The sequence below is a fragment of the Streptomyces sp. NPDC126499 genome (genome assembly GCF_040302485.1).
Classification (GTDB): Bacteria; Actinomycetota; Actinomycetes; order Streptomycetales; family Streptomycetaceae; genus Streptomyces.
Map to the genome: position 1 here is coordinate 1 of NZ_JBEOUO010000029.1, position 95087 is coordinate 95087.

Annotated in this window: 89 protein-coding genes, 1 tRNA gene and 5 pseudogenes; 48 read left to right on the forward strand and 47 right to left on the reverse strand. The window is 73.1% G+C overall.

Annotation, left to right across the window (positions count from 1 at the left end; all coding sequences use genetic code 11):
• Positions 1-388: 388 nt before the first annotated feature.
• From ABTZ91_RS30215 to ABTZ91_RS30230, 4 genes are all read right to left on the reverse strand, one after another.
• Positions 389-2086: a S8 family serine peptidase gene (locus ABTZ91_RS30215; protein ID WP_352080489.1), complete on the reverse strand. Its 1698-nt coding sequence runs from the start codon at positions 2084-2086 to the stop codon at positions 389-391.
• Positions 2087-2576: 490 nt separating this feature from the next.
• Complete coding sequence (locus ABTZ91_RS30220; protein WP_352080405.1) at positions 2577-3425, reverse strand: GNAT family N-acetyltransferase; 849 nt, start codon at positions 3423-3425, stop codon at positions 2577-2579.
• Positions 3426-3603: 178 nt separating this feature from the next.
• Entirely contained in the window at positions 3604-3891 is a 288-nt protein-coding gene (locus tag ABTZ91_RS30225; RefSeq protein WP_352080406.1) for a hypothetical protein, read from the reverse strand.
• Positions 3888-4211, reverse strand: a complete 324-nt coding sequence (locus tag ABTZ91_RS30230; protein WP_352080407.1) for a hypothetical protein — start codon at positions 4209-4211, stop codon at positions 3888-3890. The genes ABTZ91_RS30225 and ABTZ91_RS30230 overlap by 4 nt, the downstream gene beginning before the upstream one ends.
• A 155-nt stretch (positions 4212-4366) precedes the next feature.
• Between ABTZ91_RS30230 and ABTZ91_RS30235 the strand changes: the two genes are divergently transcribed.
• Positions 4367-4894 carry a DUF6584 family protein gene (locus ABTZ91_RS30235; RefSeq protein WP_352080408.1) on the forward strand — a complete coding sequence of 176 codons (528 nt, stop codon included), beginning with the start codon at positions 4367-4369 and terminating at the stop codon, positions 4892-4894.
• A gap of 127 nt (positions 4895-5021) precedes the next feature.
• Here ABTZ91_RS30235 and ABTZ91_RS30240 read toward each other — a convergent pair whose 3' ends face one another.
• From ABTZ91_RS30240 to ABTZ91_RS30260, 5 genes are all read right to left on the reverse strand, one after another.
• Entirely contained in the window at positions 5022-5921 is a 900-nt protein-coding gene (locus ABTZ91_RS30240) for a hypothetical protein (protein WP_352080409.1), read from the reverse strand.
• Positions 5918-6922 carry an SPFH domain-containing protein gene (locus tag ABTZ91_RS30245; protein ID WP_352080410.1) on the reverse strand — a complete coding sequence of 335 codons (1005 nt, stop codon included), beginning with the start codon at positions 6920-6922 and terminating at the stop codon, positions 5918-5920. Before ABTZ91_RS30245 ends, ABTZ91_RS30240 begins: the two co-directional genes overlap by 4 nt.
• 51 nt (positions 6923-6973) lie before the next feature.
• Positions 6974-7423, reverse strand: coding sequence for a hypothetical protein (locus ABTZ91_RS30250; protein WP_352080411.1), 450 nt, complete (start codon positions 7421-7423; stop codon positions 6974-6976).
• A gap of 183 nt (positions 7424-7606) precedes the next feature.
• Entirely contained in the window at positions 7607-8731 is a 1125-nt protein-coding gene (locus ABTZ91_RS30255) for a hypothetical protein (RefSeq protein WP_352080412.1), read from the reverse strand.
• Positions 8728-9546, reverse strand: coding sequence for a phosphatase PAP2 family protein (locus ABTZ91_RS30260; protein ID WP_352080413.1), 819 nt, complete (start codon positions 9544-9546; stop codon positions 8728-8730). Before ABTZ91_RS30260 ends, ABTZ91_RS30255 begins: the two co-directional genes overlap by 4 nt.
• Positions 9547-9713: 167 nt before the next feature.
• Between ABTZ91_RS30260 and ABTZ91_RS30265 the strand changes: the two genes are divergently transcribed.
• The 3 genes from ABTZ91_RS30265 (at position 9714) to ABTZ91_RS30275 (ending at position 12511) form a co-directional block, all read left to right on the forward strand.
• Positions 9714-10397: a TetR/AcrR family transcriptional regulator gene (locus ABTZ91_RS30265; protein WP_352080414.1), complete on the forward strand. Its 684-nt coding sequence runs from the start codon at positions 9714-9716 to the stop codon at positions 10395-10397.
• 231 nt (positions 10398-10628) lie between these two features.
• Positions 10629-11006 carry a DUF488 family protein gene (locus ABTZ91_RS30270; RefSeq protein WP_352080415.1) on the forward strand — a complete coding sequence of 126 codons (378 nt, stop codon included), beginning with the start codon at positions 10629-10631 and terminating at the stop codon, positions 11004-11006.
• A 254-nt stretch (positions 11007-11260) separates the two neighbouring features.
• Positions 11261-12511, forward strand: coding sequence for a cytochrome P450 (locus ABTZ91_RS30275; protein ID WP_352080490.1), 1251 nt, complete (start codon positions 11261-11263; stop codon positions 12509-12511).
• Here ABTZ91_RS30275 and ABTZ91_RS30280 read toward each other — a convergent pair.
• A complete protein-coding gene (locus ABTZ91_RS30280) occupies positions 12501-13034 on the reverse strand; it encodes a DUF309 domain-containing protein (protein WP_352080416.1) in 534 nt (177 codons plus the stop codon). The two genes, ABTZ91_RS30275 and ABTZ91_RS30280, sit on opposite strands and share 11 nt — an antisense overlap.
• A 115-nt stretch (positions 13035-13149) precedes the next feature.
• Here ABTZ91_RS30280 and ABTZ91_RS30285 point away from each other — a divergent pair.
• Positions 13150-13223, forward strand: a tRNA-Pro gene (locus ABTZ91_RS30285).
• Between the two features lie 336 nt (positions 13224-13559).
• On the opposite strand, the gene ABTZ91_RS30290 is transcribed toward ABTZ91_RS30285, so the two are convergent.
• The 10 genes and pseudogenes from ABTZ91_RS30290 to ABTZ91_RS30335 all read right to left on the reverse strand — a co-directional run bounded on the left by ABTZ91_RS30290 (position 13560) and on the right by ABTZ91_RS30335 (position 24186).
• Positions 13560-14594, reverse strand: a complete 1035-nt coding sequence (locus ABTZ91_RS30290) for an MASE1 domain-containing protein (protein WP_407078061.1) — start codon at positions 14592-14594, stop codon at positions 13560-13562.
• Positions 14595-14786: 192 nt separating this feature from the next.
• Positions 14787-15629, reverse strand: coding sequence for a PP2C family protein-serine/threonine phosphatase (locus ABTZ91_RS30295; RefSeq protein ID WP_352080418.1), 843 nt, complete (start codon positions 15627-15629; stop codon positions 14787-14789).
• Positions 15630-16026: 397 nt separating this feature from the next.
• Positions 16027-17304 carry an MFS transporter gene (locus ABTZ91_RS30300; RefSeq protein ID WP_352080491.1) on the reverse strand — a complete coding sequence of 426 codons (1278 nt, stop codon included), beginning with the start codon at positions 17302-17304 and terminating at the stop codon, positions 16027-16029.
• Between the two features lie 50 nt (positions 17305-17354).
• Positions 17355-18515 carry a PLP-dependent cysteine synthase family protein gene (locus ABTZ91_RS30305; RefSeq protein WP_352080419.1) on the reverse strand — a complete coding sequence of 387 codons (1161 nt, stop codon included), beginning with the start codon at positions 18513-18515 and terminating at the stop codon, positions 17355-17357.
• An 80-nt stretch (positions 18516-18595) separates the two neighbouring features.
• Positions 18596-18994, reverse strand: a complete 399-nt coding sequence (locus ABTZ91_RS30310; RefSeq protein ID WP_352080420.1) for a hypothetical protein — start codon at positions 18992-18994, stop codon at positions 18596-18598.
• A gap of 763 nt (positions 18995-19757) precedes the next feature.
• Positions 19758-20567, reverse strand: a complete 810-nt coding sequence (locus ABTZ91_RS30315; RefSeq protein ID WP_352080421.1) for an SGNH/GDSL hydrolase family protein — start codon at positions 20565-20567, stop codon at positions 19758-19760.
• 301 nt (positions 20568-20868) lie between these two features.
• Positions 20869-22154, reverse strand: a pseudogene (locus tag ABTZ91_RS30320) (MFS transporter).
• Positions 22155-22235: 81 nt separating this feature from the next.
• Positions 22236-22766 (reverse strand): carboxymuconolactone decarboxylase family protein, encoded by a 531-nt coding sequence (locus tag ABTZ91_RS30325; protein ID WP_352080422.1) that lies wholly within the window; start codon positions 22764-22766, stop codon positions 22236-22238.
• Between the two features lie 43 nt (positions 22767-22809).
• Positions 22810-23655, reverse strand: a complete 846-nt coding sequence (locus tag ABTZ91_RS30330) for a hypothetical protein (RefSeq protein ID WP_352080423.1) — start codon at positions 23653-23655, stop codon at positions 22810-22812.
• A 126-nt stretch (positions 23656-23781) separates the two neighbouring features.
• Positions 23782-24186 (reverse strand): VOC family protein, encoded by a 405-nt coding sequence (locus ABTZ91_RS30335; protein WP_352080424.1) that lies wholly within the window; start codon positions 24184-24186, stop codon positions 23782-23784.
• A gap of 169 nt (positions 24187-24355) precedes the next feature.
• On the opposite strand from ABTZ91_RS30335, the gene ABTZ91_RS30340 reads away from it, so the two are divergent.
• The gene (locus ABTZ91_RS30340) at positions 24356-24943 is read left to right on the forward strand and encodes a TetR/AcrR family transcriptional regulator (protein ID WP_352080425.1); all 588 of its coding nucleotides are present in this window, start codon (positions 24356-24358) and stop codon (positions 24941-24943) included.
• A gap of 111 nt (positions 24944-25054) precedes the next feature.
• On the opposite strand, the gene ABTZ91_RS30345 is transcribed toward ABTZ91_RS30340, so the two are convergent.
• From ABTZ91_RS30345 to ABTZ91_RS30360, 4 genes are read right to left on the reverse strand one after another with little or no spacing between them, the layout of a single operon-like run.
• Positions 25055-27445: a glycoside hydrolase family 3 N-terminal domain-containing protein gene (locus ABTZ91_RS30345; protein ID WP_352080426.1), complete on the reverse strand. Its 2391-nt coding sequence runs from the start codon at positions 27443-27445 to the stop codon at positions 25055-25057.
• Positions 27442-28272, reverse strand: a complete 831-nt coding sequence (locus ABTZ91_RS30350) for a carbohydrate ABC transporter permease (protein ID WP_352080427.1) — start codon at positions 28270-28272, stop codon at positions 27442-27444. The genes ABTZ91_RS30345 and ABTZ91_RS30350 overlap by 4 nt, the downstream gene beginning before the upstream one ends.
• Positions 28272-29219 carry a sugar ABC transporter permease gene (locus ABTZ91_RS30355; RefSeq protein ID WP_352080428.1) on the reverse strand — a complete coding sequence of 316 codons (948 nt, stop codon included), beginning with the start codon at positions 29217-29219 and terminating at the stop codon, positions 28272-28274. The genes ABTZ91_RS30350 and ABTZ91_RS30355 overlap by 1 nt, the downstream gene beginning before the upstream one ends.
• A gap of 30 nt (positions 29220-29249) precedes the next feature.
• On the reverse strand, positions 29250-30557 hold the full coding sequence (locus tag ABTZ91_RS30360) for an extracellular solute-binding protein (protein ID WP_352080429.1): 1308 nt from the start codon (positions 30555-30557) through the stop codon (positions 29250-29252).
• Between the two features lie 153 nt (positions 30558-30710).
• Here ABTZ91_RS30360 and ABTZ91_RS30365 point away from each other — a divergent pair, with 153 nt between their 5' ends.
• The 5 genes from ABTZ91_RS30365 (at position 30711) to ABTZ91_RS30385 (ending at position 37204) form a co-directional block, all read left to right on the forward strand.
• Entirely contained in the window at positions 30711-31769 is a 1059-nt protein-coding gene (locus ABTZ91_RS30365; protein ID WP_352080430.1) for a LacI family DNA-binding transcriptional regulator, read from the forward strand.
• A gap of 96 nt (positions 31770-31865) precedes the next feature.
• Positions 31866-33374 carry a DUF4246 domain-containing protein gene (locus tag ABTZ91_RS30370; protein ID WP_352080431.1) on the forward strand — a complete coding sequence of 503 codons (1509 nt, stop codon included), beginning with the start codon at positions 31866-31868 and terminating at the stop codon, positions 33372-33374.
• Between the two features lie 214 nt (positions 33375-33588).
• Positions 33589-35118 carry a Re/Si-specific NAD(P)(+) transhydrogenase subunit alpha gene (locus tag ABTZ91_RS30375; protein ID WP_352080432.1) on the forward strand — a complete coding sequence of 510 codons (1530 nt, stop codon included), beginning with the start codon at positions 33589-33591 and terminating at the stop codon, positions 35116-35118.
• Between the two features lies 1 nt (position 35119).
• A complete protein-coding gene (gene pntB / locus ABTZ91_RS30380) occupies positions 35120-36538 on the forward strand; it encodes a Re/Si-specific NAD(P)(+) transhydrogenase subunit beta (protein WP_352080433.1) in 1419 nt (472 codons plus the stop codon).
• Between the two features lie 96 nt (positions 36539-36634).
• Positions 36635-37204, forward strand: a complete 570-nt coding sequence (locus ABTZ91_RS30385; protein WP_352080434.1) for a HutD family protein — start codon at positions 36635-36637, stop codon at positions 37202-37204.
• Positions 37205-37260: 56 nt separating this feature from the next.
• Here ABTZ91_RS30385 and ABTZ91_RS30390 read toward each other — a convergent pair whose 3' ends face one another.
• On the reverse strand, positions 37261-37956 hold the full coding sequence (locus tag ABTZ91_RS30390; RefSeq protein WP_352080435.1) for a type 1 glutamine amidotransferase domain-containing protein: 696 nt from the start codon (positions 37954-37956) through the stop codon (positions 37261-37263).
• Positions 37957-38240: 284 nt separating this feature from the next.
• Between ABTZ91_RS30390 and ABTZ91_RS30395 the strand changes: the two genes are divergently transcribed.
• The 3 genes from ABTZ91_RS30395 (at position 38241) to ABTZ91_RS30405 (ending at position 40400) form a co-directional block, all read left to right on the forward strand.
• Positions 38241-39197 carry a LysR family transcriptional regulator gene (locus tag ABTZ91_RS30395; RefSeq protein ID WP_352080436.1) on the forward strand — a complete coding sequence of 319 codons (957 nt, stop codon included), beginning with the start codon at positions 38241-38243 and terminating at the stop codon, positions 39195-39197.
• 87 nt (positions 39198-39284) lie between these two features.
• The gene (locus ABTZ91_RS30400; protein WP_352080437.1) at positions 39285-39695 is read left to right on the forward strand and encodes a nuclear transport factor 2 family protein; all 411 of its coding nucleotides are present in this window, start codon (positions 39285-39287) and stop codon (positions 39693-39695) included.
• 150 nt (positions 39696-39845) lie between these two features.
• Positions 39846-40400: a flavoprotein gene (locus ABTZ91_RS30405; RefSeq protein ID WP_352080438.1), complete on the forward strand. Its 555-nt coding sequence runs from the start codon at positions 39846-39848 to the stop codon at positions 40398-40400.
• On the opposite strand, the pseudogene ABTZ91_RS30410 reads toward ABTZ91_RS30405, so the two are convergent.
• From ABTZ91_RS30410 to ABTZ91_RS30420, 3 genes and pseudogenes are all read right to left on the reverse strand, one after another.
• Positions 40397-40708: pseudogene (locus ABTZ91_RS30410) on the reverse strand (dTDP-4-dehydrorhamnose reductase); the annotation flags it as partial. The gene ABTZ91_RS30405 and the pseudogene ABTZ91_RS30410 sit on opposite strands and share 4 nt — an antisense overlap.
• A 47-nt stretch (positions 40709-40755) precedes the next feature.
• Positions 40756-41424: a DUF1963 domain-containing protein gene (locus ABTZ91_RS30415; protein ID WP_352080439.1), complete on the reverse strand. Its 669-nt coding sequence runs from the start codon at positions 41422-41424 to the stop codon at positions 40756-40758.
• An 88-nt stretch (positions 41425-41512) separates the two neighbouring features.
• A pseudogene (locus ABTZ91_RS30420) lies at positions 41513-41725 on the reverse strand (dTDP-4-dehydrorhamnose reductase); the annotation flags it as partial.
• Between the two features lie 562 nt (positions 41726-42287).
• Here ABTZ91_RS30420 and ABTZ91_RS30425 point away from each other — a divergent pair.
• From ABTZ91_RS30425 to ABTZ91_RS30445, 5 genes are all read left to right on the forward strand, one after another.
• Positions 42288-42548 carry a hypothetical protein gene (locus ABTZ91_RS30425; RefSeq protein ID WP_352080440.1) on the forward strand — a complete coding sequence of 87 codons (261 nt, stop codon included), beginning with the start codon at positions 42288-42290 and terminating at the stop codon, positions 42546-42548.
• Between the two features lie 7 nt (positions 42549-42555).
• Entirely contained in the window at positions 42556-43869 is a 1314-nt protein-coding gene (locus tag ABTZ91_RS30430; protein WP_352080441.1) for a zinc-dependent alcohol dehydrogenase, read from the forward strand.
• Between the two features lie 157 nt (positions 43870-44026).
• Entirely contained in the window at positions 44027-44584 is a 558-nt protein-coding gene (locus ABTZ91_RS30435) for a phosphatase PAP2 family protein (protein WP_352080442.1), read from the forward strand.
• 188 nt (positions 44585-44772) lie between these two features.
• The gene (locus ABTZ91_RS30440) at positions 44773-45438 is read left to right on the forward strand and encodes a phosphoribosyltransferase family protein (RefSeq protein ID WP_352080443.1); all 666 of its coding nucleotides are present in this window, start codon (positions 44773-44775) and stop codon (positions 45436-45438) included.
• Positions 45439-45497: 59 nt separating this feature from the next.
• Entirely contained in the window at positions 45498-45695 is a 198-nt protein-coding gene (locus tag ABTZ91_RS30445) for a hypothetical protein (RefSeq protein WP_352080444.1), read from the forward strand.
• 170 nt (positions 45696-45865) lie between these two features.
• On the opposite strand, the gene ABTZ91_RS30450 is transcribed toward ABTZ91_RS30445, so the two are convergent.
• The 7 genes from ABTZ91_RS30450 to ABTZ91_RS30480 form a co-directional block, all read right to left on the reverse strand.
• The gene (locus tag ABTZ91_RS30450) at positions 45866-46621 is read right to left on the reverse strand and encodes a DJ-1/PfpI family protein (protein ID WP_352080445.1); all 756 of its coding nucleotides are present in this window, start codon (positions 46619-46621) and stop codon (positions 45866-45868) included.
• A gap of 41 nt (positions 46622-46662) precedes the next feature.
• Positions 46663-47271, reverse strand: a complete 609-nt coding sequence (locus ABTZ91_RS30455) for a DJ-1/PfpI family protein (protein ID WP_352080446.1) — start codon at positions 47269-47271, stop codon at positions 46663-46665.
• Between the two features lie 85 nt (positions 47272-47356).
• Positions 47357-47983, reverse strand: a complete 627-nt coding sequence (locus tag ABTZ91_RS30460; protein WP_352080447.1) for a DJ-1/PfpI family protein — start codon at positions 47981-47983, stop codon at positions 47357-47359.
• Between the two features lie 165 nt (positions 47984-48148).
• Positions 48149-49105 carry a helix-turn-helix domain-containing protein gene (locus ABTZ91_RS30465; protein WP_352080448.1) on the reverse strand — a complete coding sequence of 319 codons (957 nt, stop codon included), beginning with the start codon at positions 49103-49105 and terminating at the stop codon, positions 48149-48151.
• A gap of 346 nt (positions 49106-49451) precedes the next feature.
• Entirely contained in the window at positions 49452-49718 is a 267-nt protein-coding gene (locus tag ABTZ91_RS30470) for a DUF4235 domain-containing protein (RefSeq protein WP_352080449.1), read from the reverse strand.
• A 9-nt stretch (positions 49719-49727) separates the two neighbouring features.
• A complete protein-coding gene (locus ABTZ91_RS30475) occupies positions 49728-50159 on the reverse strand; it encodes a DUF3618 domain-containing protein (protein ID WP_352080450.1) in 432 nt (143 codons plus the stop codon).
• Positions 50156-50527 (reverse strand): phage holin family protein, encoded by a 372-nt coding sequence (locus tag ABTZ91_RS30480; protein ID WP_352080451.1) that lies wholly within the window; start codon positions 50525-50527, stop codon positions 50156-50158. The genes ABTZ91_RS30475 and ABTZ91_RS30480 overlap by 4 nt, the downstream gene beginning before the upstream one ends.
• A gap of 470 nt (positions 50528-50997) precedes the next feature.
• On the opposite strand from ABTZ91_RS30480, the gene ABTZ91_RS30485 reads away from it, so the two are divergent.
• Both ABTZ91_RS30485 and ABTZ91_RS30490 read left to right on the forward strand, forming a co-directional pair.
• Positions 50998-52275 (forward strand): geranylgeranyl reductase family protein, encoded by a 1278-nt coding sequence (locus ABTZ91_RS30485; RefSeq protein WP_352080452.1) that lies wholly within the window; start codon positions 50998-51000, stop codon positions 52273-52275.
• A gap of 92 nt (positions 52276-52367) precedes the next feature.
• Positions 52368-53261 carry a DUF1206 domain-containing protein gene (locus tag ABTZ91_RS30490; RefSeq protein ID WP_407078063.1) on the forward strand — a complete coding sequence of 298 codons (894 nt, stop codon included), beginning with the start codon at positions 52368-52370 and terminating at the stop codon, positions 53259-53261.
• Positions 53262-53396: 135 nt separating this feature from the next.
• Here ABTZ91_RS30490 and ABTZ91_RS30495 read toward each other — a convergent pair whose 3' ends face one another.
• Complete coding sequence (locus tag ABTZ91_RS30495; RefSeq protein WP_352080454.1) at positions 53397-53849, reverse strand: SRPBCC family protein; 453 nt, start codon at positions 53847-53849, stop codon at positions 53397-53399.
• A gap of 156 nt (positions 53850-54005) precedes the next feature.
• On the opposite strand from ABTZ91_RS30495, the gene ABTZ91_RS30500 reads away from it, so the two are divergent.
• The gene (locus tag ABTZ91_RS30500; RefSeq protein ID WP_352080455.1) at positions 54006-54593 is read left to right on the forward strand and encodes a DUF6328 family protein; all 588 of its coding nucleotides are present in this window, start codon (positions 54006-54008) and stop codon (positions 54591-54593) included.
• 73 nt (positions 54594-54666) lie between these two features.
• Here the strand turns inward: ABTZ91_RS30500 and ABTZ91_RS30505 are convergent, their stop codons facing one another.
• On the reverse strand, positions 54667-55746 hold the full coding sequence (locus ABTZ91_RS30505) for a lactonase family protein (protein ID WP_352080456.1): 1080 nt from the start codon (positions 55744-55746) through the stop codon (positions 54667-54669).
• A 280-nt stretch (positions 55747-56026) separates the two neighbouring features.
• On the opposite strand from ABTZ91_RS30505, the gene ABTZ91_RS30510 reads away from it, so the two are divergent.
• The 3 genes and pseudogenes from ABTZ91_RS30510 to ABTZ91_RS30520 form a co-directional block, all read left to right on the forward strand.
• The gene (locus ABTZ91_RS30510) at positions 56027-56188 is read left to right on the forward strand and encodes a DUF5670 family protein (protein WP_352080457.1); all 162 of its coding nucleotides are present in this window, start codon (positions 56027-56029) and stop codon (positions 56186-56188) included.
• 140 nt (positions 56189-56328) lie between these two features.
• The gene (gene corA / locus ABTZ91_RS30515; RefSeq protein ID WP_352080492.1) at positions 56329-57417 is read left to right on the forward strand and encodes a magnesium/cobalt transporter CorA; all 1089 of its coding nucleotides are present in this window, start codon (positions 56329-56331) and stop codon (positions 57415-57417) included.
• A gap of 84 nt (positions 57418-57501) precedes the next feature.
• Positions 57502-57936: pseudogene (locus tag ABTZ91_RS30520) on the forward strand (universal stress protein); the annotation flags it as partial.
• A gap of 182 nt (positions 57937-58118) precedes the next feature.
• Here ABTZ91_RS30520 and ABTZ91_RS30525 read toward each other — a convergent pair.
• Positions 58119-58535: an arsenate reductase ArsC gene (locus ABTZ91_RS30525; protein WP_352080459.1), complete on the reverse strand. Its 417-nt coding sequence runs from the start codon at positions 58533-58535 to the stop codon at positions 58119-58121.
• Positions 58536-58630: 95 nt separating this feature from the next.
• Between ABTZ91_RS30525 and ABTZ91_RS30530 the strand changes: the two genes are divergently transcribed.
• Complete coding sequence (locus tag ABTZ91_RS30530; protein ID WP_352080460.1) at positions 58631-58939, forward strand: metalloregulator ArsR/SmtB family transcription factor; 309 nt, start codon at positions 58631-58633, stop codon at positions 58937-58939.
• Positions 58936-59739, forward strand: a complete 804-nt coding sequence (locus ABTZ91_RS30535) for an MIP/aquaporin family protein (RefSeq protein ID WP_352080461.1) — start codon at positions 58936-58938, stop codon at positions 59737-59739. Before ABTZ91_RS30530 ends, ABTZ91_RS30535 begins: the two co-directional genes overlap by 4 nt.
• Before the next feature lie 3 nt (positions 59740-59742).
• Here ABTZ91_RS30535 and ABTZ91_RS30540 read toward each other — a convergent pair whose 3' ends face one another.
• A complete protein-coding gene (locus tag ABTZ91_RS30540) occupies positions 59743-60111 on the reverse strand; it encodes a metalloregulator ArsR/SmtB family transcription factor (RefSeq protein ID WP_352080462.1) in 369 nt (122 codons plus the stop codon).
• 142 nt (positions 60112-60253) lie between these two features.
• Between ABTZ91_RS30540 and ABTZ91_RS30545 the strand changes: the two genes are divergently transcribed.
• From ABTZ91_RS30545 to ABTZ91_RS30560, 4 genes are all read left to right on the forward strand, one after another.
• Positions 60254-61651 (forward strand): FAD-dependent oxidoreductase, encoded by a 1398-nt coding sequence (locus tag ABTZ91_RS30545; protein WP_352080463.1) that lies wholly within the window; start codon positions 60254-60256, stop codon positions 61649-61651.
• A gap of 215 nt (positions 61652-61866) precedes the next feature.
• A complete protein-coding gene (locus ABTZ91_RS30550) occupies positions 61867-62265 on the forward strand; it encodes a hypothetical protein (protein WP_352080464.1) in 399 nt (132 codons plus the stop codon).
• A 183-nt stretch (positions 62266-62448) separates the two neighbouring features.
• On the forward strand, positions 62449-64284 hold the full coding sequence (locus ABTZ91_RS30555) for an ABC transporter ATP-binding protein (RefSeq protein WP_352080465.1): 1836 nt from the start codon (positions 62449-62451) through the stop codon (positions 64282-64284).
• A gap of 25 nt (positions 64285-64309) precedes the next feature.
• Positions 64310-65545: an ankyrin repeat domain-containing protein gene (locus ABTZ91_RS30560; RefSeq protein ID WP_352080466.1), complete on the forward strand. Its 1236-nt coding sequence runs from the start codon at positions 64310-64312 to the stop codon at positions 65543-65545.
• 36 nt (positions 65546-65581) lie between these two features.
• Here the strand turns inward: ABTZ91_RS30560 and ABTZ91_RS30565 are convergent, their stop codons facing one another.
• Positions 65582-66919 (reverse strand): hypothetical protein, encoded by a 1338-nt coding sequence (locus tag ABTZ91_RS30565; protein WP_352080467.1) that lies wholly within the window; start codon positions 66917-66919, stop codon positions 65582-65584.
• An 88-nt stretch (positions 66920-67007) separates the two neighbouring features.
• Here ABTZ91_RS30565 and ABTZ91_RS30570 point away from each other — a divergent pair, with 88 nt between their 5' ends.
• On the forward strand, positions 67008-67634 hold the full coding sequence (locus ABTZ91_RS30570; RefSeq protein ID WP_352080468.1) for a LysE family translocator: 627 nt from the start codon (positions 67008-67010) through the stop codon (positions 67632-67634).
• A gap of 20 nt (positions 67635-67654) precedes the next feature.
• Here ABTZ91_RS30570 and ABTZ91_RS30575 read toward each other — a convergent pair whose 3' ends face one another.
• Both ABTZ91_RS30575 and ABTZ91_RS30580 read right to left on the reverse strand, forming a co-directional pair.
• The gene (locus ABTZ91_RS30575; protein WP_352080469.1) at positions 67655-70129 is read right to left on the reverse strand and encodes an endo-beta-N-acetylglucosaminidase; all 2475 of its coding nucleotides are present in this window, start codon (positions 70127-70129) and stop codon (positions 67655-67657) included.
• 105 nt (positions 70130-70234) lie between these two features.
• Positions 70235-71281, reverse strand: coding sequence for a LacI family DNA-binding transcriptional regulator (locus tag ABTZ91_RS30580; protein WP_352080470.1), 1047 nt, complete (start codon positions 71279-71281; stop codon positions 70235-70237).
• 246 nt (positions 71282-71527) lie between these two features.
• On the opposite strand from ABTZ91_RS30580, the gene ABTZ91_RS30585 reads away from it, so the two are divergent.
• From ABTZ91_RS30585 to ABTZ91_RS30605, 5 genes are all read left to right on the forward strand, one after another.
• Positions 71528-72823 carry a sugar ABC transporter substrate-binding protein gene (locus ABTZ91_RS30585; protein WP_352080471.1) on the forward strand — a complete coding sequence of 432 codons (1296 nt, stop codon included), beginning with the start codon at positions 71528-71530 and terminating at the stop codon, positions 72821-72823.
• Between the two features lie 5 nt (positions 72824-72828).
• Complete coding sequence (locus tag ABTZ91_RS30590) at positions 72829-73701, forward strand: sugar ABC transporter permease (protein ID WP_352080472.1); 873 nt, start codon at positions 72829-72831, stop codon at positions 73699-73701.
• A gap of 4 nt (positions 73702-73705) precedes the next feature.
• Positions 73706-74590, forward strand: a complete 885-nt coding sequence (locus ABTZ91_RS30595) for a carbohydrate ABC transporter permease (RefSeq protein WP_352080473.1) — start codon at positions 73706-73708, stop codon at positions 74588-74590.
• A gap of 109 nt (positions 74591-74699) precedes the next feature.
• On the forward strand, positions 74700-75974 hold the full coding sequence (locus tag ABTZ91_RS30600; protein ID WP_352080474.1) for a glycosyl hydrolase: 1275 nt from the start codon (positions 74700-74702) through the stop codon (positions 75972-75974).
• 52 nt (positions 75975-76026) lie between these two features.
• Entirely contained in the window at positions 76027-79074 is a 3048-nt protein-coding gene (locus ABTZ91_RS30605) for a glycoside hydrolase family 38 C-terminal domain-containing protein (protein WP_352080475.1), read from the forward strand.
• A gap of 151 nt (positions 79075-79225) precedes the next feature.
• Here ABTZ91_RS30605 and ABTZ91_RS30610 read toward each other — a convergent pair whose 3' ends face one another.
• Positions 79226-80155: a ketopantoate reductase family protein gene (locus ABTZ91_RS30610; RefSeq protein ID WP_352080476.1), complete on the reverse strand. Its 930-nt coding sequence runs from the start codon at positions 80153-80155 to the stop codon at positions 79226-79228.
• Positions 80152-80706, reverse strand: coding sequence for a helix-turn-helix domain-containing protein (locus ABTZ91_RS30615; RefSeq protein WP_352080477.1), 555 nt, complete (start codon positions 80704-80706; stop codon positions 80152-80154). Before ABTZ91_RS30615 ends, ABTZ91_RS30610 begins: the two co-directional genes overlap by 4 nt.
• Positions 80707-80795: 89 nt before the next feature.
• Between ABTZ91_RS30615 and ABTZ91_RS30620 the strand changes: the two genes are divergently transcribed.
• The 3 genes from ABTZ91_RS30620 (at position 80796) to ABTZ91_RS30630 (ending at position 84138) form a co-directional block, all read left to right on the forward strand.
• Entirely contained in the window at positions 80796-82028 is a 1233-nt protein-coding gene (locus ABTZ91_RS30620; protein ID WP_352080478.1) for an ROK family protein, read from the forward strand.
• A 572-nt stretch (positions 82029-82600) separates the two neighbouring features.
• Positions 82601-83140 (forward strand): hypothetical protein, encoded by a 540-nt coding sequence (locus tag ABTZ91_RS30625; protein ID WP_352080479.1) that lies wholly within the window; start codon positions 82601-82603, stop codon positions 83138-83140.
• 125 nt (positions 83141-83265) lie between these two features.
• Positions 83266-84138, forward strand: coding sequence for an alpha/beta hydrolase (locus tag ABTZ91_RS30630; RefSeq protein ID WP_352080480.1), 873 nt, complete (start codon positions 83266-83268; stop codon positions 84136-84138).
• A gap of 16 nt (positions 84139-84154) precedes the next feature.
• Here the strand turns inward: ABTZ91_RS30630 and ABTZ91_RS30635 are convergent, their stop codons facing one another.
• On the reverse strand, positions 84155-85207 hold the full coding sequence (locus ABTZ91_RS30635; RefSeq protein ID WP_352080481.1) for a M23 family metallopeptidase: 1053 nt from the start codon (positions 85205-85207) through the stop codon (positions 84155-84157).
• Between the two features lie 7 nt (positions 85208-85214).
• Entirely contained in the window at positions 85215-86372 is a 1158-nt protein-coding gene (locus ABTZ91_RS30640; protein ID WP_407078062.1) for an SPFH domain-containing protein, read from the reverse strand.
• Between the two features lie 179 nt (positions 86373-86551).
• Here ABTZ91_RS30640 and ABTZ91_RS30645 point away from each other — a divergent pair, with 179 nt between their 5' ends.
• On the forward strand, positions 86552-87988 hold the full coding sequence (locus tag ABTZ91_RS30645) for a WGR domain-containing protein (RefSeq protein ID WP_352080482.1): 1437 nt from the start codon (positions 86552-86554) through the stop codon (positions 87986-87988).
• On the forward strand, positions 87985-88452 hold the full coding sequence (locus tag ABTZ91_RS30650) for a hypothetical protein (protein WP_352080483.1): 468 nt from the start codon (positions 87985-87987) through the stop codon (positions 88450-88452). Before ABTZ91_RS30645 ends, ABTZ91_RS30650 begins: the two co-directional genes overlap by 4 nt.
• 86 nt (positions 88453-88538) lie before the next feature.
• On the opposite strand, the gene ABTZ91_RS30655 is transcribed toward ABTZ91_RS30650, so the two are convergent.
• Positions 88539-88961 (reverse strand): DUF350 domain-containing protein, encoded by a 423-nt coding sequence (locus tag ABTZ91_RS30655; RefSeq protein WP_345484173.1) that lies wholly within the window; start codon positions 88959-88961, stop codon positions 88539-88541.
• 358 nt (positions 88962-89319) lie between these two features.
• On the opposite strand from ABTZ91_RS30655, the gene ABTZ91_RS30660 reads away from it, so the two are divergent.
• The 6 genes and pseudogenes from ABTZ91_RS30660 to ABTZ91_RS30685 all read left to right on the forward strand — a co-directional run bounded on the left by ABTZ91_RS30660 (position 89320) and on the right by ABTZ91_RS30685 (position 94963).
• Positions 89320-89925 carry a DoxX family membrane protein gene (locus ABTZ91_RS30660; RefSeq protein WP_352080484.1) on the forward strand — a complete coding sequence of 202 codons (606 nt, stop codon included), beginning with the start codon at positions 89320-89322 and terminating at the stop codon, positions 89923-89925.
• A 4-nt stretch (positions 89926-89929) separates the two neighbouring features.
• Positions 89930-90859: an NADP-dependent oxidoreductase gene (locus tag ABTZ91_RS30665; protein ID WP_352080485.1), complete on the forward strand. Its 930-nt coding sequence runs from the start codon at positions 89930-89932 to the stop codon at positions 90857-90859.
• A 107-nt stretch (positions 90860-90966) separates the two neighbouring features.
• On the forward strand, positions 90967-91878 hold the full coding sequence (opcA, locus tag ABTZ91_RS30670) for a glucose-6-phosphate dehydrogenase assembly protein OpcA (RefSeq protein WP_352080486.1): 912 nt from the start codon (positions 90967-90969) through the stop codon (positions 91876-91878).
• Between the two features lie 506 nt (positions 91879-92384).
• Positions 92385-92582, forward strand: a pseudogene (locus ABTZ91_RS30675) (DUF4158 domain-containing protein); the annotation flags it as partial.
• Between the two features lie 271 nt (positions 92583-92853).
• Entirely contained in the window at positions 92854-93099 is a 246-nt protein-coding gene (locus tag ABTZ91_RS30680) for a Tn3 family transposase (RefSeq protein WP_352080487.1), read from the forward strand.
• Between the two features lie 385 nt (positions 93100-93484).
• Positions 93485-94963 carry an MFS transporter gene (locus ABTZ91_RS30685; RefSeq protein ID WP_352080488.1) on the forward strand — a complete coding sequence of 493 codons (1479 nt, stop codon included), beginning with the start codon at positions 93485-93487 and terminating at the stop codon, positions 94961-94963.
• The last annotated feature ends 124 nt before the right edge of the window (positions 94964-95087 follow it).

Genomic DNA, 95087 nt, shown 5'->3' on the forward strand with positions numbered 1-95087 from the left:
GGACGGCGAACTCCCCCGCGTACGGATACAGGGCGAAGTGCGCGCTCGCCCGTCCGGTGTTGCGGAGGGTGACGGAGACCTGACCGTCCTCGACCGCGTTCGAGTCGGGAGAGGAGTTCCTCCCGGCCCACCGGCGCAGGCCGGAGAGGCACTGTCGTCATAGGTCCACCACCCTCCGGCACTCGGGCCCCGGCCCATGAGCCCCGTTGCGCAGAGAATACGGAGGAGATCGCCCCCGTCCAGGCCCTGTGTCCGGCATACGGACAGCGGTCCCCGGTCAACAGTGCGTGGCCGACACACGGAAGCGCCCGTGGTGTAGACCACGGGCGCTTCGCTGACCAGCGAAAACGCTGGTGTGGGGGGTGGGTCGGACAAGAATCCGGGTGGATCAGAAGGTCAGGCTCCACGAGTCGATGTAGCCGGTGTCACCCGAGGCCACATCGCGGACCTGGAGCTTCCAGGTGCCGTTGGCGACCTCGCTCGACGCGTCCACCGTGTAGGTGGCCAGGACGTTGTCGGCGCTGTCGGAGGAGGAGGACTGCTTCAGGTTGCGCACGGTGCCGTCGGGGGCGACCAGGTCGATGACGAGGTCACCGCGCCAGGTGTGCTTGATGTCCACGTCGACCTTGAGGGTGGCCGGGGCGTTGCCGGTGAGGCCGGTGACCGCGATGGACGACGCCACGGTGGTGTTGTCCGAGATCGTCACGTTGTTCGCGTTGGTGAAGGTGTTGCCGGCCGGCGGCGTGGTGGAGGTCACCGCGTTCACCGTCTTGGCGGCGTCGGCGATGCCGGCGCCGCAGCCGCCGGTGCAGGTGCCGGGCAGCGGACGGGCGTTGGTCTTGATCGCGGACTCGATGTCGGCCGGGGTCAGGGTCGGCTTGACCGACTCCAGCAGGGCGGCGAGGCCGGCGATGTGCGGGGCCGCCATCGAGGTGCCCTGGTAAGGCTTGTAGTTCTCGGTCGACTGGACGGTCGTGCCGGAGTTCAGCGTGGAGTAGATGCCGTTCTCGGGCGTGGTCACCGTGCCGGGCGTGTCGGTCGCGCGACGGGTCTCGCCGCCGGGCGCCGAGATGTCCACGATGGTGCCGTAGTTGGAGTAGTACGACCGGTTGCCCTCACGGCTGGTCGACGCCACGCTGATGACGTTCGAGCAGTTCGCGGGCGTGAAGCCGGAGGTGTTGGCGTTGCTGTTGCCCGCGGCGACGACGACCGTGGCACCGCGCGAGACGGCGCCGTTGATCGCGGTCTGGTAGACGCTCGGGCAGGTGGAGCTGGCGCCGCCGAGGCTCAGGTTGATGACCTTGGCCGGGGTCGCGTTCGCCGGGACGCCCGGCACGGAGCCGCCGGAGGCCCAGGTGATCGCGTCGGCGATGTCGGAGGACGAGCCGCCGCACTTGCCGAGGACCCGCACGTGCTGGACCTTCGAGCCGTACGCGATGCCGGCGATGCCCTTGGTGTTGTTGGTGACCGCGCCGATGGTGCCGGCCACGTGGGTGCCGTGCCAGGAGGAGTTGGAGGCCCGGGAGCCGGTGCCGCACTCGCCGTCGGTGGCGTTCCAGTCGCCCTCGTCCTTGGCGTCCGCGTCACGGCCGCTGCCGTCGCGGGCGTCGGCGGAGGAGGAGATGAAGTCGTAACCGGCGACGGTGTTGGCCGCCAGGTCCGAGTGGGCGGCGTAGCCGGTGTCGATGACGGCGACGGTGACGCCCGAGCCGGTCGTCTTGTCCCAGGCGGCAGGAACGTTCATGCCACCGGTGGGCTCGAAGAGGTCCCACTGCTTCGCGTAGTCGGTGTCGTTCGGGGTCACGGCCATCGCGTAGGCGCGGATGTCGGGCTCCACCGAGGCGACCTGCGGGTCGGCCTTGAAGGCCGCCATGACCTCGGCCACGTCCTGCTTGGTCGCGGAACCACCCAGGTCCACCAGCGCGGCACCGCCGGCCAGGCGACGCTCGAAGGAGAGCTTCTCGCCCGTCTTGGTGGCCTTCTCGGCCGTGTCGGTCTTGGCGGCGGCGTTGGAGCCCGCCTCGGCGGACGAGGACTTGTAGGTGACGATGACCTTCTCGACGGGGGCGCTGGGAAGCGCGGTCATCGCCTGGGAAGCCGGTGCGGGCTTCGGGGTTGCAGCGGCCGGGACGGCGGCGAACGCCCCGGAGGTGGTGGCAGCGGCACCGAGGATCGCGGCGCTCGCAACCACCACGGATATGACTCTCCGCCTGGAACCGTTCAAGGTGTGGCCCTTTCGAGTACGACGTGTGTGGAGCAGTGGCGGCGGCGCGGGAAAACGGGGCGAAGTGGGGTCGCGTACCGCTGTTCCCTGGGCGTGGGGGGCCCGTGCGCCGCCACCGGCGCGACGGCCCGGGTCAAGGCCGCCCCCGGCGACACTACCCATCCCTTCTCATGCACCTGACAGGTGGGGGAGGGGTTGGGATCCGCCGGTGCGGCAGACAGTAGGGAAATCCGAGGTGAACTGGATACGGGGAAAACCCTTGTCCCCCCGGGAGGGTGGGAGGGGGAGGGGAGGGGGCACGCTTTGCGGGCCGCTCGAAGAGCCGCGCGGGGCGGGCCTCGGGCCCGGCGGCTCAGCCCAGTTCGAGGGTGGTCACACCGAAGACGCGTTCCCGGGCGAACGGGCGGATCGGGCCCGTGTACATGCGGGCCGTCTCGAAGGTCGGCTCAAGGCCACGGGACTCGGCGAGCCGGGCCGCGGCCGGGTTGGACTCCGGCATGTCGACGGCGATCCGGGGCGCGCCGAAGGCGCGGGCCTCCGCGGCCAGGGCGTCGAGGAGGGCGGCCGCGTCGGCGGGCGTGTCCGCGAACAGCGGACCGATGCGCGCCTCCTGCTCGGCCGGCCGCACGACTCCGTAACCGGTGGCGCGCCCGTTGGTGAGCCGGACCAGGGCACGGTGGCCGGGTGTCGTCAGCCAGGACCGCAGGAAGCGGGGGCGGTCGGCGGGGTGACAGGCGCTGTCGTACGCGGCGATTTCGGCCGGATCCACCCGTTCCGCGGCGACCACGCCGGTCACCGGCCGGTCGGGAAGCGGCACTTCGCCCACGTATCGGGCGGTTCGGTACGCGGAGGCGAAGCCCGAACGCCGGTAGTTGTCCTGCTGCGCCGGCACCCCGTCCAGCCCCACCGTCCGCCCGCCCGCGTGCGCCAGCGCGGCCCGCCAGGTCGCGAGGCCGTGACCGAGGCCGCGCAGATCGGGCCGTACGAGATAGAAGCCCAGGAAGGCGTAGTCGTCGCCATAGTTCACGACCGAGATCGCGGAGACGGGCTCCCCGTCGATCCGCCCCAGGAAGAACCCCTCCGGATCCTGCGTGAAGAACGCCCCCGCATCGGCCACCCCAGGATTCCACCCCTCCGCCGCTGCCCACGCGCGGACCAGCGCCCAGTCCTGGAGGGAGGCGCGGGAGACATGGAGGGCCATGAGGGTCCCTTCGGGCGACGGCTGCGACGGGCGACGGGGGAGACGAGCGCGGCGAGCATAAACCGCCCCGCCCGCCCCACCGGAACCGCGCCGTCACTTTCCAGCCGCCCCGGACGGGGGCGGCGGACACCTGCTCCGTGCGGCCCCCTCCGCCGGCCCCTCAAGGGCGCTCGCGGGGTCAGGGGCCCGCGACGAGGAACAGGACCTCCACCTGACCCGGTCGGCCCTCGGCCGGGTCGTGCACGCGGTACAGGAGCGTGACGGTGATGCCGGTGTCGGCGGCCGGCGCCGTGGCGACGCGGCGGAGTTCGGCGGTGCGCAGCGGCTCTCTGCGGGACTCGGCGGGGCGTGGATCCTCGGCGAGGGCGGCCAGGGCGTCGTGCAGGGCCCGGCGCCCGCCCGGGGAGAGGTGGGCGATCTCGGAGTAGAGATTGCGACGGACGACGACGATCCAGCGGTCCGTCACCGGGCGGATCCCTTGTCGAGTTCGGCGAACAGGTCGTCGACGGTCATCGTCTCCGCCTCTCCGTCGAGACCGGCGCGGATCGCGTCCTGGACCTCGGGCCGGGTGCGCAGGGCCACCAGCTGCCGTGCCTGCGCGATCACGGCGTGGTGCTCGCCCCCGAAACGGGCCGTCTGCAGCCTCGCGTCGAAGGCGACCAGTTCGGCGGGGTCGACGACGGCGAGGGCCGCCCGGAGCTCGGCCAGCGTCTGCGGGCCCTCATGGGCCTCGATCCGGTACGGATTGGCGTAGGCGGGACCGGGCTCGTGCGGCAGGGCGCTCATGGTGTGCCTCCTCGTCTCGTACGGCTCCACGGTACGGGGGCCGCAACGCCGGCGGGAGGGGTCGTGCCGGGGAAGAACGGCCCGGGGCCGGGGCGGTCGGCCGACCGGCGAAAACCCGGTCGACGCAGGTCGGTGTGGTGACCGATGCTGCGTTCATGCCTCTGCGAGAGACCCTTGCCCGCGTCGACGCCGACCTGGCCGCGGGCCGCGTTCCCCTCGCGCGCCGGCGCCTGCGCGGTCTCGTCTCGTCCTTCCCGCACGACCTGACGCTGCGTCGCCGGCTGGCCGAGGTGTACCGGCTCTACGGCGACGCCGCCGAGGCCGGACGCTGGACGTACCTCGAAGAGGACCGGAGCGCCGACGAGACCGCCGCCTTCGAGGAGCGCTACGGGGCTCCCCACCGGCGGATGAGGGCCCTCGCCTGGCGCGGCCCCGAGGCGAAGGCCGCCACCGCCTTCGCCCGCGCGCAGCTGGCCGCCGTACGGACCGCCTGCGCCGAGGAGCTCGGGCATCCCGTCGACTGGGACGACCCCGCCTCCTACCGGGACGGCCCGGAGCAGGCGTACGAGGCACCCGCCGAGCCGTGGACGGTCGGCGGCGTGCTCGCCGGCGCCGGCTGCCTCCTGGCCGTCCTCGCGTTCCTCGCGGTCTGGGTGAACGGAGTCGTGGCCCTGTTCGACTGACCCGGCCCCGCTCGGCCTTCCGGCCGGTGCCTTCGTGCCGCTGTACGCGGGGCGGATCCAGCCGCTCAAGGGGCCGGACGTGCCGGTGCGGCCACCGGGTCGGAGCGGACCGTCCGCCCGGTCGGTCTCACCCCACCAGGCGGAGCCCCGCCCCCGCCACCCCCACCCGCACCGACTGCCCCCACGTCAGTTCCAGCGCGTCCGACTCCATGCCGTCGCCGAAGGCGACCAGGCGGTCCGACTCGACCACGAGCCGGAGGGTGTCGTCGTCGGCGAGGAGGCCCTCGACGCGGGAGGTGCCGGTGGTGGGGGAGGGCCAGGCCTCGCGGACGGTCCAGGCGAGGCGGGAGTCGGTCGCGGCGGGCAGGGGGAGCCGGCTGGAGCGTTGGGTCCACAGGGAGCGGAGCCAGCCCGTGGCCCCCGTTCCCGTGCCGACGAGCACGCCCGAGGACGCCTGCGCCTCGGGCGGGGCGGCGGGGGCGTGCAGGGTGTAGCGGGCGGTCTGGTGGCCGGGCGGCCCGACGTAGATCTCGTTGAGGGCGAGCAGCCGCTGCCCGTCGTCGGTGACCGCCTCCGCCATGGTGAGCAGGTCCACCCCCGTCCGCGCCGCCCCCGCCACGACGGACCGCAGCAGCCGCCCCGCGTCCCCGGGCCGGTGGCGGACCAGGACGCCCGGATTGCGCCCCGGGTCGCTGTCGATGCCGACGACCGGCTGGCCCGTCAGATACTTGGCCGCGTTCGCCACGAGTCCGTCCTGCCCCACGACCACGACCACGTCCTCGGGCCCGAAGAGGAAGCGGTCGAGGTCGGCCCGTTCGACCCGGGCCTGCCGCCACCGCAGCGGCACCGCGCCCGCCACCTCGGCGAGCGCCCGCACGGTCCGCTCGTGCCGCTCGCGCACCTCGTCGAGGGAGCCGCCCCGCGCCGACAGGTGAAAGGCGGCCTGCCCGCGCGTCCCGTGCCGGGCCAGCAACTCCTCGTACTCCGTGGTCCGGTGGACGATCACCGCCCGCGGCGCCAGGCTCACCGCTCCGCACCGCCGCCCAGCCGGGCGAGCAGCCCGGTCAGCACGTCCGGGGACAGCGTCAGATGCCCGATCCTCGGCAGCTGCTCCGCCGCCTTGGTCGCCGCCAGTGCGTGCAGGGTCGCCGGCGCGACCTCCGCGTGCGCCCGCAGCCACGCCGTCTGCGCCTCCGCGCGCGCCGCGCCGACCTCACGGGCCGCCGCCGCCTCGGCGCGGGCGAGCCGTACCGTACGGGAGGCCTCGGCCTCGGCCCGTACCGCGTCGGCCGCCGCGGACTCCTCCGCCTCCCGGCGCGCGTTGGTGCCGCGCTGGTCGACCAGCCGTTCCTCCTGCCGGGCCAGCTCGATCTTGCTGGCGAGCTCGTTCTCGGCGATGGTCCGTTCCCGCTCCACGGCGACCGCCCGGCGCTCGTACGTGGCCCGGTCGGCCTCCTGCTGGATCTGCTCGCGGGCGGGGGTGCGCAGGGCGCGCTCCACCTCCGGCTCGGGGCGCAGGGCCACCACCCGCACCGTCACCACCTCGATGCCCGTGCCGGGCAGTCGCGGTTCCGCCGCGAGCCCGGCCGCGATCCGGTCCCGTACCGCTCCCACCCCGTCGACCAGCGCCTCCGCGAGCGGGATCCGGGCGAGGACGGCGAGGGCGTGCTGCTGGGCGGTCTCGGTCAGGAGCGTGGCGATCTGCTCCAGCGGCGCGCCGCGCCAGGCCCCGGTGTCCGGGTCGACGGAGAAGTCGAGCCGGGTCGCCGCCGCGCCGGGATCGGCGATGCGGTACGTGACGGTCGACTGGACGCTCACGTCCTGGAAGTCCGCGGTCCGGGCGTGGAAGGCCACCGCCAGCTCGCGGTCGTCGACCGGCACCTCCGAGAGCGCCGCCGAGAGGGGGCGGAACCAGAAGCTGAGCCCGGTGCCGTCGTGCACGAGCCGTCCGCGCCGCTGGTGGCGGATGTGGGCGGTGGGCGCGGAGCGCAGATGGCGCCAGCCGGCCCGCCGGGTGATGTCGGCCATGGGACCTCCCCTTGTCGTCACTGTGACGATAGAAGGATCCCCTCCTTTTCGTCAAGGTGACGAAATAGAGGTGTCCCGGGTCCGGTCCGGCCCCACGCCGTGCAGGCGGGCGGAGACGTCCTCGTGGGCGGGTCGCCGCAGCGCGAGCAGGACCGGCTCGTAGAGGATCGTGTACGCCACGGTCGCCTCGATCGCCTCCTCCAGGCCCGGGTGCTCCCCCAGTGCCGTGCACTCCTCCTCCGCGATCGGGCGCAGCGCCTCCGCGTACCGTCTGATGTCGTCCCTCCCGCTGCGGTAGCCGAGCGCGCGCATGCTGACGACGGCCCGGACGAGGGAAGCGAGCGCGGGCGCCTCGTCGTTGACCCGCCGGCCGAGCTCCGCCAGAAGCCCGCGCATCTCGGCGAAGACCTCGTCCCACAGCTCCCGCTCGGGGTCCCGCTCGTCCGGCGGCTCGACGTGCGGGCCGAGCAGGTACGGGGCGACGCCCAGCCGTTCGTGCATCGGCGCCGTCCACGGCCACGAACCGGCCGTCCCGCGCGCGACGGGCGGCCACGAGCCCTCCACCGACCCCGTCTACGCCGCCCCACTGCGGGCCGACGACGGCCCCCGGGCCGCGTCCTGATTCGCCGACGGGGACCGAGCGGCGGCTAGCGGGCGGGCTCGGGTACGGGGGCCGAGTGGCCGCTAGCGGGCGGGCTCGGGTACGGGGGCTGGCGGGGCGGTCGGTAGGGGAGCCGTTACGGGGGCGGGTTCTGCGGCCGGGAGAGGTGCGGGCGCGGGGGCGGGGACGGGCGCGGTGCGGGGTGGACTCTCCCCGCCCCCCGGCTCCGGCCCGAGCCCGGTCGTCAGGAGCACCACCCCGCGCGCCGCGACCAGCGACGCGGCGGCGGCGACCGCCCAGCCCCAGGTGCCCGCCCGGAAGGTCTCGCCGAGCAGGGCGACGCCGATGACCGCGGCGGCGGCCGGGTTGGAGAGGTTGACCACCGCGAGCGGGGCGGCGAGCTGCCCGCCCCGGTAGGCGGCCTGGGAGAGCAGCAGGCCGCCCACCGCGAACGCGGCGATCAGGACCGCGAGCAGCGCCGTCTGCCACCAGCCCGTCGGTCCGCCGGGCAGGTCGCGGGCGAGCGCGGCGGTGAAGGTCTGGGTGAGCGCCGAGCCGACCCCGGAGGCAACCCCGGACGCCGTCGCGTGCCCGAGTCCCCGGCCAAGGCCCTGACTCCGGCCCCGGCCCAGGCCCTGACTCCGGGCCGGGCTCTGACCCTGACTCCGACCCTGGTCCAGCCCCTGACTCCGGCCCCGGCCCGGACCGCGACCCCGACCCCCGGCGGCCGTGCCCGCGTCAGCCCTGCCCCGCCCGGCCAGCAGGCCGATGAGCAGCAGTGTGGCCGCCGTGACGATCAGGGCCTCGCGCAGGTCCAGCGCCTCGCCGGGCGCCGGCGGGCCGGTCACCGCGACGAGCCCGACCAGGCCCACCAGGGTCCAGGCCGCGCCGCGCCACTCGGCCCGGGTGACCCGGCGGTGCGCCCCGTACGCGCCGATCGGCAGCGCCGCCACCAGCGTCAGCGCGCCGAGCGGCTGGACGAGGGTGAGCGGTCCGTAGTGCAGGGCGGCGACGTGGGCGAGCGCGCCGGCGGCGTTCAGGCCCACCGCCCACCACCACTGCGGGCGGGCGAGCAGCCGCCGCAGTGCCCCGCGTCCGCCGGTCGACGCGGAGGCGAGCCGGGACTGGGCGACGGCGGCGAGGGCGTATCCGGCGGCCGAGAGGAGCGAGAGGAGGACCGCGGCGACGGTCCCGGCGGCGGCGCTCACCGCAGCGCCCCGGCGGTCGCGGCGGCCGTGGCCGGGGTGAGCGGCGGCAGTGGTCGCGCGTCGTCGGGCCGGCGGCGGTGCGGTGCCGGTACGAGGAGCAGGGCGAGCGCGAGCAGGGCGGCGGCGGCCAGCGCGTCGAGCCAGTAGTGGTTGGCGGTGCCCACGATGACGAGCAGGGTCACCACCGGGTGCAGCAGCCACAGCGCGCGCCCGCGCGACCGCGTGGCCGCGATCAGCCCGATCGCGAGCATCAGCGCCCAGCCGAAGTGCAGCGAGGGCATCGCCGCGAACTGGTTCGCCATCGAGTCGGTCTGCGGCGTGGCTCCGTACACCGACGGCCCGTAGATCCGGGCGGTGTCGATCAGACGGCTCTCGGCGAGCATCCGGGGCGGCGCGAGCGGCAGCAGTAGGTGCAGCGCGAGCGCGGCGGCGGTGAGCAGGGCGAGGACCCGGCGCGACCAGACGTAGTGCGCGGGGCGCCGCCAGTAGAGCCAGGCGAGGAAGAGGAGCGTGGCCGGGAAGTGCACGGCCGCGTAGTACGTGTTCGCGGCGCGGACCAGGCCCTCGCCGTGCAGCAGCAGCTGCTGGATCGCGCCCTCGCCGGGCAGGTGCACCGCCCGCTCGGCGTCCCAGACGCGGTCCGCGTTGTGGAAGGCCCGGGTCTCGTGACCGTTGGCGAAGAGCCGGCCGAACTTGTAGACGAGGAAGAGTGCCGTGACGAGCAGCAGCTCGCGCACGAGCGGTGGTCTGGGGGTAGCCGTCGCCCCCGGTCCTGCAGGACGTGATCTTCGTATCCCGCGTATCCCGGCAGCCATGGCGCGGCCCCTTTTTTCGTCACATCCGACATCAAACGGACGAACTCTAGATCCGATCTCATCGAGACGCAAGCGTCTCGATACGTTTGCGTCTCGATTGTGGACCCCCTACTCTCGGATGTGCGAAGAGGGGGCCGCTGGGGTACGGGGTGTCCGGGAGGAAATCGATGTCGACGCAGGCCGCGACCGCCGCCGCCCGGCGCAGCAAGCTCACGCCCGAACGCGAGGCCGAGCTGTACGAGGCGGTCATCTGCCTGCTGCGCGAGGGCGGCTACGACTCCGTCACCATGGAGGGCGTCGCCGCCCGCACCAAGTGCGGCAAAGCCACCCTCTACCGCCAGTGGGGCACCAAGCCCCGCCTCGTCACCGCCGCCCTCGACAAGCACCGCTGCCCCGTCTTCACCGGCATCGACACCGGCTCCCTCGCCGGTGACCTGCGCGAGGCGGCCCGCGCCGCCGCGTCCCGGCGCGAGCGCGACGCCGAGCTCATGGAGGCGGTCAGCCAGGCGTACATCCAGCACCCCGACCTCCGCGCCGCCCTGCGCGAGACCGTCCTCGAACCGGAGGTCGCCGCGCTCGACCGGATGCTGGCGCGGGCCGTCGAACGCGGCGAGATCGACGCCGCCAACCCGGCGATCGACTTCGTCGCCCCGTGCTTCCTCGGCATGCTCCGCATCGAGCGCATCTTCGAGGACCGGTTCACGGACGCGGCCACCCTGCGCACCTTCGTGGACGCGGTACTGCTGCCCGCGCTGGGCGCGCGGCCGGCCACCGACGCGGTGGGGACGCGCCGGGAGCCCGCCGGTGACGCGGTGCGGACCCACCCGGACCCACCCGGAGCCGGCCGCTGAGCCGGGGCTGTCGCTCGGGGAAGCCGCCGATGACACCGCACTGGCGGATGCGGAAGCCGCCGACGGCACCGAGGAGTGAGGCTCGAGGAGTCAGGCTCGAGGAGTGAACCCCGAGGGGTGCATCCCGGGGTGTGAAGCCCGAGGTTGAAGCCCGGGGTGTGAAGCCCGAAGCTGAGGCCGGGGTGTGAATCCCGAGGTGTGAAGCCCGGGAGCCTCCGGCACCCTGGAGCCATGCCCCCCACCTCACCGTCCCCCGTCCGGGTCCGCGTGCGGCGGATCTACGAGCCGCCCGAGCCCGACGACGGGCTGCGGGTGCTCGTCGACCGGCTCTGGCCGCGCGGCGTCTCCAAGGCCGACGCGCACGTCGACGCCTGGCCCAAGGACCTCACCCCCTCGACCGAGCTGCGCCGCTGGTACCACGGGCCCGAGGGGCAGTACGAGGAGTTCCGCCGCCGGTACGAGCGCGAGCTCGCCGAACCGGCCGCCGCCGAGGCGCTCGCGGACCTGCGCTCCCGCGCCGCCGAGGGCCCGGTCACCCTCCTCACCGCGGCCAAGGACCCCTCGCACAGTCACGCCACCGTCCTCACGGAGGTCCTGGAGGCGTCGTGACCCCACCCGGCGGCCCACCCGGCGGCCCCCCGTCGCCCCCACCCTGTCGCCTCGGTCCGGCCGCCCCTTCCCGTGCCTTTCCCGCCACCTCTCCGCAGGGCCCTGTTCACCCACGCGCGGCCCCTTCACCATGGCCGCATCCGACCGCGACCGCGAGGAGGGACCACGTGGACCCGGCCCAGCACGCAGAACAGGCCGACGAACGGGGCCCGGCACAGGCCCCGGCACCGGAGCGGGCGCACGTCCAGGAGGCGCTGCTGAAACGTCACGCCGTGCTCGACGAGCTCCAGCGCGACCCCTACCCGCTCTACGCGCGGGCGCGCAGCCACCCCGGCCTCACCTACGTCCCCGCCCTCGAATCCTGGCTGGTCTCCCGGGACGCCGACATCCGCGAGGTGCTGCTGCGGCCCCAGGACTTCTCCTCCGTTCAGGCCCTGCGCCCCGACGTCCGGCCCTCACCCGCCGCCCTCGCCGTCCTCGACGGCGGCTTCGCGCCCCGGCCCACCGTCGTCTCCACCGACGGCCCCGCCCACCGCCGCCACCGCGCCCCGCTCACCGGCGGCCTGTCCACCGCCCGGGTGGCCGCCCTCACCCCGTACGTCACCCGGCAGGCCGAGGCCCTCGCCGAAGCGTTCGCCGACACCGTCGCCGCGCACGGCCAGGCCGACCTCATGACCCGCTACGCCCGCGTCCTGCCCGGCAGGGTGATCGGCCGGCTCCTCGGCCTCGACCCGGCGGACCTGCCGGCCGCCGTCCACGGCTCGTACAGCGCCGAACGGCTCCTCTTCCGCCCGCTCCCCGAGCGCGACCAGATCGCCGCGGCCCGGGACGTCCTCGCCCTCCAGCACCTGCTCGACCGCTACGCACGCGACCGCCGCACCCGGCCGCGCGACGACCTGGTCACCGCCCTCGTCACCGCCCTGGCCCCCGACTCCGGACTCGGTCCCGGCCCGCGCGGACTGACCGACGATCAGCGCTGCGAACTGGTCTCCAACCTCCAGAACCTGCTCATCGCCGGCCACCTCACCACCACCGCCCTCATCGGCACCACGGTGCTCCACCTGCTGCGCCACCGCGGGCAGTGGGAACTGCTGCGCACCCGGCCCGAGCTCATACCGGCCGCCGTCGAGGAGGCGGCCCGCTACGACAGTCCCGTCCAGGGCTTCCGCCGGACCACCACCCGGCCCGTCGTCCTCGCCGGCACCGAACTGCCCGCGGGCGCCACCGTCTTCGTCGCGTACGGCTCCGCCAACCGCGACCCGGCCCGCCACCGGGACCCCGACGCCTTCGACATCACCCGGCCCCCGCCCCGGCCCCGCCACCTCGCCTTCGGGCACGGCCCGCACGGCTGCCCCGGCTCGGCGCTGGCCCGCCTCCAAGTCCACGCCACCCTGGCGGCGTTGACCCGACTGCTCCCCGACCTGCGGCCCGTCGACGACCGCCCCGTCCCGATGCGGCCCACCTTCATCCACCGCTCGCCCGAGGAACTCCTCCTCACCCGCTGACCCGCAGCCGCGGCGCCTCCGCCCCGGCGTCCGGCACCCCGCCGCCCGCCTCCACACGGGCGGCCAGCTCCCGCGCCCACGCCACGACCCCGGCCACATCGATCCCGTACACCTCCGCGCCGCCCCGCGCGTACTCCTCGACCCGCCCGGCCCCGCGCCGCAGCAACCGCGCCCCGCCCGTGGCGTTCCCGCGCGCCGCGTGCGTCAGCCCGACGGCCAGCTGCGCCAGCCCCTGCCACAGATCCCGCTCACCGGCGGGCCCCGACTTCCAGGCGTCCTCGAACACCTCGTGCGCGTGGAACGGCATCCCGGCGTCGAGCAGCCGCTGCGCCTCCCCGACGGTCCCGTCCGGCCCCCGCACCACCCCCTCCGGCTGCCGCGCCACCCCCTTCGCCCCGTAGGGCAACGGCCGCCCCAGCCCGTCCCGCGGCCGCGCACTCCGCGCCCGCCCCTCCCCGTCCCGGTCCCTGCGCATGTCCCTGTCCTCGTCCCTGTCCCGGTCCGAGCCCGTGTCCCTGTCCACCCGTCCATTGTCCGCCGCCGCCCCGGTGACACCCCGTGTGCTGATCCACCCCGTGAAGTGAGGTAATGTTCTCTTGCACGCCGCCGCGGGGGACGACCCCGGGACGGACGAGCAACGGGACGTGGCGCAGCTTGGTAGCGCACTTGACTGGGGGTCAAGGGGTCGCAGGTTCAAATCCTGTCGTCCCGACTGTGCGGAAACGCAGGTCGGAGGCCGTTCTCTCATCCATGGGAGGGCGGCCTTTCGTGCGTCCGAGGGCGCGGTGCCGCAGTGTGGTCGCATGCCCGGGCCGGGGCTCCGTGTGCCCCTGCTTCACATGGGCCGAACCGGCGGAACACCAGGACGAGACGCCGTGGCAGAGTCGCATCGCCCACCTGGTGAACGCCCCCCGGCACCGGCTCCGACGCCGCTTCTGTTCGACCGCCGCCCACGCGACGTCGGAGATTTCCCGGCCTCCCCCGGACCAACGACCCGATCGTGAGCGCCGCAGCCACCGTTGAGTGGAACCGTCACGGACACGGAGGGTCATGGATCCCGGAGGCCGCCGGGTGGGGTCGGCCGGCTCTCGGAGGACTCGGGCGGGGGCCCGGCGGGGGGACCCGGCGGGGGCTCGCCCGCCGCGAGGTGCTCCAGGACCTTCGCCAGTTCCTCGCAGGCGCGACGCACCGAACGGCGGGTCGCACGCTGCTCGGTGATGACGGAGGCGAGGAGCAGGGCGGTCAGGGCGGCGGAACCGTTGAACGTCTGGAGCTTGACCATGCTCTCGACGTCCGACAGGTGCAAGAACGTGCCCTGGTCGGAGGTCGCCACGAAGGTGGCGAATACGGACGCGAAGAGCGCGCACAGCACGCTGCCGGCGAGCTGGAAGCGGAGCGCCGCCCAGACCAGCAGGGGGAAGACGAGGAAGAGCAGGCCCATCGGGCTGAGCACGGCCAGGGGGACGAGAACCAGGGTCGTCAGCCCCAGAAGGGCCGCCTCCTTCCAGCGCCGTACCCGGAGCCGTCCGGCCGGCCCCGCGACGACGAGCAGGAGCGGAGCGACGAGCAGAACCCCCATCGTGTCGCCCGCCCACCAGGCCAGCCACACGGCCCAGAACTCGCTCCTGTCCAGGGAGCCTGTCACCACCTGTAGCCCGACCCCCGCGGTCGCGCTGATCAGCATGGCGCTGAACCCCCCGAGGAAGATCAGTGACAGTCCGTCCCGCAGCCGGGCCATGTCAAGCCGGAAGCCGACCCGTCTCAGCAGCAGGAAGGCGCAGAGCGGCGCGACGGTGTTGCTCACCACGGTGACTGCTGTGGTGGGCCCAGGCGTGGTGAGGGAGGCGATGACGAGGAAGGAGCCGAGGGCGATCCCGGGCCAGACCCGCGTGCCGAACAGCAGCAGGGCTGCGACGGCGACGCCGGTGGGCGGCCAGATGGGTGTGGCCACCACGCCTTCGACGACGAGGCGGCCCAGCAGGCCGAGCCGACCGGCCGCGTAGTAGCAGACCGCCACGGCCAGCGAGATCAGCGCCGCCTCGGTAAAGGGCCGGAACTGCCGAATAACGAACACGCCAGCCATGAGACACCGGCCGGGCCGCCATGACCGGGCAAGGACCCCCTGCGTGTCGGGCGCCGCCGTACGGGACGAGTCCGGACCGGCCGGTGGAGTCGGGCCCGGCCCGAGGTGTGGCCCGAACCGGGTCGGGCCGACCCTGGGACGAGTCCCTTCACCCCTCGACCGTCGGCCGGGCCGACCCTGGAACGAGTCCCTTCACCCCCCGACCGTCGGCCGGGCGGGACCGCCGTCATGGCCGACGACCAGGACGGCTGCGTCGTCCTCGTGCCCCACCGTGGCCGCCAGCTTCATGACGGCGGTGGCGAGCGCGTCGACGTCCAGCCCGGCGACGGCGGTGAGCCCGGCGAGCCTCGTCACCCGGTCCAGACCCTCGTCGACGTGGAGCGAGGGCCCCTCCACCACCCCGTCGGTCAGGAGGACGAAGACACCGTCGGCGGTGAGCCGGTGGCACGTGGCCGGATAGTCGACGCCGCGGAGCACACCGAGCGGAGGCCCGCCCTCGCTGTCGTCGATGCCGGAGCGGCCGTCGCTGGTGGCCCAGATGTGGGGGATGTGACCGGCCCGGGCGCACTCCAGGGTGCCCGCAGCGGGGTCGAGCCGTAGGAAGGTGCAGGTGGCGAAGAGATCGGCGCCCAGAGAGACCAGCAGGTCGTTGGTGCGACCGAGCAGCTCTCCCGGGTCTCCGCTGACGGAGGCCAGCGCGCGCAGTGCCACGCGGACCTGTCCCATGAAGGCGGCGGCCTCGATGTTGTGCCCCTGGACGTCACCGATGGACATGCCGATCCGCCCGCCGGGCAGGGCGAAGGCGTCGTACCAATCACCGCCCACGTTGAGCCCGTGGTTGGCGGGCTCATAGCGGACGGCCAGCCGGGCGCCCGGAAAACTGGGCAGGTCCGAGGGCAGCATGCCGCGCTGCAGGGCCACGGCGAGCTCGACACGGGAACGCTGGGTCTCGGCCAGCTCCCGAGCCTTGGCGGTCAGCGACCCGAGCCGGACCAGAAGATCCTCGCTGTCGTCGGCCTGCCGTCTGCGGAACATCGATCACTCCGACGTCACGACAATCCTCGTATCACTCCGTCCCCCCTCCAGCACGCGGGAGCTCAGGGGACCACCTCGGTACGAACAGGTCCTTCCCCACTCTGCCCGGAGGGCACGACGCCCGCATCTCATCGACCCCGCACCCCGACCCGAAGGCGCCGCCAGGAGATCGCGGCCCGGATCCGGGCGCCCCTCCGCGGGATCCTGGAGGCGGTTCTGGCGTGCCCCCTGAGCCCCGACGACGGCACGGACGGGTCGGTTGTGCTGGATGACGGCCCTCAGCTAGTACCGCCGTGGTGCACAGCGAGATCCGCCCGGGGGACGCCCGAAATCCAGACACGGCGGCATGAGGAGCGGGGCCCAGGAGGCCCCCGCTCCTGATGCCGCGGGGAGCGGGTCAGACGGTCAGGGGCCGCGCACCGGACGTCGCCGGAGGCGCGGCGAGCCGGCCGGTCCTGTGCAGGCGGTGGAGCGCCGCCGTGCAGGCCAGGCCCAGCACCGTGAGCGCGAGCCAGGGCAGCGCCGGCATGCCGGCCTTGCGGGCCGCGTCGAGCGCCGCACCCGTCAGCAGGTTGCCGAGCGTGATGCCCACCCCGCAGATGGTGTTGTAGAGGCCGTAGTGCGTGGCGACCAGACGGTCACCCGAGAGCCGGACGATGGTGTCCATCTCGAAGGGGTACGCGATCATCGTCCCGACCGCGAGGAGCAGCGCCGCCAGCGTCGGGGGTACGGCCGCCAGCAGCCGGAGGCCGACGCCCCCGTCCGGCACGGGCACGACCGTGGCGGCGAGGAGCGGCAGGAACGCCGCACCCATCGTGAGCAGGCCCCAGGTGAGCGCGCGGCCCGGCTCCATCCGGGCCTTGCACCAGGCCGTCACCTTGGTCTGGAACAGGATCGTGGTGAGCCCCGACACGGCGAACAGGACGGCCACGGCCGCTGTGCCGAACGTCCCCTCGCCGCCGAGCCGCCGCACTTCCAGCGGGAGCGCCAGATAGACCTGGAAGGACAGGACGTACGAGCCGATCATGGCCACCGAGAAGAGCAGGAAGGGCCGGTTGGAGACGATGCCCCGCCACTCGGCGAGGACGCCGGTCCCGGCCTTCCCCCTCGTCCCGGCTTTCCCCGTCGTCTCGGCTTTCCCCGTCGTCTCGGTCGCCCGGCGCGCGGGCAGGGCGCGGATCTGCACCACACTGAGCACGGCGAAGGTGCCGGCGGCGACCAGGCAGGTGATGCGGAAGTCCACGCCGGTCAGCACCATGCCCACCAGGGGGCCGAGCAGGATGCCCGCCTGGTAGAAGACGTTGAACAGTGCGAACGCCTCGACCCGGCGCTCGCCCGAGTCGAGTGCGAGGTACGCGCGCGTGGCGGGGTTGAACAGGGCGCCGGCCAGGCCGGTCGCGGCGGAGGCCGCGATCAGGGCGGGCACGGAGTCCACCAGGCCCAGGGTCGCGAAGCCGAGGGTGCGCAGGACGAGGCCGGCGACGATCATCGGTTTGTAGCCGAGCCGGTCCGCGAGCGTGCCGCCGACGAGGAACATGCCCTGCTGGCTGAAGTTGCGGACGCCGAGGATCAGGCCGACCAGCCAGCCCGCGAGCCCGAGTGGCCCGGCCAGGTGTGCGGCGAGGTAGGGCATCAGCATGTAGAAGCCGAGGTTGATGGTGAACTGGTTCACCATCAGCAGTCGCACGCCGCGTTCGTACGAACGGAACCCGGAGAAGGCGTTCTTCACCGGTCCCGCTCCTCGGTGGCGTCCGAAGCCTCGGCATCGGCGGCCGGCGTGGGCTCACCGGCGGCCGGCGTGGGCTCGCCGCCGGCGAGCGTGAGCGGGTCGACCACGGTGGTGCACCGGGTCCAGCGGGTGACCTCCTTCTCGTCGAGGCTGCCGATGATCTCCGGCTCGGACGCGGGCGGGTTGTCGAGCAGGCCGTGGGCGGCGCAGTAGTCGTCGTCGTACACCGTGCCGAGGTACCGCTGGGGTCCGTCGGGGAAGACGGCGGCGATCCGGGTCTGCTCCGGCATGGTGCGGGCGAGCCAGCCGGCGACCAGGGCGACGGCGCCGACGCTCCAGCCGCCGGTGGCGTAGTGGGAGCCGGCGAGCCGGCGGCAGGCCCACACCGCCTCGCTCGGGGCCACCCAGTGCACCTCGCTGAACTGGTCGTAGGCGACGTTGCGGGGGTAGATGCTGGACCCCAGTCCGCGCATCAGCCGCGGCCGGGCGGGCTGGCCGAAGATCGTCGAGCCGATGGTGTCGACGCCGACCACGGTCAGGCCGGGATACAGCCGGCGCAGCACGCGGGAGACGCCGGCCGAGTGCCCGCCGGTGCCGACGCTGCACACCAGGACGTCGATGTGGCCCAGTTCGGTGGCGAGTTCGAGGGCGAGCGGTGTGTACGCGGTGGTGTTGTCCGGGTTGTTGTACTGGTCCGGGCACCAGGAGCCGGGGTGCCGCGCGAGGAGCTGGGTGACGCGGTCTCGGCGGGCCTGCTGCCAGCCGCCGGTGGGATGCGGCTCGGCGACGACGTTGACCTGGGCGCCGTACGCGGTGAGGAGCCGGGTCATGGACAGTTCCAGGCCCGGATCGGTGACGAGGGTGACCGGATGGCCGTAGACCATGCCGGCCAGGGCGAGACCGAGGCCGAGCGTGCCGCTGGTGGACTCGATGATGCGGGCGCCGGGGCGCAGGTCGCCGCGGGCGCGGGCCCGTTCGACCATGTGCAGCCCGGGGCGGTCCTTGATGCCGCCGGGGTTGAAGCCTTCCAGCTTGGCCCAGAAACCGCGGCCCGCGGGGGCGAGCGGCTCCGAGACGTGGAGCAGGGGAGTGTTGCCCACCAGCCCCGACAGGGCGGAGCGGCTGGAGGGCGTGACGTCGGTGGTCGAGGAATGCATGTTCCGCTCTCGTTTCGTGGTGCGCGTCAGGAGGCCGTTCGGAAGCGGCCGCGGAGTTCACGGCTCGCGGGCGAAACGGCCTACACGCGCCACGTGCAGACTCTGATCTGCGTCGAGCGGCCGGTGTCGGCTATGGCCCGTCGGGGTCCGGCGGATGCCGAGAGCTGGAGACGGGCGGGGACGGGGCTGCCGTCGAAGGACGGAACCAGCGCGGCGGCGTCCACCTCGCCCTGCGTGGCGGCGACGGACTGGGGAGCGAGGCCGGGCGTGGCGCAGTCGGTTCCGTGGTGGTGGTGAGGGTGACGGGGGCCCGGTTCCCGGGTGCGGTCGAGGCTCCAGCTGACCGTCGCGGCCGCGGTGACTCGACCGGTGGTGTCCCCGGGGACGGAGCCGCCGAGTGAGGGGAAGCAGAGGGCTGCCGAGATCAGCAGTGCGCCGATGACAGCGGCGAACAGGGAGGTGTGGGTGGGGCGTCGCACGGTTCCTCCGGGCGGTGTGTACCGTCTCGGACCTGGGTGGCAGGAGGGAGCGGTACCCGGGAGAGATCAGGGGGCAGAACGCGTCGGCTGTTCCCGTCGGGGCGCGGTGGCGCGCGGGCCGGCGGGGAGACGGACTACACCTGGAGGACTGGTGAGGTTCTGGTGACGGGGGCAGAAGGAGCCGTGCTCGTCGGCAACTCCGTGACGGCTTGAGCGCGGTCACCCGTGTGGCAGATCCCGGTGGACTGAGGCGACGGGCAGGGGGTGCCCGGCGCCGGCGTTGCCTGCGACGGCATCGGCGAGCACTCGTGGCCCGGATGCGCCGGTGCGGGGGCGCCGGATGCCGCGTCGGTCTGGAGGGCGGCGGCCACCACCGGTGCGGGTGAGGTGAATCGGGCGTCGTTGTGCAGGTCGACCCCGTGTCCCGCGAGGAGACCGAACAGAAGCGCGGCCATGCCGAGCAGCCGCCACAGACCCGCCGTCAGGCGGGCATGGGCAGCACCTGCGCGCGGCCGGGCTGTAATCACGCCGTTATCTTAAACGCACATTCGGCGGGGATCGGAATCCGATCCGATACATGGCGCGAACAAGTCGCGGAAAAACTCGGCCGGTTGTCCGATTTTCTCCACCGGGTTTCGAAACGGGGTTGGGGGATCCCTGTGGCGATCCGGCAGAAGTGGCCGCTCACCAGCACTTCTCTGCGGCTCGGACGCCCGGGTGCGATGGCGTCGAATGACGGAGCGGCGGCCCGGCCATCGGGACGTCAGAGAGGCAGAAGTTCTGGACGCTTCGGTTTCAGGACTTCGGTCGAGTTCTTGCCGAGCAGGTGCTGCCCGAGCCAGGGCAGGAAGTGCTGCTTGGCCCACCGCAGATCCTGGAGCCGCTCCGGCTGCCGCGCCGACTGCCACTCCGGCTTCCGCGCAAGGGACTGCCGGGCGCCCGCGCCGGCTCCGTGACGTACCGGAGCCAGTCCGAGGACCTCGGCGGCCCGCCGGGCCACGTGCTCGTGGCCCTCGGACGACAGATGCAGGCGGTCCTCGCTCCAGGCGAGCGGATGCTGGAGGGGCTTCATCGACCACAGGTCGACCAGCGGGCAACCGTGCCGGTGGGCGATGGCGTGGACGTGCGCCGTGTAGGTGGCGATCTTTCCCCGCAGCCGGCGCAGCACGGGCGTGTTCCGTGGGTCGAAGCCGGTGAAGACCAGCACCGTGCCCGCGTGGGCGCCGAGCTCGACCACGGCTTCCTCGAACCGTTCGGTGATGCGGTCCACGGAACTCCCGAACCGCAGGATGTCGTTGCCGCCGGCGCAGAAACTCACCAGGTCCGGTCGCAGGTCGGCCACCCGGGGCACCTGCTCCGCGATGATCTCGTCGATGACCCGGCCCCGGACGGCGAGGTTGGCGTAGCGGAACGGTGCGGGTGCGCGGCGGGCCAGCAGGCCGGCCAGGCGATCGGCCCACCCGACGATGGCGCCGTCCGACGTCTCGTCGCCCAGTCCCTCGGTGAAACTGTCCCCGAGAGCGACGAAGGAGCCGATCGCGGCTCGGCCGGACTCGCTCTGCTCGTGGACCACCTTGCCCGCCTCCCGTCCCGTCGAATGTCCCGAGGAGCCGACAGGACCGGGCAAGCGCGGCGGCACCGTCGGGCGGTCGGGGGATGGCCCGCCCGTCCGTGCCTGCGCCTGCGGGCCTTGCCCGGTCCTGGCCTTCGGGGCTCGATCTCCGTGCCGCCGGATGCCGAGCCAGGAAGAATCCTGGCCCGGCGACGGCCGCCCGCCAAGCGATTCCGCTTGCGTCTCCACGCGATGGCGCAATGACGCCATACTCAGGCGGGACGGTACGGCGCCGAGGGCAGCCCGTGCTGTACGGGGAGCCTCACGCGGCCTTGGCCAGGGTGGACCGGTCCGTGGTGGGCGCGTGCCGGGCGGGCGTCGCGCCTCCGGTCGTCGCCGCTCGTCGTTCGTGGCGCGGCCACAGGACGAGGGCTCCGACGGTCCCCGCGCCGGCAAGGGCCGTGAGGACGGACCAGGTGAGGGCGAAGCCGGCGTTCGTGCCGAGCCACCCGGCGAGGGGATACGTGATCAGCCAGGCCAGGTGCGACAGGGAGAACTGGGCCGCGAACGCCTCGGGGATCGCGTTCCGCTCCACGGAGGCGCGGAGAACCTTGCCGGTCGGGGTGATGACCAGCGCCATGCCGATGCCGATCACGGCCCAGATGATCGCCGTACCGGTCCAGCCGGCGAGGCCCGCCACGGTGAGCGCCACCGCGGCGGTCATGGCGCCGACGAGGATCGCGGCACCGGTCGTCATGACGGTGCGGGCGGCGATCTTGTCGAGGACGCGGGGCAGTACGAGCGCGGCCAGGAGGGTTCCGGTGCCGGAGGCGGCGAGGATCCACGCGACGTGCGACTGCGAGCCGCCGAGCTCGTCCCGGACGTAGTTGACGGTGTTCACGACGACGATCGAGCCCGCGGCCGCGACCACGAGGTTGAGGGCCATGACGCCGCGCAGCCGCGGCGTCCTGAGGAACGTCCTGATCCCCGCTGCCGCCTTGTGCCATGCCGTGGTGTGGGTGCTGGGCCGGGCGTCGGGGACGCGTGTCCCCAGGACGAGCAGGGCGGAGAGGAGGAATCCGGCGGAGGTGCCCAGGAACAGCCGGTCGAAGCTCATGAAGCTCAGGGCGACGGCTGCCAGTACGGGGCTGAGCAGGCTCTCCATGGTGGAGGCGTGGTGGAGGCGACCTGGGAGGCGGAGAGGGCCCGCGTGTAATCGGACTCGTCGGTGACGATGTCGGGGATGACGGCCTGGAAGGTCGGGGTGAATGCCGCGGAGGCGGCCTGGAGCAGGCCGACCAGGACGTAGATGTGCCAGACCTCGGTGACCAGCGGCAGTGCCAGCACCACGACGCCGCGGATCGCGTCGAGGACGACCAGGAAGGTTCTGCGGGGAAGCCGGTCGACGTACGCGGCGGCCAGCGGGGCGATGAGCACGTACATGACCATCTTGACGGTCAGCGCGGTGCCGAGGACCGTCCCGGCGCGCGGTCCGGCGAGGTCGTAGGCGAGCAGTCCGAGGGCCACGGTGGTCAGTCCGGTCCCGAACAGGGCGATGACCTGGGCGCTGAAGAGGCGGCGGTAGTCGCGGAGGGCGAACAGACGCATGGCGGGTTCCTTCCGTGTCCATGCGGCGGGGCACGGCCCCGGGGTGGCGGCCGCGCCCCGCGAGTACAGGCGGGGGCGTCTCTACGCACCGGTGTCGCTCCCCGGTGTCAGGCCGGCGAGCAGGTTGAAGGCGCCGGTGAGGATGTTGAGCGCGACGACGCCGACGACGTCGGCTATCGCCCGGTCGCTGTAGCCGTGCTCACGGAGCGCGCCGAGCTGTTCGTCGGTGATCGACGTCGGCTCGCGGTAGACCTGGAGGGCGAGGCCGATGATCGCCGCGATCGCGGGATCGGCCGAGGTGCCCGCGTGGGCGCGCTCGATCTCTTCCTCGTCCACTCCCATGGCGCGGGCGGCACCGACGTGCGCGTCGAGGCAGAGCCCGCAGCCCTGGAGCGCCTGGACGGCGATCGAGATCCGTTCGCTGATTTTGCGGTCGAGTTTGGCTCGTCCCATGGCTCTGCTCAGCTGGAGGTACCCACCCAGGACGGCCGGTGAGTGCGCCATCGTGGAGACCATGTCACCGATCTGGCCGTGCCGGGAGACCAGGTCGGCGAGCAGGTCGCGCGACGCGCCGACCGCCGTGTCGGGCGTGAGTCGGGTCAGGCGGGGCATGACGTTCCTTCCGGTGCGGGGCTGTGCGTTCCGTTCATGCCGGTCAGTGGTGTGCGTGGTGGCCGTGGTGTGCCTGGTGACCGTCGTGGTGGCCCTCGTGCGCGGGCGCGGCAGCCGCCGAGGCGGTCCGCACGGTGAAGTCGGCCGTCCGGACGACACCGTCGTGCTGGAAGTCCAGGTACAGGCGGTACGTGCCGGCCGAAGGCGCGACCGCCATGAAGGCGATCTCGGGGCCGGGGGCGGTGGTGCCGTCGCCGGGGTGGCCCTCCGGGTGGACGTGGAGGTAGCCCAGGTCACCGACGCGCAGGGCCACGAGGTGCCCGTACGCGGCCAGGTAGGGCTGCAGGTCGGTGACGGGGCGGCCGTCCCGGCTGACGGTGAGGGTCAGTTCGCTCGCCTCGCCGGGCACGAGGTCGCCGTCGAGCGTGACGGTGTACGCGCCGAGCCGGGTGGTGCGGGTGGCCTCGGGCAGGGGCCGCGGCTCGTACGGTCCGGCGACCGCGACGTCGATCCCCAGCGTCAGGGTCTCGTCGTGGCCCGCCGGGTGGATGTCGGTGAAGAACCTCCAGTCTCCCGGCTCCAGGGCCAGTTCGGTGCTCCAGGTGCCCTTCTCGTCCCGCACCGGGTGCACGTGCTGGAAGCCGGACGTGTCACGCCGGACGGCGATGAAGTGCAGCTCCTTCTCGTGTTCCGGGACGAACTCGGTCACCGCCCGCCCATCGGGACCGATCACCCGGAAGCCGACCGGCTGCACGCCGGCGGTGCGGATCGTCGAGTCGAGCTCGAGGGTGTACCCGTCCTGGGAGACCGAAAGGCCGCCGGGCAGAGCTGCGCCGTGGCTGCCGTGGCTGTCGTGGTCGGTGTGGTGGTGGCCGGAGTGGTTCTTCATGGCGGTCTCCCCTGGGGTGATGCGGTCGCTGGCGTCGTCCGTTCAGGACGACGATCATAACCGTATACCCCCAGGGGGTATTCCCGACAGCCTCGACTGCGGAAAACCTGTGGGCCGGTCGGGGCTCTAGGAGTGGGCGGGGTCCGTCGGGGTGGCCCATTCGACGAGCTGGACGACTATGCCGTTCGGGTCCGTCATCTGGAACAGGCGCTCGCCCCACGGCTCCTCGCGCAGCGGCATCGTGATGGGCGCGCCCGCCGCGCGCAGTCGGCGTTCCTCGGCGGCCAGGTCGTCGACGGTGAGGGCCAGGATGAGACCGCCGGCCCGCTGGTCCCGCTGCTCGGGCGGGAGGACCTCGGTGCCGGTGCGCAGCAGCACGATGTCGGCGGCCGCGTCGGCGGCGCCCCGGGTGAGCGAGGCGAAGCCGTCGGCGGCCATGGCGACTTCGTAACCGAGGTGGGCGCAGAAGAACTCGCGTGAGGCGTCCACGTCGGCGACGGTGAGGGAGAGGGTGGAGGTGGTGACGTTCACGGTGACTCCTTGAGTGGGGAACGGTGCCGGCGGAACGGCCGGCGCGGGCACGGCAGGACTCCTCGTCGGTCGCGGGCGCGAGGTCTCGGAACGGCGGTGTGCGCGCTGATCATGGTCATCGGCGGCGAAGCCTGTCAACGGCACACGGCGTGCCGTTATGATCGTGGTCATGCCGAACGAATCCCCGGCGCCCCGACGGCGGGGTGCCGCACGCACCGACGCGCTGCTCCAGGTGACGCTCGACCTGGCCGCCGAGGTCGGGTACGCGGGACTGAGCATCGAGGCCATCGCGCGGCGGGCGGAGGTCGGGAAGCACACGATCTACCGGCGGTGGCCGTCGAAGGCGGCGCTGCTCCTCGACGCGCTCCACCGGGTCTGGACCTCGGACCTCGACTACCGCGACACCGGGGACGTCCGCGCCGATCTGCGCGAGCAGTTCCTGCGGTCCTCCTCCGCGCTGGCCGGTCCCCCGATCGGTCCCGTCTACCGCGCCGTCATCGCCGAGGCCCAGGCCGATCCGGCGCTGCGGACGGCGCTCCACGAACGGTTCCTGCGCACCGTCGAGCGAAGCACCCTGGACCGGATCACCCGTGCTCAGCGCGCCGGGGAGCTGCGCGCGGACGTGGACCTCACCTTCGCGGCGGACGTGCTGTGCGGGACGCTGTACTACCGCCACCTCCTCACGCCGCTGCCCGTCGACGAGAGCGCGATCGACGGGCTGCTGGGCATGTTCATGGACGCCTACGCCAGGAGGTGACCCGGACACCGTGCCGCCCGTGCCACCGTGGGTGAGGAGGGGAGCCGCCCACGGCGGCCGTCTCCGGCCGGCGGCGGGCTCCGCACGGCCTGACCGCCCGCCTGCCGACCGTCAGTGGACGGCGTCCGGCCGGATCTCGAAGTCGGCGTGCAGGCGCCGTCCGTGGTCCACCTGACGGACCGGGCCGGTCAGGGTGACCCGGGCGGTCAGCCGTGGGTCCGTGCTGGAGGCGCTGAGGCGGAGCTCCAGTTCGCCGGGCTCCACGAGGCGGGTGCCCGTCCTGCCGGTGAAGGAGGCGAGGTCCGCGGGGACGACCGCGTGCAGCCGCCTGCGCTCGCCGGGGGCCAGGTCGAGACGTACGTATCCGACGAGTCGCTGCACGGGCTGGACCACGGAGGCCACCGGGTCGTGCAGATAGAGCTGTACGAGTTCGGTGCCGGCGCGGTCGCCGGTGTTCGTCACGGTGAGGGCGAGCCGTACCGCGCCGTCCGTGGGGACCTCGGTGTCCTCCACGGCGAGGTCGCTCCAGTGGAAGGTGGTGTAGGTGAGGCCGTGCCCGAAGCCGAAGGCCGGCGTCGGGTCGATGCTGGAGACCTCGCTGCGGTGGCCGAGCCGTGCGGCCAGGTACGTGGACGGCTGGGCGCCGGGATGGCGGGGCACGCTGACGGGCAGCCGGCCGCTCGGGGCGGTCCGCCCGCTGAGGACCGAGGCGATGGCCGCGGTCCCGGCCTCGCCGGGGAAGAACGCCTGCAGGATCGCGGCGGACTCGTCGGCCGCGCGGCCGAGCGCGTAGGGCCGGCCGGTCAGCAGCGTCGTCACCACCGGAGTGCCGGTGTCGAGCAGGGCGTCGAGCAGCCGCTCCTGGGCTCCGGGGAGGACGAGGGACTCCGCGTCGCAGCCCTCGCCGCTGGTGCCCCGCCCGAAGAGACCGGCGCGGTCGCCGAGGGCCGCCACGACGACGTCGGCGCGGCGGGCGAGTGCGAGGGCCTCGGCGAAGCCCTCGGTCCCGCCGTCGTCGACGCCGGTTCCCCGCGCCACGAGGACCTCGGCGTCCGGGAACTCCGCCCCGAGGGACTCGCGGAGGGTGGGCAGGTCGATGCCGAGGGGGGTGCTGGGGTGCTGTCCGCCGACGTGGACGGGGAAGGAGTAGCAGCCGAGGACGGCCGTGGGCGCCTCGGCGTGGGGGCCGATCAGGGCGATCCGGCGCGGTGTGCGCGGATCGAGCGGCAGGGTGCCGTCGTTGCGGAGCAGGACGACGGCCCGATCGGCGAGGCGGCGGGCCAGTTCCCGGTTGGCGGCCGGGTCCAGGTCGACCGTGCCCCGCAGGGTGTCGGGGTCGGCCGTGGTGTCGGCGCCGCGCAGTGCCGGGGGAACGGGGCTCCAGTCGGGGTCGAGCAGCCCGAGCCGGGCCTTCTGGAGGAGGACCCGTCTGACGGCCCGGTCCACGAGCTCCTCGGCCACGTGTCCCTGCCGGACCGCGTCCAGGAGGGGCGCGCCGAAGGTCTTCACCGTGGGCAGCTCCACGTCGACACCGGCGGCGAGGGCCGCTCCGGCCGCCTCGCCGAACGTGCCGGCGACGCCGTGCAGGGTCTTCAGGAACGCGATGCCGAAGTAGTCGGCGACGACGGTGCCGGAGAATCCCCAGGTGTCCCGGAGGAGTCCGGTGAGCAGCCGTTCGTCGGCGGCCGAGGGAAGGCCGTCGGTGTCGGTGTAGGCGTGCATCACCGACCGGGCGCCGCCCTCCCGCACCGCCATCTCGAACGGCGGCAGGATCACGTCGGCCAGCTCCCTGGCGCCCATGCCGACGGGGGCGAGGTTGCGGCCGGCCCGGGAGGCGGAGTAGCCGGCGAAGTGCTTGAGGGTGGCGACGACGCCGGCGGACTCGAGCCCCTGGACGTAGGCGGTGGCGATCGTCCCGACGAGGTACGGGTCCTCGCCGATGGTCTCCTCGACGCGCCCCCAGCGGGCGTCGCGGACGACGTCGAGGACGGGGGCGAGGCCCTGGTGCACGCCGACCGCGCGCAGGTCGCGGCCGATGGCGGCGGCCATCTCCCGTACGAGCGCGGGGTCGAAGGTGGCTCCCCACGAGAGGGGGACCGGATAGGCGGTGGCGCCCCAGGCCGCGAAGCCGGCGAGGCATTCCTCGTGGGCGACGGCCGGGATGCCGAAGCGGTTGGCGGCGGCGATCCGCGCCTGCGTCCGCATCAGGGAGAGGGCGCCGAGCGCGGGGTCGACGGGGGCGGTGCCGAAGGGCCGGGTGAGCTGGCCGAGTCCGTCGGGCAGCAGGTCGTCGAGGTCGGCCGGCTCCTCCATGTCGTGCTGGTGCGGCGCGACCTCGGCGCCCTCGTCGGAGGCCCCGACCCACACCCCGTAGAGCTGGGCGGTCTTCTCCTTCAGGGTCATCTCGCGGATCAGCGCGTCGACACGGGCTTCCGCGCTCAGCGCGGGGTCGCGCCAGGCGCCGTTCGGGGCGTGGGACTGGGTGGCCACGTGGTCGGTCACTTTCCTCCGACTCCCATCAGCCCCTGCACGAGGGCACGACGGGCGAGCAGATAGACGAGCAGGATGGGGAGCATGGACAGGACGACGGCCGCGAGGAGGCCGGGGATGTCGACGCCGTGTTCCGTCTGGAAGTCGTAGAGGCCCATGGTGACGACCTTGTTCTCCGAGGACTGGGTGAGCACGAGCGGGAACAGGAAGCCGTTCCAGGCCTGGAGCGAGGAGAACACGACGATGGTCGACAGGCCGCTCTTCGACAGGGGCAGCACCAGCTGGAGGAAGATCCTCCGGGGCGAGGCCCCGTCCACCGTCATGGCCTCGTACAGCTCGGGTGTGATGTCCCGCATGACGCCGGAGAGGATCAGGGCGCAGACGGGCATGGCGAAGGCGGCGGTCGGCAGGATGACGCCGAGGAGGTTGTCGTAGAGGCCGGCCTCGTTGATCAGGTAGAACACCGGGACGATGACGGCCTGGGACGGGATGGCGAGGCCGAGCAGGAAGAGACGGAAGACCCGGCCGGTGGCCCTGCCGTCGCTGCGCACGATGGCGTACGCGAGGGGCGGCACGAGGAGCAGGACGATGCCGACCACGCAGACCGTGACGATCACCGTGTTGAGGAAGTACCGCGCGAAGCCTTCGTTGAGGTCGTTGACGTAGTTGTCGAGGGTGAAGCGCTCGGGGAAGGCGAGCGGGCCGTTCGCCGCGTAGTCCGTACGGGACTGGAAGGTGGCGATCAGCATGACGTACAGCGGCAGGCCGACCACGAACAGCCAGATCGTCGAGCCGAGGCCGGCGAGGTAGTTGGGGCGGGACTTTCCCGGGCGCCTCATCACACGCCCTCCATGGTGCTGCGCATCTTGTCGTAGCCGGTCAGGCGCACCATGACCAGGGAGACGAGGGTGGCGACGAGCACGAGGAGCAGGGCGATCGCGGAGGCCGCTCCGAAGTCGAAGCTCTTGAAGGCCTTCTGGTACATGTAGTAGGCGCTGTTCGTGGTGTCGGTGCCGGGTCCGCCCTGGGTGAGGATGAGGACGGTGTCGAAGGTCGTGAGGCCGCCGACCACCATCAGGATCATCGAGGTCACGATGGAGTTGCGCAGCTGCGGCAGGGTGATGTGGAAGAACTGGCGGACCCTGCCCGCGCCGTCGATCTGGGCGGCCTGGTAGAGGACTTCGGGGACGGCCCGCGCGGCGCCCTGGTAGATGAGGGTGTGCAGGGGGGTGAACTGCCAGGTGCTGACGAAGACGAGGACGCCGAGGGCGCCGGCCTGCGTGCCGAGGAGGTTGCCGTCGCCGAAGAGCCACCTCGCCTGGGAGGGGACGCCGAAGTTGGGGTCGAGCACGGCGCGCCACAGGACGGAGACCGCGGTGATGGACAGCAGGAGCGGGACGAAGTAGACGGCGGACAGGACCGCCCGGTTGCGCTGCCGGCCGGCGGCCCAGACGCCGAGCAGGATGCTGATCGGCGTCTGGACGACGACGCCGAGGACCGTGAGCAGCAGGCTCAGCCAGAGGCTTCGCACCATCACGGGGTCGTCGAGCAGCCGGCTCCAGTTGTCCAGGCCGGCGAACTCGGGGGAGCCGAGGCCGTTCCAGCGGGTGAAGGACAGCACGACGACCAGGACGAGCGGCACGAGGGCGAACAGGCCGAAGAAGACGGCGGCGGGCACCGCCCAGGCGAAGCCCGGGCGGCCCACCCCGGTCGCGGGGCGGTGGGACCGCCCGCGCCGGACGGTCTTCCCCGCGCTGTCCACGGCGGGGGCTGTGGCAGTGGTCATGTTCAGGCGTTCCTGGGGTCGGGCCGCGGGTCAGGCGGCGGGCAGGCTCTGCATGGCGGCGATGAAGGCGTCCGCGTCCGTCTGTCCGTTGAAGAACTGCTGGACGGCCTGGTGGATGGTGGTGGTCGCCGCCGGGGGATAGGCCTGGTCCCAGGAGAGCTGGAAGGCCGGGGCCTTCTTCACGAGGTCGTACTGGTACGTGGAGTACGCCGGGCTGGCGGAACCGTCGAGGAACTTCGGGGTGTTGGTGGTGGTCGGGAGGTTGCCGATGCTCAGCTGGCCCTTGACGAACTCGTCCGAGTACATGAGCTTCAGGAACTCGGCGACGGCCTCGGGGTGTTCGGTGTTCTTCAGCACCGAGTAGAAGTTGTTGGTGTTGCCGGTGAGGTTGGCCGGGTCGCCCTTGCCGCCCTCGACGGTGGGGAAGGTGCCGTAGCCGAGGTCGTTCTTCACGAAGTCCGGGTAGGCGTCCTGAAGGGTGGAGTACTCCCAGGAGCCCATGAGTTCGAAGGCGGCCTTGCCGGTGGCGAGGAGGGCGGGGGAGCCGCCGTCGGTGAACTTGACCGAGTCGTAGTTGGTGCCGAAGGCGCCGGCGTCGATGAGCTCCTCGAGCATGCCGAGGGCCCTCCTGCTGTCGGCGCTCGCCCAGACGCTCTTGTCCCCGTTCACCGCCTTCCGGAAGTGCTCGGGTCCGGCGACCCGGTCGTAGACGTACTGGAACCACATCTGGGTGGGCCACTTGTCGCCGCCGCCGAGGGCGATGGGGGTGACGCCCCTGGCCTTGAGGGCCTTGACGGCGGCCAGGAGTTCGTCCCAGGTGCGCGGCGGGGTGACGCCGGCGTCCGCCAGGACCTTCTTGTTGCTGAACAGCAGAACGGGCTGGGTGCCGCGCATGGGGATGCCGTACGGCTTGCCGTCGACGACCGCGGTGTCGAAGACCGAGGGCAGGAAGTTGGCCTTCAGGCCGGGGTCCTTGGCGATGAGGTCGTCGAGCGGCATGAGGAGGCCCGCGTCGACGAAGGGCTTGATGCTGCCCCCGCCCCAGTTGAAGAACACGTCCGGCGCCTGCTTGCCGCTGATGATCGTCTGCAGCTTGGACTGGTAGTCGGCGCCGGGGATGGTGTCGAGCACCGCCTTGACCTTCGAGGTCTTGTTGAAGGTGTCGACGAGCTGCTTCTCCACCTTGTTGGTGGCGTCGCCGTACACCAGGACGCGGATCGTGTCCGAGCCGTCCGCGGCGGAACTCCCCGAGCCGCCGCAGGCCGCCAGGGACAGGGTCATGGCCAGCGACGCCGCACCGACGACCGCGGTCCTCAGGAGCCGTACATGCCGCTTCATCGCGCCCCCACCTTTCGAAAGTTTTCGATCCGATTGACGAAACTTCGCGTGGCTGGACGCTAGAGTCGGCGCGGCGAAGGGGTCAACCCTCCGGGCCCGCGTTATCAAAGCGTGACTGTGTCGCCGCGAGGAACGGTGCTTTATGCTGCGGGGATGCGAGAGGGCGAGGAAAACAGGCGCATCACGCTGGCGGAGGTGGCGCAACAGGCCGGAGTGTCGCTTTCGACAGTTTCGAAAGTCCTCAACGGTCGGCAGGACGTGTCGGCGGCCACGCGCGGCAAGGTGGAACGGCTCCTCGAAGCGCACGCGTACCGGCGGACCGCCCGCGTCGCCAGGGAGGCGCCGCTCATCGAGCTCGTCTTCCACGAGCTCGACAGCGTGTGGGCGATGGAGCTGATCCGAGGGGTGGAGAACCTCGCCAAGGCCCACCAGGCGAGCGTCGTCCTCACCGAGAGCGGCACCCGGCACGCGCCGGCGCCGGACTGGATCGAAGGAGTCCTGCACCGCCGGCCGATCGGCGTCGTCCTGGTCTTCTCCTCCCTCCCCGACGCCGTCAAACGGCAGCTCGACGCACGGTCGATCCCCTTCGTGATCGTCGACCCGGCGGGCGACCCCGAACCGGACGTGCCGTCGGTCGGCTCCGCCAACTGGTCCGGCGGCGTCGCCGCGACCCGCCACCTCATCGACCTCGGCCACCGCCGCATCGGCATCGTCACCGGCCCCGAGGACATGCTGTGCTCCCTGGCCCGGCTGGACGGCTACCGGTCCGCCCTCAACATGGCCGGCCTGGACCACGACCCCGCGCTCGTCCGGTTCGGGGACTTCCACGTCGAAGGCGGATACGCGCGGGCGACGGAGCTCCTGCGGATGCCGGACCGCCCCACGGCCGTCTTCGCCGGAAGCGACCTGCAGGCGCTCGGCGTCATGGAGGCCGCCCGGGTGTGCGGGCTGCGCGTGCCCGAGGACCTGTCCGTCGTCGGCTACGACGACGTGATGATCGCCCGCTGGTCGAGCCCACCGCTCACCACCGTCCACCAGCCGCTGCGCGAGATGGGCGAGGAAGCCGTCCAGATGCTCCTGCGCCTGCGCGCCGGCGAGCCCTCGGTGACCCGCCTGGAACTCGCCACCCGCCTGGTCGTCAGGAAGAGCACGACCCCACCCCCCACGCGGCCGGCCCCGGCCTCGCCGCCGGCCGCGCACAGCGCTCTGTGAGGGATGCCGGCCGGCGAAGGAGCACGCGGAGCCGCGCTGTCAGACCGCTCGGCTAACCTTCCCGTCATCACACACCGACTGGGGGGACCAAGAGAATTGACCGGCCTGTCTGCTTTCCCGCTGCCCTTTCACGCCTCCCGTTCCCGGGCGTTCGCGACGCCTCGGACGCTGCGGGAACTGGAGATGATGCGGTGCAGCGCGCACCTCCGGGAGAAGCCGGGGTGGTTCGACAAGATGAACGACGCCGACATCGTCGCCCGATGGACGAAGGAAGCGATCGCCCAGGGCCTCACCGAAGCACAGGTCCGCTACGTGCTCGCCGAACTCGCGCACTACGCCGCGCTCCGGGACGGACGAAGCGGCATCGAGGTGTCCGCCGTCGACGGGGTCTGGCAGTCGGACACGCTGATCGACGACACGCTCAGGGCCCGGCTGCGCGAGGCGGTCCGGGTGCTGGAAGAAGTCCCCGAAGCCGAGCGGGACTGGCATCCCGGATCCGACGGACAGGTGCTGGATCTGGTGCATCCCTCGCTGTTCTGCCTGGTGAGAGAGGTCAGCGGCGCCCCCGAGCGGGCCTGGCGGAATCCGACGGACCACTACTCGAAGTACGAGTTCTCGGAGAGGTTCCAGTGGCTGCCCACGGACGTCGACGTCAGCGACGACGGCGCGGTGACCTTCCGTTCGTACGTCAACAACGTCCACCCCGAGAAGCACCGGGAACTGGCCGCCGTCCTGCCGGACCTGTTCGCGCGCATGCGCCCGCTGTGGGAGAACGTGCTCACCGATCTGCGCCATCCGCGGCCCCTGCGGATCGAGGCCGACCCCTACGGGTGGTACGACTCGGAGCCCGAGTATCCGGACAAGTCCTCCTTCAGTGACGACGCCGCCTACGCGGAAGCCCTCCGCGTATGGGAACTGGCGCACGACGACTGGTGGGAGAACCGCCGCCCCGTCGTCCCGGACGCCCCGGCCTTCACCCCGCCGGAGCCGCCCGACGCGTCCGCCCGGGTCGATCTGCGCGGACGCCGCCTCCAGGTCATCGTCAAGCTCGCCACCATCCATCTCACCCCGGACAAGCCCGAGTACCCCGGCGGCTCCTGGCATGTCGAGGGCATGCTGAACGAGCGCATCGTCTCGACCGCCCTCTCCTACTGGGACAGCGAGAACATCACCGAAAGCCGGCTGAGCTTCCGGGCGGCACTCGACGACCCGGAATACGAACAGAACGACGACAACGGTGTCCGTGAGGTCTACGGCCTGGAGAACGAGGACGGCCTGAACCAGGTGCTGGGCTCCGCGTCCACCCCGCCCGGCCGCTGCCTGGCGTTCCCGAACGTCCTCCAGCACCGCGTCGGCTCGTTCCGCCTCGCGGACCCCACCCGCCCGGGACACCGCAAGATCCTCGCGTTCTTCCTGGTCGACCCCTCGGAACAGATCGTCTCCACCTCCGACGTGCCACCGCAGCAGCCGTGGTCGGACACCTCGACCATGACGCTGGAAGAGGCCAGGACGTACCGGGAGCAACTCATGCAGGAGAGGAAGTTCTTCGTCGACGAACACAACGAGCAGCTCTACGAACGGGAATTCTCCCTCTGCGAGCACTGAGCTCCGCTCCGGCGGGCCGGCGGCGACCGGCCGGGCCGGTGAAGCACGCGAGCCGGGTCTTGTCGAGTGTTGCGTGTGCCTCACCGGTGGGAGCTGTTCAAAGAGAGCACTCGCCGGTCAAGCTGAGCGACGTCGCTCCGGATCACCGCGGGCGCACTTCTGATCGAGTCGAGAACACGCCGTGTGCGGCCAGAGCAGCGAACGGAGACCACTCGTGATTGTCGGAGTGCTCAAGGAAGCGCGGGCAGGTGAGAGTCGCGTCGCGGCCACGCCGGCCACTGTCGAACAGATCCGCAAACTGGGATACGACGTGGTCGTCGACCCGGCAGCGGGAAGCGCGGCGGGCTTCACCGACAGCGCCTACGAGGCCGCCGGCGCGAGCACGGGCGATGCCGCGGCCGCGGACGTGGTCCTCGGCGTCAACGCCCCGAGCCGTACCCAGCTGGACCGGGTACGGCCCGAGGCGACGGTCATCGCCTTGTTCGCGCCCGCCTTCGACCCGGAGATGGTCGAGGAGCTGGGCCGGCGGCCGTTCACCGCCCTGTCGATGGACGCCGTGCCGCGTATCAGCCGGGCGCAGTCCATGGACGTGCTGTCGTCCATGGCCAACATCGCCGGCTACCGCGCCGTCATCGAGGCCGCGCACGAGTTCGGGCGGTTCTTCACCGGCCAGGTGACCGCCGCCGGCAAGGTCCCGCCGGCGAAGGTGCTCGTCGCGGGCGCCGGCGTCGCCGGTCTGGCCGCGATCGGCGCCGCCGGCTCGCTCGGCGCGATCGTACGGGCGACCGACCCGCGACCGGAGGTGGCCGACCAGGTCCGCTCGCTGGGCGGCGAGTACCTGTCGATCGAGTCCCCCGAGGTGGAGGTCTCGAAGACCGGTTACGCCAAGGAGATGGGCGACGACTACAAGGCGCGCGAGGCCGAGCTGTACGCCGCGCAGTGCCGCGAGGTCGACATCGTCATCACCACCGCGCTGATCCCCGGACGCCCCGCGCCGACGCTGATCACCGCGGAGATGGTGGCGAGCATGAAGCCGGGATCGGTGATCGTCGACATGGCGGCCGCCAACGGCGGCAACGTGGTCGGCACCGTGAAGGGCGAGAAGGTCGTCACCGAGAACGGCGTGACGATCCTCGGCTACACCGATCTGGCCGGCCGGCTGCCGGCGCAGGCCTCGCAGCTGTACGGCACGAACCTGGTGAACCTGCTGAAGCTGATGACGCCCGGCAAGGACGGCCGCCTGGTCCTCGACTGGGACGACCCGGTGCAGCGCTCGATCACCGTCGTACGCGAGGGCGAGTCGACGTGGCCGCCCCCGCCGGTCCAGGTGTCGGCGGCCCCGGCACCCGCGCCCGCGGCCGCCGCGGCCGAGCCGGCCCGGCCGAAGAAGGAGCCGGCGACGGCGAAGCAGAAGTTCGGCGGGGTCGCCCTCGGCGCCCTGGCGCTCTTCCTCACCGCGGCGTTCGCCCCCGCGGCCCTGCTGCCCCACGTGACGGTCTTCGTCCTGGCGATCGTGATCGGCTACTACGTGATCGGGCACGTGCACCACGCGCTGCACACGCCGCTGATGTCGGTGACGAACGCGATCTCCGGGATCATCGTCGTCGGCGCGCTGCTGCAGATCGGCCACACCAGCACGGCGGTCACCGTGCTGTCGGTCGTGGCGATCCTCCTGGCCAGTATCAACATCTTCGGCGGCTTCGCGGTGACGCGTCGCATGCTCGCCATGTTCAACCGGAGCTGACATGTCTGCGACCCTCGCCGCACAGGCGGCCTACCTCGTCGCCGCGCTGCTGTTCATCCTGGCGCTGGCAGGACTCTCCAAGCACGAGTCGGCACGGCTCGGCAACGCCTTCGGCATGCTCGGCATGGGCGTCGCGCTCCTCGCGACCGTCGTGCTCGCCGTGGACGGCGACGTCAGCACCGCCGGCCTCGGCCTGATGGCCGTCGCGATGCTGACCGGCGCGGTGATCGGCCTCCAGCGGGCCCGCGGCGTCGAGATGACCGGCATGCCCGAACTCATCGCGTTGCTGCACTCCTTCGTCGGTCTGGCCGCCGTACTGGTCAGCTGGAACGGCTTCCTGAACGTCGAGCACGACCCCGACGGCCACGAGGCCAGGGCCCTGGACGCCCTCGGCACCCTGGGCATCCACCACGCCGAGGTGTTCATCGGCCTGTTCATCGGCGCCGTGACCTTCACCGGTTCCATCGTGGCGTACCTGAAGCTGGCCGCGAAGATCGACTCCAAGCCGCTGGTGCTGCCGGGCAAGAACGCGCTGAACCTCGGCTCGCTCGTCCTGTTCCTCGCCCTGACCGTGTGGTTCGTGATCACGCCGGAGCTGTGGCTGCTGATCACCGTGACGGTCCTGGCGCTGGCCCTCGGCTGGCACCTCGTCGCCTCCATCGGCGGCGGCGACATGCCCGTCGTCGTCTCGATGCTCAACAGCTACTCCGGCTGGGCCGCGGCGGCCTCCGGCTTCCTGCTCGGCAACGACCTGCTCATCATCACCGGCGCGCTGGTCGGCTCCTCCGGTGCCTACCTGTCCTACATCATGTGCAAGGCGATGAACCGGTCGTTCCTGTCCGTGATCGCCGGCGGCTTCGGCATCGAGGCTCCGTCGGGCGCGGACGTCGACTACGGCGAGCACCAGGAGATCACCGCCCAGGCCGCCGCCGAACTCCTCAGCTCCGCCCGCTCCGTGGTCATCACGCCCGGGTACGGCATGGCCGTCGCCCAGGCCCAGTACCCGGTCGCGGAACTCACCTCGAAGCTGCGCGCCAAGGGCGTCGACGTGCGGTTCGGCATCCACCCCGTCGCCGGCCGCCTGCCCGGCCACATGAACGTCCTGCTCGCCGAGGCCAAGGTGCCGTACGACATCGTCCTCGAAATGGACGAGATCAACGAGGACTTCGCCAAGACCGACGTGGTCCTCGTCATCGGCGCCAACGACACGGTCAACCCGGCCGGAGCGGAGGACCCCAGCAGCCCGATCGCCGGCATGCCGGTGCTCACCGTCTGGGAGGCGGGCAAGGTCATCGTCTTCAAGCGCTCGATGGCCTCCGGATACGCGGGCGTGCAGAACCCGCTGTTCTTCCGCGAGAACACGGCGATGCTGTTCGGTGACGCCAAGGCCCGGGTGGAGGACATCGTCGGCGCCCTCTGAGCGCGCTCCGAGCCCCTGAGCGCTCTCTCAGCTCCGCTGAGCGCCTGACGAGACCCTCCGATCCGCATCCGTACCGCCCACAGCTCGGGAGCCCCCATGCACCACTTCGATGTCGAGACCCTGACGCCGGGCCGGTGGCGCAACGGCGGGGGCGCCACCAGGGAGATCGTCTCGTGGCCGGCGGGCGCCGAGGAGTTCCAGTGGCGGGCGAGCGTCGCCGACATCGACCGGGACGGGCCGTTCTCGGCCTTTCCCGGGATCGACCGGACGCTCACCCCCGTGGCGGGCGACGGCGTGCGGTTGATGGCTCCGGGCACGTTCGACCGGACGGCGCGCGCGGGGGAACCCCTCGCGTTCTCCGGTGACCTGGAGCTGACCGCCGAACCGGCGGGCGAGGTCTGCCGCGTCCTGAACGTCATGGTGCGCCGCGGCCGTCGGGCGGCGCGGGTGGACCGGGTCACCGGGCCTCTCACGCCGCCCAGCGGCCATGCCGGGGTGTGCTACGTGCTCCGCGGCCACTGGCGCACGGGCGCCGAAGGGCGCCGTCTGACCCCAGGGCAGGGCGTGTGGTGGGACGAGCACGACGTCGCGCCGGGCCGAGCGGTCGTCGCGCCGCTCTCGCCCGGCGCCGTCGCCCTGTGGGCGGACATCGCGCCGGTGAGGTGACGTGCGGGGGAGGACGGGGCCGGCGATGGCGATCGCCGTCGCCGGCCCCGTCGCCGTCAGGCCAGCTTCTTCAGGAGCTCGGTGGCCAGAGGGGCGGAGGAGGCGGGGTTCTGGCCGGTGACGAGGTTGCGGTCGACCACGACGTGCGGCGCCCACGGCTCGCCGGCCCGCACCTGGACCCCGGCCTCGACGAGGCGGGTCTCCAGCAGCCACTTGGCCTTCTCGGCGAGCCCGGCCTGCGTCTCCTCGGCGTTGGTGAAGGCGGCCACCTCGTAACCGGCGAAGGCGTTGGAACCGTCGCTCCGCACGGCGGCGAGCAGCGCGGCCGGACCGTGGCACACCACACCCAGCGGCTTGCCGGAGTCGAGGGCGTCGACGAGCAGCCTGCCGGAGGCCGGGTTCACGGCGAGGTCTTCCATGGGGCCGTGGCCGCCCGGGTAGAAGACGGCGTCGTAGTCGGCGAGGTCGACCTCCTCCAGGCGGATCGGGTCCTTGATCTCCGGGATCGAGGCGAGCGTGGCGGCGACCCTGTCCGCGGCCTCCTGCCCGCCGTGCGCCTCCGGCGCCAGGCTGCCCTGGTCCACGGTCGGGACGACACCGCCGGGGGTGGCGACGACGACCTCGTGCCCGGCGGCCTTGAAGGCCTCGTAGGGGGCGACGGCCTCCTCCGCCCAGAAACCGGTGGGGTGCTTCGTACCGTCGGCAAGCATCCAGTGGTCGACGCCGGTCATCACAAAAAGGATCGTGGACATGATGCTCCGCTCCGAGGAAGGGGCCACTCGGGCCCAGGGACAGGGGACATGAAGGGGAGATGAAGGGGACACGCACCGCGCGCTGCGGCGATGTCTCGACGGTAGGCGCCGCGTCGGCCGGTGACCAATGACGGAACCGATACCTGCCATAGGAACCTTCATCCCTCACCGGGGAATAGAGGGGACGGCAGGGCACCGCGGGGCACGGCAGGGCGCAGGGTCTGCCGGGGGACAGGAGAGCGATCCCCGGGGGGCAGCCATAGGGATGTATTACGCTCGCCGGAGTGAGCCATAGGAATGACGAGGGGCCCTCGGTAGACGGCCGGCCCGCCGCACAGCCGGCCGCGCCGCCCGACCTCAACCTGCTGCGCACGTTCCTCGCCGTCCACCGCTCCGGGTCCTTCACCGCGGCCGCGCACGCCCTGGGCCTCTCTCAGCCGACCGTCACCGCCCACATCCGCAACCTGGAGCGCCAGACCCGGCGTGACCTCTTCGAACGCCTGCCCCGCGGCGTGGCTCCGACCCCGGTCGCCGACGAACTCGCGGCGCGGATCGCGCCGACCCTGGACGCGCTGGCCTCCGCCGTTGGGCCCGGACCGGTCGGCGGAGGGCGCGCCGAACCCGTGCACCTCGCGGGCCCCGCCGAACTCCTCGCCACCCGCGTCCTGCCCGCCCTGGGAGGGCTCGTGGCCGAGGGCGTACGCCTGCGGGTGACGGCGGGCCTGACCGACCCCCTCCTGGACGAGCTGCGCGCGGGGCGCCACGACCTCGTCATCTCCACGACCCGCCCGCGCGGCCGATCGCTGGTGTGGGCGCCCCTGATGGACGAGGAGTTCGTCCTGGTCGCCGCGCCCGTCTGGGCGGAGAAGATCAAGGAGCCGCTGGCGGAGGAGGGCCCCGGCGTGCTGCACGCCGTGCCTCTCGTCGCGTACGCGGAGGACCTGCCCATCGTCCGCCGCTACTGGCGGCACGTCTTCGGCACGCGCCTGAACGGCCGGGCCGCGGTGACGGTCCCCGATCTGCGGGCCGTGAAGTCCGCCGTCGAGGGCGGCGCGGGATTCAGCGTGCTGCCGCGCTACCTGTGCGAGTCGGCACTGCGCTCCGGGGCGCTGGTCCAGCTGGCGGACCCCGAGGACCCGCCGATCAACACCGGGTACCTCGTGCAGCGCCCCGGCATCTCCGAGAACCCGGACGTCGGCCGCGTGCGCGACCGGCTGATCGAGGCCGGCCGTTCCTTCTGAGAGGCGGCCGCTCGGCGGTATGGACAACCACACCCTCCTCGCCTAGTCTCCGACGCACCTACTCAAATAATTGACTAGAGGTGTGCTGTGCATCCGTTCCGTACGGCGGTCGAGAACCGCGACGAGGCCGCCATCGACGCGCTCCTCGCCGAGAACGTCGTCTTCACCAGCCCCGTCGCCTTCAAGCCGTATTCGGGCAAGGCCATCACCGCCGCGATCCTGCGCGGAGTGATGCGGGTGTTCGAGGACTTCACCTACGTCCGCGAGATCGCCGACCCCGGCGGCCGCGACCACGCCTTGGTCTTCACCGCCACCGTGGACGGGCGGCAGATCCAGGGGTGCGACTTCCTCCACTTCGACGAGGAGGGGAAGATCGACGACTTCATGGTGACGGTCCGCCCGCTCTCCGCCGCCAAGGCACTGGCCGAGGCGATGGGGGCCCAGTTCGACCGGATCGCCCAGGAGGCGGCGGGGTCGGGGGCGGTGGCCGGGGCCTGAGAAGCGGTGGCCGGGGCCTGAGGTGCGGCAGCTGGGGAGGGGGGCCGCGGCCCGGGTCGGGGGCGGTGGCCAGGGCCTGAGGTGCGGTGACCGGGCCTCGGGAGCGCTCCGCCCTGTGGGCGGCGAGGGCGGTGTGATCGGATATCCACCATGATCACTCCGACCCTGTACCTGTTCAGCAGCGCGGCCCCGCCCGTCTTCGACGTCGCTCGCGTCATCGAGGAGGCGCAGGCCGACGGCTGGGACGTATGCCTCGGTCTCACCCCGAGGGCGGCGGGCTGGCTCGCCGGCTCCCTCGACGGTCTCGCCGCCCTGACCGGCCACCCGGTCCGCTGGGACTACCGTCTCCCCGGCCAGCCGGACGTGTGGCCCGAACCGGACGCCGTCGTCGTCGCGCCGGCGACCTTCAACACGATCAACCAGTGGGCGCTCGGGATCACGGACAAGTGGCTCGTCGGCGTGGTCGCCGAGGGCATCGGCAAGGGCATCCCCATGGCCGCGATGCCGTGCGTGAACCAGGCGTACGCCGCGCACCCCCGGTTCGAGCGCTCGATCGACATCCTCCGGGGCGCCGGGGTGCGCGTCCTGTACGGCGAAGGCGGCTTCACCCCGCACGAGCCGGACCAGGGCGACCCTGCCACGTACCCGTGGCGGGCCGCCCTGGACGCCGTCGCCGACGTCCTTCCGCAGAAACCGTTCGCCTAGGCACCGATGCGCGCCTGCCGGCCGGTCGCCGGTGCCGCCCCTTCGAGGAACTCCCTGGCGCCGCGCAACCGGGTGCGCAGTAGACGCTGCGAGGCGCGGCTGTCGAGGCGTACGTCGAGCGCGCCCGGAAGGCCCGTCTCCGCCCGGCGCCCGGCGGGCAGCGCGCCCGGCTCGATGCCGTCGCGCCGGGCGATGAGCACGCCGAGGTCGTAGCGACTGAGGGCGTCGGGGCCGGCCAGATGGAAGGTCCCGGTCCGGTCGGACAGCGCGAGCTCCCACAGGGCGGCCGCCAGGTCGGCCACGTGGACGGCGAACTGATTGCTCCCGCCCTTCGGAGACGCTTATTGAGACCGGATCAGCACTGCCACAGGAACTTCGCGCGGCCACACGGTTCGCAGGCGAACGCATAGGCGCCGCCGCAGCCGCCGAAGTTCATGGCGGTGCTGTGGTCCGGACCTTCCTCGAGCTGGACGACCAGCGACATACGAGTGGCGCATGACAGGCAGGACGGGGTCTCGTCGCCCTGAATCCAGGCGGGGCTGCCTCCGAGCTGGCCGAGCACGGATGACGCGGAGTGGTCGTTTCCCGCTGACCACTCTTCGCAGGCTTTGTCGTAATCGGGCTCGTCGACATGCACCAAGCTGACCGCCCGCACGGAACCGAGCAGAAGCAGGTCCTCATCGACACCGTCAGGCTGGGGCAGCGGCTGAAGACCATCCGCCGGAAAGAGCAAGGCCTGATTCCCGCCCGAGTCCGGCTCCCAGTCGCTGCACATACCCGGGTCGTTCTGGCATGCGAACAAGACGAGGATCCCTCGGCCCTCAATCCCACCCCCGAGGTCATCCAAGACCACCTGAGCGAGGAACTGCATCGGGCCATTGCACGAAGTGCAGCAGGGCCACGGAGTGCCAGCCGGGGCCAGAGGCACTCCACCTGTCCGGGTCACCTGAGCAGCCGACGCGACTGGACCTGCATCGATCATGAGAGTCGTCACGGCCAGGACTCTACGATAGGCCGGTGACATCGCCCGGAACGGTCTTGCCCGGCCCGTCCGGCAACGTCGTGACCAACGTGCCTCACGACCAGGCAAGCGTCTGACCTGCCAGAACGGTTCTCTCACCCGAGATAATGATCGAGCGCGCGTCGCTGGAGACGTGGACCAGGCGGATGCCCCGTCGCGCCGTCGCCTCGGCGAGACGGACGGGACCGTCGGCCTCGCCGGGACGGGAGTGGTACGTCGCGGCCGTCAACCGGCCAGTCGCACCCGCCTGGCGCACCCGCTCGGCCCCCAGGAACCCGCTCGCTCCGATGATCAGTACCGTCATGCGCCACAAGGTACGGGACGACCGGCGCACGCGGTCACCCGTCGGACGCGTGGGCGGCCCGGATGGCAGGAAGCCGGGAATCGGCAGCCGTGGGCGGGCAGCCGGGGCTGCCCCGGGGCGTCAGCCCGCGTGGACGTCGCGGATCGACGCCGGCGTCGTCCAGTGCCCGCCCCGGAGCGTCAGCCCGCGTAGTCGTCCGGATCGACGCCGGCGTCCTCCAACGCCCTCCGCATCGACGTCACGGATTCCTGCGGCCGGTCCTTCCGCTCCGGCCGCTCCTCCCGCCGGGGCCCCTCCCGGCCCGCGCGGTCCGCGGGCGGAGTGCGCCCGGGGCCGCTCGCGGCCTCGTCCACCGCGTCGGTCTTGTGCCGGTTCTCCTAGGGAACAGTCACCGGTCCACCTCCGTCGTACCGAACCGGGCAGTGCTGTTCCGCGTCTACCCACCGCGGCGCGCGGCACTACCCCGCCCGCCCCCTGCATACCGGAGAGGTCATCGGGTACCGGCGGACCGATGGCACATCACGGGACGAACCGTGCATCCGGAATCGCAGAGGGAGTCACCATGACGAGCAACGGCAACGGCAACGGCAGCACCGGCGGGACCGAGACCGGTGGCGTCACCGGCACGAAGGACAAGGACTACAACCTCATCTGGTACGTGGAGAACTGCCTGGCCAACGCCCTGCGGCTGGAGACCTACATCCAGGACGCGGAGCGCGCGGACGACGCCGAGGTCGCCGAGCTCTTCCGCAAGGCGCAGGCCGACAGCCGCAAGGGCGCGGAGCTGGGCAAGCAGCTCCTTCGCGCGCGCATGGGAGGCTGACGCGACCATGAAGGCGGTTGTGTGGCACGGCGTCGGCGACATCCGTCTGGACGAGGTGCCGGAGCCGAAGGTCCAGGACCCGTACGATGCGATCGTACGCATCACCACCTCCGCGATCTGCGGAACGGACATCCATTTCGTCCGCGGCACGATGCCCGGCATGCGGGAGGGCCGGATCCTCGGCCACGAGGCCGTCGGGGTCGTCGAGGAGGTGGGTTCCGGTGTACGGAACCTCCGGGCGGGGGACCGCGTGGTCGTGCCGTCGACGGTGGCCTGCGGCACGTGCAGCTACTGCCGCGCCGGCTACTACGCGCAGTGCGACAACGCCAATCCCGGGGGCCCGCAGGCCGGCACGGTGTTCTTCGGCGGCCCCGAGGCGGCGGGCGGCCTGGACGGGCTCCAGGCGGAGTACGCCCGCGTGCCCTTCGCCCACGTGGGCCTCGTGCCGCTGCCCGACACCGTGGACGACGGCCAGGCCATCCTGCTGTCCGACATCTACCCGACGGCCTGGTTCGGCGCCGAGCTGGCCGAGGTACGGGACGGGGACACCGTCGCGATCGTGGGCGCCGGCCCCGTGGGCCAGGCGGCCGTCGCCTGCGCACGGCTCCAGGGAGCCGGCCGGATCATCGTCGTCGACGGGGTCGCCGACCGGCTGGAACTCGCCCGCCGCCAGCACGCCGAGACCGTGGACTTCAACGCCGAAGACCCGGTCGAAGCGGTACGCGACCTCACCGGCGGCATCGGTGTCGACCGCGTCATCGACGCCGTCGGCGTCGATGCGCGGAGGCCGGAGCACGGCCCGGCCGCCGAGGCCCTGCGCGACCAGGCGGAGCAGTTCGACCACGAACGGGACGAGGCCGCGCCGGAGCGGAACCCGGACGGCGACACCTGGGTCGTCGGCGACGCGCCGTCGCTCGCGGCCCGCTGGTCGGTGCGGATGGCGGCCAAAGCCGGGACCGTCGGCACGGTGGGCGTCTATCCGCCGCAGGTGCAGCACTACCCCTTCGGCGAGGCCTTCATGAAGAACCTCACGCTGAAGACGGGCAACTGCAACCACCGGCGCTACCTGCCCCGCCTGGTCTCCCTGGTCGGCTCCGGCACGCTCGATCCGACGCCGCTGGTCACGCGCTGGTCCGGAGCGGCGGACGCCATCGACGCGTACCGCGCCTTCGACCGCCGCGAGGCCGGCTGGACCAAGGTCGCGCTCGGCCTGGACGACCGTGGGGCCGTGGCCCCGGGGATGGGCGAGGAGGCCGGCACCGGCGCCGCCACCACCGCCGGCGCCCACGAGGTGGCCGCCGACGAACACCGCACCGACTGAGACGGCGCCCTGAGACGGCGCCCTGAGACGCCGCCTTGAGACGGCGCCTGGAGACGGCGCCTGGAGACGACGGCTTGAGACGCCGCCGTGAGACGCCACCTGGAGACGACGCCCGGCACGGCCCGACGCGGCATGCCGGGGCGGGGAGCAGACGATCATGGGTGTGACGACCGACGCGCGACGAGCGGATCGCCGTCTGACCCGGCGGGTCGCCGGCTGGCGGACGCCGCTGACCCGCCGGGTCCTGCCGGTGGCACGGTCCGCGGCCGAACGCACCAAGCTGTGGTGGGGCGCGGCCGTCCTGATGACCGCCTGCGGCGGGAACAGGGGCCGCCTGGCCGCGGCCGCCGGCCTCGCGGGCATGACGGTGGCCGAACTGCTGTCCAACGCCGTGCTCAAGCCGCTGTACGAGCGCCGCCGCCCGCCCGAGGAGTTGATCCCGCACAACGACGTGGACGAGCGGCCGGACAGCTCCTCCTTCCCCTCCGGCCACACCGCGGCGGCCGTCGGCTTCGCCGCCGCCACCGCGGGCACCTGGCCGGCGGCGGGCGCGGCCTGCGGGGTGATGGCCGCCGTGGTGGCCGTGGAACGGGTGCACTCCGGCGCCCACTACCCCAGCGACGTCGCCGCCGGCACCGTGATCGGCGTTGCCGCGGCCTGGCTGGTACGCCGCTCGCCCCGCCTCCTGCTGCGTCACCTGGTGAAGCCCTGGTGACCGCCGTGCCGCCGCCGCCACGTGTGGCCAGGGTCCGGACGCCGACGGTTGGAGCACGGCCGACCGGGCACGCGCAGAACGTGCCGGTCAGGGCGACCCATGGCGGCCACGGTCCGGGCCACCCGCACCGGCGCGCGGAGACCGCCGTCACCACGGACGACAGCGACCGTACGGAAGGAGTGTCGCCGATGCGGTTCCACGATCATCGAGAGGCCGGACAGGAACTGGCGGCCAGGCTCCTCGACCGGGCGGGTGACCGCGGACTGGTCGATCCCGTCGTCCTGGCCCTCCCTCGCGGCGGCGTGCCCGTCGCGGCGGAGGTCGCCCGGGCCCTGGGAACCACGCTGGACGTCCTCGTGGCACGCAAGATCGGTGTGCCGGGGCAGCCGGAGGTCGGCGTCGGGGCCCTCGTGGGCGAGGACGCCCCCGTCTTCGACGAGGAGATCCTGGCGATGCTGGGGATGACGGAGGACGAGTTCGCCCCCGAGGTCGCGCGCCAGAGGGCCGAGCTGCGCCGCCGCGAGGGGCTGTACCGGCAGGGCAGGCCGCTCCCGGCGGTCGCCGGCCGGACCGTCGTCCTGGTCGACGACGGCCTCGCCACCGGCGTCACCGCACGAGCCGCCCTGCGCCACCTGCGCGCGCTGCGTCCGGCACGCCTGATCCTCGCCGTGCCGGTCTGCGCACCGGGCGCCGCGGACGCCCTGCGCCAGGAGGCCGACGACGTCATCTGCCTGCACAGGCCACACGACTTCCGGTCGGTCGGCGAGTGCTACGAGGAGTTTCCGCAGGTCAGCGACAACGAGGTCATCTCCACTCTGCGTACCCCCAGCATCAGTCCGGCCGGACGACCTTGACCGACCACGACCGGGCGAAGCGCGGAAAAGGGCAGAGAGAGCAGAAAGGGTCCCGAACGATGAGCGAGAGCCAGGACCGGTACGCGCGGGCGCGCAGCGAAGAGGAGCCGGGCGCTTCCTCCGGCTCGGAGCGCCAGGCGCAGGAACGCGACGTGCCCGGCACCGCCAGTAGCAAGGAGGGCTACCAGCGGGCGGGCACGGGCGAGGGTGAGCCCTTGAAGGGCGTCGAGACCGACGAGGAGAGCGACGGCAGCTAGCGGGACGAGCCCCGGGCCGTGGACCAGGAGGGGGCGGCGCCGGTGAGGGCGAGGGCGACCAGCGGGACGAGCCGGTCAGCCGACACCTCCCGATGCCCCCGGGGCCACGGACTCCCCAGGTCCCAGCCCCAGCCCCGGCCACCCGCGCCCGGTGGTCACGGCGCCCCTCGTCAGGGCGCCTTGCGGCCGGCGGTCCAGACGGTGCCACGGGTCTCGTACTCCAGCATCGCCTCCAGGCCGAGGGCGGCGTCGACGCCGAGTTCGCGGCGGACCAGCCACAGGGCCAGGTCCAGACCGGAGGTGACGCCGCCGGCCGTGACGAGATCGCCGTCGTCGACGACCCGTGCCTTCTTCAGTACGCCGCCCTGCTCGACGAGGTCGGCCTGTGCCCGGTGGTGGGTGGTACAGGGGCGGCCGCGTGTGACACCGGCGGCGGACAGGAGCATCACGCCGGTGCACAGAGCGGCGATGGTCAGTCCCGGCCGCTGGGCCGCGGCGAGGGCACGGGGCAGGGCACCGCGCCGGATCTCGGCCCGGACTCCAGGGGCCTCCGGTCGGGCGTAGCCGCCGCCGGGGACCACGAGGAGGTCCGCCTCCTCGGGGGCCCAGCCGTGGTCGACCCGGAGCGTGGTGCCGAAAGCGGCCGTGACGGTCCTGGGGCCGTCGAGGGAGACGTAGCGCACCTCGACGTCGCGGTCGGTGAAGTGGTCGGAGGCCGAGAGCACTTCATAGGGCGCGGCGAGGTCGAGTTCCTCGACGCCTTCGAACAGGACGACCTGGGCGCGCAAGGGGGCGCGGCGGCCGGATCCGGACGGCGCGGCGGTTCCGGTCGCGGTGGTGGCGGTGGCCGTCGCGGTGGGGACGCCGGTCGCGAGGCTCGCGGCGGAGAGGGCGGTCGCGGTGCGCAGCAGGGTGCGGCGGTTCACGTGAAGCTCCTGGGCAGGTGGTCGACGGTCGATCGAAGTGGTCAGCCGGCGAGCGGTTCGTCGGCGAGGTAGGGCGGGGCAGGGTCGTACTGGATCTCCCGGCGCACCGCCCGGGCGTGCTCGCGGCCGTGCAGGCGGCCCACGAGCCAGAGCGCGCTGTCGATGCCGGCGGACACTCCCTGGCTGGTGAGCAGCCGCTCGTCCACGACGTACCGGGCGTCGGAGACGACGGTCACGTCGCCGCGCGCCCTCAGCGCCTCCTCGTACTGCCAGTGGGTGGCGACCCGGCGGCCGCGCGCCGGGCCTGCGGCGTGCAGGAGGAAGGCGCCGGTGCAGACGCCGACGACCCATTCGGCTCGCGCGGCCTGTGTGCTGATCCACGTGGTGACGCGCGGGTTGTGCGGTTCGGTCTCGCGGGCGCCGGAGCCTCCGGGAACCAGGAGCACGTCGAGCGGAGGGTGGTCGTCCAGGGTGCGGTCCGGCAGGACGCGCATCCCCTTGGCACAGTGGACGGGACCGGGACGCTCGGCCAGGAGCAGGGCGCGGTCCGCCCCTTCCCGCAGGGCGGCGGAGGTGGTGAAGACCTCCCAGGGGCCTGCGAAGTCGAGTTCCTCGACGGTGTCGAAGAGAAGGATGCCGTAGGTGGTCATGGGCAAACCGTTCGTGTCGGGTGCGGTGCGTACCGCTGAGGGAAACGGGGGAGTGGGACGACGGTGTGGCCGGACGCGGCACCGGTCAGGCGGTGTTCACCAGGCCGCGGCGCTCGTACTCCAGGACCTCCTCCGCGAACAGGGCCATGTCCGGGCCGAAGAACCGTTCGACCAGCCAGATGCCCAGGTCCACACCCGAGGTGACGCCTCCGCAGGTGACCAGGTCGCCGTCGTCGACGACCCGGCCGCCCACCACCCGGCCACCCTGCGCCCGGAGATCGTCCAGGGCGATGTGGTGCGTCGTGCAGCGGCGCCCGGCCGTCAGGCCCGCGGCGGACAGCAGCAGGGTGCCGGTGCACACGGCGCCCAGGACCAGACCGTCCCTGCGGGCGGCCGCGAGTGCCCGGGGCAGGGTTCCGCGCCGGATCTCCCGCTGGATGCCGGAGCCCTCGCCGTACCCTCCGCCCGGGACGATGATGACGTCGGCGGAGCGCGGCGACCAGGCGTCCCGGCAGACGATCTCCATCCCGGCGGACGTCGTCACCCTGCGGGTTCCGTCCACGGTGACGAAGGACTGCGCGAGGTGTTTTTCGCCGACGATGCCGAACACCTCGATGTGGCCGGCGAAGTCCTGTTCCTCCACGCCGTCGTAGAGCACGGTGTGGACGCGCAGGGGGCGTGCGCGGCGGGGATGGACGGACGGGGAAGGCATAAGGGCCTCCGTGACATGAGGACGTGGTGGGCTCCCCGAACGGCGGGGGAGCGGGAACACGTTCAGTCTTCCGGCGGCCGTCGGCCGGCGACAGCGGCGCGCGTGCCTGTGGTGCGCAAGATACGGCCAGGGATCGGGCCGGGGCCGGGGCGGGGGCCGGTGCCGTCAGTGGCGGAAGGCGGCCCGGTACGCGGACGGGGTCGTGCCGACCTGGCGGGTGAAATGGTGGCGGAGGGTCTCCACCGACCCGAAGCCGGTCTCCTGCGCGATACGTGTCAGGGGGAGCCCCGTCGTCTCCAGGAGCTCCCTGGCGCGCTGGACGCGCTGGGCGAGCAGCCAGCGCAGCGGCGTCGTACCGGTCTGGGCGCGGAAGTGCCGGGCCAGGCTGCGCCTGCTCATCATCGCGTGGGCGGCGATGTCGGTCAGGGAGAGCGGTTCGCCGAGCTTGCCGCGCATCCACTGAAGGGTCTCGCCCAGGTCGGAGGAATCCGTCTCGGGCGTGCGGTACTCGATGAACTGGGCCTGCCCGCCGGTGCGTTGGGGCGGCATCACCAGCATTCGGGCGGCCGCCGCCGCGGCCGCCGCGCCGTGGTCGCGGCGGACCATGTGGAGGCACAGGTCGAGGCCCGCGGCGATGCCGGCCGACGTGAGCACCGTCCCCTCATCCACGTACAGGACGGAAGGGTCGACGCTGGTCCCCGGGAACCGCTCGGCCAGGGCGTCGGCGAACCGCCAGTGCGTGGTCGCCCTGCGCCCCTCCAGGAGTCCGGCGTGCGCGAGGGCGAAGGCCCCGGTGCAGATCGAGGCGATACGGGCTCCGCCGTCCGCCGCCTTGCGCAGCAGTCGTACCGCCCGGGGATCGGGCGTGCCGTCGGCGGGGATGCCGGGCACGATGACGGTATCCGCGGTCGGCACCTCGTCCCACCCGTAGGAGGAGGAAACCCGAAAGGGCGCCGTGGGCCCGGCTGTTGCCGCTGTCGCGGCCCTGTCGTGGTCGACGCACACGCGCACCTCGTAGGCGGGCGAGCCGTCGGGATCGCTGACGAGCGCGAACACCTGGCAGGGTATGGCGAGATCGAAGGCCGACACCCCGTCGAGCGCGAGAACCGCAACCACGTGCATACGGCCGGAGCGTACGCCATGGCGTCGAACGGCGCCCCGAGGGCCGCCCGCGCGCGGTCGACCGGGGCCCGCCCGGTCGACCGGGCCAGCAGGGCCGGGCAGCGGTCAGCCACACCCCGACAGGCGAGTCGGACCCACCGAGCCGGCGCGGTCAACCCAGCCGGCCCCCGGCCGCCCCCAGTCGGCCCCCGGATGCCCCCAGCCGGCCCCCGGATGCGCCCAGCCGGGCCCGGTCGCCCCGGCCTGCCGGGCGCGGTCACGCCAGCGTGCCGGGCGCGGTCACGCCGGCCTGCCGGGCGAGGCCACCCGGCCTGCCGAGGCGCCGACGGGCTCGGTTCGGCCCGGCTCAGCCCGGCCACGTCCCCGTCATCCGCCGGGTGGCCGTGGCGCCCGCCCGGTCGACCGCGGCCTTGACGGCGGCGAAGATCGCGCCCTGCAGGGCGGCGGCGATCAGCACCTCCTTCCAGGTGCGGTCCTCGTCGGTGGCGTCCGGCGCGTCACCGGTGGCGTCCATCAGCTTCCACGCCTGCTTGAACAGCGTTCCGGCGATCAGGCCGCTGAGCGCGCCCATGGCCAGACCGACCGGCTTGTAGGCGACCTTCGATGCCTTCATCGGCTCACCTCACCCCTTCCCGTGACGGCGGACCCGCCACACCACCACCGCACCCGCGACGACCGTCGCGAGCAGCAGCGCCCGGTGGTCGCGTGCGGCCCTGGTGCCCTGGGCGGCCTTCTGCCGCACCGGCTCCGGCGCCTTCTCGTCCCACAGCCGCCCCGCCCGGGCGGCCTGGGCCGACGCCGTGTCGCGGACCGTGTCCGGCAGCTTGTCCTGGGCGCGGTGCGCGAGATCGGACGCCTTGGCCTTGACCTCATGGGCCCGGACCGCCGCCTCCTCCTTGACCTCGGCGGCCTTCCCCTTCACCCGGGCCTTGACGTCGGCCTGCGCCGCGAGCGCCTCGACGGTCCGCCCGAGCTCCGCCCGGGTCCGCTCGACCTGTTCGCGCAGCTCCTCGGCATTGGCGGTGGTCTGCTTGTCCTGCGCAGGACGGTTCATCGGTGCGCACTCTCCTTGATCCGGGCCACGTCGGCCTTGACGTTCTCGATGGTCTGTTCGGGAGCGAGCGGCGACGCCCGGCCGAACTCCTTCTTGCCGGTCAGTGCCATCACGGCGGCGATCACCCCGAGCACGGCGGTGACGACGAGGGCCGCCGCCCACACCGGCAGCACCAGAGCCAGGGCGGCGATCGCGGTGGCCACCAGGGCCTGGAGCATCAGGAACCCGACCACCCCGGCGCCACCGAACAGGCCGCCGCCCTTGCCGTAACGCCTGCCCTTCTCCTTCATCTCCGCCTGTGCCAGTCGGAGTTCCCCGCGCACCAGCTCGGTCAGCTGCTGCGAGGCCCGCTGCACCAGCTCGCTCACCGGCTCGTTCCCGGACCCCTTCGCGGGTGCGTGTACGGGTGCCCGTACGGCGCTCGCGGGTGTGCCCACGGGCGCCCGTCCAGGTGCGCCCGCCGGACCGCTCCCGGTTCCGCTCGGCGGCGCGTCCACCCGGCCCAGGCCCGTATCCCGGCCGACTCCGGTGACCTCCGCTCGTGTGCTCGACACGGCACTCACCTCCCGCCCGTCTCGATCCGTGCCGGCCGGGAGCAGGTCCCGGCCGTCTCTCAGCCCTCGACTACCCCGAACCGGCCCGCTCACGGCTCCCGGCACGCCCGCGGTTTTCGCCCCGCCCGTGACGTACGCGCGCGGACGGCGGGCCCACGCGCGCGTACGGGGGAGCGGCCGTAGGGGGACAACCTCGCGCCCAGGCGATCGAAACCCCGGACCGTGGGTACGGATGGGACGCCCCTTCCGCCCGCCCCTCGGCCCGCCCCAGCAGAGGAACACCCATGGACGACCTGTCTTCCCACCGCGACTCGGCGGACGTCATCGTCGTCGGCGCCGGCCCCGCCGGCTGCAGCGCCGCCTATCACCTGGCGCGGGAGGGCCGGGACGTCCTGCTCCTGGAGAAGGCCACGCTGCCCCGTGACAAGATCTGCGGCGACGGCCTCACCCCGCGGGCCGTGAAGGAGCTCGTCGACATGGGCGTCGACGTGACCGGGGACGCCTGGGTCAGGACGCGGGGCCTGCGCGCGCACGGTTCGGGCACGACGGTGGAGATGCCCTGGCCCGTCGTGGCGTCCTTCCCGGACTACGGGCTCGTCCGGGCCCGCTCGGACTTCGACCACCTGCTGGCCCGCAGGGCCGTCGCCGCCGGCGCGCGCCTGCTCCAGGGAACCCAGGTCACCGAGCCGGTCCTCGACCCGGCCACCGGGCGCGTCACCGGGGTGGTGGCACGGCGCGGCGACACCCCGTACACCTATTCGGCACCCCTGGTGGTCGCGGCCGACGGCGCCTCCAGCCGGCTCGCCGTCGCCCTCGGTATCGAGCAGCGCAGGGACCGGCCGATGGGCGTGGCGGTGCGCCGCTACTACACGGCGCCGCACCGCAACCGCGACCACCTGGAGGCATGGCTCGACCTGGAGACCCGAGACAGCCGCGGCAGGACGTACATGCCGTTCGGCTACGCGTGGATCTTCCCGGTCGGTGACGGCGCCTTCAACGTGGGGCTCGGCACCTTCCACATCGGACGCGGGCCCGAGGTCGACCACCGGCGGCTGTTCCGGGAGTGGACCGCCCGTCTCCCCTCGGCCTGGCACTTCGACGACGACCACGCCACCAGTCCGCTGCGCGGAGCGCCGCTGCCCGCCGGACTCACCCGGCGCCCCCAGTACACCCGCGGTCTGCTCCTGACCGGCGACGCCGGCGGAATGATCAACCCGCTGAGCGGGGAGGGCATCGACTACGCGATGGAGTCGGGCCGGCTGACCGCCGAGACCGTCACGCGGGCGCTGGCACGGCCCACCGCCCACGCGCGCGAGGAGGCCCTGCTCCGCTACCCGGAGGCCATCCGCGAGGCGTACGGGCGGTACTTCACCGTGGGGCGGCTCGTCGTGCACGCCCTGAACCACCCGCGGGTCATGAAGATCGTCGCCACCAGAAGCCTCCAGCGGCCCGTCCTGCGACGTTTCATGTTCAAACTCTGGTCCAACCTCACGGACCCGCACAGCCCGGACGCGCTCGACCGCGTCATCACCGCCCTCCAGCGGGCGGTCCCGGCGGCCTGAGCCTCCCCCCGGCCCGTTCGCGCCGCGCGCGGTTCGGCGGGTCGGGACGGGGCACCCGGATGGGTGCCTACGAGGGGAGGGCCGACATGCCCATGATCGGGTCCAAGGGGACCAGCGGCAGCAACGGGTCGAGAGGGTCGAGCGGGTCCGGCGGATCGAGCGGGACCGCCGGGCCGTCCGGGGCGACGGACACCGGCCGCGGCGCCGTACGGACGGCGGCCCGCGCGGGCTTCGTCGCGCGCGGTGTGCTCTACGTGCTGGTCGGAGCGCTTGCGGTACGGATCGGTCTGTCGGGCACGAGGACGAAGGAGCAGGCCGACCGGGGCGGGGCCCTGGCGGAGGTCGCCGCGACCCCGTTCGGAGCGGTCCTGCTGTGGGCGCTCGGCCTCGGTCTGGCCGGTATGGCGCTGTGGCGGCTCACGGAGGTCTTCCTCGGCGCCGCCGGCCCGCACGGCCACCGGGCGACCCGTCGTGCCGCCTCGGCCTTCCGAGCCGTCTTCTACGCGGTCGTGGCCTTCCTCGTGCTGACCTTCGCGGTGGGGGAGCGGGGCAGCGGCGCGGGCTCGACGGACCGGCAGAGCCAGGACGTCACCGGCCGTCTCCTGGGACTGCCGGGAGGGCAGTGGTGGGTCGGCGCGGTCGCCGCCGGAGTGCTGGTCGCGGGAGTGTGCGTCGCGGTCGCGGCACTGCGGCGGAAATTCCGCGAGCGGCTGACGTGGGGACGGATGTCACGGCTTCAGCGCCGCTTCATGAACGTGACCGGTGTCGCGGGCGGTGTCGGCCGGGGGCTGGTCTTCGGCGCGGTCGGCTACTTCGGTCTGAAGGCGGCGGTCACCTTCGACCCCGCCCAGGCCAAGGGCGTCGACGACGCGATCCGCTCCTTCGCGCAGACGCCGGCGGGGCCGTGGCTGCTGGTCGCCGTCGCCGTGGGACTCGCGCTGTTCGGGCTGTTCTCCTTCGGGCAGGCCAGGTGGCGCGAGATGTGACGAAGTCGGGGAGGGGCGGGGGCCGTCGTCCGGCCCCCGCCCCTCCCCGTTCTCGGCCCGCGCCGGTCCGTGAAGCCGACCGGCGCGGCAGACGCCTCCGGTCTCAGACCGTGCGGCGCCACGCGCCTGCGGGTCTCAGACCGCCCCGCGCCACGCGCCCGTCGCCTCGCCGCCGCGCTCCTCGATGAAGGTCTTGAACCGCTTCAGGTCCCCCGTGACCTTCCGCTTGACGAAGCCGAGCTTGTCACCGACCGTCTCGGTCAGGCCCTCGGGGTCGAAGTCCATCTGCAGCATGACCTTCGTGCGCGTGTCGTCCAGGCGGTGGAAGGTGACCACGCCGGCCTGACGGGCCTCGCCGTCGACCGTCGTCCAGGCCACCCGCTCGTCCGGGATCTGCTCGGTGACGACGGCGTCGAACTCCCGCCGCACCCCGCCGATCTCGGTCACCCAGTGCGTCAGCGTGTCCGTGCGCTGTTCGATGCGCTCCACACCGTCCATGAACCGCGGGAACGTCTCGAACTGCGTCCACTGGTCGTACGCGGCGCGGACCGGCACGTCGACCTCGACGGACTCCTCGACCTTCGACATGGGAACTCCCTTTCGCTCGTCGGGACCGCCCCGGGGAAGCCGGGAACGGTGTGTCACCCGTCCTCGCGTATCCCGTGCCGCCGGACTCACACCTCCCGTGGACCTCGGGCCGCGGATGAGGGCCGCCTTCGGGGGCATGAGTCGAACATGTCGAACATGGCAACGGATGGGACCTCCGGCCGTGGGCCGGGAGAAGAGAGACCGGGACGCCGCGAGACCTCAGCGGAACGGGCCGACCGGCGGTGGACGGAGATCGTCCAGGAGATACGGGTCGCACAGACCGGGGTGCAGATCCTGCTGGGATTCCTGCTCACCGTCGTCTTCACGCCGACCTTCCGGGGGCTCGGACAGACGGACAAGACGATCTACATCGTCACCGTCGTGCTCGGTTCCCTGGCCACCGGGGCCCTGATAGGGCCGGTGTCGCTGCACCGGATCGTGGCCGGACGGCGCATCAAGCCCCAGGCGGTCGTCTGGGCCGCCCGGCTCACCTTCGTCGGCCTCGTCCTCCTCCTCGCGACGCTGACCTCGGCACTCCTGCTCATCCTGCGCGTGGCCACCCACGACGGCTACGTCCCCTGGCTGGTGTCCGGTGTCCTCGCCTGGTACCTGATCTGCTGGTTCGCGCTGCCCGCCTGGGTACGCGTCCGGCACACCGGCAACGGCAACGGCAACGGCAACGGCAACGGCAACGACGACGACGGCGGCGAAGGCGACCGCGACCGCGACGGCGACAAGCAGTGACCGGTGACCGTGACCGGTGACCGGTAACCGGTCACGGTCACCGTCCGACCGGCCCCTCGGCGGGAAGCGCCCGTCAGGAGAACACCAGGCACGCCGCCGCAGGTACGCCCACCGCACCGGCCGGGCTCAGTCGCCCGTCGCGGGGGTCGACCGTGAACCAGGTGATGTCCCCGGACCACTCGTTGACCACGTACAGCAGGCGACCCGAGGCGTCCGTCACGAGATCGCGCGGCCAGTCGCCACCGCACGCCACGGCCCCCGCCACCCGGGGCCGGTCGGCGCCCTCCGCGAGGGACAGGGTGAGGATCCTGTTCGTGCCGCGCACCGCGGCCCACGCGAAGCGCCCGTCCGGCGCGACCAGGACCACCGACGGGTAGGCCCGCACGCCGGCCGGGACGTCGTCCCCGCCGACCGGTACCTCCGCCACCGGTTCGAGCCGGCCGGCGTCCGCGTCCCAGTGGCACACGGTCAGCTGCGGCATCAGCTCGTGCAGGACGTACACGACGCCCTCGTACGGGTGGAAGGCCAGGTGCCGCGGCCCGGATCCGGCCCGCAGCGCCGTCTCGGCGTGCAGGCGCGGCGCGCCGGAGTCCGGGTCGAGCGCGCACACCCTGACCGAGTCGGTGCCGAGGTCCACGCTGAGCAGCCAGCGGCCGCTGGGGTCGGGCAGCACCTGGTGGGCGTGCGGCCCGGTCTGCCGCTCGGGGTCGGGGCCCGAGCCCCGGTGCGGCAGCACGGCCGGCGGGCCCGCCGGCGAGCCGTCGGGGCGCAGGGCGAGGCTGCTGACGCTGCCCGCCCCGTAGTTGGCGGTCAGCAGCCGGCCGGCGGCCACGCTGAGGTGCGTCGGCCCCGCCCCGCCCACCTCGACGGGCTCCCCGAGCGGCGCGAGCCGCCCGTCGCCGGTGCGGAAGGCGGCCGCCCGTCCCGGGTCGGCGTCGCTCACGGCGTAGAGCACCCCGGTGTCCCGCGCGAGGGTCAGGCACGACGGGTTGACGAGGGAGTTCACCGTCGTGACGGGAGTGAGTGCCCCTTCGGCCGGGTCGACCGCCGCGACCGTGATGCCGTGGCCCCCGCCCGAGGTGAACGAGCCGATGTACGCCCACCGGCCCCCGCCGTCGCCCGACGCTGCCCGCTCCCCTCGCTCGGCTCCCACGGTCCGCGCCGCCCCCTCCGCCCGCTCGGCTCCCCCTGCTCGCTCGGCTCCCGCTGTCCCCTGCGCCCGCTCCGCCTGTCCTGCCTGCTCTGTTCGCTCAGCTCCGTTCATGGGTCACCCAACGAAGCGGCGCACCATCTGGTCACCGGCCGTTGGGCCGTTGGGAATCGCGTGGGAATCACCCGCCGCGGCCGGACCGCCGCACGGGGAGGCACGGGGAGGCACAGGGAGGCATGGAGAGGAGAGCTCGGGGCAGAAGGCGCCACGGAGGTCGATATACATGGTTCCCCTGATACTGGTTCTTCTGCTCGCGCTCATCCTCTTCGGAGCGGGTTTCGCCCTGAAGGCACTGTGGTGGATCGCCGCCATCGTGCTGGTGCTGTGGCTCCTCGGGTTCGTGGCCCGGCCACGGGGCGGGAGCGCGCGCTGGTACCGCTGGTGACGAACCGCTGACGCGGCACCGGTGGCGAGGTGCCATCGGCGCTCGGGGCCGTCCTGGAGATCCGGGGCGGCCCCTCGGCGTACGGAAGGAGCCGCTGGCAGACTGACCGTCGACGTGTCCGAAGGAGTGTCCCCGTGTCGATGATCCACCGCCTGCGCAGCGCGGTCCGCCGGACGTACCGGCGTGCCGTGGACCTCAGCCACCCGGCGCGCTCGCCGCTGGGCAGCGCCGTCGTCAACTGCGTGGTGTACGTGGACGGGGTGCGGCAGGAGGACTGCCGGTCGGCCGAGGAGGCGCTGCGGCGGGTGCGGCACGGGCGCGGCGGCGACGGTTTCGTGTGGATCGGTCTGCACGAGCCGGACGAGAAGGAGTTCGCCGGCCTCGCCGAACTGTTCGGCCTGCACCCGCTGGCGGTGGAGGACGCCGTCCACGCCCACCAGCGGCCGAAGCTGGAGCAGTACGACGACGTGCTGTTCTCCGTCTTCAAGACGGTCCGGTACGTGGAGCACGACGAACTCACCGCCAGCAGCGAAGTGGTGGACACCGGCGAGCTGATGGCCTTCACCGGGCCCGACTTCGTCATCACCGTCCGGCACGGCGGCCACGGCTCGCTCGGCCCGCTCCGCGAGGCCCTGGAGACGGCTCCGGAGCAGCTCGCCAAGGGGCCCTCGGCCGTCCTGCACGCCATAGCGGACCACGTCGTGGACGACTATCTGGCGGTCGCGGACGCCGTGCAGGACGACATCGAGGCCATCGAGACCGCCGTCTTCTCCGAGGCGACGGACCGCGGCGACGCCGGCCGCATCTACCAGCTCAAGCGCGAACTCCTCGAACTCAAGCGGGCCGTGACCCCGCTGGGCCGGCCGCTGCAGCGGCTCGCCGCCGAGCCGGTGCCGATCATCGCGCCCGAGATCCGCGCGTACTTCCGTGACGTGGTCGACCATCTGGCCCGGGTCACCGAGCAGATCGCGTCCTTCGACGCCCTGCTCGACTCGATCCTCCAGGCCCACCTCGCGCAGGTGACCGTGGCGCAGAACGAGGACATGCGCAAGATCACCGCCTGGGCCGCGATCGTCGCCGTCCCGACCATGGTGTGCGGCGTCTACGGCATGAACTTCGAGCACATGCCCGAGCTGCGCTGGACCTACGGCTATCCGCTGGTGATGGGCGTCATGGCCCTCGCCTGCTTCCTCATCCACCGCGGCTTCCGCCGCAACGGCTGGCTCTGACCGGGCCGGCGCCGGAGTGTGCGGCGCCCGGTGCCGGGTAGCCGCGAGCGTGACGCGTCCGTTCCCGCGAGGAAGGACCTCACCATGAACACGAGCGAGGGCGCTCCGCGCGTGGTCGTGGGCGTCGACGGCTCGCCCGAGTCGTACGGGGCGCTGCGGTGGGCCCTGCGGCACGCACGGCTCATCGGGGCGACCGTGGACGCGGTCGCGGCCTACGACGTCCCGGGGGCGATCGGCTGGTCCGCGTCGACCGTGGACGCCGAGCTCGACGGGAGGCAGGCCCGCCAGGACATGGCCGAGCAGCTCAGGTCCGCCCTCGCGGAAGGCGACGACGTACCGGTGGAGGAGCACGTGGTGCGGGGCCATCCGGCGCAGGTCCTGATCGAGGCGTCGAAGGGCGCCGAGCTGCTGGTCGTGGGCAGCCGCGGGCGCGGCGGCTTCGCCCGCCTGCTCCTCGGCTCCGTCAGCGGGCAGTGCGCCGCGCACGCCGCCTGCCCGGTCGTCATCGTCCGCCCGGAGGTGCTTCCGGAGGCCCGTACGGAGGCCCGAGCGGAGGCTCGCCCCGAGCCCCGCCCGGAAGACCGACCGCAGGCCCGCCCCGAGCCGCGCCCGGGGGACGCGCCCGACGGAGACGGTGACGGAGGCGGCTGACGGAGGCGGCTGACGAAGGCGGTGACGGAGGGGCTGACGGACCGCGGCGGCTAGCGGGCGTCGATCTCGGCGATCAGCGCCTCGACGCGGGTCCTGATCTCGTCGCGGATCGGGCGGACGGCCTCGACGCCCTTGCCCGCCGGGTCCTCCAGGGCCCAGTCGAGGTACTTCTTGCCGGGGAAGACCGGGCAGGCATCGCCGCAGCCCATGGTGATGACGTAGTCGGAGTCCTGGACGGCCTCGGTGGTGAGAACCTTCGGCCGCTGGTCGGCGATGTCGATGCCGAGCTCGGCCATCGCCGCCGCGGCGGAGGGGTTGACCCGGTCGCCCGGCAGCGAGCCGGCGGAGCGCACCTCGACGCGGTCCCCGGCCAGGTGCCGCAGGAAACCGGCCGCCATCTGCGAGCGGCCGGCGTTGTGGACGCAGACGAAGAGGACGGAGGCGGGCGGCGGAGGCGTGGCGGTCATCGGTCTTCCTGGCTTCCTGGTGGGGACGGCACCCTGTACGGCCTCGGGGCGGCACGGGCTCGTATCAGCGTTCGATGATGTGAAAGTATCAGTCCATGATGACGTCAGTCGACACTGAACTGATCCGCGTGCTCGCCGACCCGCTGAGGCTCCGGATCGTCAGCCTGCTCGCCCGCGAGACGCTGTGCACCACCCACCTCGTGGAGGAGACCGGTGCCCGGCAGACCAATCTCTCCAACCACCTGAGAGTGCTGCGCGAGGCCGGCGTCGTGGAGACGGAGCCCTGCGGGCGCTTCACCTACTACCGGCTCCGGCCGGACGTCATCGAGGCCCTGGCCGGACAGTTCGCCGCCCTGGCCGCCACCGCCCGTGCCTCCGCCGACACGAAGAGAGCCTGTCCGTGACCGCCCCCGAAGCCGCCGCCCTCGCTCCCGGCGACGCCCCGGCCCTGCCGGACTCCGCCCTGCCCGGCTCCCCTCCGGCCGACTCCGCCCCGCCCGGCACCCCGCTCCGTACGCCGCTCACCGCGCGTGCCGCCGCCGAGTTCGTCGGTACCGCCGCCCTGGTGGCGGTCGTCGTGGGCTCCGGCATCCAGGCCACCCGGCTCACCGACGACGTGGCCCTGCAACTGCTCGCCAACTCCCTGGCCACCGTCTTCGGGCTCGGCGTCCTGATCGCCCTGCTCGGACCGGTCTCCGGCGCGCACTTCAACCCGGTGGTCAGCGCGGCGGAGTGGTGGACGACCCGGCGCGAGGGCGGCGACGGGACGACCGGGGTGACCGGGCGCGAGCTCGCCGCGTACCTCCCCGCTCAGGCCGTGGGCGCGATCGTGGGCGCGGTGCTCGCGGACGCGATGTTCGGCGAGCCGCTGGTGACGTGGTCCACGCACGACCGCTCGGCGGGGAACCTGCTGCTCGGCGAGGTCGTGGCGACGGCCGGCCTGATCCTGCTGATCTTCGGGCTCGCCCGTACGGACCGCCTCCGCTTCGCGCCCGTCGCCGTGGCCTCGTACATCGGCGCCGCCTACTGGTTCACGTCCTCCACCTCGTTCGCGAACCCGGCGGTGACGGCAGGGCGTGCCTTCACCGACACCTTCGCCGGCATCGCCCCGGCCTCCGTCCCGGGCTTCGTCGGTGCGCAGCTGCTCGGCGCGGTCGTCGGCCTGGGGCTGGTCGCCGCCGTCTTCGCGCGGCCGAAGGCGTGACGTTCAGGCCGCCCCGGCGGCCTGGGTGAGGAGCCGGCCCATGGCGGCGAGCACGGCCGGTTCGACGCGGTAGTAGACCCAGGTGCCGCGCCGCTCGGAGGAGAGCAGTCCGGCTTCCTTCAGCTTCTTGAGGTGGTGGGAGACGGTCGGCTGGGAGACGCCGACGTCGGAGATGTCGCACACGCACGCCTCGCCGCCCGCGTGGGAGGCGACGGCGGAGAAGAGCCGCAGCCGTACGGGGTCGCCCAGCGCCTTGAACATGACGGCGGTCCGCTCGGCCTCCTCGGCCGTGAGGGGGCGCTCGGCGAGCGGCGGGCAGCAGGGCTCGACGGTGGCGGGCTCGAGCAGCGGCAGGGCCTTCGCGTTCGACATGCATCTATGTTGACACATATCGAAACAGTGCGCCCGGCCGACCATTGATTCGATTGATGTCTATGTTGACGGCTGTCGAACCAGGTGCCATGCTGAGGCCGTCAGGAAATCGACAGACATCGATACAGGTAGGGGAATCGCCATGACCACCGCCACCGCCACCGGCGCCCTCGGACAGCTGCCCGTCGTGGTCATCGGCGCCGGGCCCACGGGCCTGGCCGCCGCCGCCCACCTCGTCGACCGGGGCCTGGAGCCGCTGGTCCTCGAAGCGGGGGAGCGGGCGGGTGCGGCGGTCCGCGCGTGGGGGCACGTGCGGCTGTTCTCCCGGTGGGGCGAGGTCACCGACCCGGCGGCCGAGAAGCTCCTCGCGCCCACCGGCTGGGTGAAGCCGGACGTGACGACCTACCCGACCGGCGGCGACTGGGCCGAGCGGTACCTCCAGCCGCTCGCCGACGCCCTCGGCGCGCGCGTCCGCCTCGGCGCCCGCGTCACCGGAGTCTCGCGCGCGGGCCGTGACCGGATCGTCGACGCCGACCGCGAGAACCAGCCCTTCACCGTCCACGTCTCGTACGCCGACGGACGAGAGGAGCGCGTCCTCGCCCGCGCCGTCATCGACGCCTCCGGCACCTGGTCCCGCCCCGGCCCCGCCGGCGGCGACGGCCTGCCCGCCCTCGGCGAGCGCGCCGCCGCCGACCACGTCTCCTACCGCGTCCCCGACCTCACCGACCCCGCCGTACGCGCCCGCCACGCCGGCCGGCGCACCGCCGTCATCGGCTCCGGCGCCTCCGCCTTCACCGCGCTCGCCGCCCTGGCGGACCTGGCCACGTCCGAGGGCGGCGCGGGGACGAAGGCGGTCTGGATCCTGCGCCGCGGCATCTCCGGCGCCACCTTCGGCGGCGGCACCGCCGACCAGCTCCCCGCCCGCGGGGCCCTCGGCCTCGCCGCCAAGGCCGCCGTCGACCAGGGCCACGCCGACGCCGTCACCGGCTTCCGTACGCGGGCGATCGAACGCGACGGCGACCGGCTGGTCCTCGTGGCGGAGGACGGCCGTCGCCTCGACCCGGTCGACGAGGTCGTCGTCCTGACCGGCTTCCGCCCCGACCTGTCCTTCCTCGACGAGCTCCGCCTCGGCCTCGACGAGCGCCTCCAGGCCCCCCTCGCCCTCGCCCCGCTCATCGACCCCAACCAGCACTCCTGCGGCACCGTCTACCCGCACGGAGTCAAGGAGCTGACCCACCCGGAGCCGGGGGTCTACCTCGTCGGCATGAAGTCCTACGGACGTGCCCCGACCTTCCTCGCCCTCACCGGCTACGAGCAGGTCCGCTCCGTGGTCGCCGCGATCGCCGGCGACCACGCGTCGGCCGAGCGGGTCGAGCTCGTCCTGCCCGAGACCGGGGTCTGCGGCGGCTCCGGACTCTTCGACCAGCCGGCCGCCGCCGACGAGGACCGGGCCGAGGAGTCCGCCGGGGGCGGCTGCTGCACCCCGGCCCCGGCCCTCATCCAGCTCGGCGCGACCGGCCCCGCGCCCTCCTGCGGCTGACCGGATCCGGCCGAGGGCCGGCGCCCGTACGGTCCGGCGCTCCGTACGGGCGCTCCCCGAGGTCCGGCGTTCCCCGAGGTCCGGCGTTTCCGTACGGCACGGCACCCCGTACGGGCCCCCACTCCGTACGGGCCCGCACTCCATACGGGCGGCGACGGCCTCGTATCGCGTGTCGTGGCGCTGTACACAACCCGCGGAAACGTATCTGTGCATCCATGACCAACGACATGGGACATCCGCTGAACGTACGACTGCGCGAGCGCTTCGGCGACGAGGCCGACTGGCCGGAGGTGACCGGTCTGATCGCGCCCTACCTCCGTATCGTCATCGACGCGCTGGGGCCGGGGGACGCCGTCACGTTCCTGACGGCGGTGCGCCACGCGCTGGACGAGGAGGAGTCCCGGGCAGGAACGATTCACCTCGGCTTCGGCGCTCACCTCTGGGCCCGGCTCGAAGCCGCCTCCTGGGGGAACTCCCTGGCCAAGACCTCGGCCTGGGAAGCCGCCCTCACCATGCACCGCCTCGCCGTGCTCGCCCCCGAACCGGGCCTCGGCGCCCACGTCGACGCAGCCCTGCGGGCCTGCCTCAGCCTGCGCGTTCCGGCCGCCGGCTGACGGCGGGACAGGGGCGAGGCGGGGGCGGGACGACGGCGAGGCGGCGGCGAGGCAGAGGCGGGGCCGGGCCGTCGCACGGCCGCCGGCCGCCACCGCTTGGCCGGAAAAAACGCTTGGACCGCGCGTGCGGCCGTGCGGGACACTCCCCGTTCTGACCTGAAGGCCCGACAAGACAGGGTTGGAATGGGAACGCCCGAATCACACGGAAGTTCGCCGGGCAAAGGCCCGGTCCTCCTCGCACTTCGCTACTACGGCCGGGAGCTGGCCCGCCTCCGGTGGCTGACCGCACCCGCGATGCTGCTCCCGGCGCTCGGCAACATCGGCATCGCCTACATCGCGCCGCTGCTCGTCGCGAAACTCGTCGGACGCATCTCCGGCGACGGCGACCGCGCAGGCGCCACCGGGCTCGACGCGATGCTGCCGTACGTCCTCGCCTTCGCCGGAGTCTGGCTGCTCTCCGAAGCGCTGTGGCGCGTCGGACTGCACTGCCTCAACCGGCTCGACGCCCACGGCATCGAGCACCTGTACATCCTCGGCATGGACGAACTCTTCGCCAAGGACGCCGCGTTCTTCCACGACAACTTCGCCGGATCGCTGACCAAACGCGTCCTCAGCTTCGCCTCGCGCTTCGAGGAGTTCGTCGACACCCTCACCTTCAACGTCATGGGCAGCTTCGTGCCCCTCGCCTTCGCGTCGGTGGTCCTGTGGACGTACGAACCGCTGCTCGTCGTCGGCCTCCTGGTGATGATCGTGCTCACGGCCGTGTGTGTGACGCCGCTCATCCGCCGCCGCCAACGGCTCGTCGCCGAACGGGAGGAGGCCATCGCCCGGGTGTCGGGGCACGTCGCCGACAGCCTGATGAACATGGACACGGTCCGGGCCTTCGCCGCCGAGGAGCGCGAGGCGGCCGAGCACCGTTCCCGCGTCGCCGAGTCCCGGCGGCTCACCCTGCGCTCGTGGGACTACGGGAACCTCCGCATCGACACGCTGGTCGCGCCCATGTCCGTACTGACCAACGTCCTCGGCCTGGTCGTCGCCCTGTCCCTCGGCGCCGGACAGCACGGCGTGGAGGCCGTCATCGTGGCCTTCACGTACTACTCCAACGCCACCCGCATCATGTTCGAGTTCAACCAGATCTACCGCCGGCTGGAGAGCTCGATGACGGAGGCCGCGCAGTTCACCGAACTCCTGCTCACCCCGCCGACCGTCGTCGACCCCGAGACGCCCGAGCCGCTGCGCTCGCCCCGCGCGGCCGACGTGCGCTTCGAGCGGGTGACCTTCGCCCACGGCGGCGGCAAGCCGCTCTTCGAGGGCCTCGACCTCGACGTGCCCAGCGGCACCAAGATCGGCCTCGTCGGCCGGTCCGGCGGCGGCAAGACCACCCTCACCCGGCTGCTCCTGCGCATGACCGACGTGGACGCCGGCCGGATCCTGATCGGCGGCCAGGACATCAGCAGGATGTCCCAGGCCGACCTGCGGGGCCTGATCGCGTACGTGCCGCAGGAACCGGCGATGTTCCACCGCACGCTGCGGGAGAACATCGCCTTCGCCCGGCCCGACGCCACCGAGGCCGAGATCCGCCGCGCGGCCGAGGCGGCCCACGTCACCGAGTTCGCCGACACCCTGCCGGACGGCTTCGACACCATGGTCGGCGAGCGCGGCGTGAAACTCTCCGGCGGCCAGCGCCAGCGCGTCGCCCTCGCCCGCGCGATCCTCCGCGACGCCCCGATCCTGCTGCTCGACGAGGCCACCAGCGCCCTCGACTCCGAGAGTGAGATCCTCGTCCAGGACGCCCTGTGGCGGCTCATGGAGGGACGGACGGCACTCGTCGTGGCACACCGCCTGAGCACCGTCGCCGGCATGGACCAGCTGGTCGTCCTCGACCGGGGACACGTCGTCGAACAGGGCACCCACCAGGAACTGCTGCTCGCCGACGGGCCGTACGCCAAGCTGTGGCAGCACCAGTCGGGCGGCTTCCTCGACGACAGCCCGGCCGCGGCCGCGGTCGAGGCGCTCTGAACGAAAAGGAGTCACAAGGAGTCACATGGAAGCCATGCTCATATCGGCGGTACGGGCCGGGGACACCGACGCCGTGGAACACCTGCTCCTGGCGGGCGCCGACCCTGACGAGCGCGACGGAGCCGGAACACCGGTCCTCTGCCTGGCGATCGAGAGCCACGCCGCACCCGCCGCCCGGCTCCTCGTCGAGCACGGCGCCGACCCCGAGCGGCACGGACCGGACGGCGTACGGCCCTTGCGCAAGGCGGTCGACTCCGGCTCCCCGGCCCTCGTCGAGGCCGTGCTGAGCCGCGCTGACGGGGGGACGCCCGGCGAGGCCGAGCTGCGCGAGGCACGCGACCTCGCACGGCACTGGTACGAGACGGGGACCGAAGCGGAGCTGCGGCGCCGCACGGGGGCGCACGGCCCGGTGGCCCGGACCCGCGTCCAGGACGGCGAGTTCGACGTCGTCGACGAACTCGCCCTCGGCGGCGCGACCGTACGCGACGGGCACCCGGCGATCCTCACCGACCTGGACACCAGGCTCGGCACCGTCATCCCCTTCGACGAGCTGAGGGAACGCGCGCTGAGCCGCCCCGACCAGGAGCACGCCGCCTGGTCCGCGTCCACGATGCTCCTCGCCCACCGCCGCGACCAGGCGACCTGGCGGGCGGCCAAGGCGCTGCGCACGCACCCCGACCCCGCGCACCGGCTCTTCGGCGCCGAGGTGCTGCGGCTGACGCACCTCTTCGACGACCGGGACGAGGACCCCTTCGCGGCCCCCGCCCTGCGGCTGTTCACGGACTGGGCGGCCGTCGAGAAGGACCCCGTCGTGCTCGCCGAGGTGCTCGTCGGCCTGTCCGAGCAGCCGGGCCCGCACGTCGACGCGGCCCTCCTGCCGCACGCCGGGCACGACGACGCCCGCGTACGCCACGCGGTGGCCGCCGGCTTCGACGGTCACGCCCCGGCCTTCGCCCCCGCCGTCCGCGACACGCTGCTCGCCCTGATGACCGACCCGGATCCGGACGTCCGCCGCCGCGCCTGCAACACCGTCGCCTCCGGCAAGGACCGCGCCCCCGCCCTCGCCGACGCCATGGCCGCGCTCCTGGACGACCCGGACCGCCGGGTCCGCGTCGCCGCCGTGCACGGACTCGCCCGCCACGACGACGAACGCTGCGTCGAAGGCGACCGGCGCCTCCCGCCGGCCCCGCCCGGCACGCCGTACGAGTACGACCTCGACGAGGTCTGGCGCTACGAGATGCGCCGCGACGGCCGCCGCTAGGGAGCCCCGACTCCCGTCAGGGAGCTCCGACTGCCCTCAGGGGTGGGAGAACACGCACGCCATGCGGGTACCCGGGTTGCTGCTCATGCCGACGATCGCACCGCCGTCGGCGCGGTTCGCGCGGGCGTGCGCCCCCGCGTACCCGCCGGAGGTGAGGAAGACGCCCACCGCCGCGATCCACGCGTCGGCCGTGCCCCGGGCCGGATCGTGGACCGGCTCCGGGCGGGGCACCACCCGCTCCTGCGCCAGATAGCCCCGCCCGACCGCGACCGTCAGGGCCTCGCGCCACTCGGCGTCCGTGCACTCCCAGCCGACATAGGTGTCCAGACCGCCGTAGCCCGCACCCGGCTTGAGGATCAGCCGCTCCCGCCGCTCCCGGCACTCGTCGAGCAACGCCGCCGGGGCGGAGGGCCGCAGCGTCCGGCTCCACGGCAGCACCCGGTCCACCAGGGCCCGCTCCGCTGTGTCGAAGGCCCCGGTCACGGGCGGATCCGACAGCAGGGCGAGCGCGTTCTTGTGCGCGTACAGGCCGCTCTCCAGCGAGGTGAACAGCACCGTACGGCCCGCCTCGTGGGCCCGGAACAGCTCCTGTGCCACCTCGGGTCCCGCCGGGTCGTCGAGCAGCTGGCTCGCGCCGAAGTTCCGCAGCACCAGGTCGAGCGGGGCACCGTCCAGGGTCAGCTTGCCGTCCGGCCGGGCCCGGAGCTCGCCCACCTCACCGATCCGCACGTCGAGGCCCTGCGCGGCCAACGCCTCCTGGAAGGCGCGCATCAGCCTCCCGTACGCGGCCACCGCGCCGTTGCCCTCGACGAGCCCCACGACCGGCTCCGCCCCGCCCCCCGCGAGCGCGGGCCGGGCCCGCTCGCGCAGGTCCGCCGCGAGCCGCGCCGCCGTGTCCACATGATGGAGCCCGTGCTCGGCGGCGAACGCCTTGAACTCCCCGACCCCGAGCAGCGCCTCGTTGCAGACCGCCATGTCCATGCCTCCGACCTCGCTGCCGAGGTTGAACTCCAGGAGCCGGTAACCGGTCCCGTCGTGGTACGCGTCGGCGCGCCCCAGCTTCGCCGGGCGCCCCTCGCCGGTTTGCAGCAGCAGTTCCGCGTGCCGCGGCGAGAGACCCAGCTCCGCCGCGTACCGTGCCCGGTCGCCGTCGAAGAGCCGGTCCGGCAACGAGACAAGGAGATCGAACAGCCCCTCCAGGTCCCGCGCGAACCGCGTCATCTCCTCCGCCCGCACGAACCACGGCCGGGGCAGCAGATGACGGCGCCATGCCTCCTCGAAGGCCGGCGGCAGCCCGGCGCGCGCGACCGCGTCCCGCAGTCCCTCGTTCCCGTCCAGGCACTCGTCCACATAGGTGCGGCTCAGCTCTGTCATGCGTTCCAGTCGACCACGACCGCCGCCCGCGGAACAGGCCCCGGCGCGGGCGGGCGGCTTGTCGGTGGCGGATGGCAGACTCGTCCGCATGGTGTACGAACTCCTCGCCGCGGCCGGTGTGCTCGCCCTGCTCACCATGGTGCCGGGACCGGACATGGCGGTCGTGACGCGCCGGGCCGTCGCCGCCGGGCGGAGCGACGGGCTGCGGACCGTCGCCGGCATCACCACCGGGCTGCTCGTCTGGGGCGTGCTGTCCGTGGCGGGCCTCGCCGCCGTTCTCGCCGCGTCCGCGACCGCGTACACCGTGGTCAAGCTGGCCGGCGCGGCCTACCTCGTCCTCCTCGGGGCGCAGGCCCTGCTCGCCGCCCGCCGGGGACGTCACGACCGGGCGGCGGCGCGTGTGGACATACCCCCGCCCTCCGGGCACCCCTGGCGCACGGGCCTCGTCGGCAACCTCCTCAACCCGAAGATCGCCGTCTTCTACACCGGCCTGCTGCCGACCCTCGCGCCGCACGGCCTCTCCCCGCACACCGGGATGTCCCTCCTGGTCCTCGTCCACGCGGCGCTCACGGTGGGCTGGCTCGGCGGCTACGTCCTGCTGCTGGCCAGGGCCCGCGCGTTCTTCGCGCGGGCCGCCGTCCGGAGGGCCATGGAGCGGATCACCGGCGTCGTCCTGATCGGCTTCGGGGTGAGGGTCGCCACGGCCCAGGCCTGACGACCGCCACCCCGGACGTCCTACGACCCCCACGCCTCGAACTCGTAGATCCGGGCCGCCGGATCCGAGGTCTGGGTCGGCGTCGTGACGACCAGCCGGACATGGCGGGCCGTCACGGAGACCGGGTGGGAGGTGGTCGCCGCCGTGTTGCCGGTGACGGTCGCGACCGTGGTCCACGGCGCGCTCGCGCTGTCACGGACCTCCAGGCGGAAGTCCCGGGTGTTCCAGCTCGCGCTCTCCCCGCCCGCCGCCGCGTGCTTCACCACGAAGCGGTTCAGGGTCCTGGCCGCGTCGAGGTCCACCTCAAGCCACTTGGCGGAGGTCGTCGTGCACCACTTGTCGGCGTTGCCGCCGGAGACGGAGCCGTTGACCGCCTTGGCCGGCGTCTCCGAGGCGTTGCACTGCCCCGAGGCCGTCGCCGGCCGGTTCAGCGCGAGATTGGCCTCGGCCGTCGCCGACCAGGTGACCGTGGTGCTCGCGGCGGGGGAGCGGCCGAACTCGGTGGAGACCGCCTCCACGTCCAGCGTCGTCGACGTCTCCGTGCCGGCCCGCTCCAGCTTCGGCACGAAGTAGCTGTCGTTGGGGGTGGCGCCCAGGAAGGTGCGGGAGCCGTCCGCGTTGCGGCGGTACACCTCGTAGTGGTGCACCGCGCCCGAGCCCGGCCCCTGCGCCGAGGCCGTCCAGGCCATCCGCAGCGACTTGGTGCCCGCGCCGGTGTCGGTGGTGCCGAGGACGGCCGGCGCGGTCGGCGCCGCCGGGGCGTCCACCGCGCCGTCGTACAGCGCGATCTGGCCGACCCTGATGTCGTACGCGGGCGCCGTGCCGGTGGTCTGCAGGCCGATCTGGGCCACCGTGCGCCCGGCGTACGCGGACAGGTCGAGGGTCTTGCGTTCCCAGCCGGCCGTCGTGGTGGAGCCGAGGTCCAGGGTGGTGAAGGCGGTCGGCGCGTCGGTGAAGGAGACGGCCGCCTTGAGGCGGGTCGGCCCGGCGGCCGGGGTCTTCACCACCACGGAGAGCCTCGTGTCGGCGGCCACGGGCAGCCGCGTCTGGTAGAGCCGTACGGTGTTGACGGCGTCCAGGGTGCCCGTGAGGCGGAGCGCCGAGCCGCCCTCGTAGGCGTCGGTGAAGTCGATCGACGGCTTGAGCTTCGTCCCGGCGGACTGCACCACCCAGCGGTAGGTGGGCGGCACGTCCTGGAGGGACAGGTTGTTCCAGCCGGTGGAGGACACGCGGACACCGGCGGAGTGGTGGAAGTCGCCCTGGCCGGCGTTGAAGGAGGTGACGAAGGGCTTGGTCGTGACGGGGGAGGACTCGGCGACGTAGTGCGCGAGGCCCTTCCAGGCGGAGGTCGTCGTGGTGTTCGACGGGTCGCCGTTGGCGCCGTCCCAGTAACGGGCCTCGCGGGCGTAGGAGTCGGCCCGGTCGGTCGAGGAGTTGTGGGTCCACTCGGGGCGGTAGATGCCGAGCGAGGTGGTGTGCGGCTGCCCGGCCGGGAAGACCGCGCTCCACGGGACGCCGGTGTTGTAGCCGTTCGCCTCGGTGTCGATGCCCGCGAACAGCTCGTACTCGCTGCGGCCCAGGTCGCGGGCGAGGGTCCGGGAGGAGTTCAGGTCGGTCGCGTCCCAGCCGAAGTCGAGGAACATCGAGTCGCTGGTGCGCTGCGAACCCTCCTGGAGGAAGGCGTCGTTGGCGCTGGTGAGCGCGTCCTGCCAGGTCACCGAGCCGGACTCGGTCATCGCGTCGTACCACATGAACTCGACCGGCCCGAGGGAGCGGGCGTAGCGCATGGCGTTGCGCATCTCGGTCGCGAGGGCGGCGTCGCCGCCGGCCGTCTCCTGGTTCACGAACCAGCCGTCGAAGCCGTAGTGCCGGGCGACCTGGGCGAGCTTGTCGGCGACGGGGTAGCGGGTGCCGGACTTCTGGACGAAGTCGCGGACCCACTGGATCTGGCCGCCGTAGGCGGTGGGCGGGAAGAAGACCGTGCCGTACACCTTGACGCCGTTGCGGTGGGCGGCGTCGATCACGGTCGGGTTCGGCGCCAGGATCAGCCCCTCACCGGCCGAACCGCCCCAGAAGACCAGCTTGTCGACGTACTGCCAGTGCCCGAAGGCGTAGTAACGCGGGTCGAGCGAACCCTGGGAGGGATTGTTCGAGGTCGGCGCGAAGGACACCAGTGCGGCGACCTCGCCCTCGCCAGCGCGTGCGTTCGGGTTCGCCTTCAGGGCGGGATCGGACACACGGGGCGCCAGTGGCACGCGGGAGCGGTTGAAGCGTGCGTCGGGATCGGTGGCCGGATCCCAGTTGAGGATCGAGTTCGGGTACCAGTACGAGGCGTAGGGTTGGTTGCCGGATGCCGTGACAACGTTGTCGGAGGAGGGTGACGATGCCGATGTCGTCGTCGGCGAGGCCGACGCGGAGGCGCTCGGCAGGGCGACGAGACCGAGTGTCGCCGCGGACAGCGCGGCGGCCAGCAGGAGATGCAGGGGTCTTCTCATCGGAGCTCCGGTCCAGCGGGAGGGGGGGGAAGGGGCTGGTGGTGCCGGTGGCGCGATGTGCGAGGTGGTCCGGTTGCGAAAGCTAAAGGGCTTTAGCGAGCCGAGTCAAGGTGCGGTACGCGCCCCGTCGTCCGCGGGTGCCGCCGTGCTCTCCCGGACCGTGAGGCGCGGAGTCGGGTTGCGGACGTCGTGGGCCGAGGACGGGTCGTCGACCAGGGCGAGCAGGGCCGTCGCGACCTGCTCGCCGAGGGCGAAGGTGTCCCGGGAGAGCGCGGTGAGCGAGGGATGGACGATCCGGGCGAGGGCGGAGTCGTCGAAGGAGACGATCGACAGCTCGCCGGGGACCGGCACGCCCATCTCCGACGCGACCCCGAGCCCCGCCACCGCCATCACGTCGCTGTCGTACACGATCGCCGTCGGCCGCAGCCGCCTCGGGCGGGCGAGCAGCGCGCGGGTGGCCGCGGCGCCCTCCGCGTCGCTGAAGTCGGTCGGTACGGAGACGGCCTCGGTCAGTCCGAGCCGCCGCGCCGCGTCCCGTACGGCCCGGACCCGGCGCCGGGTGTGCTGGAAGGACGGCAGGCCGGCGAGGTGGGCGATCCGGTGGTGACCGAGGGCGGCCAGATACTCGACGATCGACGTCATCGCCTCCCGGTCGTCGGCCCACACGGCGGGCAGCCGGCCGTGCCGGCCGGGGCCGCCGAGGACCACGGTCGGGGTGCCGAGCTCCTCCAGGACCGGGATCCGCGGGTCGCGCACCTGGAGGTCGACCAGTACAAAGCCGTCCACCCGGTGCTCGGAGGTCCACCGGCGGTAGACCTCGATCTCGGCGGTGGTGTCCTCGACGACGAGCAGCTGGAGCGCCGTGCCGCGGGTGGAGAGCGCGGCCTGGAGGCCGGAGAGCAGCTGGCCGAAGAAGGGTTCGAGACCGATCGTGCGGGCGGGCCGGGCCAGCACGAGCCCGACCGCCCCGGCGCGGGCACCCCCGAGGGCGCGGGCGGCGCTGTGCGGCCGCCAGTTCATGCGTTCCGCGACCCGCAGGATCCGGTCACGGGTCGCCTCGCTGACCCCCGGGCGGCCGTTGAGCGCGAAGGAGACGGCCCCCTTGGAGACCCCCGCCTCCCTGGCGATGTCGGCGATGGTCGGTCTCGCCATCGGACGCCCCCTCGTCTCGCGCGTTTCCGCACGCTCTCTTGACACCGGAGTTTAGCCGGGAGCATAGTCCCGCATCGCTAGACCGGTTTAGTCAAGCATGGACGGGCACCACCCGGGAGCCTGTGACCCGGGAGCCTGTGCCCCGGGAGCTCGTGACCCGGAAGCACGACGACGGGCACGGCCCGAGCAAGGTCCCGGCAAGGTCCCAGCACGTCCCGAGCAAGCCAGAGCAAGGGAGACACCCTCGTGCGACACATTCGAAGGAGCCGGTGGGCGCGGTGGACGGCCGTCGCCGTCGCGGCCGTGACCCTCGCCGGCTGCGGTCTCGGCGGCGCCGAGGACTCCGGCGCTCCCGGCCCGGTGACCACCGGCGGCGAGGTGAAGGGCAAGGTCTCGCTCCAGACCTGGGCCCTCAAGCCGAAGTTCAGCGCCTACATGGAGGGCGTGATCTCCGGCTTCGAGAAGAAGTACCCGGGCGTCGAGGTCGAGTGGCTCGACCAGCCCGGCGAGGGCTATTCGGACAAGGTCCTCAGCCAGTCCGCCGGCGGCACCCTGCCCGACGTCGTCAACCTGCCCCCCGACTTCGCCCTGCCGCTGGTGAAGCAGAACCTGCTGCTCGACGTCGGCAAGGCCGACCCCGCCGTGACCGCCGACTACGTCAAGGGCGGCCTCGACGCGTACCGCTTCCCCGGCCACGACGGCACCTACGGCTACCCCTGGTACCTCAACACCGACGTCAACTACTGGAACGGCGAGCTCCTCACCAGGTACGGCCTCGACCCGAAGAAGCCCCCGGCCTCGCTCGACGAGCTCGTCTCCGCCGCCCGTACCGTCAAGGCGAAGTCCGGCGGCCAGACGTATCTGATGAGCCGCAAGCCCAACCTCATGGACCTCGCCAACGCCGGCGTGCCGATCCTCTCCGGCGACGGGAGGACCTTCACCTTCAACACCCCCAAGGCCGCCGAAGTCCTCGACACCTACCGCGCCGCCTTCACCGAGGGCCTGCTGCCCAAGGACGTCCTCACCGAGACCTACGCGGGCAACGCCAAGCTCTTCAGCTCCGGCACCGCCGCCTGGACCACCGCCGGCGCCAACTACATCACCAGCCTCGCCACGGACAACCCGACCCTCGCCCCCAAGGTGGTCTCCTCTCCGGCCATGGGCACCCCGCCGCTGTACGTCCAGGGCCTCTCCGTCCCGAGGAGCACCAAGAACCCGACCGCCGCCCTCGCGCTCGCCCGCTGGGTCACCAGCGCCGAGAACCAGGCCGCGTTCGCCCGCGAGACCAGCATCTTCCCCTCCACCACGGCCTCCGCCGCCGACCCGTTCTTCAGCCGGAGCGACGGCAGCAACGCCGGCGACGCCAAGGTCACCGCCTTCCGGTCCCTCGCCTCCGCCCGCGTCCTCGAACCCGTCCAGGCGAACGACGCGATCAAGACGGTGATCAACCAGCAGATCGCCCTCGCCATCAGCGGCCGCACCGGCTCCAAGGAGGCCCTGGACACGGCGGTCGCCCGGGCCAACCAGCTCCTGAAGGACTGAGGTCGATGACCCACCGGCGTTGGTTCACCCCCTGGCTGCTCGCCGGTCCCGCCCTCGTCTGGCTGGCCGTCTTCAACCTGTGGCCCGCGATCAACACGGTGATCCTGTCCTTCACCAACGCCAAACCGCTCGGCGGAGGACACTTCACCGGCCTGGACAACTACCACCGTGCCCTCGACGACGACCAGCTGACCGACGCCCTGCTCAACAGCGTGATCTATCTGCTGGTCTGCCTGCCCCTGCTCACCCTGCTGCCCCTGCTGCTCGCGCTCCTCGTGGAGAAGAAGCTCCCCGGCATCACCTTCTTCCGCACCGCGTTCTACACCCCGGTCGTCGCCTCCGCCGTCGTCGTCGGCATCATCTGGGGCTGGGTGCTCGACGACCGGGGCCTGATCAACGGCCTGCTGCACCAGCTCGGCCTCGCCGACCACCCGGTCTCCTTCCTCACCGACCGCTGGCTGCTGCTGTTCAGCGCCATCGCCCTCACCGTGTGGAAGGGGCTCGGCTACTACATGGTCATCTACCTGTCCGCGCTCGGGAACGTCGGCCGCGAGCTCCACGAGGCCGCCGCCGTCGACGGCGCCTCCGCCGTCCGCCGGTTCTGGCACGTCACCCTGCCCGGAGTGCGCCCCGCGATGCTCCTGATCTCCGTCCTGATCTCCGTCTCCGCGCTGCGGATCTTCTCCGAGCTGTACGTGCTGTCCCACGGCACCGGCGGACCCGGCGGGCGCGACATGTCGGTGGTCATGCTCATCCAGATGTACAGCCGCGGCTTCACCGGGCACATCGGCTACGCCTCCGCCCTCAGCGTGCTGCTGTTCCTGCTCACCGTCGGACCGATGCTCCTGCTGGCCCGGCTCAACCGGAAGGCGGCGTGACGGCATGAGCCCCGGCAGAATCAACAGAGCCGGCAGAACCAGCAGGACCGGCAGCAGCGGCCGCACCCCCTCCGCCGCCGAGAAGGCGGTGCGCTACCTCCTCCTCGTGCTCGTCCTGCTCCTCACCATCGGGCCCTTCCTGTGGCAGCTGTCCACCTCGCTCAAGGGCCCCGGCGAGGACGTCTGGTCCCGCACCCCCGACTTCCTGCCCGAGGACCCCACCCTCGCCAACTACGTGCAGGTCGCCGACACCATCCCGGTGTGGTCCTACGCCGCCAACTCGCTGATCGTGGCCGCGATCGCCGTCGTCGGGAACGTCGTCGGCGCCACCCTCGCCGGCTTCGCCCTGGCCCGCCTGCGGTTCCGGGGCGCCCGGCTCGCCCTCGGCCTCTTCGTCGCCACCCTGGTGCTGCCCGGGGAGGTCACGATCGTCTCCCAGTACGTGACCGTCCGCAGCCTCGGCCTGACCGACACCCTCCTCGGTGTCGCCCTGCCCGGCGCCATCGCCATGCTCAACGTGCTGCTCATGTACACCGCGTTCCGGGCCGTACCGCCCGAACTCGACGCCGCCGCCCTGGTCGACGGAGCCAACGCCTGGCAGCGGCTCGTCCATGTGGGGCTGCCGAGCGTCCGCGGCATGCTGAGCGTCGTCGTGATCTTCACCTTCATCGGAGCCTGGGACGACTTCCTGTGGCCGCTGATCGTGCTCAACGACCCCAGCCGCTACACGCTCACGGTGGGACTTCAGTACCTCGACGGCACCTTCTCCGCCAACCCCCGGCTCATCGCCGCCGGCACCATGATCGCCTTCCTGCCGATCGTGGCCGTGTTCGCGGTGCTCCAGCGGTTCTTCTTCCGAGGGGTCGAGGAGGGCGCGATCAAGGGATGACCACCCACCGCGACCCGGCAGAAGCCCGGCCTCCTCACCCCGCCACCGCCGCACCCGCGAAGGAACCGCACCCGCGATGGAACCGCACCCGCGAAGGGACGCACCCCGCATGACGACCCCCCGGCACCGTCCCGGTCCGCGCTTCGGCGTCAACTACACCCCGAGCAAGGGCTGGTTCCACCACTGGCTCGACTTCGACCTCGACGCCGTCCGCGCCGACCTGGACTCCGTCGCCGCCCTCGGACTCGACCACGTCCGCGTCTTCCCGCTCTGGCCGCTCTTCCAGCCCAACCGCGCCCTGATCCGCCCCCAGGCCCTCGACCAGCTCGGCCGGCTCGTCGACGCGGCCGGTGAACGCGGCCTCGACGTCGCCGTCGACGGTCTCCAGGGCCACCTCTCCAGCTTCGACTTCCTGCCCGCCTGGACCCGGACCTGGCACCGGCGCAACCTCTTCACCGACCCCGACGTCGTCGACGGCCAGACCACCTACCTGCGCGCCCTCGCCGCCTCCCTGGCCGACCGGCCCCACTTCCTCGGCATGACCGTCGGCAACGAGATCGACCAGTTCTCCGGCGACCCCCACCCCGACCCCGACCGCATCACCCCCGCCGAGGCCGACGCCTGGCTGCGCCGGATGCTCGCCGCCTGCGAGGACGGCGCCCCCGGCCGGCTCCACCTCCACGCCACGTACGACGCCGCCTGGTACCGGGACGACCACCCCTTCACGCCCGCCCACGCCGCCCGCCTCGGTGCCACCACCGCCGTCCACTCCTGGGTCTTCAACGGCACCGCTCAGCGCTACGGCTCCGAGTCCTTCGCGGTCGGTCACCACGCCGCGTACCTGATCGAGCTGTCCAAGGCCTGGGCCGAGGACCCCCGCCGGCCCGTCTGGCTCCAGGAGGTCGGCGCCCCCGCCCCGCACGTCCCCACGGACCGCGCGGCCGAATTCACCCGGACGACCCTCGCCGCCGCGCTCGACTGCCCCGATCTGTGGGGTATCACGTGGTGGTGCTCCCACGACGTCGACCGCTCGCTCGCCGACTTTCCCGAACTCGAATACGGCCTCGGCCTGTTGACCAACGACCGGCGGGTCAAACCGGCCGGCCGGACCCTCGCCGCCGCCGTCGCCGAGGCCCGCGTGGCGGCGGCCCCACCGGCGCCCCGCGGCACCGCGCTGGTCGTCGACCTCCCCGATGACGCCCCGAAGCGCGCCGACTGCGGCCCCGGCGGCCCGTACTTCGACGCCTTCATGCGGCTCGCCGCGGACGGGGCCCGCCCGGCCGTGGTCCTCGCCGCCCGCGCCGCCGACCCCGCCCACCTCGCCGCCCGCGGCGTCACCGAGCTCGTGACGCTCGACGACCTCGCCCGCGGCGCCCACCCCTGACCCGGCCCACCGTCTTCACGTCCCCGTCCCGCCGCGCCCCGGAGAGTTCCGCATGCATGACGACCGCAGCCTCGTCGAGTCCCGTCTCAAGCGGGTCCTCGACGAGCGGATCCGCCCCGCCGTGTACCCCGCCTCCGTTCCGCTCCAGGTGGGCATCTGGACCGCCCCGGGCGAACCCGTTCCCGTCGCCGAGGGCCTCGCCGCGCCCCGTACCCCGATCGCCGTCGGGGACGCGTGGGGCGCCCCGTGGGGCACCAGCTGGCTCACCGTCTCCGGCACCGTGCCCGAGGAGTGGGCGGGCCGCACCGTCGAGGCCCTGATCGACCTCGGCTTCGACGCCAACATGCCGGGCTTCCAGTGCGAGGGCCTGGTCTACCGCCCCGACGGCAGCCCCGTGAAGGGCCTCAACCCGCGCAACCAGTGGGTGCGGATCGCCTCCCCGGCGGTCGGCGGCGAGGAGGTGCTGCTGCACGTCGAGGCCGCGTCCAACCCGGTCATCCTCGACTACCACCCCTTCCTGCCCACCGAGCTCGGCGACAAGGACACCGCCGGCGACCGGCCGCAGTACCGGCTCGCCCGCATGGACCTCGCCGTCTTCGACGAGACGGTCTGGGACCTCGTCGCCGACCTGGAGGTGCTCGGCGAGCTCATGGCCGAACTCCCCGTCGAGGGCGCCCGCCGCTGGGACGTCCTGCGCGCCGTCGAACGGGCCCTCGACGCGATCGACCTCCAGGACGTGGGCGGCACCGCCGCCCGGGCCCGCGCCGAACTGGCCGGCATCCTCGCCTCTCCCGCGGAACCCTCCGCCCACCGCATCAGCGCCGTCGGCCACGCCCACATCGACTCGGCCTGGCTCTGGCCGCTGCGCGAGACCGTGCGCAAGGTGGCGCGCACCACCGCCAACATGACCGCCCTCCTGGAGGACGAGCCCGACTTCGTCTACACGATGTCGCAGGCCCAGCAGTACGCCTGGATCAAGGAGCACCGGCCCGAGGTGTACGCCCGGGTGAAGAAGGCGGTCGCCGAGGGCCGCTTCGTCCCGGCCGGCGGCATGTGGGTCGAGTCCGACACCAACATGCCCTCGTCGGAGGCGATGGCCCGGCAGTTCGTCCACGGCAAGCGTTTCTTCCTCGACGAGTTCGGGATCGAGAACCAGGAGGCGTGGCTGCCCGACACCTTCGGTTTCGCCGGCGGCCTTCCGCAGATCATCAAGGAGGCCGGATCGAAGTGGCTCCTCACCCAGAAGATCTCCTGGAGCCAGGTCAACTCCTTCCCGCACCACACCTTCCGGTGGGAGGGCATCGACGGCACTCGGATCTTCACCCACTTCCCGCCGATCGACACCTACAACTGTTCCATGCAGGGCAAGGAGATCGCCCACGCCGTACGGAACTTCAAGGACAAGGGCCGCGCCTCGCACTCCATCGCCCCCACCGGCTGGGGTGACGGGGGCGGCGGCACCACCCGCGAGATGATCGCCAAGGCGGCGAGGATGCGCGACCTGGAGGGCTCGGCCCGGGTGCGCTGGGAACGGCCCGCCGACTTCTTCGCCAAGGCCCAGGCCGAGTACCCCGAACCTCCCGTGTGGGTCGGTGAGTTGTACCTGGAGCTGCACCGGGCGACGCTGACCAGCCAGGCCCGCACCAAGCAGGGCAACCGGGCGAGCGAGAACCTGCTGCGCGAGGCCGAACTGTGGGCCGCCACCGCCGCCGTACGGACCGGACTGCCCTACCCGTACGAGGAGTTGGACCGCATCTGGAAGACGGTGCTGCTCCACCAGTTCCACGACATCCTGCCCGGCTCGTCGATCGCCTGGGTGCACCGGGAGGCCGAACGCACCTACGCCGCCGTCGCCGAGGGGCTGACCGGGATCGTCGACCGGGCCCAGCGCGCCCTCGCGGGCCAGGGGGACGCCGAGGTGGTCTTCAACGGCGCCCCGCACGCCCGCGCCGGAGTGCCCGCGGGCGGTGCCCGCCGAGCCGACGCGCTGCCGGACGCCGCACTGCCTGCCGCCGACGGCCGCTGCACCGTGGAGCCCGCCGACGGCGGCGGCCACGTCCTCGACAACGGACTGCTCCGGGTCACCGTCGACGCCCGGGGGCTCGTCGTCTCCGTCGTCGACCTCGACACCGGGCGGGAGACGATCGCCCCCGGTGCCGCCGCCAACCTGCTCCAGCTCCACCCCGACTTCCCCAACATGTGGGACGCCTGGGACGTCGACCGCTTCTACCGCAACACGGTCACCGACCTCACCGCCCTCGACGAGCTGACCGTCGCCGTCGACACCCCGCAGGCCGCGGCCGTCCGCGTCACCCGCTCCTTCGGCTCCTCCACGGCCGTCCAGACCCTCACCCTCACCGCCGGCGCCAAGCGGCTCGACCTGGACACCGAGGTCGACTGGCACGAGACCGAGAAGTTCCTCAAGCTCGCCTTCCCGCTCGACCTGCACACCGACCGGTACGCCGCCGAGACCCAGTTCGGCCACCTGCACCGCCCCACCCACACCAACACCAGCTGGGAGGCCGCCAAGTTCGAGGCGTGCAACCACCGGTTCACGCACTTCGAGGAGCCCGGCTGGGGTGTCGCCCTCGTCACCGCCTCGACGTACGGCCACGACGTCACCCGGACCGTACGGCCCGAGGACCACGGCACCACGACCACCGTGCGGGCCTCGCTGCTGCGCGCGCCCCGCTTCCCCGACCCGCACACCGACCAGGGCCTCCACCGCTTCCGGCACGCCCTCGTGCCCGGCGCGGACATCGGCGACGCGGTCCGCGAGGGCTACCGGATCAACCTGCCCGAGCGGCGCGTGCCCGGCGGCGCCGACGTGGCGCCTCTGGTGACCGTGGACGACGACGGCGTCGTCGTCAGCGCCGTCAAACTGGCCGACGACGGCAGCGGCGACGTCGTGGTCCGCCTCTACGAGTCGCGCGGCGGCCGCGCCCGCACCCGCCTCACCGCCGGCTTCCCGCTCGCCGCCGCCCGCGCCTGCGACCTCCTGGAACGCCCCCGGGAGGGCGCGCTCCCGGTCCAGGCCGACGGCGTGGCGGTCGACCTGCGGCCGTTCCAGCTGGTCACCCTGCGCCTGACCCGCGCCTGACCCGCCGCCGACGGGTGTCAGGACCTGCCGCGCCCCCTGGTGAGCCGCCCGGCGGCCCGCTCAGGCGCCGCTGACGGCCAGGAAACCCGCTACGGGCCTACGGGGCGCGGGGGCCTTGCGAGCCTTGCTGGGCCTGCGGGGCTTGCGGGCCTCAGGCGGTGACCCGGGCCTGGTGGATCCTCAGGTGCAGGGTCGCCAGGTCCAGCAGGGGCGTGGGCACGCCCAGCGCGCGGGCCCGCGCCGTCAGGTCCCCGAAGAGGTGCTCCACCTCGGTGGGCCGGCCCGCCGTGAGGTCCCGGTAGAGCGAGGGCACCAGCGGCGACCCGGCGGCCGTCACCACGTCCAGGCTCGCCTGCCGCTCCGACTCCGGTACGGGGTGGCCGGCGGCGGCCGACACGGCGGCCGCCTCCTCCAGCAGGGCGGTCGCCAGCTCCGTACCGCCCGGCACCGCGTTGACCTCGCCGACCGTGCCCCGCATCAAAGCCGTCAGGGCGCCGATCGTCGTGATGAAGACCCACTTGTGCCACAGGGCGGTGAGGATGTCGGCCGGCACGCGCGCGTCGATGCCCGCGTCGGCGAGCACCTTCCGTATCGCCTCCACGCGCGGCGTGACGGTGCCGTCCCGCTCGCCGAGCGCGAGCTGCGCCAGCGGGGCGAGCCGCAGGATGTCGCCGTCGTCGTCGAGGGTCGTGACGACCTTCGCGACGCCGCCGAGCACCCGCTCCGCACCGAAGCGGGCGGCGAGCGCTTCCATGTGGGCGAGACCGTTGAGCTGCGGCACGATCGCCGTGTCCGGACCGACGGCCGGGGCGACGTCGTCCATGGCGGCCTCCAGGGCGGTCGCCTTCACCGAGAGCAGCACCAGGTCGTACGGCGTGGGCGCGGCCGCCAGCTCGTCCGCGGTGACGAGCGCGGGGTCGAGCCGCCACACCTCGTCCCTGCCCACGACCCGCAGGCCCCGCCGGCGCAGCGCCTCGGCGCGCCCGGGCCGGACGAGGAAGGTGACGTCCTGTCCGGCGCGGGCGAGCATGGCTCCGAAGTAGCCACCGGTGGCACCGGCGCCGACGACGAGGATCCTCATGGCTGTACGACCTCTCTCTGGGCGGAGTGGGGGAGGAGCGGGGTGAGCAGCCGGTGCGGCCGGGCCAGTGCCACGGTCACCGGATCGGCGTCCGGACCGGCGGGGGCGGCCCCCGGGCCCGGGGTGACGACGAGGTCGCCCACCGGGACGACCGTGCCGCAGCCCGTGCAGGCGCCGTCGGCCGGAACCGGGGCGTCGTCGGCGGCGTGCCGGTAGAGGCGGCGCGGGCCGCCGTCCGCCGGATAGAAGCGGTCGCCCCACTCGGTGAGCGCGCGGACGGCCGGCCACAGGGCGACGCCCTTGGCGGTGAGCCCGTACACCTCGCGACGGCCGGTGTCGGGGCGGCGCTCCAGGACGCCGGCCCCGGTGAGGGTCGCGAGGCGGTCGGTGAGCACGGCACGCGGCACGGACAGGTGCGCGGCGAACTCGCCGAAACGGCGGACCCCGTGGAAGGCGTCCCGCACGATCAGCAGCGTCCAGCGCTCACCGACGATCTCCATCGAGCGGGACAGGGCGCAGCTCTGCCCGCTGTAGTCGCGCGGAAGTGTCATGGACAGACCCTATCCCAAAGAGTTCGGTCACCGAACTGTTCGTTGGCGCACGGGCCGTGCCGCCGCTCTCCGGTTAGGCTCTGCCCACGATGACCAGTCCGCGACGCCCCCAGCAGCCGTCGGCCCCCAAGGCCGACAGGACGGGCGTGCGCCGGCACAACCTGAGCCTGGTGCTGCGCACCGTGCACGAGAGCGGCGAGACGACCCGCGCCGCCGTCGCCGCCCGCGTCGGCCTCACCCGCGCGGCCGTCTCCTCGCTGGTCGAACAGCTCCTGGAACTCGGGGTCCTCGTCGAGTCCGGCAAGACCTTCAGCGGCCAGGCGGGCCGCCCCGGCACCGTCCTGCGGCCCGCCCCCACCGGACCCGCCGGACTCGGCGTCGAGCTCAACGTCGACTACGTCAGCGTGTGCGTCGCCGACCTCACCGGCGCCGACCGGGTCCGCCGCACCGTACGGCTCGACAACCGCGCCCTCGCCCCGGTCGAGGTGCTGCGGCGCGCCGCCGGCATCGCCGCCGAGGTGCTCGCGGAAGCCGCCGAACGAGACCTCAGGCCCGTCGGCGTACGGCTCGCGCTGCCCGGCCTGGTCTCCGCCGGCACCGTCCAGCAGGCCCCCAACCTCGGCTGGAACCGGGTCGACGCGGACGCCCTCTTCGCCCGCGCGCTGCGCGCCGCCCGGCCCTCCGGCGCTCCGGCCCTGCCCGTCGCCTCCGACAACGAGGCCAATGTCGCCGCCCTCGCCGAGCTGTGGTTCGGCGACCTCGGCGACATCCGCAGCTTCCTGCACGTCACCGGCGAGATCGGCGTCGGCGGCGCCCTGGTCCTCGGCGGCGAACTCCTGCGCGGGGCCCACGGCTTCGCCGGCGAGATCGGCCACCTCACCGTCGTCCCCGACGGCCCGCGCTGCCGCTGCGGCTCGAACGGCTGCCTCGAACGGTACGCGGGCCAGGCCGCGTTGCTGCGCGCCGCCGGGGCGTCCGGGGTCGACGCCCTCGTGCGGCGCGCGGAGGAGGGCGAGGCCCGGACCCTCGCCGCGCTCGACCAGGCCGGCCGGATGCTCGGCGTCGCCGTCTCCGGCGCCGTCAACCTGCTCGACCCGCAGGCCGTGGTCCTCGGCGGCATCTACCCCCGCCTGATGCGCTGGCTCGGCCCGGCCGCGGAGGCGGAGCTGGCCGTGCGGGTCGTCTCCGGCCTCTGGACCCCCGCCAAGGGACGCCTGCGTGCCGCCACCGGCACGGCCGACGCGGCCCGGGGCGCCGCCGCCCTGGTGGTCCGCGACATCCTGGCCGACCCGCAGGCGTACGGCGGACGGCCCCCGGCCTGAGCCCGTCCTGCTCGCCGTCCGCGTGCGGGCTGACCCACTGTCGGCGGGCGGCTGGGCCACGGTCGGCGGGCGGCTGAGCCTCCGTCGGCGGGTGTCCGGCTCACCGTCGGCGGGCGGCTGAAGGTCCGTCGGTGTGAGGAACGGGCGCCACGGCCTGCCCGTATGCGCGCGGGGCCTGGAACGCGGCGCGACCTCGCGGGGACGCGGGTACGCCCACGCGAGGAGCGCCGCCCGGTCCCCTCGGTCTGGCCTGAAACCGCCGGTCGCCCGCCGTGGCGCCGCGCGAGGACGTCGGACGGAATACCCAACTCCGGGCCGGCGAAGGTGAGTTGGCAGCCCGTACGGGCGCCGTCGCCCGCGGATCCGCCGGAGAGTCACGACATCCGCCAAGCCTTCCTCGCCACGCCTGCACACCTGGGGCGTCTCCCTGGAAGTCGGCTGACACGCGGCCGTGCCGCCGTACGGACCCCGTGTGGAACGCGTACGGAACCCGTACGGAACCCTGGCGACGGCACGGCCGTCCCGCCTCGGAGCGCACACCAGTCGTGCGTCTGGCGAACGGACGGGATGCCATGACAGACCAGCTCGACACGCGGCAGAGAAGGACCGCGCACCGCGGCGTGGCGGCCGTGGTGGGAATCCTGCTCCTCGCGGGGCTCACCGGCTGCGGGTCGCTCGCCGGCGAGTCCTCGGCGGACCGGACGCCGAAGACGGTCTCCGCTCAGGGGACGACGACCGGGACGGCCGGGAACCCCGAGACGCCGCCCCGGATGATCCTGCGCGGAAAGGACGACCCGACGGCCGCCCTGCTGGGGCTCCTGGCGGGAACGCTGGTGGTCACGGACACGAACTGCGTGGCCGTGAGGTCGGACACCGACGGAACGACCGTCGCCCTCACCTGGGGACACGGCTGGACGACCCGGATCCAGGGCGGTGCGGCCGTCGTCCACGACCCGCGCGGAAAGGTCTTCGCGAGGGAGGGCGACAAGGTGAGCCTGGGCGGAGGGGCGTCCTCCCGGTACGCCGACCACCCGTGCGCCGGACCCAGCGTGTTCGCGGTCAACGACGCACCCACCGACCGGGCGACCCGCACCGGGGTCACGACGACCTGACGCCCCGGCGCCGTGACGGGCATCACCACCGGACAGTGGTGTTCGGCAATGCCGAACGCCGCTACGGTGGCGGCGGCGCCCCCGGGTCGGGACCGCGGGCCCGGCACGCGTTCCAGGAGGCATTCGTGTTCACCTTCACCTCGCAGGACGGCGTCGAGATCCACGTCCACGCGTGGCAGCCGGCCGGTCCGGCCCGCGGCATCGTGCAGATCGCCCACGGCATGGGCGAGCACGCCGGCCGCTACACCCCGCTCGCCGAGCACCTGGCCGGCCTCGGCTACGCCGTCTACGCGGGCGACCACCGCGGCCACGGCCTGTCCATGCACGCCGGCCCCGGCCACCTCGGTGCCGACGGCTGGAACCTCCTCGTCGCCGACATCGCCGCCCTCACCCGGATCGCCCGCGAGCGCCACCCCGGCCTCCCGGTGATCCTGCTCGGCCACAGCATGGGCTCCTTCGCCGCCCAGCAGTACCTCCTCGACCACGCCGCGCTCGTCGACGGCGTGGCCCTCTCCGGCACCACCGCCGTCGACCGCCTCCTCGGCGCCCTGCTGGACCCCGCAGGGCGGACCGAGGAGGGCGGAAGCGAGGGCGGCGGCGCCTTCGCCGCCTTCAACGAGGCCTTCGAGCCCGCCCGTACGGAGGCCGACTGGCTCAGCCGGGACGAGGAACAGGTCGACCTCTATCTCGCCGACCCCCTGTGCGGCTTCACCGCCGACGGCCAGGCCATGGCCGACATGGCGGCCGGAGCCGGCCGGCTGACCGACCCGCGCGGCATCCCCGCCGACCTCCCGCTCTACGTCATGGTCGGGGACCACGACCCCCTCAACGGCCGCCTCGCCCTGTCCGACCTGCTGGTCTCCCGCTACCGCGCCGCCGGCCTCACCGACGTCACGTACCGCACCTACGCCGGAGCCCGCCACGAGGTGCTCAACGAGACCAACCGGGACGAGGTCGTCGCCGACCTGACCGCCTGGATCGAGCGCGTGGCGGGCTGACCCGCGAGCTCCGCGCTCAGACCCGCACCCCGTGCCCGCGCAGATACGCCAGCGGGTCGACGTCCGAGCCGAAGTACGGCGTCGTTCGCACCTCGAAGTGCAGGTGCGGGCCCGTCACCCGGCCCGTCGCACCCGACAGGGCGATGCGCCGGCCGGCCGGCACGCTCTGCCCCACCGACACGTCGATGCGGGACAGATGGGCGTACTGCGTGTAGCGGCCGTCGCCGTGCCGGATCACCACCTCGTAGCCGTAACTGCCGCCGTAGCCCGCGCGCACCACCCGCCCGGGTCCCGCCGCGCGGACCGTCGTGCCCGACGGCACCGCGAAGTCCTGCCCCGTGTGATAGCCCTTCGACCAGGTGCCGCGCTGGCCGTAGAAGCCGGTGAAGACGTACGAGGAGACGGGCGCCGTCCAGCCCCTGGTCATCGGGACCGCCCCTGAACCCGCGCGCGTGCCCCCGCTCTTCGACGTCCCGCCCTTGGACGTCCCGCCCTTGGAGGTCCCGATCTTGGACGTCCCGCTCTTCGACGTCCCGCCCTTGGACGTCCCGCTCGTGTCCGCGCCGCCGGAGCCCCTGGCCTTCGCGCCCGTACGCCGTTCGTACGTCGCCCGGTGACTGGTCCAGTACCAGTGACCGCCGCTCCGGTACCAGTACACGCGGTCCCGCGCGTCCCACCCCTGGTGGCCACGGAACACCGGCTCGCCGGTGCGGCGGGCGGGGGAGGAAGCCGGCCGGCCCCTCGCGGCGCCGGTCCGCTGGACGTACGTGGCGTGGTGACTGGTCCAGCGCCACTGGCCGGTCTCGTTCCTGAACCAGTAGCGGGAGCCGTCCCAGCCCGCGTGCGAGGGCGCCGGTTCGGCGGACGCCGGGCCCGCGGCGGTGCCCGCGAGGGCCACCGCGCCGACGGCGGCGACGACGGCGCGGCGTACGCCCCGCAGCCCGGCCTGACCGCCGCCGTGCTCCGCGCGCGCCGCGGCCCCGGCGGCCGCGCACCCCACGCAGCCGCAGCCGCCGTCGGGTATGACATCGGTGAAACCGGGAATCTCCAGACCGGTCGTCTCCACCATTGCCTCATTACTCCTGACTCTGTTCGGACAGTCCGCCACGCCGGGTGCAGAAGGCCACGGTCAGATCCCTGACCAGGGCCTGGCGTTCGAAGTCGTCCAGCTCGACGAGCCCACGGCTCGTCAGCCGGGTCACCGTGTCGTCCACGGCGTCGATCACACTCGTCAGCACCGCCTCCCGGTGCTTCGCGTCGAGCGCCGCGATCTGCCGCCGCCGCATCGCCGCGGCCACTTCCGGCGCGTACTCGATGCGCGTCGGCTGCGCCGAGAAGACCGCGACGCCGACCGGCCGGCACTCCGCCGCCAGCAGCCGGGTCAGCCGGTCGCCGACCGCCTCCGCGTCCCGCAGGGAGGGCCCGTCGTCCCGGAACGCGTCCGCCGGCAGCTGCGACAGGACCCGTGCCGTGGCGGCCTCCACCTGCTCCCGCAGGTACTCCAGATGGTCGTCCACGGCCAGCAGTGCCCGCGCCGTGTCCCGCACCGACCAGACCACCAGGACCACGACCCGCAGGGCCGCTCCCTCCGCGTCGACCACGGCGATCGGCTCGCTGCGCCAGTGCCGCAGCCGTACGTCGATCCGCCGCCGCAGCACGAACGGGCTGATCCACACGAGGCCGGTGCGCCGGACACTGCCCCGGTAGCGGCCGAAGAGCGTCAGCACCCACGCGCTGCCGGTGCGGCCCCGGGTGAGACCGCCGAGCGCGACCACGGCGACCACGGCGCAGCCGGCGAGCGCCGCCCACTCCCAGGGCGGCAGGTGGACCGAGCGCAGCGGCCGGGCCCGCCACAGCAGCGCGGCCGCCGCGCCGAGCGCCGTGAGGGCGAGAAGGACGGCGCTCCAGCCCGGCAGGGCGGGGCCCGGCCGCTCCGCGAGCTCGGGCTCCTCGGGCGGCGGCCGGAGCGGGAGGGCGGGCGGTGCCGGTCTTTCCCGTACCGGTCTCTCCCGTGCCGGCCGTTCCCCGGTGGGCCGTTCCCCGGTGGGCCGTTCTCCCGTGGGCCGTTCTCCGGTCGGCCGTTCTCCGGTCGGCCGGGGGACGGCCGGCAGGGTCGTGGTCGATGCCGCCGCCGGCGTTGCCGCGGGCTCGGCCCGGAACAGGTCGTCCATCGGTATGCCGTCCGCGTGAAAGCGCACGCGTACGGGCAGGGGCCGCTTCTGTCGCTCGCTCATGAGGCCCTTCCGGCCGTCCCTCGACGAGGTGACGACGAGTCGGATGATCTTCGGAAACCATCGTCACAAGGGTTAATGTCCCAAATGCCGCGACGAAGGTCCCGAATCGCGCGGACTTTGGTCCCTGCCCGCAGCCGGCCCGAGGGGCGTTGTCAGTGGCTCCCCCTACCGTTCTCGACATGACGACGAAGACCTATCTCGAGCTGTCCCAGGACGGCGGCGGCGCGCACAAGTTCTACGAAGTGACGGTCAGCGGCACGGTGGTGTCGGTCCGTTACGGGCGGATCGGCGCGGCCGGCCAGACCCAGACCTCGACCTTCGCGACGGTCGAGAAGGCCCAGGCGGCGGCCGCGAAGAAGATAGGCGAGAAGGTCCGCAAGGGATACGCGCCGGCGGTCCAGGGACAGCGCGCCCCGCGCGCCGTGACCCGCCGCGCGGTCAGCTCCGCGCCCTCCACGGCCCGTTCGGTCGCCCCCGTCCTGTGGCGCTTCCGCACCGGCTCCGCGGCCTTCGGCATCCACGTCGACGACGAGCGCTGCTGGGTCGGCAACCAGGCGGGCGAGGTCTTCACCCTCGGCCACAGCGGCGAGGTCCAGGCCCGCTTCAGCCTGCCCGACGGCGTCAAGTGCCTGGTCGCCGACGACTTCTGGATCTACGCGGGCTGCGACGACGGCCGGGTCTACGACCTGTCGTCCAAACTCCCCTTCGCCGCCTACGACATCGCCGCCGACGTCGACATCTTCTGGCTCGACATCCACGAGGGCGTGCTGAACGTGGCCGACCGCTCCGGCCGGCTCACCGTCATCGACCACGAGGACGAGCACCAGTGGGCGCGCTCCGGCCCCGGCGAGCACGCCTGGATGGTCCGCGCCGACTCCCACGCCGTCTACTACGGGGACAGTCGGGGCGTCACCGCCTACGCCCCCGACGGCGGCGGCGAGCTCTGGCACACCGCCGCCGACGGCGGGGTGCTCTTCGGCTGGCAGGAGGACGCCTCCGTCTACGCGGGCACGGCCCGCCGCAAGGTGCACCGCCTCGCCAAGGAGGACGGCCGGACCGAGGCGGTCTACGGCTGCGACAGCCCCGTCTACTCCTGCGCGACCTCGCCCGGCGGCCGGTTCGTCTTCGCCGGCGACAACGCCTCGTCCGTCTACTGCTTCGCCGAGGACGGCACCCGGCTGTGGAAGCTGGGCACGGGCGGCGGTTCCGCCCTCTCCATGCAGTACCGCGACGAGCGGCTGTATCTGGTGACCACGGACGGCTCACTGCTGTGCGTGGACGCGAGTGAGGCGGCCATCGCCGCCGCACAGCAGGGCACCGTCCCGGTCGCCCAGGACATCAAGCTCGCCGCCGCGCTCCCCACCTACGCCCCGGCGACCACCGTCGCCGCCGTCGACGCGGTCCGTGCCGTCCCGGCCGGCTCGGTCGTCGTCGAATGTGTCCAGGAGGGCGGCAGGACCCGCGTCCACGTGGTGACCGAAGGCTACGAGCGCGGGTGGAACGTGCAGTTCCCGCGCGCGATCCGGGAGCCCGGCGCACGCTATGTGGTCGACGCCCTGCACCCGGCCTCCGGCGGCTTCTACCGGGTCCGCGGCGACATCCGGCGGCTGCTGTGAGCGGCGGCTTCGACGCGGCCACGGGGGACGGGCCGCCGCTGCCGGCGGGCGAGGCGGAACAGCGTTCCCGTGAGGTGCGGGCCGCGTACGAAGGACTGCTGCAGATCCGCCGTCTGACCAACCGCCAGGGCGGCGACCCCGCCGCCCGGCCCGCCGAGTGGGAGCGCCTCCGGCCGGTCCGGGCGGTGGCCCTGGCCCTGGAGGCGGCCAGGCAGCCCCCGTCGGCGGTCGACGCCTCCGGCGCCCGTGTCGCCACCGGCTACCGCGTCACACCGGGCGAACGCCCCGGCACCGCGGTCGTCGAATGGCTCGGCCCGCCCGGCTCCGGCGCCGCCCGGCAGGAAGAGGCCGCCCTCACCGCCTGCGCCGACGCCCTCACGCGCCTTGGCTGGGACGCCCTCCTCTACCGCGGCCCCCGTCACCGCCGCTTCCTGGAGGTGGAGCCGGCCGGCCCGCCGGGCTGAGCCCGGCCCGGCTCGCCGGGGCTCGGCCGGCCGCCACCCGCGACTCCTCCGCGCTGCCGGGGCCGCAGAACGCCTGGGCGGCCGGCTCAGGCGATGGAGGCGGACATGACCGCCGCCACCGCGAGGTTGCAGGAGGCCGTCACCCACACCGCCGGGTGCGGCTCCGGGTCGACCAGCGTCTTGCCCAGCTTGCCGGGCGTGACCAGGTCCACCACCCAGAACGCCACCGCCATCATCGCGAGCCCGAGCAGCCCGAACGCGGCCGTGGACACCAGGCCCTTGCCGAAGTCCTCGTACGTCGTCCAGATCGAGGTGAAGACGATGCCGCCGATGCCGAGGAGCGCGGAGCTCAGCAGGACCGCAGCATTGCGGTTGCGGTCCTCCCAGATCTGCCGGCCGAGCTTGCCGGGCGTCAGGAGGTCGACCAGGACGATGCCGAGGATCAGCAGGACGACGCCGAGGGCGCCGTAGGCCGCCGTCCGGCCCAGGCCGTTGACGATGTCGGTCATGGAATGACGGCTCCGGAGGGAAGTGATCGTGAACGATCGCGGTCAAGGACCGGCAAAATGTAGCGCAAGGGAGCCGGCGCCCCTGCCGGGGGCCTCGCGCCACAGGCCGCGCGGACGCCGGGCGGAAGGCGCTGGGCGCGCGCGTCCACCTGGAACGCCGTCACGAATCCATCGCTCCGGCCGCGATCAGCCGGATCCGGCCCGGCGGGGTCGGTCCACGGCGCGAGCGGCGGGATCGACCGCGTCGCCTGTATGGACGAACAACGCATCGGGTCGAAGGCCCGCACGGCGCAGAGTGGAGGACGACTGTGGAGGGCGCGCACACCCGCCGCGCCCGTGTCCCCTCCGGGAGAACCCCATGACCGCTCTCAACCGCCGCGACCTCGGTCTGCTCGTCCTGCGGGTCGGCACCGGCGCCGTGCTCGCCGCGCACGGGGCCCAGAAACTCTTCGGCTGGTTCGGCGGCGGCGGCATCGAGGGCACCACCCAGGCCATGGAGGCCATGGGCTTCTCACCCGGCCGGCAGAGCGCCGTCGCGGCCGGACTCGGCGAGGCCGGCGGCGGTGCGCTGCTGGCCCTGGGCCTGGCCACGCCGGCGGCCGGCGCGGCCGCGGCCGGCGCGATGGCCGGCGCCGTCTCCGTGCACGCCCCCTCCGGCTTCTTCGCCATGAGCGGCGGCTACGAGTACCCCGCCTTCCTCGGCTTCACCGCGGCCGCCATCGGCGTCACCGGCGCGGGCCGCTACTCCCTCGACCACGCCACCGGACACGTACTCGACCGGCCCTGGGTGGTCGCCACCGCCTTCATCGGCACCGCGCTCGCCGCCGCGGCCGTCGTCGGCCGCCGCGCCCAGGCGATCGCCGCCCCGCCCGAACAGGACGCCGGACCGGGCCCCGGCCAGGCGCCTTCCGCGTCCGGCGAACCCGAGCCCGAACACGGCGCCGCCCGCGAGACGGAGGGCTGACCCCATGCAGGCCATGGCCATGCCGGCGTACGGGGGCCCCGAGAAGCTCACCCTCACCGAACTGCCCGAGCCCAAGGTCGCCCCCGGCGAGGTCCTGGTGCGCATCGAGGCGGCGGGAGTCAACCCCGTCGACTGGAAGCTCGCCGCCGGCGGACTCGACCCCATCATGGTCGCCCACTTCCCCATGATCCCCGGCTGGGACATCGCCGGGGTCGTGGCCGGCAACGGCCTCGACTCACCCGAATTCGCCCCCGGCGACGAGGTGTTCGGCTACATCCGCAAGGACAGCGCCGAGCACGGCGGTTACGCGGAACGCGTGGCCGTCCCCGTGCGCATGCTGGCCCGCAAACCGCGCTCCCTGAGCTGGGCGCAGGCGGCGGGCCTCCCGCTCGCCGGGCTCACCGCCCTGCAGGCCGCCGACCGCGTCGGCGCGGGCGCCGGCGACACCGTGCTCGTGCACGCCGCCGCAGGGGGAGTGGGCTCCCTCGCCACCCAGATCCTCGTGGCCCGCGAGGCCCGCGTGATCGGCACCGCGAGCCCCGCCAACCACGACTTCCTGCGCGGCCTCGGCGCCGAACCCGTCGCGTACGGACCAGGTCTCGCCGACCGCGTCCGGGAGCTCGCCCCCGACGGCGTCGACGTCGCGCTCGACTTCGTCGGCGGCGAGTCCGTGGACGTCTCCCTGGAACTGCTGCGCACCCCGGAGCGCCTGGTCTCCGTCGCCGACCACCGGGCCGCCGCCCTCGGCGGCCACTACGTGTGGGTACGGCCCGACGGCATGGGCCTGGCCACCCTCGCCGCGCTCGCCGACGAGGGCCGGCTCACCGTCTTCGTCGAGAAGGTCCTGCCGCTGCGGGAGGCCGCGGAGGCGTGGCGCCTGAACAGCGAAGGGCATACGCGGGGCAAGCTCGTCCTCTCGCTCGGCGAGTCCTGAGCGCCCGCATACCCTGGGGGAAGATCCGGAGCCGATCCGGTGCTACGGGGAGAGCAGGGGGAGAGCCGCGACATGCGCGCACGTGACGGAAGGAACCGGTGCCGGTCATGAAGATCGACCTCACGGACACCAACTCCAGCAAGATCAACAAGGCGATCCTGCAGGGCCGCCGTGCGGTCGGCACCCCGGCCGTCGGCATGGTCCTCACCCTTGTCGTCGTCACCGACGAGGAGAACGCCTACGACTCCGTGAGAGCCGCCAACGAGGCCTCGCGCGAGCACCCTTCCCGCACCCTGGTCGTCATCAAGCGCCACGCCCGCTCCCCGCGCGCCCGCAACGAGCCCCGCCTCGACGCCGAGGTCCGCGTCGGCACCGACGCGGGCGCGGGCGAGACCGTGCTGCTGCGCCTGCACGGCGAAGTCGCCCGACGCGCCGACTCCGTCGTCCTGCCACTGCTGCTGCCCGACGCGCCCGTCGTCGTCTGGTGGCCGGTCGACGCCCCCGACGTGCCCTCCCGCGACCCGCTGGGCGCCCTCGCCCAGCGCCGCATCACCGACGCGTACGCCGTCGAGGACCCGATCGGCGCGCTCGCGACCCGCGCCGCGGCCTACGCCCCCGGCGACACGGACCTCGCCTGGACCCGGCTCACCCCGTGGCGCTCGCTGCTCGCCGCCGCCCTCGACCAGGCCCGTACGACGGTGACCTCGGCCGCGGTCGAGAGCGAGGCGGAGAACCCCAGCGCGGAACTCCTCGCCCGCTGGTTCGAGCAGCGCCTCGACGTCCCCGTCGAACGGGTCGTCACTGACGGTCCCGTCGTCACGGCCGTCCGCATGGGCACCCCCGACGGGGAGATCCGCATCGACCGCCCCGAGGGCCCGGTGGCCCACCTCGCCATCCCGGGCCAGCCGAGCCGCGTCATGGCCCTCAAGGTCCGCACCACCGCCGAACTCATCGCCGAGGAGCTGCGCCGCCTGGACCCCGACGAGGCCTACGAGTCGGCCCTCCGGCACACCCCCTAGGGTTCCCCCTGGCATCCGCCCGTCTTCGAGAGCACCCCGCCGCCCAAGACGATGTCGCCGCCTTTCAGCACCACTCGGTTGCTCGACCCGGGACGGTGTGGTGCGTTCCGCCGGCGGACCGCCGTCGCGCTCTGGGCGAGGCCTGGCGCCCGCCTCGGCCCTGTTCTCCCGAAGCTACGGCGAAGTGACAAGTAGCTCTCTGTGCGGATCTGGGGTGAGCTTGTCAGCGGTTTGGATCTTCTCGTCTCCCTTGTGGGCACGCTGCGCCAGGTTGGTCGGGTCATGACGACCGGGAGGAGGCCGGCGTGCGGCAGGAGTGGGAGCCGGAGGACCTGATCGAGGTCTGGACGCTGCTGGAGGAGGACCAGGAGCGGCTGCGGAACAAGTAGGGGCGAACCGGTTGGGGTTTGCGCTGTTGCTGAAGTTCTTCGAGGTGGAGGCCCGGTTCCCGGAGCGCCGGGGAGGTACCGGTGCCGGCGGTCTCGTACGTCGCCCAGCAGGTGAAGGTGGCGGCGGAGGAGTGGGCTGCGTATGACTGGTCGGGGCGGGCGATCAAGCGGCACCGGATGGAGATCCGGGGAGCGTTCGGCTTCCGTGAGTGCACCGAGGAGGACCAGGCCCAGCTTGCCGAGCGGCTGGCGGTCGAGCTGTGCGGGGTGGAGCTGTCCCGGGACCGGCTGGCGGAGGCGGTGGTGGCCCGGTGCCGCAAGGACCGGCTGGAGCCGCCGGCCCCAGGGCAGATCGCCCGGCTGGTGGGCAAGGCGGTCAACGCCTTCGAGGAGCGGTTCTGCGCGGCCACCGTGGGCCGGCTGTCGGCGGCGACCGGGTCGCGGCTGGACGACCTGATCGCCGAGGACGCCGGCACGGAGGAGAGCGCGGGCGGCGGGGGCACGTCCTTTACCGAGCTGAAGGCCGATCCCGGGGCGTTGGGGCTGGACAGTCTGCTGGCGGAGGTGAACAAGCTCCAGCGCGTTGGTGCACGTCAACACCCTGCTGCTTCAGGACATCCTGAGCGAGGAGAAGTGGCAGAAGCGGCTCACCGACACCGACCGGCGGGCCCTGTCCCCGCTGTTCTGGACCCACGTGAACCCCTACGGCCGGTTCGAGCTGGACATGAACTCCCACCTCGACCTCGCCACCGTGGCGGCCACGGTGCCCGGCCCCCGCACCACCCCCGAGGCGGAAACCGCCCGATCGGCGCCCGCCGCCGGGGCATCGTGAGCGGCACGGACGATGCGCGTGACCGAGGACGACCGGCCGGTCGAATCACGGCCGACCGGAGCAGGGCGGCATCGCGTTGCATGGACGCCGGAGCGGCGCTTACCCTGTTTGGGTTCCGCCTGTGCCCACTCCGGGGCTCGGCGCTGTGATTCGAGGTGACGACTTATCTCCCAGGCCAAGTAGCCGTCCGCAGTTCCCCACGTTCTGATCGTTCGAACGTGTCCGGGGGCGGACGTCGCGCTGGCCTGAGTTGCGTCACCCACCCCCGCATTTCCCTGTCATTATCCGGGTGCAGCTCTGCCGTCTGCCCCGGGTTTCGTGTTTTCCGGCCCCGGCGCGGCTGACGGCAGGGCTCCCCGACTCCGTGAAACAGGAGCCCCACACAGTGCCTTCCCCCGCGCTCGACAGCGAGCCGCAGCACACCACCCCACCCTCAGACCACCCCACACCCGGACTGTCGAAGATGGGCCTGGCGGCCTGGATCGCCCTCCTGGTGCTGCTGGGCGCCGAGCTGATGGACATGATCGACCAGTCGGTCGTCCTGACCGCCCTGCCCGCGATCCAGTCCTCGACCGGCGCCGGACCGGACGCGGTGCAGTGGCTGACCACCGGCTATTCCCTGCCCGTCGCCGTCGGTCTGATCACCGGCGGGCGCCTCGGCGACCTCTACGGCCGGCGAAAGATCCTCCTGATCGGCACCGTCGTGTTCACCACGGCCTCGCTGCTGTGCGGCCTGGCCACCGGGCCGGGCGTGCTGATCGGCGCCCGCGCCCTCCAGGGCGTGGGCGTGGCCATCATGATCCCGCAGATCCTGGCCACCCTCCACGTCACCTTCGACGGGCGCAACCGCAGCAAGGTGTTCGGCCTGTACGGGGCGATCATGTCGCTCGCCAACGTCCTGGGCCCGGTGATGGGCGGCCTGCTCACCGAGGCCGACCTGTTCGGGCTGTCCTGGCGGCCGATCTTCCTGGTCAACGTGCCCGTCGGCCTCGCCGTGCTCCTCCTGGGACGCCGGTTCATCCCCGAGTCGACCGTGAAGAAGGCCGCCCGGCCCGACCTCGCCGGCATGCTGCTGTCCGCGCTGGCCGTCGTGCTGATCGTCTTCCCGCTCAGCGAGGGGCATCTCCATCACTGGCCGCTGTGGTGCTTCGCCATGCTCGCCGCCGGTCTCCTCGTGCTGGGCGTCTTCCTGCGCCATCAGCGGCGCAAGCAGAACAAGGCACCCCTGGTGCCGCTGCCCCTCTTCCGGGGCAGGCAGTTTGCCGGTGGCACGGCCGCGCAACTGGTGCATGGCCTGCTGTGCGGGCTGTTCTTCATGACTTGGACCCTCTACCTCCAGGACGGCCTGGGTATGAGCCCCTTCCACGCGGCCCTGGCCTTCGTGCTGCTCTCCCTGGGAGAGCTGGCCGGCGCGACGCTCGCGGCGAAGAGCGGCGGACGCTTCGCCCGCCGTCTTCCCCAGGCCGGAGCTCTCATCGCGGCCGCCGCGATGGCCGCCTACGGACTCCAGGCAGCCGAAGGCCAGGCAGACCTGTCTCTGCTGGCGATGGCCGCTCCGGTGGTACTGGTCGGGTTCGGACTCGGGATGGTCAGCGGCCCGCTGGCCGACCTGTCGCTGGCCCGCGTCCCGCACGAGAACGCCGGAGCCGCCTCGGGTCTGTTCAACACCGCCATCCACCTGGGCATCGCGCTGGGCACCGCGCTGACCGCCCTGGTGTTCTTCGCCACCACCGGCGGCTCGCCCGACGCCGGAGTCAACCGGGAGGCGTTCGTCACCGTGCTGTGGTGGGTCGGCACCCTCCTCACCCTGATGTGGGGCCTGATGTTCTTCCTTCCCAAGCGCACGAAGAACCGGGCCGGGTAAGCCAGGCCCCCAAGGCGGGGGGGCCCCCCCCGGGCCGCCCCCCCCCCCGCGCCCCCACCGAGTAGTGGGGCGGGACAACAAAGACGCCCCCCCCCCCCCCCCCCCCCCCCCCCCCCCGCGGCCG

What these genes read in the sequence shown, in the direction of transcription:
- ABTZ91_RS30215 (WP_352080489.1), bottom strand. Translation starts at nt 2,086, where the DNA reads ATGACCGCGCTTCCCAGCGCCCCCGTCGAGAAGGTCATCGTCACCTAC.
- ABTZ91_RS30220 (WP_352080405.1), bottom strand. Translation starts at nt 3,425, where the DNA reads ATGGCCCTCCATGTCTCCCGCGCCTCCCTCCAGGACTGGGCGCTGGTC.
- ABTZ91_RS30230 (WP_352080407.1), bottom strand. Translation starts at nt 4,211, where the DNA reads ATGAGCGCCCTGCCGCACGAGCCCGGTCCCGCCTACGCCAATCCGTAC.
- ABTZ91_RS30235 (WP_352080408.1), top strand. Translation starts at nt 4,367, where the DNA reads ATGCCTCTGCGAGAGACCCTTGCCCGCGTCGACGCCGACCTGGCCGCG.
- ABTZ91_RS30245 (WP_352080410.1), bottom strand. Translation starts at nt 6,922, where the DNA reads ATGGCCGACATCACCCGGCGGGCCGGCTGGCGCCATCTGCGCTCCGCG.
- ABTZ91_RS30250 (WP_352080411.1), bottom strand. Translation starts at nt 7,423, where the DNA reads ATGCACGAACGGCTGGGCGTCGCCCCGTACCTGCTCGGCCCGCACGTC.
- ABTZ91_RS30260 (WP_352080413.1), bottom strand. Translation starts at nt 9,546, where the DNA reads ATGGCTGCCGGGATACGCGGGATACGAAGATCACGTCCTGCAGGACCG.
- ABTZ91_RS30265 (WP_352080414.1), top strand. Translation starts at nt 9,714, where the DNA reads ATGTCGACGCAGGCCGCGACCGCCGCCGCCCGGCGCAGCAAGCTCACG.
- ABTZ91_RS30270 (WP_352080415.1), top strand. Translation starts at nt 10,629, where the DNA reads ATGCCCCCCACCTCACCGTCCCCCGTCCGGGTCCGCGTGCGGCGGATC.
- ABTZ91_RS30290 (WP_407078061.1), bottom strand. Translation starts at nt 14,594, where the DNA reads ATGGCTGGCGTGTTCGTTATTCGGCAGTTCCGGCCCTTTACCGAGGCG.
- ABTZ91_RS30295 (WP_352080418.1), bottom strand. Translation starts at nt 15,629, where the DNA reads ATGTTCCGCAGACGGCAGGCCGACGACAGCGAGGATCTTCTGGTCCGG.
- ABTZ91_RS30300 (WP_352080491.1), bottom strand. Translation starts at nt 17,304, where the DNA reads ATGGTGAACCAGTTCACCATCAACCTCGGCTTCTACATGCTGATGCCC.
- ABTZ91_RS30305 (WP_352080419.1), bottom strand. Translation starts at nt 18,515, where the DNA reads ATGCATTCCTCGACCACCGACGTCACGCCCTCCAGCCGCTCCGCCCTG.
- ABTZ91_RS30325 (WP_352080422.1), bottom strand. Translation starts at nt 22,766, where the DNA reads ATGCCCCGCCTGACCCGACTCACGCCCGACACGGCGGTCGGCGCGTCG.
- ABTZ91_RS30330 (WP_352080423.1), bottom strand. Translation starts at nt 23,655, where the DNA reads ATGAAGAACCACTCCGGCCACCACCACACCGACCACGACAGCCACGGC.
- ABTZ91_RS30340 (WP_352080425.1), top strand. Translation starts at nt 24,356, where the DNA reads ATGCCGAACGAATCCCCGGCGCCCCGACGGCGGGGTGCCGCACGCACC.
- ABTZ91_RS30350 (WP_352080427.1), bottom strand. Translation starts at nt 28,272, where the DNA reads ATGAGGCGCCCGGGAAAGTCCCGCCCCAACTACCTCGCCGGCCTCGGC.
- ABTZ91_RS30355 (WP_352080428.1), bottom strand. Translation starts at nt 29,219, where the DNA reads ATGACCACTGCCACAGCCCCCGCCGTGGACAGCGCGGGGAAGACCGTC.
- ABTZ91_RS30360 (WP_352080429.1), bottom strand. Translation starts at nt 30,557, where the DNA reads ATGAAGCGGCATGTACGGCTCCTGAGGACCGCGGTCGTCGGTGCGGCG.
- ABTZ91_RS30365 (WP_352080430.1), top strand. Translation starts at nt 30,711, where the DNA reads ATGCGAGAGGGCGAGGAAAACAGGCGCATCACGCTGGCGGAGGTGGCG.
- pntB (WP_352080433.1), top strand. Translation starts at nt 35,120, where the DNA reads ATGTCTGCGACCCTCGCCGCACAGGCGGCCTACCTCGTCGCCGCGCTG.
- ABTZ91_RS30385 (WP_352080434.1), top strand. Translation starts at nt 36,635, where the DNA reads ATGCACCACTTCGATGTCGAGACCCTGACGCCGGGCCGGTGGCGCAAC.
- ABTZ91_RS30390 (WP_352080435.1), bottom strand. Translation starts at nt 37,956, where the DNA reads ATGTCCACGATCCTTTTTGTGATGACCGGCGTCGACCACTGGATGCTT.
- ABTZ91_RS30405 (WP_352080438.1), top strand. Translation starts at nt 39,846, where the DNA reads ATGATCACTCCGACCCTGTACCTGTTCAGCAGCGCGGCCCCGCCCGTC.
- ABTZ91_RS30415 (WP_352080439.1), bottom strand. Translation starts at nt 41,424, where the DNA reads ATGTCACCGGCCTATCGTAGAGTCCTGGCCGTGACGACTCTCATGATC.
- ABTZ91_RS30425 (WP_352080440.1), top strand. Translation starts at nt 42,288, where the DNA reads ATGACGAGCAACGGCAACGGCAACGGCAGCACCGGCGGGACCGAGACC.
- ABTZ91_RS30430 (WP_352080441.1), top strand. Translation starts at nt 42,556, where the DNA reads ATGAAGGCGGTTGTGTGGCACGGCGTCGGCGACATCCGTCTGGACGAG.
- ABTZ91_RS30435 (WP_352080442.1), top strand. Translation starts at nt 44,027, where the DNA reads ATGGGTGTGACGACCGACGCGCGACGAGCGGATCGCCGTCTGACCCGG.
- ABTZ91_RS30440 (WP_352080443.1), top strand. Translation starts at nt 44,773, where the DNA reads ATGCGGTTCCACGATCATCGAGAGGCCGGACAGGAACTGGCGGCCAGG.
- ABTZ91_RS30445 (WP_352080444.1), top strand. Translation starts at nt 45,498, where the DNA reads ATGAGCGAGAGCCAGGACCGGTACGCGCGGGCGCGCAGCGAAGAGGAG.
- ABTZ91_RS30455 (WP_352080446.1), bottom strand. Translation starts at nt 47,271, where the DNA reads ATGACCACCTACGGCATCCTTCTCTTCGACACCGTCGAGGAACTCGAC.
- ABTZ91_RS30460 (WP_352080447.1), bottom strand. Translation starts at nt 47,983, where the DNA reads ATGCCTTCCCCGTCCGTCCATCCCCGCCGCGCACGCCCCCTGCGCGTC.
- ABTZ91_RS30465 (WP_352080448.1), bottom strand. Translation starts at nt 49,105, where the DNA reads ATGCACGTGGTTGCGGTTCTCGCGCTCGACGGGGTGTCGGCCTTCGAT.
- ABTZ91_RS30470 (WP_352080449.1), bottom strand. Translation starts at nt 49,718, where the DNA reads ATGAAGGCATCGAAGGTCGCCTACAAGCCGGTCGGTCTGGCCATGGGC.
- ABTZ91_RS30475 (WP_352080450.1), bottom strand. Translation starts at nt 50,159, where the DNA reads ATGAACCGTCCTGCGCAGGACAAGCAGACCACCGCCAATGCCGAGGAG.
- ABTZ91_RS30485 (WP_352080452.1), top strand. Translation starts at nt 50,998, where the DNA reads ATGGACGACCTGTCTTCCCACCGCGACTCGGCGGACGTCATCGTCGTC.
- ABTZ91_RS30490 (WP_407078063.1), top strand. Translation starts at nt 52,368, where the DNA reads ATGATCGGGTCCAAGGGGACCAGCGGCAGCAACGGGTCGAGAGGGTCG.
- ABTZ91_RS30495 (WP_352080454.1), bottom strand. Translation starts at nt 53,849, where the DNA reads ATGTCGAAGGTCGAGGAGTCCGTCGAGGTCGACGTGCCGGTCCGCGCC.
- ABTZ91_RS30500 (WP_352080455.1), top strand. Translation starts at nt 54,006, where the DNA reads ATGGCAACGGATGGGACCTCCGGCCGTGGGCCGGGAGAAGAGAGACCG.
- ABTZ91_RS30510 (WP_352080457.1), top strand. Translation starts at nt 56,027, where the DNA reads ATGGTTCCCCTGATACTGGTTCTTCTGCTCGCGCTCATCCTCTTCGGA.
- corA (WP_352080492.1), top strand. Translation starts at nt 56,329, where the DNA reads ATGATCCACCGCCTGCGCAGCGCGGTCCGCCGGACGTACCGGCGTGCC.
- ABTZ91_RS30525 (WP_352080459.1), bottom strand. Translation starts at nt 58,535, where the DNA reads ATGACCGCCACGCCTCCGCCGCCCGCCTCCGTCCTCTTCGTCTGCGTC.
- ABTZ91_RS30530 (WP_352080460.1), top strand. Translation starts at nt 58,631, where the DNA reads ATGATGACGTCAGTCGACACTGAACTGATCCGCGTGCTCGCCGACCCG.
- ABTZ91_RS30540 (WP_352080462.1), bottom strand. Translation starts at nt 60,111, where the DNA reads ATGTCGAACGCGAAGGCCCTGCCGCTGCTCGAGCCCGCCACCGTCGAG.
- ABTZ91_RS30545 (WP_352080463.1), top strand. Translation starts at nt 60,254, where the DNA reads ATGACCACCGCCACCGCCACCGGCGCCCTCGGACAGCTGCCCGTCGTG.
- ABTZ91_RS30550 (WP_352080464.1), top strand. Translation starts at nt 61,867, where the DNA reads ATGACCAACGACATGGGACATCCGCTGAACGTACGACTGCGCGAGCGC.
- ABTZ91_RS30555 (WP_352080465.1), top strand. Translation starts at nt 62,449, where the DNA reads ATGGGAACGCCCGAATCACACGGAAGTTCGCCGGGCAAAGGCCCGGTC.
- ABTZ91_RS30560 (WP_352080466.1), top strand. Translation starts at nt 64,310, where the DNA reads ATGGAAGCCATGCTCATATCGGCGGTACGGGCCGGGGACACCGACGCC.
- ABTZ91_RS30565 (WP_352080467.1), bottom strand. Translation starts at nt 66,919, where the DNA reads ATGACAGAGCTGAGCCGCACCTATGTGGACGAGTGCCTGGACGGGAAC.
- ABTZ91_RS30570 (WP_352080468.1), top strand. Translation starts at nt 67,008, where the DNA reads ATGGTGTACGAACTCCTCGCCGCGGCCGGTGTGCTCGCCCTGCTCACC.
- ABTZ91_RS30575 (WP_352080469.1), bottom strand. Translation starts at nt 70,129, where the DNA reads ATGAGAAGACCCCTGCATCTCCTGCTGGCCGCCGCGCTGTCCGCGGCG.
- ABTZ91_RS30580 (WP_352080470.1), bottom strand. Translation starts at nt 71,281, where the DNA reads ATGGCGAGACCGACCATCGCCGACATCGCCAGGGAGGCGGGGGTCTCC.
- ABTZ91_RS30590 (WP_352080472.1), top strand. Translation starts at nt 72,829, where the DNA reads ATGACCCACCGGCGTTGGTTCACCCCCTGGCTGCTCGCCGGTCCCGCC.
- ABTZ91_RS30595 (WP_352080473.1), top strand. Translation starts at nt 73,706, where the DNA reads ATGAGCCCCGGCAGAATCAACAGAGCCGGCAGAACCAGCAGGACCGGC.
- ABTZ91_RS30600 (WP_352080474.1), top strand. Translation starts at nt 74,700, where the DNA reads ATGACGACCCCCCGGCACCGTCCCGGTCCGCGCTTCGGCGTCAACTAC.
- ABTZ91_RS30605 (WP_352080475.1), top strand. Translation starts at nt 76,027, where the DNA reads ATGCATGACGACCGCAGCCTCGTCGAGTCCCGTCTCAAGCGGGTCCTC.
- ABTZ91_RS30610 (WP_352080476.1), bottom strand. Translation starts at nt 80,155, where the DNA reads ATGAGGATCCTCGTCGTCGGCGCCGGTGCCACCGGTGGCTACTTCGGA.
- ABTZ91_RS30615 (WP_352080477.1), bottom strand. Translation starts at nt 80,706, where the DNA reads ATGACACTTCCGCGCGACTACAGCGGGCAGAGCTGCGCCCTGTCCCGC.
- ABTZ91_RS30620 (WP_352080478.1), top strand. Translation starts at nt 80,796, where the DNA reads ATGACCAGTCCGCGACGCCCCCAGCAGCCGTCGGCCCCCAAGGCCGAC.
- ABTZ91_RS30625 (WP_352080479.1), top strand. Translation starts at nt 82,601, where the DNA reads ATGACAGACCAGCTCGACACGCGGCAGAGAAGGACCGCGCACCGCGGC.
- ABTZ91_RS30635 (WP_352080481.1), bottom strand. Translation starts at nt 85,207, where the DNA reads ATGGTGGAGACGACCGGTCTGGAGATTCCCGGTTTCACCGATGTCATA.
- ABTZ91_RS30640 (WP_407078062.1), bottom strand. Translation starts at nt 86,372, where the DNA reads ATGAGCGAGCGACAGAAGCGGCCCCTGCCCGTACGCGTGCGCTTTCAC.
- ABTZ91_RS30645 (WP_352080482.1), top strand. Translation starts at nt 86,552, where the DNA reads ATGACGACGAAGACCTATCTCGAGCTGTCCCAGGACGGCGGCGGCGCG.
- ABTZ91_RS30655 (WP_345484173.1), bottom strand. Translation starts at nt 88,961, where the DNA reads ATGACCGACATCGTCAACGGCCTGGGCCGGACGGCGGCCTACGGCGCC.
- ABTZ91_RS30660 (WP_352080484.1), top strand. Translation starts at nt 89,320, where the DNA reads ATGACCGCTCTCAACCGCCGCGACCTCGGTCTGCTCGTCCTGCGGGTC.
- ABTZ91_RS30665 (WP_352080485.1), top strand. Translation starts at nt 89,930, where the DNA reads ATGCAGGCCATGGCCATGCCGGCGTACGGGGGCCCCGAGAAGCTCACC.
- opcA (WP_352080486.1), top strand. Translation starts at nt 90,967, where the DNA reads ATGAAGATCGACCTCACGGACACCAACTCCAGCAAGATCAACAAGGCG.